Source organism: Castellaniella defragrans, from assembly GCF_014203015.1.
GTDB lineage: Bacteria > Pseudomonadota > Gammaproteobacteria > Burkholderiales > Burkholderiaceae_B > Castellaniella > Castellaniella defragrans.
This window is the reverse complement of the sequence record NZ_JACHIB010000004.1, coordinates 112,476-223,725: the sequence shown is the minus strand read 5'-3', so window position 1 is coordinate 223,725 and position 111,250 is coordinate 112,476. Positions and strand designations below refer to the sequence as shown.

Sequence of the window (111,250 nt, the reverse complement as noted above, 5' to 3'; positions counted from 1 at the left end):
ACCGTCTACCGCGTGCTGACCCAGTTCGAGCAGGCGGGCATTCTGCTGCGCAGCCAGTTCGATGGCGGCAAGGCGGTGTTCGAGCTCAACGACGGCGATCACCACGATCACCTGATCTGCACCAACTGCGGCCGGGTGGTGGAATTCTCCGACGCGGAAATCGAAAAGCGCCAGCATCGGGTGGCCAAGGAAAACGGCTTCACCCTCGAAAGCCACAACATGATGCTCTACGGCATCTGCCCGAAGTGCTCGGCCGCCAAGAAGGCCTGATCTTCCCGGTCTCCTAGCTTTTCCGGCCCTCTAGCGCGCCGCCTGCCCCGACGCCAGCATCTCGCGGGCGTGGGTGCGCGTGGCGTCCGTCATCTTCAGTCCGCCCAGCATGCGGGCGATTTCCTCCGTGCGGGATTCCGCGTCCAGCGGCCGGATGGCCGACAGCGTGCGGCCGGCGCGGGTGGCCTTGCTGACGCGGAAATGCCGCGCGGCGCAGGCCGCGACCTGGGGCAGGTGGGTGACGCACAGGACCTGATGGCGCGCGCCCAGTTCGCGCAGCAGGCGGCCGACGACCTCGGCCACCGCGCCGCCGATGCCGGCGTCCACTTCGTCGAAGATCAGGGTGGGGACCCGCGCCGCCTGGCTGGCGATCACCGACAGGGCCAGGGAAATGCGCGCCAGTTCGCCGCCGGAGGCCACGCGCGCCAGCGGCCGGGGCGGGACGCCGGCGTGGCCGGCGACGAGGAATTCGACGGTTTCCAGGCCGTGCGCGGAAGGCTTGCAGTCCGCCAGGGCGACGTCGAAGGCGCCGCCGTCCATGGACAGGGTCTGCATGGCGGCCGTGACCTGCGCGGCGAGCTGGACGGCCGTGGCGCGCCGCGCGGCGCCCAGCGCGCGGGCCAGTTCCATGTAGTGCGATTCGGCCTGGCGGCAGGCGCGTTCCAGCGCCTCCAGGTCCTGGCCGGCCTCGGCCTGGCGCAGCTGGGCGCGCAGCGTTTCATGGTGTTCGGCCAGGGCGTCGGGCTCGACGTGGAAGCGCCGGGCGGCCTCGAACATGCGGCCCATGCGGGCGTCGGCCTGCGCCAGGGCGTCGGGGTCTGGCTCCAGGCGGTCGGCGTAGGCGTTCAGGCCGGACACGGTTTCCGCGCACAGGATGCGCGCCGATTCCAGCGCCTGACAGTGTTCTTCCAGAGAGGGATCGTGGCGCACCAGGGACTGCAGCGAATGGATCGCGGCGTGCAGGGCCTGGGCCGCCGAGCCCGATTCGCCGTCCAGCGCCTCGACGGCCTGGCCGGCGCCGGCCAGCAGGGCCTGGGCGTGCGCGAGGCGGGATTGGCGGGCGCAGAGTTCCGGCCATTCGCCCGGCTCAGGCGCCAGTTCGTCCAGCCAGGCCACGTCCGCGGCCAGCCGCTCCAGCAAGGCCGCCTGGCCGGCCGCGTCGCTGCGGGCGGCGTCCAGCGCCGCCTGCGCCTGGCGCCAGTCGGTCCAGGCCTGCTGCACGGCGCGCGCCTGCTCGGCGTGCCCGCCCTGGGTGTCCAGCAGCTCGCGCTGGCTGGCGGGCTGCAGCAGGCTCTGGTGGGCGTGCTGGCCGTGGATGTCCACCAGCAGGGCGCCCAGGTCGCGCAGCTGGCCCAGGGTGGCCGGCACGCCGTTGATCCAGGCCTTGCTGCGGCCCTGGGCGTCGATGACGCGGCGCAGGATGAGTTCCGGGCCTTCCAGAGCCTGCTCGGCCAGCCAGCCGGCGGCGGCCTCGGGCGCGTCGAAGACGGCGCTGATGTCGGCGCGCGGGGCGCCTTGGCGGATCAGCGCGGCGTCGCCCCGGCCGCCCAGGGCCAGCGCCAGGGCGTCGATCAGGATCGACTTGCCGGCCCCGGTCTCGCCGGAAAACACGGTGAAGCCGGCCTCGAAGGCGATGTCGGCCTGGTCGACGATGACGAAGTCGCGGATGTGCAGCGCGCGCAGCATGGCGAGGGGTGGCTGTGGCCGTCGGGTCTATTGGTCGGGTTCGTCCCAGGGATGCAGCATGCGGTTCCAGTTCAGCTTGCTGCGCAGGGTGGAGAAATAGCTGTAACCCTGGGGGTGCAGGAAACGGACGCGGTGGGGGCTGCGGCGCACGTCGATGCGGTCGCCTTCCTGGCAGTTGGACAGGGCCTGCATGTCGAAGTGCACGCTGGCGCCGGATTCCACCCGGCCCAGGGCGCTGATGGTGATGTTCAGCACGCTGTCGTCGGGCAGGGTGATGGGCCGGTTCGACAGGGTCTGCGGGGCGACGGGCACCAGCACCAGGGCGTTGACCTGGGGGTGCAGGATCGGCCCGCCGGCCGACAGGGCGTAGGCCGTCGAGCCCGTGGGCGTGGCGATGATCAGGCCGTCGGCGCGCTGGCTGTGCATGAAGGCGCCGTTGCATTCGACGCGCAGTTCGATCATGCCGCCGCGCCCGGCGCGGTTGATGATCACGTCGTTCAGCGCCAGGCCGGAGAAGATGGTCTCGCCGCCGCGCATCACGCGGCCTTCGAGGAGGATGCGCTCGTCCTGGACGAAGGCGCCGTTCAGGACGCGGGTGATGGCTTCGTCGGCGCTGCCCAGGGGGATGTCGGTGATGAAGCCCAGGCGGCCGTGGTTGATGCCGATCATGGCCACGCCCGAGGTGGCCAGCTGGCGCGCGGCCGCCAGCATGGTGCCGTCGCCGCCCATGATGATGGCCAGGTCGGCGCGCGCGCCGATGTCTTCGTAGGATGCCAGGGGGAAATCGGCCACGCCAGTGTTGCGGCCCGTGTCGGCCTCGATCAGGACGTCGCAGCCCGCCGAGGACAGGACCCGGCCCAGCCGGCGCAGGGGCGCGTCCATGCCGCTGTCCTGGTGGCGCCCGATCAGGGCGACGGTCTTGAAGTGCATGGGCGGGGGGCCTCCCGGAATTTAATGGAATAATAGGCGTATCCGATTATAGGGGAGGAGGGCGCGGCTGCCGATGCGGGCGGGCCGTTTCCATCCCGCATGCTGGATGAAATGGACATGGATGATCGAGCCAAGACGTTGCTGAAGGCGCTGGTCGAACGCTACATCGCGGACGGCCAGCCCGTGGGGTCGCGCACGCTGTCGAAGGTCTTTGATCTCTCTCCGGCCACGATCCGCAACGTCATGGCCGATCTGGAAGACCTGGGGCTGATCCACAGCCCGCACACCTCGGCGGGGCGCGTGCCCACGCCGCGCGGCTACCGCATGTTCGTCGACAGCCTGCTGACCGCCCGGCCCTACGAGCTCAGCCCCGACCTGCGGATCGAGGACTGCCTGCTGGCGGCCGAACCCGGCCGCGCCGTGACCGCCGCCGCCACGCTGCTGTCGAACCTGTCCCAGTTCGCCGGCGTGGTGCTCACGCCCAAGCGCACCCAGGTCTTCCGCCACATCGAATTCATCCGCCTGTCGGACCGCCGCGTGCTGCTCATCATCGTCACGCCCAACGGCGACGTGCAGAACCGCATCCTGTTCGTCTCGCGCGAATACTCCGAGGCCGAACTGCTGGAAGCCTCCAATTTCTTCAACCGGCAGTTCTCCGGCAAGTCCTTCCACGCGGTCCGCCAGGCCCTGGCCGACGAGCTCGCCTCGCTGCGCACCGACATCTCCCGCCTGATGCAGCAGGCCGTGGACGCCGGCCTGGATACGCCAGACACGGACGACGAGGCCGTGGTGATCTCCGGCGAGGGCAAGTTGCTGGGTGTGTCCGAAATGACCGCCAACATGGACCGCCTGCGCCGCCTGTTCCAGCTGTTCGAGCAGAAGACCGACCTGCTGCACCTGCTGGACGTCTCCAGCCGCGCGCAGGGCGTGCAGATCTACATCGGCGGCGATTCCCGCCTGGTGCCGCTCGAGGACGTGTCGGTCATCACCGCCCCCTACGGGGTCGACGGCCAGGTGATCGGCACGCTGGGCGTCATCGGCCCCAGCCGCATGGCCTACGACCGCGTCATCCCCATCGTCGACATCACCGCCCGCATGCTGTCCAACGCCCTCGGCCAGGCGGCCTCCTGATGCCGCCTCTTCCTGTTTTCCGACCATGAGCCGTTTCCTCCCCGAAGCGCCCGATCCCCGGGCGCTCGACCCGGACGCGCCCGGCCCCGGCCGCGGGCCGCTGGGCGTGCTGCTGATCAACCTGGGCACGCCCGACGCGCCGACCCCGGCGGCGGTGCGCCGCTACCTGGGCGAGTTCCTGTCCGACCCCCGGGTGGTGGAACTGCCCGCCGCGCTGTGGCAGATCATCCTGCGCCTGTTCGTGCTGACGCGCCGGCCGGCCGCCATCGCGCCGAAATACGCCCAGATCTGGCTCGAACGGGGCTCGCCCCTGCTGGTGCACAGCCGGGACCTGGCCGACGCGGTGGCGGCGGCCCTGCGCGGCCGCGGCCTGGACGTGCGGGTCGAACTGGGCATGCGCTACGGCCGGCCGGCCCTGGCCGGCGCCCTGGACGCCCTGCGCGCGGCCGGTTGCGGCCGCATCCTGGCGGTGCCGATGTATCCGCAGTACGCCGCCAGCACCACGGCCACGGCGGTGGACGCGGTGGCCGCGCACCTGGCGCGGCTGCGCCACCAGCCCACGCTGCGCTTCCTGGACCGTTTCCACACGTCCGACGCCTATGTGGACGCGCTGCACCGCTCGGTGCGCGCGCACTGGGACCGGGCCGGCAGGCCCGACCGGCTGCTGCTCAGCTTCCACGGCCTGCCCCAGCAGTCGGTGCGCCAGGGCGACCCCTATTTCCGCGACTGCCAGGCAACCGCGCGGGCCTTGCGCGAACGCCTGGGCGCCGACGGCGCGCGCCTGCACGTGACCTTCCAGAGCCGCTTCGGGGCGGCGCCCTGGCTGCAGCCCTACACCCAGCCCACGCTGGAGGCCTGGGGCAGGGAAGGCGTCGGCACGGTGGACCTGATGTGCCCGGGGTTCCTGGCCGACTGCCTGGAGACCCTGGAAGAAATCGACATGGGCTGCCGCGAGGCCTTCCTGGCGGCGGGCGGGCGGGCCTTCCGCTACATTCCCTGCCTGAACGCCGAGCCGGACTGGGCGCGCGATTTCGCCGGGCTGATCGCCGACAACCTGGCCGGCTGGACGTGAGGCCCGCTCGCGCGCTGCCGCCCGCGCCGCCCCGGACCGCCGCGTCCGGTGCGTCCGCCGCGTCCGGTGCGCGGCGCCGCGCCGGGGGCCGGCCCGCCCATCGCCATGCCGGGGCTTGAAGAACGCGCCCGCGCCCTCATCTATCCTTTTGTTACCCCTTTCAGCATTGGAGATTTCACCATGTCGGCTCCCCAGGAAGACTTGGACCCGCAAGCCGCGCCGAGCGCCGAACCCCAGTCCACCGGCCAGCATCCGGCCGATGCCGCCGAACCCGCCCCCGCGCAGCCGGGCGAGGACCTCGCCGCGCTGCTCGACGAGGCCCAGAAGCAGGTCGCCGATTACCACGACCAGCTGCTGCGCGCGCATGCGGAGGTCGAGAACGTCCGCCGCCGCGCCCAGGACGAGGTGTCCAAGGCCCGCAAGTTCGGCACGGAATCGTTCGCCGAGAGCCTGATCCCCGTGCGCGACAGCCTGGAGGCCGCGCTGGCCCAGGAAAACCAGACCGCCGAGGACTGGCGCCAGGGCGTCGAGGCCACCCTGCGGCAGCTGAACGCCGCCTTCGAGCGCAACCAGATGCGCGAGATCGCGCCGGCGCCGGGCGACACCTTCGATCCGCACCGCCACCAGGCGATCTCCAACGTGCCCTCCGAGCACCCCCAGGGCGCCGTCGCCCAGACGCTGCAGAAGGGCTACCTGATCGCCGACCGCGTGCTGCGCCCGGCGCTGGTCATGGTGTCGGCAGGCCCCGCCTGAGCCCCGCAGCCGGCCTTGAAACGGGGATTTACAACCCCATATTCGATTCATCGGCGGGCATGAAGCCCGCCCAGCCATTCAAACATCGACAGGATCCAACATGAGCAAGATCATCGGCATCGACCTGGGCACGACCAACAGCTGCGTCGCAGTGCTGGACGGCTCCAAGGTCAAGATCATCGAGAATTCCGAGGGCGCGCGCACCACGCCGTCCATCGTCGCCTACATGCAGGACGGCGAAATCCTGGTGGGCGCCCCCGCCAAGCGCCAGGCCGTCACCAACCCCAAGAACACCATCTTCGCGGTCAAGCGCCTGATCGGCCGCAAGTTCGACGAAAAGGCCGTGCAGAAGGACATCGACCTGATGCCCTACAGGATCCTCAAGGCCGACAACGGCGACGCCTGGGTCGAGGCGCAGGACAAGAAGCTCGCCCCCCCGCAGGTGTCGGCCGACATCCTGCGCAAGATGAAGAAGACCGCCGAGGACTACCTGGGCGAGGAAGTCACCGAGGCCGTGATCACGGTGCCGGCCTACTTCAACGACAGCCAGCGCCAGGCGACCAAGGACGCGGGGCGCATCGCCGGCCTGGAAGTCAAGCGCATCATCAACGAGCCGACCGCGGCGGCCCTGGCCTTCGGCCTGGACAAGTCCGAGCGCGGCGACCGCAAGATCGCCGTCTATGACCTGGGCGGCGGGACCTTCGACGTGTCCATCATCGAGATCGCGGACGTGGACGGCGAAAAGCAGTTCGAGGTGCTGTCGACCAACGGCGACACCTTCCTGGGCGGCGAGGACTTCGACCAGCGCATCATCGAGTACATCATCGCCGAATTCAAGAAGGAATCCGGCGTCGATCTGTCCAGGGACGTGCTCGCCCTGCAGCGTCTCAAGGAAGCCGCCGAAAAGGCCAAGATCGAGCTGTCCTCCACGCAGCAGACCGAGATCAACCTGCCGTACATCACGGCCGACGCCTCCGGTCCCAAGCACCTGAACCTGAAGATCACCCGCTCCAAGCTGGAAGCGCTGGTCGAGGAACTGATCGAGCGCACGATCGAGCCCTGCCGCGTGGCGATCAAGGACGCCGGCGTCAAGGTCTCCGACATCGACGACGTGATCCTGGTCGGCGGCATGACCCGCATGCCCAAGGTGCAGGAAAAGGTCAAGGAATTCTTCGGCCGCGAGCCGCGCAAGGACGTGAACCCCGACGAGGCCGTCGCCGCCGGCGCCGCCATCCAGGGCTCCGTGCTGTCGGGCGACCGCAAGGACGTGCTGCTGCTGGACGTGACGCCGCTGTCGCTGGGGATCGAGACCCTGGGCGGCGTCATGACCAAGATGATCAAGAAGAACACCACCATCCCGACGCGCTTCTCGCAGGTGTTCTCCACGGCCGACGACAACCAGCCGGCCGTGACCATCAAGGTCTACCAGGGCGAGCGCGAAGTCGCCGCGGGCAACAAGGCCCTGGGCGAGTTCAACCTGGAAGGCATCCCGCCGGCCCCGCGCGGCCTGCCGCAGATCGAGGTCACCTTCGACATCGACGCCAACGGCATCCTGCACGTGTCGGCCAAGGACAAGGGCACCGGCAAGGAAAACAAGATCACGATCAAGGCCAGCTCCGGCCTGACCGAGGAAGAGATCGAGCGCATGGTGAAGGACGCCGAGGCCAACGCCGAGGAAGACCACCGCATCGCCGAACTGGCGCAGGCGCGCAACCAGGCCGACGGCCTGGTCCACGCCACGCGCAAGTCCCTGACGGAATACGGCGACAAGCTCGAAGCCGCCGAGAAGGAAGCCATCGAGTCGGCCATCAAGGACCTCGAAGAAGCCATCAAGGGCGACGACAAGGCCGCCATCGATGCCAAGACCGAGGCCCTGGCCACCGCTTCGCAGAAGCTCGGCGAGAAGATGTACGCCGACATGCAGGCCAAGCAGGCGGCCGAGGGCGCGGCCGCGGCCGATGGCGCCAAGCCGGCGGCGGAAGACGACGTGGTCGATGCCGACTTCAAGGAAGTGAAGCGCGACTGACCGCCGGCCATCGCGCCCTTGCGGCCCGCCCCCCGGCGGTCGCCGGAAGAACGCGGCGATCCGCCCGCACCTGCCCGGTCCCGGTTTCTGCCGGTCCGGGCAGGTGTCCTTCAAATAGCAGCGCATCAAGCAAAGTAATCGACCAATGGCAAAACGAGATTTCTACGAAGTCCTTGGGGTCGCCAAGAACGCCTCGGATGACGACATCCGCAAGGCCTACCGCAAGCTGGCCATGAAGTACCACCCGGACCGCAATCCGGACAGCAAGGAAGCCGAGGACAAGTTCAAGGAGGCCAAGGAAGCCTACGAGATGCTGTCCGACGCGGAAAAGCGCTCGGCCTACGACCGCTTCGGCCACGCCGGCGTGGACCCGAACGCGGCGGCCGGCGCGGGCATGGGCGGCGGCGCGGGCGGCTTCGCCGACGCCTTCGGCGACATCTTCGGCGAAATCTTCGGTGGCGCCGCGGGCCGCCGGGGCGGCGGCGGACCGCAGGTCTATCGCGGCGCCGACCTGAAATATTCCCTGGAAATCAGCCTGGAGCAGGCGGCCAACGGCTTCGACACCGAGATCCGCATCCCCAGCTGGGAACCCTGCGAGACCTGCCACGGCTCGGGCGCCCGGCCCGGCACCTCGCCGCGCACCTGCCACACCTGCGGCGGCAGCGGCGCCGTGCGCATGCAGCAGGGCTTCTTCAGCGTCCAGCAGACCTGCCCGACCTGCCACGGCACCGGCAAGGAAATCCCCGATCCCTGCGGCGATTGCGACGGCGTGGGCCGCATCCGCAAGAACAAGACCCTGCAGGTCAAGATCCCGGCCGGGATCGACGACGGCATGCGCATCCGCTCCACCGGCAACGGCGAGCCGGGCCTGAACGGCGGCCCCCCGGGCGACCTGTACGTGGAAATCCGCATCAAGCCGCACGGCATCTTCGAGCGCCAGGGCGAGGACCTGCACTGCGAGCTGACCATCCCCTTCACCAAGGCGGCGCTGGGCGGCGTGCAGGAAGTCCCGACGCTGTCGGGGCGGGGGGAAATCACCATTCCCGAGGGCACCCAGACCGGCAAGACCTTCCGCCTGCGCGGCAAGGGCATCAAGGGCGTGCGCTCCAGCTATCCGGGCGACCTGTACTGCCACGTCGTGGTGGAAACCCCGGTGCGCCTGAACGAAGAACAGAAGGCGCTGCTGCGCCAGTTCGAGACGTCCCTGAACAGCGGCGGCGACCGCCATTCGCCCAAGAGCGAATCCTGGACCGACAAGGTGAAGAACTTCTTCTCCTGACGCCGGCCCGGCATCCGCATGCGGCATGCCGCATGCGTAAGCACCCCGCACGCCGGCTTTCGCCGGGTGCGGGGTTTTTCTGATCCGGAACGAGGAACCCGGAGCCGGGAAACCGGCACCGGGAACCCTAAGCTCAGAACGGCAGGCCGACGTAGTTCTCGGCCAGCGAGCCCAGCGCCTTCTCGGACGAGAACAGGTAGTCCAGGTCGGTCTGCTGCAGCTTCTGGTCGTAGCCCGGGCTGTCCGGGAAGGTGTGCAGCAGCATCGTCATCCACCACGAGAAGCGCTGCGCCTTCCACACCCGCGCCAGGGCCTTGGCCGAGTAGTTGTCCAGCCCGCTGCTGTCGCCCTGCAGGTAATGGGCCGTCATGGCGTGGTAGAGGTAGTAGATGTCCGAGGCGGCGCTGTTGAGCCCGCGCGCGCCGGTGGGCGGCACGATGTGGGCGGCGTCGCCGGCCAGGAACAGGTGGCCGTAGCGCATGGGTTCGGCCACGAAGGAGCGCAGCGGCGCGATGGACTTCTCGATCGACGGGCCGGTGACCAGGCGCGTGGCCACTGCCTCGGGCAGGCGCCGCTTCAGCTCTTCCCAGAAGGCCTCGTCGGACCAGTCCTCCACCGTCTCGCTCAGCGGCACCTGGATGTAGTAGCGGCTCAGCACCTGGGAACGCAGCGAGCACAGTGCGAAGCCGCGCTCGTGCTTGGCGTAGATGAGTTCGGGCGACACCGGCGGCGTGCGCGACAGCACGCCCAGCCAGCCGAAGGGATAGACCTTCTCGTATTCCTTGAGCACGGTCTTGGGGATGGACTTGCGGCTCACGCCGTGGAAGCCGTCGGCGCCGATGATGAAGTCGCAGTCGATGCGCACGATCTCGTCGCCCTGGCGGTAGGTCACGTGGGGCTTGGCGCCGGTCAGCTCGTGCAGCTGCACGTCCTCGACGTTGTGGATGACCACGCCGTTCATGCGGTCGCGCGCCTCGTAGAGGTCGCGCGTCAGTTCGGTCTGGCCGTAGACCACCACCGAGCTGCCGCCGCTGTACTTGTGCAGGTCCACGCGGCTTTGCCGGCCGTCGTGCGCGATGATGAAGCCGTCATGGATCTCGCCTTCACGGTCCATGCGTTCGCCGCACTGGGCTTCGCGCATCAACTTGGCGAAACCATGCTCGAGCACGCCGGCCCGGATGCGGCCCAGCACGTACTCGCGGCTTTGCCGCTCCAGCACGATGGTGTCGATGCCCTTGAGGTGCAAGAGCTGGGAAAGCATGAGGCCGGACGGGCCTCCGCCGATGATGCAGACGCTGGTTTTCATGGGATGTCTCCTGTGGTTCGGAACGCCGGGGAGATTTGATAATATGTGAGCGAAGAGCGGGCATCAATGTCTCGATTTCCGAAAAACTTGCACGATTCAAACATGCCTTCCTCCCAGCCTTCCCCTCATCCTTCCTCCCAGCCTTTCGCCCGGCAGATCCTCCAGTCCCAGGGCCTGTTCGGCGAATCCCGCCAGCTGCCCGACGTGGTGCATTGCGAGACGATCGCCGCGCGTTCCGCGCTGCACGACTGGGAACTGGCGCCGCACCGCCACGGCCGCCTGCACCAGGTGCTGATGCTGCAGTCGGGCGCCGGCCAGGCGCAGATCGAGGGGCAGTCCCTGCCGCTGGGCCCCGGGTCGCTGATCAACGTGGCGCCCGGCGACGTGCATGCCTTCCGCTTCGAGCCCGACACCCAGGGCCACGTGGTGACGCTGGCCGACGAGATGATGGAGCTGCTGCTGGCCGAGGCCGGCGAAGTGCGCCTGGTGCTGGGCCGATCCTTCGTGGGCCTGGACGACGGGCCGGTGGCCGCCCTGATGCCGCAGATCTGGGCGGAGTTCAATGGCCTGCGGGCCGCGCGCGCCCTGGTGCTGCGCGGCCTGTGCGCCACCCTGCTGGGCCTGGTGGCGCGGGCGGCGGCGCGCGCGGTGCCGTCCCCCGGCGAGGCGGCCCGGCCAGTCCTGCTGACGCGCTTCGAGGCTCTGCTGGAGCGGCATTTCCGCGAGCACTGGGGCGTGGCCGACTATGCGCGGGCGCTGTCGGTGACGCCCACCCACCTCAGCCGCGTCGTGCGCGCGGCCACCGGCGAGCCCGCCTCGGCCCTGATCGAGGCCCGGCTGATGCGCGAGGCCCGGCGCAACCTCGCCTACACCCATCTGCACGTGGCCACCATCGCCTACGGCCTGGGCTTCGCCGATCCGGCGCATTTCAGCCGGGTCTTCACGCGCGCGGCCGGCGTCTCGCCGCGGGCCTTCCGCCGCGGTCTGGCCGCCCCGGCCTGAGGCGCCGTCCGCGGCGTTTGCCGACGCGCTGCCCGACGCAGGGCTCGATGCGCGGCCCGCCGCACGGCCCGCTGCGCGGCCGGCCCGGGCAGTCCGGCCTCAGGGCTTGGGATCGGGGTCCGCGGCCACGGCGATGCTGAGCGCGTCCGGCCGCAGCAGCTCGCGCATCGCGGCGTTGACCTCCGCGGCCTTCAGGCCGCGCAGCCGGTCGATGATGTGCTGCTGCCAGGCGAAGCTGCGGTCCGTCTCCAGGTAGCCGATCCAGTGGCTGACCAGATAGCCGTCGTCGGAGCGCCCCAGTTCCATGTAGTTCAGCAGGGACTGCACCCCCTGGTCCACCTCGGCCTGGGTGAAGCCGGTCTTCAGGGTCTCGTCCAGGACGGTGCGGATCGCATCCTGCAGCGCCCCGGCGTTGCGCGCCGCCGTGCTGGCGTACAGCGTCCAGGCGCCGGAGTCCTCGAAGGACGAGGCGTTCACGGCGCTGCCCACGCCGTAGGACAGGCCGCCGCGCACGCGGATGCCCTGCCACAGCCGGGAATCCTCGGAACCGCCGAGCAGATAGTTGGCCAGCATCAGCGCGGGCCAGCGCGGATCGGTGTCGCGCAGCTTGAGGGGCACGGCGGCGCGGTATTCGGCATTGGCCTTGCCCGGGGCGGGGATGCGGAAGGTCTCGGGCTTCATCGCGTACCATGGCTCCGCCAGGCGTTCGTAGGCCGGTGCCGCGCGCCAGCCGTCCAGGCCGGCGCGCAGGTGCCGCTCGACGGCTGCGGGATCGAAGTCGCCCACCACGGCCAGCGCCAGATGGCCCGCGCCGTAGAACCGCGCGTGGAACCGCTGCAGCCGTTCGCGGCCGAGTTCGCCGAGCTGGGCCAGGATCTCGCCGGTCGTGGGGGTGTAGCGGACATCCTCCGGGTCCCAGGGCTGGTCGTGGCGCTGCAGCGTGTTGCGCGCCAGGAAGGCGGGGCTGGAGGCGTCGTCCTCCACCTGCGTGCGCAGGCTGCGCTTCAGCCGCTCCAGCTCGTCCTCGGGAAACGCGGGCGCGCGCAGCAGGTGGAAGACCAGGTCCAGCACGGCGGGCAGGTGCTCGCGGGAACTGCGCATGGACACGCTCAGGACGTTGCCGTCGGTGCCGAAGGACAGGTCGGAATCCAGCTCGTTCAGGCGGTCCTCGATCTGCTGGCGGCTCATGTCGGCGGTGCCGCGCAGCAGCATCGCGCCGGTGACGAAGGGCACCAGGCCCTGGCCGCGCAAGGCGTCGGCATCGGCGAAACCCATGCGCAGCACGGCATGGACGCGTCCGCCGGCGGTTTCCTTGGGCAGCAGGGCCAGTTCGACCGGCCCGTTGGGCAGGGCCAGCACGCTGCGCCGGGTGGCGGCGTCGATGGCCGGGGGGCGGGTGTCGAAGGCGGCCACGGCGGGCCGCCCGGTGCCGGTCTCGATCTGCCGGATCCAGGGTTCGAGGTCGGCCGGGGCGGGCGCGGGCGCGTCCTTGGGCTGCGGCGTGGGCAGGTACAGCCCGCTGGTGCGGTTGCTCGGCAGCAGCCAGGCGCTCAGCTGCGCGCGGATCCCGTCCAGCGTCAGCGCGCGCACGCGCAGGCGCTCGACGAAGAACAGGCGCCAGTCTCCCCGGGCGATCGCGTCGGACAGGGCCTGGGCCAGCGCGCCGGGCTGGTCGAAGGTCTGCTTCCAGTCGTTCAGCCAGGCGGTGCGGATGCGCTCCAGGCCGGCCTGGTCCAGCTGGCCGACGCCGTCGGCTTCCAGGCCGCGTTCCAGGGCCGCCAGCGCCGCCTGCGGGTCGGCGCCGGGCTGCACCTGGGCGCCGAACACGGCGTAGCCGGGCTGCTTCATGGCGCGGGCGAAGCCGAACACGCTGCTGGCCAGGTCCTTGGCCACCAGGGCCTGGTAAAGCGGCCCGGCCGGGGTGTCGGCCAGCATGGCGGCGCCGATCGCCAGGGCCGTGTAGGCGTCGCTGGCGGCCTCGGGCAGGTGGTACTGCGCCAGGACGATGGGGCTGCCGCCGATGCGCCGCAGGGTGACGCTGCGCGCGCCCTGCTGGACGGGTTCGACCGTGTATTCGGGCGGCAGCGTGCGCGCCGGCCGGGCGACCGGGCCGAAGTCCTGCGCGATCCATTGCAGCACCTGGCCGGCGTCGAAGCGCCCGGCGACGATCAGCGTGGCGTTGTCCGGCTGGTAGTAACGGTGGTAGAACGCGCGCAGCGCCTCGATGCCGACGTGCTCCACGTCGGAGCGCGCGCCGATGACGCTGCGGCCGTAAGGGTGCCAGACGTAGGCGGCCGCGGCGACCTGCTGCATCAGCATGCTGAACGGGCTGTTCTCGCCGCGTTCCATTTCGTTGCGCACCACCGGCATTTCCGCGTCCAGGTCGGCGCGGGCGATGCGCGCGTTCAGCATCGCGTCGGCTTGCCAGGACAGGTACCAGCGCAGCGTCTCCGGGTCGCTGGCGAAGGTCGCGTAGTAGTTGGTCAGGTCGGCGGTGGTCGAGCCGTTGGCCGCCAGTCCCCGGCGCGCGAATTCCGCCAGGGCGTCCGGATGCTTCGGGCTGCCGCGAAACAGCAGGTGCTCCAGCAGGTGCGCCATGCCGGTCTCGCCCGGGCCCTCGTTGCGCGAGCCGACGCGGTAGCTCATGTTCACCGTGGTCTGGGCGCGCGAATCGTCCGGGGCCAGCAGCACCTGCAGGCCGTTGTCCAGGCGGTATTCGGTCACGCCCTCGATCATGACCACCTGGCGCACGCCCGCGGGCAGGGCGGGGGAGGGCGCGGTTGCGGGAGCGGGGGCGAGGGCGGGGCCTGAAGCGGTTGCGGCCGGGGAGGCGGCCGCCGGTTCGGCGAGGGCGGGGCGGGGCAGGCCGGCCGGAGCCAGCAGGCAGAGCGCCAGCAGCGCGGGGAGCAGGGATTTCAGCGGAAGCACCGGGGACGATCCATGGACGAGTGGGTGTGAGCCGTAACATTACCGCATGAAGGCCCGCCGATGCACGGATCCGGCCGGCGCATGCCTCCCCGGCGTCCGTTCCCCCAGGCGTGCGCCCCGCTGGCGTGCGCCGCGGGGCGGGCGCGGCGCTTTCCAGCGGGCCCGCCGCTTTCCGGCAGGCGCGAAACGGAGTATGGTCTTCCGGCATGGGCCGGCCCGGCATGGAGATCGCCGTCCGGGTCTCCGGCCCCCTGGATCGAGAGGCCGCCATGCACACCCAAGCACCCCATTCCGCCGATTTGTCCAATCTGTGGATGCCCTTCACCGCGAACCGCCGGTTCAAGGCCCATCCGCGCATGCTCGCCGCGGCCCGGGGCATGTACTACACCGCCGCGGACGGCCACCAGGTGCTGGACGGCACCTCGGGGCTGTGGTGCGTGAACGCCGGGCATGGCCGCCAGCCCATCATCGACGCGATCAGCCGGCAGGCCGCCCACCTGGACTACGCGCCCAGCTTCCAGATCGGCCACGAGGATTCCTTTCTGGCGGCTTCCGAGGTCGCGGCCCTGATGCCCGACGGCCTGGACCGGGTGTTCTTCACCAATTCGGGCTCCGAGTCGGTGGACACGGCCCTCAAGATCGCGCTGGCCTACCACCGGGCGCGCGGCGAGGGCCAGCGCACCCGCCTGATCGGGCGCGAGCGCGGCTATCACGGCGTAGGCTTCGGCGGCATCTCGGTGGGGGGCATCGCGCCCAACCGCAAGGCGTTTTCCGCAGTGCTGCTGCCCGGGGTGGACCACCTGCCGCACACCCACGACCTGGCACACAACGCCTTTTCGCGCGGCCAGCCCGCCTGGGGCGGCGAGCCTTTCGCCGATGCCCTCGAAAGCCTCGTCGCGCTGCACGACGCCTCGACCATCGCGGCCGTCATCGTCGAGCCGCTGGCCGGCTCCACCGGCGTGCTGGTGCCGCCCCGGGGCTACCTGGAGAGGCTGCGGGCCATCACGCAGAAGCACGGCATCCTGCTGATCTTCGACGAGGTCATCACCGGCTTCGGCCGCCTGGGCGCGGCCACCGGCAGCGCGTTCTTCGGCGTCACCCCCGACCTGATCACCCTGGCCAAGGGGATCAGCAACGCGGCCGTGCCGGCCGGGGCGGTCGCGGTGAGCCGCGGCGTGCACGACGCCATCCTGGATGCGGGCGCGGGCGGCATCGAGTTCTTCCACGGCTATACGTATTCCGCCCACCCGCTGGCGACCGCGGCCATCCGCGCCACCCTGGGCGTCTACCGGGACGAGGACCTGTTCGCCCGCGCCCGCGCGCTGTCGGCGCCCTTCGAGGAGGCCGCGCACGCGCTGAAGGGCCGCCGCCACGTCATCGACATCCGCAACCTGGGGCTGGTGGCCGGCATCGAGCTGGCCCCCCGCGAGGGCGCGCCCGGCGCCCGCGCCGCCGAAGCATTCGGCAAATGCTTCGACCGCGGGGTGCTGGTCCGCTATACCGGCGACACCCTCGCCATCTCGCCGCCGCTCATCATCGGCGAGGACGAGATCGGGCGGATCTTCGAGACGCTGGCCGACGTGCTGGCCACCGTGGACTGACCGTTCAGCGGCCGGCGCGGCGCCGGCGCGCGGCGGCCAGGGTGCCCAGGCTGCCGCCCTCGATCAGCGTGGCCTGCATGGGCTGCTGCGCCTCGACCGGCTTGCCCGCGATCAGATCGACGATGATCCGCGCCGCGCGCGAGCCGATGTCGCTGTCCGGGATGCGGATCGTCGTCACGGCCGGCTGCATCATGGCCGCCTCTTCGAGGCCGTCGAAGCCGACCAGGGAGATGTCGCCCGGGACCTCGATGCCCAGGCGCCGGCATTCGTGCAGCGCGCCCATGGCCTGCAGGTCCGTGCCGAACAGGATCACGGTGGGGCGGGGCGACATGCCCCAGAACTGCCGGATGGCCCGCCGGCCCCCTTCGTAGGAAAACTCGTGCTCGATGATCCATTCGTCGGGGATGGAGAGGCCGGCTTCGCTCACCGCGGCCAGGATGCCGGCGCGCCGGTAGCGCGCCCGTTCGTTGCGCGCGATCGAGCCGCCGCAGATGCCGATGCGCACGTGGCCGCGGGACAGCGCCAGCTGCGCCAGCTGGTAGGCCGCGTCGAAGTTCGAGATGCCGACGCAGTACGGATAGCTGCTGCCGTCCACCGACCAGGTGAGCACGTAGGGCAGCTTGCACTGGTGCAGCAGGCCGAAGACGCCGGCGTCGTGGTCGGTGCCGACCATGATGATGCCGTCCACGCCTTTTTCGACGATGGTGCGGATCAGGGCCACTTCGTTCTCGATGTGGTATTCGTGGCTGATGATCAGCAGCTGGTAGCCCAGCGCCCACAGGGTCTGCTGGATCGAATGGGTGGAGTGGGCGAAGATGGGGTTGTTCAGGGTGGGGTAGACGGCGGCGATGGTCTGGGTGCGCCGCGAGGCCAGCGCGCGCGCCGCGCCGTCGCGGATGTAGCCGAGCTGGGCGACGGCATGGCGCACGGCCTCCAGGGTGGCGGGCTTGACCTGATCGGGCACGGACAGGGCCCTGGATGCGCTGCCCAGGGACACGCCCGCCAGCCGGGCCACGTCCGCCAGCGTGGGCCGGCTGAAGGGCGCCGCACCCTGTGACTCGGGGTGTTTACTCATTGACAATCCTTGAGGCGGCTATGTACTCTTTCCAGGCACGAAAATGAAACGCTTCAACTGTGTCCGCTCACCAGTTTCATTCTAACTGGTGTTTTTATGTCCCTAAACTTGAAGCGCTTCAAAAAGTGTCCCTTTCCAAGGAGACTCATCCAGCATCGAGCCAGCCGTTCAACATCGTTTGATTTCCGGTATGGGACGCGTCCCGCCCGCCGGGAGATCGAGGAGCGCAGACATGAGATTCAAGCAGGCAGTGTTGTCCCTTGCCGTCAGTGCCATGGCGGTCGCCGCCTCCGGCGCCACGGCGGCCACCGTGAAGATCGGGGCCCTGTATCCATTCAGCGGCGGCCTGGCCCTGCTGGGGCAGGAAAGCTACCGCGGCCTGGAGCTGGCCGTCAACGAGCGCAACGCGGCGGGCGGCCTCAACGGCGACACGATCGAGATCGTCAAGGCCGACGCGGTCGATCCCAACCAGGCGGTTTCGGGGGCCAAGGCCCTGGTGTCCGACAAGGTGGCCGCCATCTTCGGCAGCTACGCGTCGGGCCTGTCCTATGCGGCCTCGCCGGTGGCCGAGCTGGCCGCCGTGCCGTATTTCGAGCTGGGCGCCACGGCGCACAAGATCACCACGCGGGACTACAAGTACCTGTTCCGCAGCAATCCGAACACCGCCAAGTACGGCGTGGCGGTGGTCGATGCCCTGCATCGGCTCATCGCGCCGGGCATGGGGCTGAGCGCGAAGGACATCCGCATCGGTATCATCCACGAGGACGGCCCCTATGGCACGGACGTGGCGGCCACGGAAAAGAAGCGCGCCGCCGAACTGGGCTACACGGTGGTGGAGGATCTGCCGTATTCCGCCAAGACGGTGGACCTGTCCTCCCTGATCCTGCGCCTGAAGGGCGCCAAGGCCAACGTGGTGCTGCAGACCTCGTACCAGAACGACACGATCCTGTATTTCCGCCAGGCCCGCGAAGCCAATTTCCATCCCGACGTGGTGATCGGCGCCGGGGGCGGCTATTCCCTGATGGACACGGCCAAGGCCGTGGGGGCCGACATGAACGGCGTGTTCGACCTGGATTTCCCGCAGGCGTCGATCAATCCGCAGGGCGCGCCGGGGCTGGACAAGTTCCTCGCGGCGTACAAGGCCGCGTACGGCGGCGCCCCGCAATCGGGCCACAGCCTGGCCAATTACGTCGGCGCCAAGGCTTTCCTCGACATCATGGCCGAAGCCAAGTCCTTCGACGCGGACAAGATCCGCGCGGCGGTGCTGGCCTACAAGAAGCCGGCCGGCGAGACCGCCAACGGCTGGGGCTTCGAGTTCGCCGAGGACGGGCAGAACGAGGCCTCGGACTTCTACGTGATGCAGTGGCAGAACGGCGAGCTGGTGACGATCGAGCCCGCCAACCTCGCCCAGGGCAAGCCCGTATTCAAGAAGTAGTCCGGCGCGGCCCGGGCCGCGCCGCCGCGGCGGGCGCGCCGGCCGGGGCCGCGGGTCGGGGTCCGGAGCCCCGGGGCCCGAGCCTTCCCGCCCGCCGCGGCGGCGCCACTCACGAGAGGATTGGCCATGGATATTTTTTTCCAGTTGATCATCAATGGTCTCCTCCTGGGAGGCGCCTACATGATCCTCAGCCTGGGCCTGACGCTGATCTTCGGCGTGGTCCGCGTGGTGAACTTCGCGCATGGCGAGTTCCTGATGATCGGCATGTACCTGGTGTACCTGCTGGCCGCGCAGCTGGGCATCCATCCCTACGTCGGGCTGGTGCCCGCCGCCCTCGTGCTGTTCGCCCTGGGCGCCGTCACGCAGAAGGTCGTCATCGAGCCCCTGCTGAACGCGGGCGAGGAAATCCAGATCTTCGCCACGGTCGGCGTCTCCACGATCCTGCTGAACCTGGCGCTGGTGATCTTCGGCGCCGACGTGTTCCGCGTCCATACCTCGGTGGGCACCGGCTCCGTGGCGGTGGGGCCGTTTTCGCTGGTGACCGGCCAGATCGCCACCTTCGCCGTGGCGATCGTGCTGGCGGCCGGCCTGCACCTGTTCATGCACCGGACCTACCTGGGCCGCGCCCTGCGGGCCGTCGCGCAGCAGCGCTACGCGGCCATGCTGATGGGGGTGGACGTCAAGTTCGTGTACGTCATCGCCTTCGGCCTGGGCTCGGCCTTCGTGGGCGTGGCCGCCGGCCTGCTGGCGCCGCAGTATCCGGTCTTCCCGACGGTGGGCACCTATTTCGTGCTGACCGCCTTCGTGATCGTGGTGCTGGGCGGCATGGGCAGCCTGTACGGCGCGGTCGCGGGATCCCTCATCATCGGCGTGGTCGACACCCTGGCCGGCTTCTACATCGCGCCGGACCTGAAAGAGGTCGTCTACTTCGGCATTTTCCTGCTGATCCTGATCCTGCGTCCTAGCGGGCTGTTCGGCCTGGGCACTGAATAACCCGGAGGCGCGCGTGTTTCCCGATCTCAGACATCCAAAATCGTACGTCGGCCTGGGCGTGCTGGCGCTGGCGTTCCTCGCGCCCCTGGCATTGAACACCCCCTTCTGGACCAATCTGTTCGTCCTGCTGTTCGTCTTCTCGGCCCTGTCGATCGCCTGGAACATCGTGGGCGGCTTCGCCGGCCAGCTGTCCCTGGGCCACGCGGTGTTCTACGGCATCGGCGGCTACACCTCGACCCTGCTGACGCAGAATTTCGGCATCTCCCCCTGGATCGGCCTGTTCGCCGGCGCGGCGATCTCGGGCGCCGTGGCCGTCGTCATCAGCTATCCCACCCTGCGCCTGAAAGGACCCTTCTTCGCCCTGGCGACCATCGCCATCCTGGAGGTCGTGCGCCTGCTCGTCATCCACGAGGAAAGCTGGACGGGGGGTTCCAGCGGCATCAGCCTGCCGCTGAGCATCGGCTGGAAGTGGATGATCTTCCGCGACAAGACCAACTACCTGGTGATCGCGTTCGGGCTGTTCCTGTTCGTCTTCTGGGTGTCCTGGATGATCCGGAAGTCGCGGCTGGGGCATTATCTGCTGGCCATCCGCGAGCGCGAGAGCGCGGCGCAGGCGGTGGGGGTGAACACCGCCGGCAAGAAGACCCAGGCGGCCGTGATCTCGGCCATGCTGACCAGCATCGTCGGCACCTTCCACATCACCTATCTGATGTTCGTCGATCCGGCCTCGGCCTTCTCGCTGGAGCTGTCCATCCAGATCGCCATGTTCTCCCTCATCGGCGGGATGGGGACCCTGGCCGGGCCGGTCGCCGGCACCTTCCTGGTCCTGCCGATCGCCGAGCTGGCGCGCGCCTGGCTCAGCGGCGTCGGCAACGGCGTGCACGGCCTGATCTACGGGATCATCCTGGTCATCGTCGTGCTGACCATCCCGCAGGGGCTGGTGGGCTCGCTGGGCGGCCGCGTCAACCGCCTGATGGACCGGCTGCCCTACCTGGGCCGCCGGCCCGCGGCGCGCCCCCGCGCGGCGCAAGCGAAGACGGGCCGGGTCCGGCAGGAAAATCCGGTGCTGGAGGCGCGCCACCTGTTCAAGAACTTCGGCGGGCTGCGGGCCACGCACGACGTGTCGCTGACGCTCCACGAAAACGAGATCCTCGGCATCATCGGCCCCAACGGCGCGGGCAAGACGACCGTGTTCAACCTGCTGTCGGGCTTCATCCGGCCCGACAAGGGCACGATCCGCCTGAAGTCGCGCGCCGGGCACTGGGTGAGCTGCGGCGCGCCCTACCACTACGCGCGCCAGGGCCTGAGCCGCACCTTCCAGACGGCCCTGCCGTTCACCAGCCTGACGGTGCTGGAGAACATCATGCTGGGCGCCTTCATGAACACGGCCGACCGCGCCGAGGCCGAGGCGGTGGCGCTGGAGATCGCGGAGCTGACCGACCTGCGCGAACTGCTGGACGTGGAGGCGCGCAACCTGACGGTGGGCGGCGTGAAGCGGCTGGAGGTCGCGCGCGCCCTGGCCTCCCGGCCGACGATCCTGCTGCTCGACGAGGTGATGGCGGGCCTGAACCCGACCGACATCGAACGGGCCATCGCCATGATCCGCCGGGTGCGCGAATCGGGGGTATCCGTCGTGATGATCGAGCACATGATGCAGGCGGTCATGGCCCTGTCCGACCGCATCGTCGTGATCAGCGAGGGCGCGGTCCTGACCAGCGGCTCGCCGCGCGAGGTCGTCGAAAATCCCCAGGTCATCGAAGCCTACCTGGGCCGGGAGCAACGCCATGCTTAAGGTATCCAATCTGTGCGCCGGCTACGGGAAGACGCAGGTGCTCGACCGCATCAGCTTCCACGTGGACGCGGGCGAGGTCGTCACCCTGATCGGGGCCAACGGGGCGGGCAAGACCACGACGCTGAAGGCGATCTGCGGCGTCATCCCCGTGACCGGGGGCCAGGTCGAGTTCGAGGGCGAGCAGCTGGCCAACCGGCCCGCGTCCCACATCGTCTCGGCCGGCATCACCATGATTCCCGAGGGGCGCCAGCTCTTTCCCGGCTTCACCGTGCGCGACAACCTGCTGATGGGCGCCTACAAGCCGGCGGCCCGCGCCGAGGCCGCCCGGCGCATGGACGAGGTCCTGGAGATCTTTCCCCGCGTGAAGGAGCGCCTGGCCCAGCTGGCGGGCTCGCTGTCCGGCGGGGAGCAGCAGATGGTCGCCATCGCGCGCGGCATGATGGCCGGCCCGCGCCTGCTGATCTTCGACGAGCCCTCGGTCGGCCTGTCGCCGCTGCTGGTGCAGCAGATGTTCGACATCGTCGAGCGCATCACCGCCGGCGGCATGACGGTGCTGCTGGTGGAGCAGAACGTCTTCCAGACGCTGAAGCTGGCCGACCGCGGCTACGTGCTGGAAAACGGCACCATCGTCCTGGAGGGCAGCGGCGCGGAGCTGCTGAACAATCCCCACATCAAGCGGGCCTACCTGGGCGGCTGAGGCCGGCCGCCGGTGCTCGCGGCCGTCATTCCTTCAGGTAGATGTCCAGGCGCCGGGCGGCGTTGCGCAGGTGCGTCTCGGCGGCCTGGGCGGCACCGGCGCCGTCGCGCGCCTGGATGGCCTTGAGGATGGCCTGGTGCTCGGTCTGCACGGACATCATCAGGTCCGGATGGCGGGTGACCGTGTTGGTGCGCGCCCGCCGGATCAGGCGCCTGACGTGCTGCTCCAGGTATTCGTTCAGGGCGATGAAGTGGGGGTTGTGGGTCGCGTCGCAGATCGCCTGGTGAAAGGCGTAGTCCTCGCTGTCGCCGGGCTGGTCGTTGATGATGGCGTATTCCATCCCGATCAGGGCGCGCCGGATCGATTTCAGGTCCTTGGCCGTGTGCCGCATCGCCGCATGGCGCGCGGCGGCCGACTCGAACGCCACCAGCAGCTCGATGATGTGTTCGAGGGCGTCGCGGTCGTCCAGCGCGGTGGCCGACAGGCGGAAGGACTGGCGCGCGCTGCGCGCGTTGACGAACACCCCCCGGCCCTGGTGCGAGCTGACCAGCCCTTCGGACTTGAGCTGCGAGATGGCCTCGCGCACGACGGACCGGCTGACGCCGAACTGTTCGCACAGCTGCTTTTCGCTGGGCAGCTTGCCGCCTTCGACGAGGCGGTTCTGCTCGATTTCGTCCTTCAGCCATTCGACGATGCGGGTCGTCAGCGGCGGAGTGGCGTTGTCCATGGTCCTGCGTGCCTATGCCGGGAGTGCCGTTGAGCCGCTCAGTATGACATGGGCCGCGGTCATACGATGTACAGGCCGCCGTTGACGTGCACGGTCTCGCCGGTCACGAAGGCCGCCAGGTCGGAGCACAGGAACGCGATGACGCCGGCCACCTCGGCCGCGGTCCCGAACCGCTTCATCGGCGTGGCGTCCAGCAGCGTCTGGCCCTTCTGGCGCACCAGCGGCTCGCTCATCGCCGTGGCGATGATGCCGGGCGCCACGATGTTGACCCGGGTGCGGGGCGCGAGTTCCAGCGCCAGGCTCTTGCTGAAGCTGCTGACGGCGCCCTTCGAGGCCGAGTAGTGCGCGTGGCCGAAGCTGCCGCGGTGGCCGGCCAGGGACGCCAGGGTGACGATGGCGCTGCCGTCGGCGAGGTGGGGGATGACGGCGCGGCACATGTAGAAGGTGCCGTCCAGATTGATGCTCATGAGCTTGCGCCACTGGGCGTCGCTCATGTCCTGGACGCGCTGCTCCGGGTAGATGCCGGCCGAATGCACCAGGCAGTCGATGCCGCCGTGGCGCGCGGCGACCTCCCGGGCCAGCGCCTGGCAGGCCTGCGCGTCCGACATGTCGGCGGCGTGCGTGGAGACGCCGCCGGCCACGGGCGCGAGCTCGGCGGCCAGCGCGTCGAGCGGCCCGGCGGCCAGGTCGCACAGGGCCACGCGGGCGCCGGCCCGCGCCATCAGGCGCGCCGCTTCGCGGCCGATGCCGCCGCCGGCGCCGGTGATCAGGACGGTCTTGCCAGAGAATGAAATCATCGATGTCTCCTTCTAGGGTAATCCCTAGTATCAGATAAGCTATTGATAATGAAGATGAAAAATCCGGAATCCGGAATTTTTCCGGCAACTCGCCCGCGCCGCATTGACAAGCGATTTTCCACTTGCCTAGAATTCTACAACTTGTCTGATAAGTAGATCAAATATGTCTGACAAGTTGACGGAAATCAGATCAACGAAGGCGATCCGGCCGGGCGCCGCAGAACGCCCGGCGCTTTCCGAGAGCCGGGGCCGGATGCCGATCACAGAACAGGAGTGGCTGGAGTGAAATACACGAAAATTGCGACGATGCTGTCCGTTTGCGGCCTGCTGACGATGGGGGCGGCCCAGGCCGCGCCGCTGAAGATCGCGCTGGTCGAGACCCTGTCCGGTCCGCAGGCCTCGACGGGGCTGCTGTACCGGACCGCCGTCAAGTACGGGCTGGACGGGATCAACCAGGGCGGCGGCTGGAACGGCGCGCCGGTCGAGCTGGCCGAATACGACAACCAGGGCGGTCCGGCGGGCGCCTCGGACAAGGTCAAGGCCGCCATCGCCGGCGGCGCCCGCGTCATCATCCAGGGCTCGTCCTCGGCCGTGTCCGGGCAGATCACCGAGGACGTGCGCAAATACAATCTGCGCAATCCGGGCAAGGAAGTGCTGTACCTGAACATGGGCGGCGAGGCCCTGGAACTCACCGGGGACAAGTGCCACTTCTATCACTTCCGCTTCACGACCAACGCGCCGATCCGCGTCAAGACGCTCGTGCACGCGATGAAGGAAGCCGGCGACCTGGGCACCAAGGTCTTCTCCATGAACCAGAACTATTCCTGGGGCGCGGACATGCAGAAGGCGATCCAGGATTTCGCCCAGGAAGGCGGCTACACGGTGGTGGAATCCGTGCTGCACGACGTCAACAAGATCCAGGATTTCGCCCCCTATACCGCCAAGATCCGCGCCAGCGGCGCGCAGACGGTGCTCACGGGCAACTGGTCCAACGACCTGCTCCTGCTGATGAAGAGCGCGCGCAACGCCGGCCTGAACGTGCGTTTCGGCACGGTCTTCCTGGACCAGCCGGGCAACATCGCCAACGCGGGGGACACCGCGCTGGGGCATTACATCGCCACCGCCTTCAATCTGGGGCTCAATCCGCAGACCGAACAGTTCGGCGAGGCGTACAAGGCCAAGACCGGCCACTACCCGACCTTCATCGAGCCGCAGACGGTGTTCGGCATGGAAATGCTGGGCGAAGCGCTGAAGCGGACCGCCGCCAAGGACGGCGACATGAACGTCACGGACCTGGCCCTGAACCTGGAAAAGGTGCACCTCAAGACGCCCATGGGCGAGCAGAGCATCCGCCAGGCGGACCACCAGGTCGTGCTGCCCATCGTCGTCGCCAAGGTCGGCAAGGACGCCAAGTACAAGGCGGACGGGACCGACATGGGTTTCGTGGCGGTGAAGACGTTCACGGGCGAGGAGGCCGTCAACCCCGTCGAAGCCACGTGCAAGATGAAGCGCCCGGCCTGAGCCGGCGGCCCGTCGCCGATCCGGCTCCGCGGAGCGATCCGGCTCCGGCGGGCCCGGCCCCGGCCGGCGGGGTTCCGGTCCTTCCGGTGCCGGGTGGCCCGGTCCCGGCCGGTTCGGCCCTGGTTTGAGGACGCGGGGCGCCGGCCGGCAGGCCGGGGCCCTTCACGAAGCGTTCGTCGCGCACGATCCGGCCGCCCGCGGCGGGTGCGCATTCTGGAATTGCCATGGAATTTTTCACCGTTTCCTTGCTGAACGGGGTGATCTACGGATTGCTGCTGTTCATGGTGTCGGCGGGGCTGACACTGATCTTCGGCATGATGGGCGTGCTGAACTTCGCCCATGCCGCCTTCTACATGCTGGGCGCCTACCTGGCCTACAGCCTGGAAAAGGCCGTCGGCTTCTGGCCGGCGATCGTGCTGTCCCCGATCCTCGTCGGCGTGACCGGCGGACTGGTCGAGCGCTACATGCTGCGCCGCGTCCACCGCTACGGGCACGGGCACCAGCTGCTGCTGACCTTCGGGGTGTCCTTCATCATCACCGAGCTGGTCAAGCTGTTCTACGGCAACTACCCGGTGGACTACCGGGTGCCGGCTTCCCTGGATTTCTCCGCCTTCCGGATCTTCGACGCCAGCTACCCCTTCTATCGCCTGCTGATCGGCGGCACGTCCGTGCTGATGTTCGCCCTGATCTACCTGCTGCTGACGCGCACGCGGGTCGGCATCGTGGTGCGCTCGGCCGTCTTCAAGCCGCGCATGGCCGAGGCGCTGGGCCACAACGTGCCCATGGTGTTCATGGGCGTCTTCGCCGTGGGCTCGGCGCTCGCCGGCCTGGCCGGCGCGGTGGCGGGCGCCTTCTACACGACCAATCCCAACATGGCGCTGGAGCTGGGCGTGATGGTCTTCGTGGTGGTCGTGGTGGGCGGGCTGGGCTCCCTGGAAGGGGCCATGGTGGCCTCGCTGCTGATCGGCCTGATCACCTCGTTCGCGGTGGGCGTGGACTACAGCTTGGCCGATGCGCTGGGCGTCGTGGGGCTGGGCGCCTGGGCGCACCAGGTGGGCGGGCTGCTGACGCTGAAGGTGTCCTCGCTGGCGGGCACGATTCCCTTCGCCCTGATGCTGCTGGTCCTGATGGTCCGGCCGTCCGGGCTGATGGGCAACCGGGAGTAGGACCATGAAATCGATCCACGCAACGACGCTGCTGGCGCTGCTCGCCCTGCTGCTCTTCGTGCCGCCGTACCTGCCGACGACCCTGGTGAACGCCGGCATCCAGATGCTGATCGCGGCCCTGTTCGCAACGGCGTTCAACGTGCTGGCCGGGCAGGGCGGGATGCTGTCCTTCGGCCATTCCGCCTATTTCGCCATCGGCACCTTCGCCACCATCCACGCCATGAACGCGGTCGAGGCGATCGCGGGATTTCCCACGCCGCTGCTGCCGCTGGCCGGCTTCGTGGGCGGCGGCCTGCTGGGCGTGGCGGCGGGCTGGTTCTCCACCCAGCGCAGCGGGGTGTATTTCGCCATGGTGACCCTGGCGCTGGCCGAACTGCTGCACGCCCTGGCGCCGCACCTGAGCGGGATATTCGGCGGGGAAGGCGGCGTGTCCGCCATGCGGATGCCGGCCTGGGGGCTCACCTTCGGCTCCTCGATCGAAGTCTATTACCTGACGCTGTTCTGGGCCGCGCTGGGCATCGCCCTGCTGTATTACTTCACGCGCACGCCGCTCGGGCGCCTGTGCGAGGGGCTGCGGGAAAATACGCACCGGCTGGGCTTCCTGGGCTACGACGTCCACAGGCTGCGCCTCATGGTGTTCACGATATCGGCCGCGTTCTCGGGGCTGGCGGGCGCGCTGCTGGCCATGAGCAACGAGGCGGCGAACTACGTGCTGTTCGACATGAACCTGTCGGCCCAGGTCGTGCTCAACGCCTACATCGGCGGCATCGGCGCCTTTTTCGGGCCGGCGCTGGGGGCGGCCGTCATGACCTTCTTCGGCTACGCGGTCTCGGACCTGACCCGGACCTGGCTGCTGTACCAGGGCGTGATTTTCGTGCTGGTGATGATGTTCATGCCGGCGGGCCTGTTCAGCATCGGCCGGTGGTGGCGCACGCACCGCGACCGCCATTCCCCGGGCCGCCTGGGCGCGGTGTTCGCGGGCTGGGCGTGCGGCTGCCTGCTGGCCGCGGCGGGCCTGGTGTTTCTCGTGGAAATGCTCGCCGTCGTGCTGGCGCAGGATTATCAGTCCCTGCTGGTGGCGGGCCAGCCCTGGCCGGCGGTGGCGCTGTTCGGCCTGAACCTGCGGCCCGGCCAGTTCCTGGTCTGGCTCGCGCCGCTGCTGCTGATCGCCCTGGGCGTGGTCTGGGTGCTGTGGGTCGGCCGCCGCTGGGCGGCCCTGCGCGAGGAGTACGCATCATGAATGTCCCCATCGTCGAAAACGCCGCGGAGAGCGTCGCCGGAAACGCGGCCGGGAATGCCGCCGGAAGCACGGCCGGGCACGCGGCCCGAAACGGCGCGGCGGCCCGCAACCCCGCCGCCGGGGCCCGCACGGTCCTGGAGCTGGCGGGCGTCCACAAATCGTTCGGCGAGACCGAGATCATCCGCGGGGTGGACCTGGCGCTGATCGAGGGAGAGCGGCACGCCATCATCGGCCCCAACGGCGCCGGCAAATCCACGCTGTTCCACCTGATCTCCGGGCAGCTGCAGCCCACCCGGGGCACCATCACCCTGGACGGCCGGCAGATCCAGGGGCTCGAACCGCGCGTCATCAACCGGATGGGGCTGGCGCGGTCGTTCCAGATCACCAACATCTTCCCGGGCCACAGCGTGTTCGAGAACCTGCGCTTCGGCATCCTGCGCCGCTACGGCCTGCAATACAACTTCTGGCGCCGGGTGGCCCAGGTGCGGCGGATCACCGAGGAAACCGAGCAGCTGCTGGAGGAACTGCGCCTGCTGAAGTCGCGCGACGTCCTGGCGGGCGAGCTGTCCTATTCCGAGCAGCGGTCGCTGGAGATCGGCATGGCGCTGGCGTCCGATCCGCGCGTCGTGCTGCTGGACGAACCGATGGCGGGCATGTCGCGCGAGGAAACCGACTACACCGTCGGCCTGATCCGCCAGCTGACGGCCCGGCGCACCCTGATGATCGTGGAGCATGACATGGATGTGGTGTTTTCCCTGAGCGACCGCGTCAGCGTGCTGGTCTACGGCCAGATCATCGCCACGGGCACGCCCGACGAGATCCGCGCCAACCGGCAGGTGCAGGAAGCGTATCTGGGCACGGAGGTCTCGGTATGAAGGACGAACGGGGCATGAAGGACGAGCGCCACGCCGCGCGAAGCGAAGGGCAGGCGCGGATGCAGTCGGAGGCGCGGATGCAGTCGGAGGCGCGGATGCAGTCGCAGTCGCAGGCGCAGGCGCTGCTGAGCGTGCGCGGCCTGCATGCGCACTACGGCAAGAGCCACATCCTGCGGGGCGTGGATTTCGAGGTCGGACATGGCCAGGTGCTCAGCCTGCTGGGCCGCAACGGCTCGGGGCGGTCCACCACCCTGAAGGCGCTGATGGGTCTGGTGCCGCCCAGCGCCGGCCAGGTGCTGTTCGACGGCGCGGAGCTGGCGGGCCTGCCGCCCTACGCCATCGCGCGCCGGGGCATGGCCTACGTGCCCGAGGAACGCGAGGTCTTCGCCAACCTGAGCGTCGAGGAAAACCTGATCATGGGCATGCAGGCGGCCCGCGAGGGCATCGCACGCTGGTCCGTCGAGCGCATGTTCGACTATTTCCCGCGCCTGAAGGAGCGCCGCAACACGCTCGCCGGCAACCTCTCGGGCGGCGAGCAGCAGATGCTCACGATCTGCCGGTCGCTGCTGGGCAATCCGCGGCTCATCATGATCGACGAACCCACGGAAGGCCTGGCGCCCAAGATCGTCGAGGTCGTGGGCGAGGCCATCCAGGACATCCACCGCCATGGGGTCTCGGTGATCCTGGTGGAACAGAAACTCACCATCGCCATGAGGATTTCCACCGACGTGTGCCTGCTGGGCCACGGCCACGTCGTCTTCAGCGGCACCCCGGCGGAATTGACCGAACGCCCGCAATTGCTCAAGGACTGGCTGGCCGTATGAACGCTTCCCACACGAATGCTTCCTCCCGGGATGCGTCCTTCCCCGATGCGCCCTACTCGATCGAGGCCCTGCAGGCCCTGGCCCGCGGCCAGGGCTTCGCGGGACTGCGGGACAAGGTGGTCCTGATCACGGGGGCGGCCAGCGGCATCGGCCTGGCCATGGCGCACGCGTTTTCCGCCTGCGGCGCGCGTCTGGCGCTGCTGGACGTCGACGGCGCGGCGCTGGAAGCCGCCGCCGGCCGGCTGCGGGCCGCGGCGCCGCAGGTGCCGATCCTGGCGCAGGTCGCCGCCGTCGACGAGCAGCCGGCGGTCGAGCGGGCGTTCGAGGCCGTCGAACAGGCCTGGGGGCGGGTGGACGTCCTGCTCAACAATGCCGGGATCTCGATGAACTGCCCGACGCTGGAGCTGTCGGGCGAGGCCTGGCGCAAGGCGGTGGACGTCAATCTGAACGGCGTCTTCTATTGCGCCCAGGCGGCCGCCCGGCGCATGGTCGCCCGCGGCGGGGGCGTGATCCTGAACATGGCTTCCATGTACGGCGTGGTGGCCGCCCCCGAACGCGCGGCCTATTGCGCCACCAAGGCGGCGGTCGCCATGCTGAGCAAGTCGCTGGCCATCGAATGGGGCCCCCTGGGCGTGCGGGTCAACGCCATCGCGCCCGGCTACGTCCGCACCGCCCTGGTCGACGACCTGGTGGCGCGCGGGCGCATGGACCTGGACGCGCTGGCGCGGCGCACGCCCAGCGGCCGGCTGGGCACGCCGGAGGAAATCGCCGCGCTGGGCCTGTTCCTGGCGAGCGACCACGCCGCCTTCATCAATGGCCACGTGGCGCTGGCCGATGGCGGCTGGTCCGCCTACAGCTACATCTGATCCTGTTGTGGAGAGTATTCATGCCTGAACTGATTTCACTGGCCCCGGCCTCGCCCTGGGTGGAACTGCGCGTCACGCAGGCCGACTGGAAGGCCGCCGATCCCGCCGTGCTGGGGACGCTGCTGTCGCACATGCACCTGATCCGGGCGTTCGAGGAAACCGTGGTGGGGCTGGCGCTCGACGGCCTGGTCCACGGCCCGGCGCACTCCAGCATCGGCCAGGAAGGCGGCGCGGCCGGCGCCCTGGCCCTGCTGACTTCCGCCGACCAGGTCAACGGCTCGCATCGCGGCCACCATCATTTCCTGTCCAAGGCCCTGGCGCACCTCATGCCCGCGGGCGTGGACCCGCGCGCCGAGCTGCCGCCCGCCGTGCGGGCCCTGCTGCAGCGCACGCTGGCCGAGATCCTGGGGCTGTCGCAGGGCTTCTGCCATGGGCGCGGGGGCTCGATGCACCTGCGCTGGGACGAGGCCGGCGTCACGGGCACCAATGCCATCGTCGGCGGCGGCGTGCCGCTGGCCGCGGGCTCGGCCTGGGCGCACCGGCATGCGGGCACCGATGCGGTGGCGGTCACCTTCTTCGGCGACGGCGCCGTCAACATCGGCTCGGTGCTCGAGACGATGAACCTGGCCGCCGCCTGGAAGCTGCCCCTGTGCTTCTTCATCGAGAACAACCGCTACGCGGTGTCCACCCACGTCGAGGAGGCGACCGCCGAGCCCCGCCTGTCGGCGCGCGGCGCGGCGTTCAACATCCCCAGCTGGAAGGTGGACGGGATGGACGCGTACGCCGTCCACCTGGCCATGCAGCAGGCGCTGGCGCACATGCGCGCCGGCAGGGGGCCGACCGTGATCGAGGCGGACGTCTACCGCTTCCTGCACCAGAATGGCGGCTTCCCGGGCAGCGCCTTCGGCTATCGCAGCAAGGAGGAGGAGGCGGCCTGGCGCAAGCGGGACCCGCTGGACCAGCTGGCCGCGCGCATGCAGAAGCTGCGCCTGATCGAGGCGGCGGAGGTCGACGCCCTGCGCGCGCGCATGCAGGCCGCCATGCAGGACGCGGTCGAGGCCCTGACCGAGCCCGATCCGGCCGGCAAGGCGGGCAAGAAGCGCATCCGCCCCGAACTCTGGCCCGATCCGGGCTTCCGCGACGTGGGCCTGCGCGGCGACCTGCGCGAATTGCAGGGCGCGCGCTGCGAGGAGGAATCCACCTTCCGGGGCGAGCTGCGGGAGCGCAAGTTCATCGACGTCGTGGCCGAGACGATGGACCGCCGCATGGCGGCCGACGCGCGCATCGTCGTGCTGGGCGAGGACGTGCACCGCCTGAAGGGCGGCACCAACGGCGCGACGCGGGGCCTGAAGGACAAGTACCCCAGCCGCGTGCTGGGCACGCCCATCAGCGAGAACGCCTTCGCCGGCCTGGGCGGCGGCATGGCGATGGACGGCCGCTTCCGGCCGGTGGTGGAATTCATGTATCCCGATTTCCTCTGGGTCGCGGCCGACCAGGTGTTCAACCAGATCGGCAAGGCGCGGCACATGTTCGGCGGCGACATCGACGTCCCGCTGGTGCTGCGCTCCAAGGTCGCGATGGGCACCGGCTACGGCTCGCAGCACTCGATGGATCCCGCCGGCATCTTCGTCACCAGCCCGGGCTGGCGCATCGTCGCGCCGTCCACGCCGTTCGACTACGTCGGCCTCATGAATGCCGCGCTGCAGCTGGAGGACCCGGTGCTGGTCATCGAGCACGTGGACCTCTACGCCGCCAGCGGCCCGGCGCCCGTGGACGACTTCGACTACCAGACCGCGTTCGGCAAGGCGGCCGTGCGCCGCGCGGGCGCCGAGGTCACGGTGCTCACCTACCTGTCGATGGTCTGGCACGCCCTGGAGGCGGTCGAACGCACGGGCGTCGATGCCGAGGTCGTCGATCTGCGCTGGCTGGATCGCGCCAGCCTGGATTGGGAGACGATCGGCGCCAGCATCCGCAAGACGAACAACGTGCTGATCGTCGAGCAGGGCGCGCAGGGCACGTCCTACGGCGGCTGGCTGGCCGACGAGATCCAGCGGCGCTTCTTCGACTGGCTGGACCAGCCCGTCCAGCGCGTCACCGGGGGCGAGGCCTCGCCCAGCATCTCCAAGGTGCTGGAGCGCGCCGCCTGCGCGCGCACCGAGGAAGTCGTGGAAGGCCTGGAGCGCGTCATGCGCGGCCAGGGCGCCCCCGTGCGCGGCCAGGGCTGAGGAGATGGGAATGAATCGGAAGCAGGGGAGGAATTGAGATGGCCATTCTGTTGCACATGCCGGAAGTCGCCGCCAACATGGAGTCCGCCACCATCGTGTCCTGGGCCAAGGCGGAGGGCGACCCGGTCGCCGTCGGCGACGCGCTGGCGGACATCGAGACCGACAAGGCGGTCATCGAGTTCACCGCGGAGGCCGCGGGCGTCCTGGGCCGGATCCTGGTGCCGGCCGGACAGGCGGCCGCCGTGGCCGCCCCCATCGGGGTGCTGCTGGCGCCGGGCGAGCAGGCCGCGGATATCGACGCCTTGCTGAGCCAGGCGGCCGGCGCGGGGCCCGCCGACCCGGCCACGGCCCAGGCCGCCGCTTCGGCTGCCGTACCGGCCGGGGCTCCGGCCTCCGCCGCCGTCCCGGACGAAGCATCGGCGCCCGCCGGCATCGCTTCGGCCGCCGCGGCTCCCGCGTCCGCGCCCGCCGCTTCTGCGCCCGCCGGTCCGGCCGGCGGCCGCCTCTTCGCCAGCCCGCTGGCCCGCCGGCTGGCGGCCGAAGCGGGGCTGGACCTGCGGGGACTGCCGGGCAGCGGGCCCCATGGCCGCATCGTCAAGCGCGACGTGCGGGCGGCGCTGGCGCGCCCGCCCGCCGCGGCGCCCGCGGCGGCCGCGTCCGTCCCCGCGCAGCCGGCCGCGGCGCCCGCCGTTGCGCCACAGGCCGCGGCGCCGGCGCCCGCCGTTCCCGCGGCGGAGGCCGGGGCGACCCGCATCCCGCATTCGGCGATGCGCCGCACCATCGCCCGGCGCCTGCTCGAAAGCAAGACGTCGGTGCCGCACTTCTACCTGCGCGCCGATTGCCGGATGGACGAGCTGCTGGCCTTGCGCGAGACCATCAACGCGGGCGCGCCGCGGCGCATCTCCGTGAACGACATGATCGTCAAGGCGGCCGCCGTGGCGCTGGCGGAGCTGCCCGACATGAACGTGAGCTGGACCGACGAGGCCCTGCTGCGGCATGCCGCCGTGGACATCTCGGTGGCGGTGGCCACCGAGAACGGCCTGATCACGCCCATCGTGCGGCAGGCCGAGGGCCGGTCCCTGTCGGCCATCAGCGCGGACATCGCCCGCCTGGCGCAGCGCGCCCGCGAGGGCCGCCTGCAGCCGCAGGAATACCAGGGCGGCAGCTTCACCGTCAGCAACCTGGGGATGCACGGCGTGCGGGAATTCGCCGCCATCATCAATCCGCCGCAGGCCGCCATCCTGGCGGTGGGCGCGACCGAGCGGCGGGCCGTGGTGGATGCGCAGGGCCAGCTCGCGGCGGCCTCGATGATGTCGGTGACGCTGTCCGTGGACCATCGCGCCATCGACGGCGCACTGGCCGCCCGCTGGCTGAAAATCTTCCGGCGCCTGATCGAGGCGCCCCTGGGCATCCTGATCTGAGGCCGCCATGAAACATGAACGTCACGATTACGACGTCGCCGTCGTCGGCGCGGGCCCCGGCGGCTATGTCGCCGCGATCCGCGCGGCGCAGCTCGGCCTGCGCACCGCGCTGGTCGAGAAGGCCGAGCCGGGCGGCGTCTGCCTGAACTGGGGCTGCATTCCCACCAAGGCGCTGCTGCGCTCGGCCGACGTGCTGCGCCTGACGCGCGACGCGGCGCGCTACGGCATCCGGGTCGAGGCGGCGCAGCCCGATCTCGCCGCCATGGTGGCCCGTTCGCGCCAGGTCGCCGGGCAGCTGCGGCGCGGCGTCGCCCATTTGCTGAAGAAGAACGGGGTGGCAGTCATCCCGGCCGCCGCCCGGCTGGCCGGCCGGGGCCGGGTCGAGCTGCGGCCGGTCGCGGCCGGCCAGGCGCCCGCCGCCCTGCAGGCGCGGTCCGTCATCCTGGCGACCGGCGCGCGCGCCCGCCTCCTGCCCGGGCTGGAGCCCGATCCGGCATCGGTCTGGTATTACCGGGAAGCGCTGACCCCCGCCTTCCTGCCCCGCCGCATGCTGGTGGTCGGGGCCGGGGCGATCGGCATCGAGTTCGCCAGCTTCTACCATGCGCTGGGGGTGCGGGTGCGGGTGGTGGAAATGGCCGACCGCGTGCTGCCGTCCGAGGATGCCGACATCTCCGCCCACATGGAGAAGTCCCTGTCCGGACAGGGCATCGAACTGTCCCTGGGATGCCGCATCCTGGAGGCGAAGCGGGCCGGCGGCGCCTGGCGGGTGAGCGTGCAGGGGCCGGCGCGGGCCGAGACCCACGAAGCCGACGTCATCCTGGTGGCGGCGGGCATCCAGGGCAACGTGGAGGACCTGGGCCTGGAGCGCACCGCGGTCCGGGTCGAGAAATCGCACATCGTGACCGGTCCGCACGGCGCGACCGACGAGCCCGGCGTGTACGCCATCGGCGACGTCGCCGGCGCGCCCTGGCTCGCCCACAAGGCCTCGCACGAGGCGGTCGCGTGCGTGGAGCACATCGCCGGCCTCGCGCCCCATGCCCTGGAAGCCGGCCGCATCCCCGCCTGCACCTACAGCCACCCCCAGGTGGCCCATGTGGGGATGACCGAGGCGCAGGCGCGCGCCGCCGGCCGCGAGGTCCGCGTCGGAAAATTCCCCTTCCTCGCCAACGGCAAGGCGATCGCCATGGGCGATACCGAAGGCTTCGTCAAGGTCGTCCTGTGCGCGCGCAGCGGCGAGCTGCTGGGGGCCCACATGGTGGGCGCCGAGGTCACCGAAATGATCCAGGGCTTCGGCATCGCCATGGGGCTGGAGACCACCGAAGCCGAATTGATGCAGACGGTCTTCGCCCATCCGACGCAATCCGAGGCCATGTACGAAGCGGTATTGGCGGCGTATGATAGGGCTCTGCATATTTGAAGCGCTTCATAATCGATCGTGAATTTGAAGCGCTTCAATTTCCAGGGCGGTTTTCAGGACAATGTCCAGGGCATTTTTCAGGGCGGATTTCCGGCAAGGGATGGAGGGAACGATGGCGGAAAAGAGCGTGGGGGAGAGACGATGAAACTGATCGATCATGGCAAGGGCGGCGATGCTTCCTCGCTGCGCGTGGTCGAGGCCCCGGTGCCCGAGCCGGCGCCCGGCCAGGTCTCGATCGCGGTCCAGTATGCCGGCGTCAACCGGCCCGACATCCTGCAGCGTTCGGGCTCCTATCCGCCGCCGGCCGATGCCTCGCCCTACCTGGGACTGGAAGTCTCCGGGCGCGTCGCGGCGGTGGGCGAGGGGGTGACGCGGTGGAAGGCCGGGGATCCGGTCTGCGCCCTGACGCCCGGCGGCGGCTATGCCGAATACTGCGTGGTCGACGCGGGGCACTGCCTGCCCGTGCCCCGCGGGCTGGACATGATCCAGGCGAGCGCCCTGCCGGAAAACTATTTCACGGTCTGGACCAATGTCTTCCAGCGCGGCCGGCTGCGGGACAACGAGACGATCCTGGTCCATGGCGGCTCCAGCGGCATCGGCCTGACGGCCATCCAGCTTGCCCGGGCGTTCGGCGCGCGCGTGTTCACCACCGTGGGCAACGCGGACAAGGCCGCCGCCTGCCGCCGCTTCGGCGCCGAGGCGGCCATCGACTACCGCACGCAGGACTTCGTCGCGGAAATCGAGGCGCTGACGGACGGCCGCGGCGTGGACATGATCCTGGACATGGTGGGGGGCGGCTACATCGCGCGCAACATCCGGTGCCTGGCCCTGGAAGGGCGGCTGGTGCAGATCGCCTTCCTGCAGGGCAGCAGGACGGAATTCGACTTCATGCCGGTGATGCTGCGGCGCCTGACGATCACCGGCTCCACCCTGCGGGCCCGCTCGGTGGCGCAGAAGACGGCGCTCGCCGCCGACGTCGAGGCGCACGTCTGGCCCCTGCTGGCGCAGGGCCGCTGCCTGCCCGTCATCCATCGCGTCTTTCCGCTGGACGAGGTGCAGGAAGCGCATCGCCTGATGGAAAGCAGCCGGCATATCGGCAAGATCATCCTGGAAGTCGGAGGAGACCGCCATGCGGCATGAGGGACGAGTCGTGATCGTGACGGGGGCCCTGGGTGGGATCGGCAGCGCCCTAGTCGAGCGCTATCTGCTCGAAGGGGCCCGCGTCGGCCTGATCGACCTGGACGAGGCGCGCGGCCAGGCCGCGGCGCAGGCCTGGCGCCGGCAGGGGCATGCGGTGGCCTTCGCCGCCGCCGACGTCGGCCGGTATGCCGCCTGCGCCCAGGCCGTGGACCGGATCCGCGCCGAACTGGGCGAGGTCGATACCCTGGTCAACAACGCGGGGATTTCCCCCAAGCACGACGGCGCGCCGTCGGCCGTGCAGGCGATGGACCCCGCCGAATGGGACCGGGTGGTGGGCGTCAACCTCAGCAGCGCCTTCTATCTCACGAAACTGCTGGCGCCCGGGATGATCGGGCGCGGGTTCGGCCGCATCGTGTCCATGTCCTCGGTGGCCGGCAAGGCCGCGATCAGCCGCATCGTCGGGGTGCACTACAGCGCCACCAAGGCGGCGCTCATCGGTTTCACGCGGCACGTCGCCGAGGAACTGGGGCCGCATGGCATCACCGTCAACGCGCTGGCGCCGGGGCGGATCAGCACCCCCTTGCTGGCGACCGTCGCCGATGACGCCAACCAGGCGGTCATCCGCGAGACCGCCCTGCGCCGGCTGGGCACGCCCGGCGAGGTCGCCGACGTGTGCGCCTTCCTGACCTCCCACGAGGCCGCCTTCGTGACCGGCCAGGTCGTCGACGTGGCGGGCGGCTGGCTGATGACCTGAAACCTGTCGGCGTCCCGCGGGACGCAGCGGCCGGAGCGGCCGCCCGATCAACAGGGGAGACACATGATTACCGGAAACACCAGACTGTTCGCCATCATCGCCGATCCGATCGCGCAGGTGCGCACGCCGCAGGTGCTCAACGCCTATTTCCAGAGCCAGGACCTGGACGCCGTCCTGGTGCCGGTGCACGTGCCGGCCGAAGGCCTGGCGGAGGTGATCGCCGGCTTTCGCCGCATGAAGAACCTGGGCGGCTTCATCGTGACGGTGCCGCACAAGATCCAGGTGGCGGCGCTGTGCGACGAACTGGGCCCGGCGGCGCGCGCCACGGGCTCCGTCAACACCGTGCGCCGCGAGGCCGACGGCCGCCTGGCCGGCGACATGTTCGACGGGGCCGGCTTCGTCCAGGGCCTGCGTACGCAGGGACACGATCCGGCGGGCAAGCGGCTGCTGCTGCTGGGGGCGGGCGGCGCGGCGGGCGCCATCGCCTTTTCCCTGGTCGAGGCCGGCGCCGCCCGGCTCGTCATCGCCAACCGGACGCTCGCCAAGGCGCAGGCCATCGTCCAGCGCCTGCGGCAGGCCTTTCCGCACGCCGACGTCCGGGCGGGCACGGCCGACCCCCGGGAATGCGACATGGTCGTCAATGCGACCACCCTGGGCATGCGGGCGGAAGATCCCCTGCCGCTGGATGCGGAGCTGCTGCGGCCGGAGACGGTCGTGGCCGAGATCATCATGAAGCCCGAGCTGACCCCGCTCCTGGCCGAGGCGCACAAGCAGGGCTGCCCCATCCATTACGGCCGCCACATGCTCGACGAGCAGGTGCGGCTGATGGCCCGTTTCATGCTTTGACGACCGGAGACGGGCCGCCATGCAGGAGGAGTTCGACTACGTCATCGTCGGGGCGGGTGCCGCGGGCTGCATCCTGGCCGACCGCCTGACGGCCTGCGGCCGGCACTCGGTGCTGCTGCTGGAGGCCGGCGGCGAGGGCCGCGACTTCTGGATCCCGATCCCGGCCGGCTTCAGCCGGCTGCTGGTCGATCCCCGCTTCAACTGGCGCTTCGAGACCACGCCCGAGCCCAATACGCTGGACCGGGTCATCGCCGTGCCGCGCGGCAAGGGCCTGGGCGGCTCGACGCTCATCAACGGCATGATCTACGTCCGCGGCCAGCCAGCCGACTACGACCGCTGGCAGTCGCTGGGCGCCGACGGCTGGGGCTGGCGTGACGTCGAGCCCTATTTCCGCAAGCTGGAACGGTATGCCGGCGGCGGCGAGGCGCGCGGCCACGAAGGACCGATGCACCTCACCCAGGTGGCGGAGCGGCATGCGCTCGCCGACGCGCTGCTGGCCGCGGCCGCGCAGGCCGGCCAGCCCTTCAATCCGGACTACAACGGCCCCAGCCAGGAAGGCTTCGGCTACTACCAGGTCCTGCAGCACCGCGGCCGGCGCTGGAGCGTCGTGGACGGCTACCTGAACCGGGCCCGGCGCCGCCCGAACCTGAGCGTGCGCACCGGCGCCCACGTGCTGCGCGTCGATCTCGACGAAAACGGCCGGCGCTGCGTCGGCGTGACGTACCGGCGGGGCGCCGCCGACGTGCGGGTGCGGGCCCGGGCCGAGGTCGTCCTGGCGGCCGGCGCGGTCCAGTCGCCCCAGATCCTGGAGCTGTCGGGCATCGGCGACCCGCGCGTGCTGGCATCGATCGGCGTGCCGCCGCGCCATGCGCTGCCGGCCGTGGGCGAAAACTACATCGACCATTTCTGCACGCGCATGAACTGGCGCGTGAAGGACGCGCGCACGCTCAATGAGCTGACCCGGGGATGGCGCCTCGGCCTGGCGGTGTCCGAATACTTCGCGCGCCGCACCGGGATCCTGACCCTCGGCACCGGCCTGGTGTTCGGCTTCGCCAGGAGCCGGCCCGAACTGCCCGCCCCCGACGTGCAGTACTTCTTCATGCATGCCAGCTATGCCAATGCGGCCGAGCGCAGGCTCGACCGCCTGCCGGGCATGACCCTGGGCGTGGCCCAGCTGCGGCCGCGCTCGGCCGGCAGCATCCATGCGCGCAGCGCGGACCCGTTCTCGGGCCCGGACATCCGGCCCAACTTCCTGGATGCCGAGGAAGACCAGGAAAGCCTGATCGGCGGAATGCGCCTGGCGCGCCGCATCATGGGCCAGCCGGCCATGGCGCGCTACGTGGAGCGGGAAATCAGCCCGGGCACGGCGACGCGGACGCGCGCGCAGTGGCTGCGGTTCGCCCGGGAGAACGGCCAGACGATCTATCACCCGATCGGCACCTGCCGCATGGGCGCGGACGCATCGGCGGTCGTCGATCCGCGCCTGCGCGTCCATGGGATCGCGGGCCTGCGGGTGGTGGACGCCTCCGTGATCCCGGCCATGGTGTCGGGCAACACGCAGGCCGCCGTCATGATGGTGGCCGAGAAGGGCGCCGACCTGATCCTGGCGGACGGCGCCGGGTGACGCTTCCCCGTCCGCCGGGCGCCCCAGCGGGGTTCGTCCGGCGGGCGGACATCCACTCTTTTTCAAGGAATGCCATGTTCGAGAACATCAGCATGAAGGACAAAAAGGTCCTGATCACGGCGGGCGCCAGCGGCCTGGGGCTGGAAATGGCGCGGGTCTTCGCCGCGGAGGGCGCGCGGGTCTTCCTCTGCGACGTGGACGAGGCCGCGCTGGCGGCCGTGCGCCGGGAGCTGCCGGCGGCGGGCACGGTCGTGGCCGACGTGTCCGACGAGGACAGCGTGGCCGCGCTGTTCGACGCCGGCCGGGCGTTCCTGGGCGGGCTCGACGTGCTCGTCAACAATGCCGGCATCGCCGGCCCCACCGGCGCGGTCGAGACGATCAGCCGTGCCGACTGGGACCGGACGCTCGCGGTGAACATCACCGGGCAGTTCCTGTGCGCGCGGCGGGCCATCCCCCTGCTGCGCCAGTCCCCGGCCGGCGTCATCCTCAATCTGTCGTCGGCGGCCGGCCACCTCGGCTTCGCCGGCCGGTCGGCCTACGCGGCCTCCAAATGGGCCGTGGTGGGCTTCACCAAGACGCTGGCGATCGAACTGGGCAAGGACGGCATCCGCGTCAACGCCATCCTGCCCGGGGCGGTCGAAGGCCCCCGCATCCGGGCGGTGATCGAAGCCAAGGCGAAGATCCTGGGCCGGCCGGTGGAGGAGATCGCCGCCCGGTATGAGAACCAGGCTTCCCTGGGCCGCATGGTCACGGCGCGCGACATCGCCAACATGGCGCTGTTCGCCGCCAGCGGGGCGGCGGCGGGCGTCAGCGGCCAGACGCTGGTGGTGGACGGCCATACCCAGCAGCTCGTCTGAGCCGGGACGGCCGCGCGCGCCGGGCGGGCCTTCGCGCCGCCGGCGCCCGGCCGGGCGGGCCGCCGCGGAAGCGGGGCGGCCAGATGAATCGAGGAGACAGCATGATGAAAGTGGCGGTGGTGGGCGCGGGGCTCATCGGGCAGGCCTGGGCGATCGTCTTTGCGCGGGGCGGCTGCGAGGTCGGCCTCTGGGATGGCGATCCGCAGGCCTCGGCGCGCGCCCTGCGCCTGATCGCCGAGCTGGCGGAGCTGCTGCAGGACAAGGGCCTGCTGGACGATGCCGCCGGGGCGATGGCCCGCATCCGTCGGGAAACGGCGCTGGAGCAGGCGCTGGCGGATGCGGCGTACGTGCAGGAAAACCTGCCCGAGCGCCTGGAGGTCAAGCAGGAGATCTTCGCCCGGATGGACGCGCTGGCCGCCCCCGGCACCGTGCTGGCCAGTTCCAGCTCCAGCATCGCCGCCTCGCGGTTCACCGGCGGACTGGCGGGGCGCGCCCGCTGCCTGGTGGCGCATCCGGTCAATCCTCCCTATCTGGTGCCGGTGGTGGAACTGTGCGGCGCGCCCTGGACCAGCCCGCAGGCGCTGGACGACGCGCAGCGGCTGATGGCCGGCATCGGCCAGAAGCCCGTGCGGGTGCGGCGGGAAATCGAGGGCTTCATCCTCAACCGCCTGCAGGGCGCCCTGCTGCGCGAAGCCTTCCGGCTGGTGGAGGGCGGCTACGTCGATGCCGAGGACCTGGATGCGACTGTCAAGGACGGCCTGGGCCTGCGCTGGTCCTTCATGGGGCCGTTCGAGACCATCGACCTGAACGCGCCCGCCGGCATCCGGGACTACTGCCGGCGCTACGGCGGCCTGTTCGAGTCCATCGCGCGCGAGCAGACGGACACCGGGCCGTGGTCCGAAGCCCTGATCGACACCCTGGAAGCGCAGCGCCGCCGGCTGCTGCCGGCCGATGGGCTGGAGGCGCGGCGCCTCTGGCGCGACGCGCGCCTGATGGAGCTCGCGCTGCACAAGCGGCGGACGGCGCGGGACGCCTGAACGGCTTTCCGCCGATTCCCATCGGTTTCCACCGTTTTCCACCGATTTCCACGCCGCCGCGAGACGATCCGGCGGCCCATCCCCTGGAGGCACATCACCATGGCCAGCAAGAAGAAAGTGATCATCACCTGCGCCGTCACCGGCGCCATCCATACGCCCAGCATGTCGCCGCACCTGCCGGTCACGGCCGACGAGATCGCGCAGGCGGGCATCGCCGCCGCCGAGGCGGGCGCCGCCATCCTGCACCTGCATGCGCGCGACCCGAAGGACGGCCGCCCGACCCAGGATCCGGCGTACTTCCGCCCCTTCCTGGAGCGGATCAAGGCGGCCACCGATGCCGTCATCAACATCACCACCGGCGGCAGCCCGACCATGACGGTCGAGGACCGCATGCGTCCGGCGATGGCCTTCAAGCCGGAAGTCGCGTCGCTGAACATGGGTTCGATGAACTTCGGGCTGTTTCCGATGCTGAACCGGTTCAAGGAATTCCAGCACGACTGGGAGCGCGAATACCTGGAAAACAGCCGCGACCTGATCTTCAAGAACACCTACCAGGACATCGAGACGATCCTGCGCAGGGGCGGCGAGAACGGCACGCGCTTCGAGTTCGAGTGCTACGACATCAGCCACCTGTACAACCTGGCGCACTTCATGGATCGCGGGCTGGTGCAGAGCCCCCCGTTCATCCAGTCGGTGTTCGGCATCCTGGGCGGCATCGGCCCGAACCCCGAGGACCTGATGCACATGCGCCGCACGGCCGACCGCCTGTTCGGCGAGGACTACCAGTGGTCCATCCTGGGCGCGGGGCGCAACCAGATTCCGCTCGCCACCATGGGGGCGGCGATGGGCGCGAACGTGCGCGTCGGCCTGGAGGATTCCCTGTGGATCGAGCCGGGGCGGCTGGCCTCGTCCAATGCCGAGCAGGTCCGCCGGATCCGCATCATCCTGGAGGCGCTGAACCTGGAAGTGGCCACGCCCGACGAGGCCCGCGCCATCCTGCACCTCAAGGGCGGCGACCAGGTCGGCTTCTGACCGGGGTTTTCGATCGGGGCGGGCGCGCGTCGCGGGCGGGGCTGCGCCCGCCCCGGTTCACTTCGACAGCAGCCGCATGGCCTGCTCCAGGCCGTCCATCGTCATGCCGAACATGCGCTCGTGCATCAGTTCCTTGACCAGGGCGATGGACTGGCGGTACTGCCAGGACCCGGACGGCTCCGGGTTCAGCCAGACGGCATGCGGCCAGTGCGCCAGGATGCGCTGCAGCCAGGCGGCGCCGGCCTCCTCGTTGTGGTGCTCGATCGAGCCGCCGGGGTACAGCAGCTCGTAGGGGCTCATGGACGCGTCGCCCACCAGGATCAGGCGCCAGTCCTCGCCGTAGGTGCGCAGCAGGTCCCAGGTCTCGATGCGCTCGCCGTGGCGCCGGCTGTTGTGGCGCCAGACGGATTCGTAGGGGCAGTTGTGGAAGTAATAGACTTCCAGGTGGCGGAATTCGCTGCGCGCGGCGGAGAACAGCGATTCGATGCGGGCGACGTGGTCGTCCATGCTGCCGCCCACGTCCAGCAGCATCAGGACCTTGACCGCGTTGTGGCGCTCGGGCACCCAGTGCAGGTCCAGCATCCCGGCCTGCTCGGCGGTGCCGCGGATGGTGCCGGGCATGTCCAGCTCCAGCGCCGCGCCCTGGCGGGCGAAGCGCCGCAGGCGCCGCAGCGCCATCTTGAAGTTGCGCGTGCCCAGGGTCTGCTGGTCGTCGTAGTCGCGGTAGTCGCGCCGTTCCCAGACCTTGACGGCGGTGCGGTTGCCGGCCGAGGGGCCGCCGATGCGGATGCCTTCGGGGTGATAGCCGCCGTGGCCGAAGGGCGACGAGCCCCCGGTGCCGATCCATTTGCTGCCGCCCGCGTGGCGTTCCTTCTGTTCGGCCAGGCGTTCGCGGAACATCTCCATCAGCCGGTCCCAGCCGTGCCTTTCCAGGGCCGCCTTTTCCTCGTCGCTGAGCTGCTTGCGGAAGGTCTGCACGAGCCAGTCCGGCGGCACGTCGGGGCCGCCGGCGCGCGCCTGGAGGCGGCCGATGAAGGCGGCGAAGACGCGGTCGTAGCGGTCGTAGCGGGTCTCGTCCTTGACCAGCGCCAGGCGCGCCAGGTGGTAGAACTCTTCCGTGCTGGCGGGCGCGGCGGGGCTGCACAGCAGCTCCAGCAGGCTCAGGTATTCCCGGATGGAGACCGGGATGCCGGCGGCGCGCAACTGGGTGAAGAAATCGGTCAGCATGGCCAGGAAGAGGGGAATGGACGTTCGGCGGGAAGGGGATTCAGGCGTGCGGGCGTGGGTTCAGGCGCGCGGGCGGCGCAGCTGGTAGAGCAGGTGGGCGCGGACCTCGGGCCATTCGCCCGCCAGCAGGCTGTACATGACGGTGTCGCGCACGGTGCCGTCGCGGCGCGGCGCGTGGTGGCGGATCACGCCGTCGCGGTGCGCGCCCAGGCGCTCGATGGCGCGCTGGGAGGCGTGGTTGTAGTTGTCGGTGCGCCAGCCCACCACGGCGGCACCCAGGGACTCGAAGGCGTGTTCGAGCAGCAGCAGCTTGCAGGCGGTGTTGACATGGGTGCGCTGATGCGAGCGGCCGTACCAGGTGTAGCCGATCTCCAGCCGCGCGACCGCCGGCACGATGTCGTGATAGCGCGTGGTGCCCAGCAGGGCGCCGCCGGCGGCGTCGGTGACGGCGAAGGGCAGCATGTGGCCCTCGTCCCGGCCCCGCAGGGCCTGGGCGATGTAGGCCTCGGTCTGGTCGGGCTCGGGGACCGAGGTGACGCGCAGGTTCCAGAGCGCGCCGTCGGCGGCGGCGGCGCGCAGGCCGGCGGCGTGTTCCGGGGCCAGCGGGACCAGGCGCACGCCGTGGCCTTCCAGGGTGACGGGACGGGGTGTTTGCTTGAAGCCGGAGGTGCTCATGGGTCGGTCCGGTGAAGTGGGGGTCGGGAAGGGCGCCGCGGCGTGCGGCCGGCGCGGCGGACGGGCGGCCGCGCCGGCGGCGGCCGTCAGCGGACGCCGCGCTGCGTCAGGGTGGCCAGGCGCCGCAGCAGGTTCAGGTCCTGTTCGTTTTTCAGCAGGGCGCCGGCCAGCGGCGGCACGTCGCCCCGCGCCAGGCTGTCGGGCGCCACGGATTCGGCCAGCAGCAGGTGCAGCCAGTCGAGGAATTCCGAGGTCGAGGGGCGCTTCTTCAGCCCCGGGACTTCGCGCAGGCGGAAGAACGCGTCCAGGGCCGCGCCCAGCACGTCGGCGCGCAGGTCCGGGAAATGGACGGCCACGATGTCGCTCAGGGTCTGGCGGTCGGGAAATTCGATGTAGTGGAAGAAACAGCGCCGCAGGAACGCGTCGGGCAGGTCCTTCTCGTTGTTCGAGGTGATGATGATCAGGGGCTTGTGGCGCGCGTGGACGGTCTGGCGCGTCTCGTAGACGTGGAATTCCATGCGGTCCAGCTCGCGCAGCAGGTCGTTGGGGAATTCGATGTCGGCCTTGTCGATCTCGTCGATCAGCACCACGCAGGGCTGCTCCGACTCGAAGGCCTGCCACAGCACGCCCTGCACGATGTAGTTGCGGATGTCGTGCACGGCGGCCTCGCCCAGCTGGGAATCGCGCAGGCGCGAGACCGCGTCGTATTCGTACAGGCCCTGCTGCGCCTTGGTCGTGGACTTGATGTGCCATTGCAGCAGGGGCCGGCCCAGGGCGCGGGCGACTTCTTCGGCCAGCAGGGTCTTGCCGGTGCCGGGTTCGCCCTTGACCAGCAGCGGGCGCTGCAGCGCCAGGGCGGCATTGACGGCGGTCTTCAGGGAGTCTGTGGCGACGTAGCGGTCGGTGCCGTCGAAACGGCCGTTCGGAGCGGAGGCGGGCGTGCGGTTCATGGAAGCGGAAAGGGAGGCGCGGGAAGGACGGGAGACGTGGGGGATGGCCGGGAGGACGGATTGATCGGGATGATGGGTTGAACGTGAGTTGAACGGATGGGTGGACCGACCGGGACGGCGGGCTGACCGGGATATTATGAGCTTGAAAGTTTCAAGCCTGACCGTATCGGAGCAATTATCGTACAATCGACTTGCCTCATCGGCCCGGCAGGAGGCTGGCCGATGCCGACACAATATGAATCAGAGAGACAAGAGGCCATATGAAGTCGCGAGCAATGCTTGATCGTGGGTTGGGGGCCGCCGTGGTGGCGGCGTCCTGTCTGCTGGCCGGCCCGGCCCTGGCGGCCGACCCGCCCGCCGTTCAGGGCAATGTGCAGGCTGGCGCCCAGAAGGTTTCCATGTGCATCGGCTGCCATGGAATCCCGGGCTACAAGGCGGCCTATCCGGAGTTGTACCACGTCCCCATGATCGCCGGTCAGAACGCGCCCTACATCGTGGCGGCGCTGAAGGAATACGCCAGCGGCGCGCGTTCCTTCCCGACCATGGACGCCATCGCGCGGTCCCTGTCCGAGCAGGACATGGCCGACGTCGCGGCCTACTATTCCAGTCTCAAGTGATCCGGGGGGACACCATCATGCGTACATTGTGGATTGCCCTGCTGGGTCTCGGCCTGACGGCCACCGGCGCGCGCGCGGCCGACCTGCAGGCCGGCAAGGCCGCCTTCGAGAAATACACCTGCGTCTCCTGCCACGGGGCCGACGCCAAGACCCCGCTGCAGCCCGACTATCCGATCCTGGCCGGCCAGCATCCGGACTATCTGGCCCATGCCCTGACTTCCTACCAGCGCGGCCAGGCGGGGGCGCCGGCCTCGGCCAACGTGCGCAAGAACGCCATCATGGGCGCCATGGCCACGCAACTGTCGGCCGCCGACATCGAGAACATTTCCGCCTGGCTGTCGGTCCAGCCCTCGCCGCTGGCCGTGCGCAAGTAGCGCGCGGCGTCCTTTCGCCGAACGCCCGCCCGGCCCGCGCGCCCGGCGGGCGTTTCTTTGTTGGGAGCGGCGCCTTGCCGGGACGTTTGTATCTTCGTCCCGAGCGCTTTTTCGTCCGGGTTGCGGCCGGGTTTCGTCCGGGGCAGGGCGGGCAGGGCGGGTGGCGCGCCGCCGGGGCGGATGCGGGCCGTTCTTCCTGTCAGCGGTCGTGCGTGGCGTGGCGCCGGATCAGGTCCAGGTAGCGTTCGTTGTCCAGCGGCTTGCCCAGCCGCTGGGCTTCCCAGACGACCTCGCCCAGGGCTTCCATGATGACGTGGGCCGCCTCGTGTTCGTCGTGGCTGCGCAACAGGGCATTCCAGGCGGCCCGGATGCCGGGCGGGTGGTCGATCGACAGCTGCTCCTGGATCGCCAGGTGCATCGACAGGTGCAGGAAGGGGTTGGTGCGGCCGGCCTCGACCGTATAGTCGCGTTCGGCGGCGTCGGGGTCCTGCAGGTCGGCGTGGTATTCGGGGTGGCGTTCGATCAGGTCGGCGGCCATGGTCTCCAGCGGCGTCAGCACCCCGCCTTCGCGGCGCTTGCGCCAGGCGTCGGTGAAGAACGCGCGGACCTGTTCCTTGGAGGGATTGAACATGAGGGTGTGGAAAAGACGGGCCGGATCGTCCATTTTAACCCGCCGATTCGGGTATTTCCGGGGTGCCGGCCGGTAGAATAGGAGGGAAAGGCCGCCTGCCGGCAGCCAGTTTACGCTAAACTCTTATATAAGACTGATTCCCTTTCTCTTGCACAACAAACCCAGCAACACTGGAGCACCCATGTCCTATCAGCACATCAAGGTCCCGGCCGGCGGACAGAAGATCACGGTCAACGCCGATTTCTCCCTGAACATCCCCGATGAGCCCATCGTTCCCTACATCGAGGGCGACGGCACGGGCCAGGACATCACCCCGGTGATGCTGAAGGTCGTGGACGCCGCGGTCGCCAAGGCCTACGGCGGCAAGCGCAAGATCCACTGGATGGAAGTCTACGCCGGCGAGAAATCCACCCGGATCTACGGCCCGGACGTCTGGCTGCCCGAGGAAACCCTGGAAGCCGTGCGCGAGTACGTCGTCTCCATCAAGGGCCCGCTGACCACCCCGGTGGGCGGCGGCATCCGTTCGCTGAACGTGGCCCTGCGCCAGGAACTGGACCTGTACGTCTGCCTGCGCCCGGTGCGCTACTTCAAGGGCGTGCCCTCGCCCGTGCGCGAGCCGGAAAAGACCGACATGGTCATCTTCCGCGAAAACTCCGAGGACATCTACGCCGGCATCGAATTCGAGGCCGAATCCGACAAGGCCCGCCAGCTCATCGAATTCCTGCAGGACAAGCTGGGCGTCAAGAAGATCCGTTTCCCCGGCACCTCCGGCATCGGCGTCAAGCCCGTGTCGCGCGAAGGCACGGAACGCCTGGTGCGCAAGGCCATCCAGTACGCCATCGACAACGACCGCCCGAGCGTCACCCTGGTGCACAAGGGCAACATCATGAAGTTCACCGAAGGCGGCTTCCGCGACTGGGGCTACGCCCTGGCCCAGAAGGAATTCGGCGCCCAGCTGATCGACGGCGGCCCGTGGTGCAAGTTCAAGAACCCCAAGACCGGCCGCGACATCACGGTCAAGGACGTCATCGCCGACGCCTTCCTGCAGCAGATCCTGCTGCGCCCGGCCGAATACGACGTCATCGCCACGCTGAACCTGAACGGCGACTACATCTCCGACGCCCTGGCCGCCCAGGTCGGCGGGATCGGCATCGCCCCGGGCGCCAACCTGTCGGATTCCGTGGCCATGTTTGAAGCCACCCACGGCACCGCGCCGAAATACGCCGGCAAGGACTACGTCAACCCGGGTTCGGAGATCCTGTCCGCCGAAATGATGCTGCGCCACATGGGCTGGACCGAGGCCGCCGACCTGATCATCAGCAGCATGGAAAAATCCATCCTGTCGAAGAAGGTCACCTACGACTTCGCCCGCCTGATGGAAGGCGCGACCCAGGTGTCGTGCTCCGGCTTCGGCCAGGTGATGATCGACAATATGTGATCGATTCCAGCCTTCCAGGCTGGTCGGGATCGGCCCCAGGCCGATCCCTTGAAGTCCAGGAAAGCCCGGCATTCCCTAGGGAACCGGGCTTTTTTGCGTATCCGGCCCTTCTCGGGAAGTGATTCTTTTCTTGGGATTCGTCCCGACAGCACCCGCGCGCCGGATGGCGACGTCCGGTTCGCTTCCGGGCCTGGGTCCGCCGCGCCGGCAGCGGTTGCTCGGCCCGAAGAAGCGGGATGCCGGCGCGGAGCGGGCGGCCTACCGCTCGGCCCGCACCTCGAACCACGCCTCCGTCTCTCCCAGGTTCTGGAACGCATCGCCGCGCGCCCGTCCGGCCGCGGCGATCCAGCGCTTGGCCAGTTCGATGTCCGCCGATGCCATCTCGTTTTCCGGGGTGTCCTCGGCCGTGGTCCAGGCCCGGAAGGCCGCGAGCACGTGCTCCGGCCCGCCCAGGGCGCGTTCCAGTGTCCGGCGGAAGCGCTGTTCGGCGTCCTGCCGGGCGCGTTCGGGAAGATCGGCGGGGGCGTCTTGAAGAGTGATGGTGTACATGGGGGCTCCGTGGCTGATACTGTGAATTTATACAGCCAACACGGCCGGATGAGCAAGGCGGGATGGAGGCCCGTGGACGAGGCGATGGAGCGCCTGTCCCGCCGTGCCAGGGAAGGCGCCGCACGCGGCCTGCGCCGGCAGGCGCCCACCCGCCGGCTTACCCGGCCGGCTCCGGCCCGGCGGAAGCTGGCCCGCCGGGCGGGGGCCGTCCGGGCGCCCCTCAGGGCCGGCTGATCAGCCGCTTGTAGCGCGGTCCGTACTCGTGCACGCTCTCGCGCATGTCCGCGACGGTGTCCGCATCGACGGCCGGAGCCCGGTTGCCCCAGCTGTTGCGCACGTAGGTGAGCACGTCGGCGATCTCCTGGTCGCCGAGCTTCCAGTCGAAGGCGGGCATGGCCAGGCCCGTGGGCAGGGACGGCGGGTCCGCCATGTAGTCGCCGCTCAGGACCACCTGGATCAGGGTCTGCGCATTGGGCGCCTGCACCGAGGACGCGCCGGCCAGGGGCGGGAAGGCGTGAGCCTGGCCCTTGCCGTCGGCCATGTGGCAGCCCATGCACTGGTCGGCGTACAGCGCCTTGCCGCGCTTCATGGCCTGTTCGTCGAGGGTGGCGGCGTCCTTGTCCCCGTCCCCCTTCTCCGCCCGATGGGCCGGGATGTCCTTCAGATAGGCGGCGACGGCCTGCAGGTCGGAATCGCTGAGGTGGCGCGTGGAATTCATCACCACCTCGGTCATCGGGCCGGTGCTGGCGGTGTGGGGATTGGCGCCGGTCTTCAGGTATTCGATGATGTCGCGCTCGGACCAGCCGCCCAGGCCGTCGCGGTGGTTGCCCGTCAGGCCGGGCGCGAACCACCCTTCGCCGGCGTCGCCGCCCTGCAATGCCCGGTCGGAGTCCGTCCCGCCCAGGAAATTCTTCGGCGTGTGACAGGCGGCGCAGTGGCCCGGGCCCTGCACCAGGTAGGCGCCGCGGTTCCAGAGCGTGGACTTGTCCGGATCCGCGGCGTAGGTGCCCGGCTCGAAGAACAGCAGGTTCCAGCCCGCCACCATCTCCCGCCAGCCCAGTGGCCAGATCAGGTCGTTTTCCGGCGGGATGGCGCGCACCGGCTGCAGGGTGTCCAGGTAGGACTTGAGGTCGTCGACGTCCTCCCGGGTCATCTTGGTGAACCAGGGGTAGGGACAGGCCGGATACAGGTACTGCCCGTCCTTGCGCCTGCCCTCGTGCATGGCGCGGTAGAAGTCGTCGCGGCTCCAGTTGCCGATGCCCGTCACGACGTCCGGCGTGATGTTGCTGGAGTAGAGGGTGCCGAAGGGCGTTTCCACCGGGTAGCCGCCGGCGTAGGGCTTACCGCCCTTGGCGGTGTGGCAGGAAATGCAGTCTCCGGCGTTGGCCAGGTACCGTCCGCGCTGGATGTTGGTGAAGTCCGCGCTGTGCAGGTCGGCCGCGCCGGCGGCCGGGACGGCGCAGAGCAGGGCGAGACAGCCCAGGATGGCGTGGTTCTTGCGCATGATGCCTCCCGCGTCAGGCCTGGACCAGGGGTCCGGGCCGTTTCAGGTAGCGCGTGCGTATCGCGTCCGCCGCCCAGAAGGCGAGCGCGCCGACCGTGCCGGTAGGGTTGTAGCCGGGGTTCTGCGGAAAGTTGCAGGCGCCGACGACGAAGACGTTGGGCACGTCCCAGCTCTGCAGGTAGCGGTTGACGACGCTGGTGCGCGGGTCGTCGCCCATGACGGCGCCCCCGGTGTTGTGGGTGGTCTGGTACGGGATGATGCTGTAGGGCGGCTTGCGCTTCTTGACGTTGATCGAGCGCGGCTTCATCGTCCGGGCGATGCCTTCGGCCTTGCCGGTCAGGTAGTCGGACATCCGGTAGTCGTTGGCGTGGAAATCGAAGGTCAGCCGCAGCATGGGGTTGCCGTAGAGGTCCTTGTAGGTCGGATCCAGGTCCAGGTAGGCGTTGCGGTGGCTCACGACGCTGCCGTGGGTCGAGACCGAGGTGCTGTGCAGGTAGTTCTCCGCCATCGCCTTCTTCCATCCGGCGCCCCAGGTGGGCGTGTCCTTGGGCAGGTGGTGCTGCAGGATGGGACGTCCGCCGGTGGTCCACAGCGCGATGTAGCCGCCGCCGATGAAGCCTTCCGGGCCGTGGTCGAAATTGTCGCCGTTGAAGTCGTCGATGGCCTGGCCCAGGGCGCCGGCGCCCATGTACGGGTTCATCAGCTCGTCGACGAAGACCTCCACGGCGGAGGTGATCTGGTAGGCGTAGTTGCGGCCGACCACGCCGGCGCTGCGCGCGGGATCGTAGGGCTTGCCGATGCCCGAGAGCAGCAGCAGGTGAACGTTGTGGTGCGCGAAGGCGCACAGGACGACCAGCTCCGCGGGCTGCTCGAATTCGCGGCCTTCCAGGTCGCGGTACAGTACGCCCTTGGCCTTGGTGCCCGAGCCGTCCAGCACCACGCGCGTGACGTCGCAGCCGGTGCGGTAGGAGAAATTGTCCTTTTTCAGCAGCACCGGCAGGATCGTCGATTGCGGCGAAGCCTTGGAATTGTTGCCGCAGCCGAACCATTCACAGAAGCCGCAGTACGTGCATTGGCCCATCTGCACGCCCAGCGGGTTCAGGTAGGGCCGGGAGGCGTTGGCGGCCGGCCCGGGAAAGGGGTGGTAGCCGAGTTCGCGCGCCGCCTTGTCGAACATCAGCGAGCCGGCGCTGGGCTCCAGCGGAGGCAGCGGGTAGTCGCGCGACCGGTTGCCTTCAAAGGGATTGCCTTCCGGACGGCGCTCGCCCGCCACGTTGGCCGCCTTGCCGGAGACGCCGCACAGGTATTCAAAGCGGTCGTAACAGGACTCCAGCTCGTCGTAGGTGATGCCCCAGTCCTGGATGGTGAGGTCTTCGGGGATGAAGCCGGGGCCGTAGCGCTCCTCGGTATGGGAGCGGATGACGAAATCGTCCGGCAGGAAGCGCCAGGTCTGCCCGTTCCAGTGCACGCCCGCGCCCCCCACGCCGGCGCCGGGCCGGAAGGATCCGAGCTGGCGCATGGGCAGGGCCTTCTGGTCGGGGGTGTTGCGAAAGCTCAGGGTCTCCCGGATGGGGGCCTGGAACATGTGGTTGCGGACCGCGTACTTCAGTTCGTCCTGGATGTGGGTGGTGGCGAAGTCCGGCACCGTGGCGCGGTCCTCGCCGCGCTCCAGGGCCAGCACCTGCAGGCCTTCGTCCGTCAGTTCCTGGGCGATGATGGAGGCGGTCCAGCCGAATCCCACCAGCACCACGTCCACCGGCTTCAGTCGTTTTGCCATCCTGCCTCCTTTACGCGCCGGTGCGCATGCGTGTACCGTCCCGGCCCAGGATGCCGACGGGCGGCAGCGGGTAGGGTTTGCCGTATTGGGTGATTTCCTCGACGTAGTTGTAGCGGGGGCCGGGGAATCCGATCAGCTTCCAGCCGGCGAAGCCGCGGTTGCCGCCGTACATGGGGTCGGACAGGAATCCTTCCTGCGTGTTCTGCCACAGCACGGAAAAGAAGCCCTTGCCGGGAACGCCGTCGAGCTCGATCTTGCCGGCTTCCAGATCGCGCAGCACCTCGTCCTGCTGTTCGGCGGTCAGGTCCGCGAACACGCGGCCGCCGTAGCGCCCGCGGCAGTATTCCTCGATGCCGGCGATGGCGATGCGGTACAGTTCCGCGGGCGTCTGCCTGAGCTGGTAGCCCTGCTGCTCGGTGCCCGCCGCCCAGGGGCCTTCCATGTACCAGCGGTCGGCGCGGCCGTAGGGGCCCGCCAGCTGCAGGTCGATGAACAGCGGGATGGCGGCCTCGATGGCGCCGGGATCGTTCTCGTCGCCCGGAATCAGGCGGGCGGTCGCGGCTTCGATGAAGCGGTATTCGGCGGGCGAGAAGAAGGTCCCGGCGATTCGGGCCGACCTGGTTTCTTCTCGTCCGCAGGCGGGCAGGGCCAGGACCGCGGGCAGCGCCAGCGCGGCCTGGACGAATCTGCGTTTCGTCTCGTCCATGGGTGTCTCCTGAACGTCGATGGCGCGCCGCGCCTCACTGGGCGTCCTGCTTGGCATCCAGCGCGCGGGCCATCCGCAGGTGTTCCTGCAGCTTGGGCAGCGCCTTGCGGATCATGGCCTTGATGTCGGGATCCTGGACTTCCTGGTCCGCCTGCTGGAACTGCTGGACCGTCGATTCGTGGGCCGCCACGCCGATGCGGTTGACGTAGGCGGCGTCGAAGGCGCCGCCGCTCAGGGTCTTCAGCGCCGTCGCCTCGCCCTTCTGCAGGACGGAGGGGCCGTCGGGCGGCGTGTAGCCTTTCTGCTGGGCCAGCGTCCTGGCTTCTTCCACCATTTTTCCGTGGTCGCTGATCATGGTGTTGGCGAAGGCCCTGACGTCCGGACTGCTGTCCTTCTTCAGCGCGAGCTGGCTGGCTTCGATCTCGGCGTAGCTGCCCTGGATCGCGTTTTCCATGAAGGCGCGATCCTGCTGCGCGAGCCCGCCGGGCTGCTGGCCCGCCGCCAGCATGGAGAATGCGGCGGCGGCCGCACCCAGGATGAAGGATGCCGTTCGGGTGTGGTTCATGATGACTCCTGTGATGACGAAAGGTCGTGTCCGGCGCCGCCGCAGCAAGCGGCGTGCCGCTCTTCAGGCCGATGCCTTGGCCGACATCGCCTCGCGCCTGGTGTCTTCCATGGGCTTTTCCAGCCCGCGCAGGTCGATTGCCTTGTCGATCACCTTCGGGAACAGTTCGTCCTCCTCCTCCTTGATGTGGTGGTTGGTGTATTCCCCCAGCACGGTGAAATGGGCCTCGTACAGGTCGTCGGCGGGCTTCATCGCCTCCAGCTGGGCGATCAGGTCCTTGGCGCTGGCGTGCTCGACCGTGGCCTCGTCCAGCAGGCTGCCGAACGCATCGGCGTCGGCGTCGCGCAGGAAGGGATAGAAATGCTCCTCCTCGATCTTCGTGTGGGCGGTCAGCGCGGTACAGGCGTGCCGCACGATTTCTTCCTGCCGGGCCGGATCCTTGGCGGACTTGAACTCCTTGAAAAGCCGCTGCGCCTCCCGGTGGTCGTCGATCAGCATGCCGAGCACGCCTTTCTGGGCGGCGGGCGCGTGCGATTTGTTCATGGCCATCCGTATTCTCCTGGTGTGGTGACGCCGTCAGTGGCGCCGCCACGCCGCAGCAAGCGGCGTGCCGCGATGGGGGCGCCGCGCGGCGCGCCCCGGGCCGCCGCCGGGACGGCCCGCGCCCGCGGCGCTCAGGCGGACGTGCCGGACGCCGTGGGCTGGCTCAGGGCCTGCGGCCGCGAGGAGGCGCGGGCGGTCCGCGCGGCGGCGCCCGTGTGGTTGAAGACCAGGTTCATGAGGATCGCCACGACGGCGGCGGAGCTGATGCCGGACTGGAAGATGGTCGAGAACCAGGTGGGGAAGGCGTCGTAGAAGCGGGGCGCGATGATGGGGATGATGCCCGCGCCGATCCCGGTGGCCACGATGACCAGGTTGGCGTTGCCCTCGTACTCGACCCGCGCCAGCGTGCGGATGCCGCTGGCGGCCACGGTGCCGAACAGGACGATGCCGGCGCCGCCCAGCACCGGCGGCGGGATGCAGGCGACCACGCGGCCCATGACCGGCGCCAGGCCCAGCGCGATCAGGATCAGGCCGCCGAATGCGACCACGTAGCGGCTCTTGACGCCCGTGACGGCGACCAGGCCCACGTTCTGGGCGAAGGCGCTTTGCGTGAACGAGCCGAACACCGGCGCGATCAGGCTCGAGAGCATGTCCGCCCTCAGGCCGTTGCCCAGGCGGCGGGAATCGATGCGGGTGTCGATGATGTCGCCCACGGCGAGGATGTCGGCGGAGGTCTCGACCAGGGTGACGATGATGACGATGAACATCGAGACGATGGCGGCCGCCTGGAAGGTGGGCCAGCCGAAGTGAAACAGCGAGGGCAGGCCGAAATAGCCGCCCTGGGCCACGTGGGAGAAGTCCGCCTGCCCGCTGGCCGCGGCGGCCAGGGTGCCGATCAGGATGGCGATCAGGATCGAGAGGCGCGAGACGGCCGCGTTGCCCAGCCGGGTCAGGACGAGCACGATGGCCAGCGTGCCGGCGGCCAGGCCGATGTGGCCCATGCTGCCGAAGTCCGGCGCGGCGCTGTTGCCGCCCATCGCCCACAGGGCGGCCACGGGCATGAGGGTCAGGCCGATGGTGGTGATGACGATGCCGGTGACCAGGGGCGGGAAGAAGCGGATGATGCGGGAGAACACCGGCGTGACGATCAGGCCGATGAGCGAGGCGGCCATGACGGCGCCGAAGATGGCGGGCAGCCCGCCGCCGGTGTTCAGGATGGCGATCATGGTGGCGACGCCGGAAAACGAGACGCCCTGCACCAGCGGCAGCTGGGAGCCGAACAGCGGCAGGCCCAGGGTCTGCAGCAGCGTGGCCAGGCCGCCCATGAACAGGCAGGCGGTGATGAGCAGCCCCAGTTCGTCGGGCGGCAGGCCGGCGGCCTCGCCGATGATCAGGGGCACGGCGATGATGCCGCCGTACATGGTCAGGACGTGCTGCAAGCCGTAGGCCAGGTTGGCGGCCAGCCCGGGGTTTTCATCCTCCGGCCGGGGGAGGGTGGCGGGTGCGGGGGCGTGCATCGAGGTGTCTCCTGTTGATTTTATGGGGTGACCGGCCGGCCCGGGCAAGCCGGCTGCGGAACGGCCGTCCCATCCTATCGGAGGATCCCGGCCCAGCCCATTGGGATGGACTGATATCGGCCATTCGCCGGTCATGATGACCCTGCCGCCGACCGGTATACTGCAGGCACGGGCAGACAGGGATCAACGCATCGCGCGGAGCCACTGGGGATCGTATGAGTCGACAGCGCCGGACGAGTCCGTCGGAACCGACGGAAATGATCGAGGCGGGGGCAATCGAGCGCCTGCAGGCGTCGGTGCGGCGCCTCGAACACTCCGACCGCCTGCAGCGGGCATTGTTCGCCATCGCCGACATGGCGGCGTCGGGGCTGGACATGCAAAGCCTGCTGGAAGGCCTGCACCGCATCATCTCCCGCCTGATGTACGCGGAAAACTTCTACATCGCCCTGCACGATCCGCGCCGCGAGACGGTCCGGTTCATCTATTTTTCCGACGTCATGGACGGGCAGGTCTATCGGCCCGACCAGGAATTCACCGCCGAACAGCTGCGCGACACCCTCACCCTGCGGCTGATCCGGGAGGCCCGCCCCATGCGCGGACCCTCGAACGAGATCGTCCGCGCCCTGGGGCTGCGGCAGGGGCACGGCGTGGGCACGCCCTCGGTGGATTTCATGGCGGTGCCGATGTGCCGGGACGGCCGGGTCTTCGGCATCCTGGCCGTGCAAAGCTACGAGGAAGGCCGGGGATACACGCAGTCCGACGAGCACGTGCTGGCGTTCGTGGCCGAGCACGTGCTGAACGCCGTCGAGCGCAAGCTCGGCCAGGAGGCCCTGGAGCGCCGGGTGGCCGAACGCACGCGCGAGCTGGCCCGCGCCAATGCCCGGCTGCAGGAACAGGTGCGCGAGAGCGAGCGCGCGGTCCACCTGCAGGCGACGCTGTACCGGATCGCCGCGCTCGGCCACGGGCAGGACAGCAACGAGGCTTTCTACCGCAGCATCCACCAGGCCGTGGGCGAACTGCTCGACGCCGAGAGCTTCTGCATCGCGCTGGTGTCCGAGGACGGCCAGTGGCTGGATTTTCCCTATTACGTGGACAGTTCGGGAGCGGAGCTGTTGCGCCGGCCCATGGGCCGCGGCATGAGCGAATATGCGATCCGCCATGCGCGCACCCTGCGGCTCGAAGCGGAGGCGATCAGCGCGCTGATCGCGCAGGGCGAGGTGGACGCGGCCACCTACGGGACGCCGGCCATCTCCTGGCTGGGGGCGCCGCTGATGGGCGCGCGCGGCGTGATGGGCGTGGTCGTGGTGCAAAGCTACCGGCCCGACCTGCACTACACGCAGCAGGACGCCGAACTGCTGACCTTCGTGTCCTACCAGATCGCCAACACCCTGCAGCGGCGCCAGCAGGCCGAGGCCTTGCAGACCCTGAACGCCGAACTGGAGCGGCGGGTGCAGGAGCGCACGCGGGAATTGCGCCGGCAGGTCGTGGTGCGGGAACGGGCGCAAAAGCAGCTCAAGCACCAGGTCATGCACGACTCGCTCACCGGCCTGCCCAACCGCCTGTACCTGCGCGAGCGGCTGGAGCGCGCGCTGGGCGCCCTGAAGCGCGATCCGGCGCGCAGCTTCGCCCTGCTGTACCTGGACGTGGACCGCTTCAAGCTGTTCAACGACGGCCTGGGGCACGGGGTGGGCGACGAGGTCCTGCGCATCGTCTCGGCGCGGATGGCCGAGTGCGTGCGGTCGCCCGACATCGTCGGCCGGCTCTCGGGCGACGAGTTCGCCGTCCTTCTCGAAGACTGCCCGCAGCCCTTCTCGGCCTGCCTGGTGGCCGAGCGCATCCAGGCCCGCATGACCGAAGCCATCCAGGTGGGCGGCCGCCAGCTGCACGTCTCGGTCAGCATCGGCATCGCCATGAGCCGCCGGGCCTACCGCACGGTCGATCAGCTGCTGCACGACGCCGACACCGCCCTGTACCGCGCCAAGGCGGCGGGCCGCCAGCGCTTCGTGCTGTTCGACGAAAGCCTGCACGCCTCGGCCATGAACGTGCTCGACCTGGAACAGCAGATGCGCGCCGCGCTGGAAAAAGAGCAGTTCGTGGCCTATTTCCAGCCCATCGTGCGCCTGGCCGACGGCGGCGTCACCGGCTACGAGGCCCTGATCCGCTGGCGGCATCCGGAACACGGCATGCTGGGGCCCGACCGCTTCCTGCCGGCGGCCGAGGAGACCGGCCTGATCGAGACCATCGACTGGCACATGTACGGCCTGGCCTGCCAGGCCGCGCCGGAGCTGCTGGGCCGGGACAGGATCCTCAACATCAACATCTCGCCATGCCATTTCCACAGCCGGAATTTCCCCCGGCGCCTGCTGGACCTGGCGGCCCGGTCCGGCGTGGCGGCGCATCGGCTGTGCGTCGAAGTGACCGAAAGCTCCCTGCTGTCGGACCCGGATGCCGCGGCCGAGATCCTGGGCCATCTGCACGAGGCGGGCGTGCGCATCGCGCTGGATGATTTCGGCACCGGCTATTCCTCGCTCAGCCACGTGCACCGCTTTCCGCTGCGCACGCTGAAGATCGACCGCTCCTTCATCGAGCCGCTGGGGCTGGGGCCGCAGCAGCAGCGCAGCACGGCCATCGTGTCGGCCGTGCTCAGCCTGGCCTGTTCGCTGGACCTGGACGTGGTCGCCGAGGGCGTGGAAAACACCGCCCAGCGCGACGTGCTGCTGTCCATGGGCTGCGTCCATGCGCAGGGCTTCCTGTTCGGCCGTCCGGCGCCGGCCGGCGAACTGATGGCAAGCTGATGACGGGGTGGTCACGAGGGGACCTGGGCGCCGCACGCTAGGGACTTCCCTAGGTGTTATTTATAGATACAGACGGCATAATGCTGCCCATGCAGGTGAGGAGACAGCCCTGCTGGGCACTGGCGCCACGGAGATGGCGCTTTCATTTGTGGCAGTACCCATAAAAAACAGAAATCTGGCGGGGCCGATGACACAATCGTCGGCCCCGTTCCATTTCCGGGCCCGGGAATCTTCCGGGGTCCAGGGATCTTCTCGGGGTCCGGGAATCTTCCGAGGTCCGGGAATCTTCCGGGGTCCGGGAATCTTCCGGGGTCGGGGAATCTTCCGGGGTCGGGGAATCTTCCGGGGTCCGGGTATCGGCCGCGGGGCCGGATCGGCGGACCGCCCACGGATCCGCGCACGGACCCCGCACGGGTCGCCGAAGCGCAGGGGCAACGGGCAGAGGGCAGCCGACCCCCCGGCGGTTTTTTGATGCATCTTTTTACTTCTTCTTTTTGCTACTTCTTTTTGCTTCTTTTGGCTTCTTGATTCAAAAGCTGTCTTCGTCTATCATCTTTCGATTTCCCCTTTAAAAAACGGATGAGGCGGACCCCGATTGCCGGGATGTCCGCAGGGCCGTTTCATCCGCGCACGGCGCGCGATCCCTTGATCCGGAGGATGCCATCATGCAAGGCCTGCACCTGACCGCAGATCTCTATCGCTGCCAGTCCGACGCCACCCTGCTCACCGACGAAGCGGCGCTGGCCGCCCTGTGCCGCCAGGCGACGCTCGATGCCGGCCTGACCATCGTCGGGGAAAAATGGCATCGCTTTCCCGACTACCAGGGCCAGCCCGGCGGCGTCACCGGCATGCTGCTGCTGGCCGAATCCCACCTGGCGATCCATACCTGGCCGGAACGCGGCGGGGTGACGCTGGACGTCTACGTCTGCAATTTCGAGACGGACAATTCCGCCCGCGCGGAGCACCTGATGGCCGCGCTCGAATCCGCCTTCGCGCCGGGGGACTGCCAGCGCCAGCGCCTGATGCGCGGCGAGCGCGACGGCCCGGCGCAGCCCGGCGAGCCCCTGCTGGAAGCCCTCGACGAGCACAGCGTGTACGGCTTCCGCTTCGACCGGCGGGTGCTGGCGTGCGACACCGGCCTGCAATGGCTGGAAGTGCTCGAATCGCGCGAGCTGGGCCTGACCCTGCGCCTGGACGGCCGCCTGATGACCTCGGAGGCCGACGAGGCGTTCTACCACGAGGCCCTCATCCATCCGGCGGCGCTGGCGCATCCCGCGCCGCGCCGGGCGCTCATCGTGGGCGGCGGCGACGGCGGCGCGCTGGAAGAACTGCTGAAGTACCGCAGCATCGAATCCGCGACCCTGGTGGAGCTCGACGGCGGCGTGGTGGCGGCGGCGCGGGACCACCTGGGGTCCATCCACCGGGGCAGCCTGGACGATCCCCGGGCGGACGTCCGCATCCAGGACGGCGCCGCCTACGTGCGCGAGTGCGGCCAGACCTTCGACCTGGTCTATCTGGACCTGACGGATCCCGAAACGCCGGCCGGGCCGCTGTACACGCAGGCGTTCTTCGAGGACTGCCGGGCCGTCCTGGCGCCGGGCGGCGCCCTGGTCCTGCACCTGGGGGCCCCGTTCCACGAGCCCGGGCAGGTGTCCGGCCTGGCGGCCGCGCTGGGCGAGGTCTTCCCGCAGGTGCACGCCTACGGCCTGCACATCCCCCTGTACGGCTCGTACTGGGCCCTGGCGGTGGCCTCGGATACGCTCGATCCCGCCGGCCTGTCCGCCGCGGAAATCGGGGCGCGCCTGGACGCCCGGGGGATCGGCGACCTGCAGGTCTACAGCGCCGAATTCCACGGCGCCCTGTTCGCCTTGCCGGCGCGTTACCGGCGCCTGCTGCCGCGGCCGGCCTCAGTGTCCGCCTGAGCCCGAAAACACGTTCAGCACCAGCACCCCGGCCAGGATCAGGCCGATGCCGAACAGCGCGGCGGCGTCCAGCGCCTGGCCGAAGACGAAGTAGCCGATGATGGCGATGGCCACGATGCCCGCGCCGGACCAGACGGCGTAGGCGATGCCCACGGGGATGGTCTTCAGCGCCAGGGCGAGCAGGTAGAACGCCAGCCCGTAGCCGATGGCGGTGACCGCCGCGGGCAGGGGGCGCGTGAAGCCGTCCGAGGCCTTCAGGGCGGAGGTGGCGACGACTTCGGCCAGGATGGCGATGCCGAGGTAGATCCAGCTGGGGTTCATCGGAGGCTCCTGAAGGGAAAGGGGGCGGGTGGCGTAAAGGACGGTGGATGCGGACCGGGGCCGCCCCGGCTCAGTCCCGCGGCGGGCCGGCCAGCCGCAGCAGGGCGTGCAGCGCGCCTTCGCCGCCCTCGTGCTCGCCGCACTGGACCCAGGCCTGGACGGCTTCCAGGCGGCACAGGTGCTGGCGGATCGCATCCTTCAGGACGGGTTCGCCCTGGCGCGAGCCGATGCCCTTGCCGTGGATGACGCGCACGCAGCGCACGTCGTGCTCCAGGCACGAGGCCAGGAACCGGTCCAGGCGTTCGCGGGCCTGCTCCAGGGTGCTGCCGTGCAGGTCCAGGGAGGCCTGGGGAATCCATTTGCCGCGCCGCAGGCCGCGCAGCAGGTCCGGGCCGCAGCCCGCCTGCAGGAAGGCGCCGGCTTCGGGATCGTAGGCCGGCGCCTTGCGCCGCTGCCGCTGGGCGGGCGGCGCCGCGCGCGATTCGGCGGAGGCACCCTGGGCGTGCTGGCGCCGCGCCTGCAGCAGGGATTCGGGGTCGCGCCGCGCGCCGCCCGCCCGGGCGCGGGGGCCGCGCTCCGGCAGCGGCCGCACGAAGCGCATGGCCTGGCGGAACAGGGCGCGGTCGGCGGGGTCCAGCGGCGGCGCTTCGGCCGGCGCCGGGGCGCCGGTTTCCGCTGCGTCGTCCGGGCGCGTCGCGCCGGCGCCGCCTTCGCCTCGTTCGCCGCCTCGTGGGTGCGTCGCCGCGCCCCGGCCGCCGCGCTGTGCGCCGGATTGCGCGCGGCGCGGCGCGGCGGGCGGTTCGGGCGGCGAGGCCTCGGCGCGCAGGCGGCGCAGGTCGGCCAGCGACGACGACTTGGACGCCTTCACCCGGAAGCCCTCGACCCGGAAGCCCTCATTCAGAGGCCTTCGCTCTCCAGCCAGCGCTGGGCGTCCAGGGCGGCCATGCAGCCGGTCCCGGCGCTGGTGATGGCCTGGCGGTAGACGTGGTCCTGCACGTCGCCGGCGGCGAAGACGCCGGGCACCGAGGTCATGGTGGCCAGGCCCTGCAGGCCGCTGCGAGTGACGATGTAGCCGTTTTCCATGGCGAGCTGGCCGTCGAAGATCGCCGTGTTGGGCTTGTGGCCGATGGCGATGAAGACGCCGGTGACGGCGAGGTCCTCGGTCTGGCCGCTGCGATTGTCGCGCAGGCGCGCGCCGGTGACCCCGGAATCGTCGCCCAGGACTTCGTCCAGTTCGCGGAACAGCGCCAGGCGCATGTTGCCGTGCTCGACCTTGTCCATCAGCTTGTCGACCAGGATGGGTTCGGCGCGGAACTTGTCGCGGCGGTGCACCAGGGTGACGGTGCGGCAGATGTTGGACAGGTACAGGGCTTCCTCGACGGCGGTGTTGCCGCCGCCGACCACGATCACGTCCTGGTTCTTGTAGAAGAAGCCGTCGCAGGTGGCGCAGGCCGACACGCCGCGCCCCATGAAGGACTGCTCGGACGGCAGGCCCAGGTACTGGGCCGAGGCGCCGGTGGCGATGATCAGGGCGTCGCAGGTGTAGGCCGTGCCCGTGTCGCCGGTCAGCGCGAAGGGGCGCCGGGACAGGTCCACGCCGGCGATGTGGTCGAACACCATTTCCGTGTTGAAGCGCTGGGCGTGTTCCATGAAGCGCTGCATCAGGTCGGGCCCCTGGACGCCGGCGACGTCGGCCGGCCAGTTGTCCACCTCGGTGGTGGTCATCAGCTGGCCGCCCTGCTCCAGGCCGGTGATCAGGACCGGGGCCAGGTTGGCGCGCGCGGCGTAGACGGCGGCGGTGTAGCCCGCGGGGCCGGACCCCAGAATCATGAGTTTGGCGTGTTTTGCGCTGGACATCGCTGAAAATCCGTTCGACATTGACCCCGCAATTATAATGATGCGATGGCAAGAATTCCGGCGACCCCCACACGCTCCTCCCGCAACGTGCGCAATGGCCCTTCGCCCCTGCAGACCCGCCTGACCGGCCTGTTCCGCGAGGCCCGCTGGGTGCTGCTGGCGGCGGTGGCCTGCTGGCTGGTCCTGGTGCTGGCCACCTGGGACCGCACCGATCCGGGCTGGTCGCATTCCGTCCATGGCGGCGCGATCCACAACTGGGGCGGCACCTTCGGCGCCTACGTCGCCGACCTGCTGCTGTACCTGTGCGGCGCCTCCGCCTGGCTGTGGGTGCTGCTGCTGCTGCGCCGGGTGGCGGCCGGCTTCTACCGCCTGTCGCGCGTGGTGCTGCCCAGCCGGGTCCCGGAACTGCTGCCGCGCGTGCGCTGGGAAGTCGGCATCGGCTATACCCTGCTGTTCCTGGGCTGCATGGGCGTCGAGGCCCTGCGCCTGCGCGGCTGGGGCGCCGCGCTGCCCGCCGGCGCGGGCGGCCAGCTCGGCCAGCTGCTGGCCGGCGCCCTGGCCCGGCTGATGGGGGGGGCGGGCAGCACCCTGCTGCTGCTGGCCTTCATCGTGATGGGATCCAGCCTGTTCTTCGGCTTTTCCTGGCTCAACGTCTCCGAACGCGTCGGCCACGCCATCGAACTCGGCTGGCGGCGCCTGTGGGACCTGAAAAACGCCTGGCAGGACCGCCGCGCGGGCGTCACGGCCCAGGCCGAGCGCCAGGAAATCGTCGAGACCCGCCAGACGCAGCTGGTGCACGAGCAGCCGGTGCGCATCGAGCCCACCGTCACCACCGTGCCGAAATCCCCGCGCGTCCAGCAGGAAAAGCAGCAGGCCCTGTTCACCGCGCGCGACGATCCGGCCATGGCGGGCAGCCTGCCGGCCCTGTCGCTGCTGGATCCGGTGGAGCCGTCCCAGGAAACCGTCTCGCCGGAAACCATCGAATACACCTCGCGCCTGATCGAGAAGAAGCTGTCCGATTTCGGCGTCAGCGTCACCGTCGTGGCCGCCCAGGCGGGGCCGGTCATCACGCGCTACGAGATCGAGCCGGCCACCGGCGTCAAGGGCAGCCAGATCGTCAACCTGGCCAAGGACCTCGCCCGCGCGCTCAGCCTGGTGCGCATCCGGGTGGTGGAAACCATCCCGGGCAAGAACCTGATGGGGCTGGAACTGCCCAACCCCCGGCGCCAGACGGTGCGCCTGTCGGAAATCCTGGGCTCGCAGGTCTACCACACCAGCGCTTCCATGCTGACGATGGCGCTGGGCAAGGACATCGCCGGCAACCCGGTGGTGGCCGACCTGGCGAAGATGCCGCACCTGCTGGTGGCCGGCACCACCGGCTCGGGCAAGTCGGTGGGGATCAACGCCATGATCCTGTCGCTGCTCTACAAGGCCGACGCCAGCCAGGTGCGCCTGATCCTGATCGACCCCAAAATGCTGGAAATGTCCGTCTACGAGGGCATTCCCCACCTGCTCGCGCCCGTGGTCACCGACATGCGCCACGCGGCCAACGCCCTGAACTGGTGCGTGGCCGAAATGGAAAAGCGCTACAAGCTCATGAGCAAGCTGGGGGTGCGCAACCTGGCGGGCTACAACACCAAGATCCGCGAGGCGCAGAAGCGCGAGGAACCCATCCCCAACCCCTTCTCGCTCACGCCCGACGCGCCCGAGCCGCTGGGCACGCTGCCCATGATCGTGGTGGTGATCGACGAGTTGGCCGACCTGATGATGGTGGTGGGCAAGAAGGTCGAGGAACTCATCGCCCGGCTGGCGCAGAAGGCCCGCGCCGCCGGCATCCACCTGATCCTGGCCACCCAGCGCCCCAGCGTGGACGTCATCACCGGCCTCATCAAGGCCAACATCCCCACGCGCATCGCCTTCCAGGTCTCGTCCAAGATCGATTCGCGCACCATCCTGGACCAGATGGGCGCGGAAACCCTGCTGGGGCAGGGCGACATGCTCTACCAGCCGCCGGGCACCAGCGTGCCCACGCGGGTCCACGGCGCCTTCGTGCACGACGACGAGGTCCACCGCGTGGTCGAGGCCCTCAAGGCCGAAGGCGAGCCCGACTACGTCGAGGGCCTGCTGGAAGGCACCGGCGAGGGCGAGACCGGCGACGGCGTTAGCTCCGTCACGGGCTTTGCCGATGCGGAAAGCGACCCGCTGTACGACCAGGCCGTCGAGGTCGTGATGCGCAGCCGCCGGGCCTCGATCTCCTTCGTGCAGCGCAACCTGCGGATCGGCTACAACCGCTCCGCCCGCATCCTCGAACAGATGGAGCGGGCCGGCCTGGTGTCCCCCCAGCAGCCCAACGGCAACCGCGACATCCTGGTGCCGGCCAAGTCCGGCGAGGACGAGGATTGAATGCCCGGCCGATGCGAATGCCCGGCCGATGCGGGCCGGCGGCCTGAACTCCCGAATCGGATGGAGATGAAGATGTCTGCCATGCAAAACATGTCTGCCGTGCAAAGCGATCCGGCCCGGCGCGGCCTCCGGTCCGTCCGCGGCGCGTCGCGGCCCGGCCGCCCCGCGCGGCGGGCCCGGGGCTGGCGGGCGGCCTGCGCCGCCGCGCTGCTGGCCTGCCTGCCGGGCCTGGCCCTGGCGGCGGCCGACGCGCGCGAGCAGCTGCAGTCCTTCGTGGACCGCGTGCAGTCGGCCACCGGCCAGTTCAGCCAGGAGCGCACCGACGCCAAGGGCGCCGCGCAGAAGCCGCAAAGCGGCGCCTTCGCCTTCCAGCGGCCCGGCAAGTTCCGCTGGGAAGTGCGCGCGCCCTACGAACAGCTGATCGTGTCCGACGGCCGGCACGTCTACCAGTACGACCCGGACCTGGCGCAGGTCACCGAGCGCAACGCCAGCCAGGCCGTGGGGGCCTCGCCGGCCGCGCTGCTGTTCGGCTCGGGTTCGCTGGAGGATGTCTTCGACCTCCAGACCCGGCCCGACCGCGACGGCCTGCAGTGGCTGCGCGCCGTGCCCAGGACGCCGGACGCGGGCTTCGTCCATGCCGACATCGCCTTCTCCGGCGGCCTGCCCCGGCGCCTGGAACTGCTGGACGCCTTCGGCCAGGTCTCGCGCATCGTCTTCACCGGCCTGAAGGCCAATCCCGACATCCCCGCCGGGCAGTTCCGCTTTGCGGTGCCCCAGGGCGCCGACCTGGTGAAGATGGATTAGCGTGAACAGGACCTCGTGATGGCGAACCAGGGCGATCTGCTGGGCGACGATCCCGGTTTCGGGGGCGCGGCGCCGCCCGCGAAACCCGGCGCCAAGGGCCGGCGGGGCAGTCCCGCCGAGGACCGCGCCGCCGGCGCGCCCCTGGCCGAATCCCTGCGCCCCCGCACCCTGGACGAGGTCGTCGGCCAGACCCACCTGCTGGGGCCGGGCCGCCCGCTGCGCCTGGCCTTCGAGTCCGGCACGCCGCATTCCATGATCCTGTGGGGCCCGCCCGGCGTCGGCAAGACGACCCTGGCGCGCCTGATGGCCGATGCCTTCGACTGCGAGTTCATCGCCCTGTCGGCGGTCTTCTCCGGGGTCAAGGACATCCGCGCGGCCATCGACCTCGCCCGCCAGCACCGCGCGGCGGGGCGGCGCACCATCCTGTTCGTGGACGAGATCCACCGCTTCAACAAGTCCCAGCAGGACGCCCTGCTGCCCTATGCCGAATCGGGCCTGGTGACCTTCATCGGGGCGACCACGGAAAACCCCTCCTTCGAGGTCAATTCCGCCCTGCTGTCGCGCGCCCAGGTCTACGTGCTCGAACCGCTGTCCGACGACGAGCTGCGCCAGCTGCTGGAGCGGGCCCGGAGCGCCGGGGGGCTCGCGCACCTGGAATTCGACGAGACCGCCGTCGCCACCCTGGTGGGCTACGCCGACGGCGACGCGCGCCGCTTCCTGAACCTGCTGGAGCAATGCGCCACCGCCGCGGGCGCGGCCGGCGCGACGCGCATCGACGCCGATTTCATCCGCACCGCGCTGACCCTCAACGGCCGCCGCTTCGACAAGGGCGGGGACAACTTCTACGACCAGATCTCGGCGCTGCACAAGTCGGTGCGCGGCTCGCATCCGGACGCCGCGCTGTACTGGCTGACGCGCATGCTGGACGGCGGCGCCGATCCGCGCTACCTGGCGCGGCGCATCGTACGCATGGCCTGGGAGGACATCGGCCTGGCCGACCCCAGGGCCATCCAGATCGCCAACGACGCGGCCGCCACCTACGAGCGCCTGGGCTCGCCGGAAGGCGAGCTGGCTCTGGGCCAGGCCGTGATCTACCTGGCGGTCGCCGCCAAGAGCAACGCCGGCTACATGGCCTACAACCAGGCGCGCGCCTTCGTGAAGCAGGACCGCAGCCGCGAGGTGCCGGTGCACCTGCGCAACGCCCCGACCAAGCTGATGAAGGAACTGGGCTACGGCCACGCCTACCGCTACGCCCACGACGAACCCGACGCCTACGCGGCCGGGGAGACCTACCTGCCCGAGGGCATGCCCGAACCGGGCTGGTACCGGCCGGCGCCCCGGGGGCTGGAGCTGAAGATCGGCGAGAAGCTGGCGCAGCTGCGCGCCTGGGACGAGCAGGCGCGCACAAGGACGCCCGGCGGCAAGCCCTAGATCCGATGGCTCTCCAGCGTCGCGGGGTGGAACAGTTCCTCCGCGTCCACCAGCCGGCTGGAGATGCCCTGAGCGTGGTGATGCCGCAGGAAATGGTCCAGCACGTGCCGGTTCTCGTGCGCTCCGTAGGTCCAGAAATCCGTGCCCATCTGCGACTGCGCCAGCCTGAGCTGCTCCTCGACGAAGGGCAGCGTCACCTTGGTGGCGGACGTGTCCGCCAGCGCCTCCAGGGCCAGCGCCTTGGATTCGTTGAATGCCTTTTGCAGCGCCACCGGCAGCCAGGGGTGCGCCTCGGCCAGCGTGCGGCGCACGCCCAGCAGGTGCATGATGGGGAAGATCTTCGTGCGGCGGTAGTAGTCCAGGGCCGCCTCGGTGGGGTCCTCGAACAGCCAGCGCAGGCGGGGATTGGCGGCCGTGAAGCAGCGCGGTGCCCGCGGGCCGATGTAGGCGTCGATCTCGCCGCTGTCCAGCATCCGGTCCAGGGTCCGGTCGGCGGGGATGTCTTCCATGGACACGCCGGCCGGCAGGTCCGTTTTCAGCTTTTCCACCCGCCCGGGCTCTTCCAGGCCGCCGCGCAGCCAGTGGATGTCCTGGGGCCGCACGCCGAAGTCGTCCTGCAGGAAGGCGCGGGTCCAGACGTTGGCCGTGAGCTGCCATTCCGGCGTCCCCACGCGCTTGCCGGCAAGGTCGGCCGGAACCCGGATGCCGCTGTCCTTGCGCACGATGATGGAGGCATGGCGGAAGGCGCGCGACAGGAACACGGGAACGCCCACATACGGGCTGTCGCCCCGCGCCACGCGCAACGAGAAACTGCTCAGGGACAGTTCGCAGACGTCGAAGGATTCGTGCCGCATCGCGCGGAAGAAGATTTCCTCCGGCGAGAGTTTCATGATGACGGGATCCACTCCGTCGATGGGAACGCGGCCGTCGATGATGGCGCGATTGCGGTCGTAGTCTCCGATGGCGAAGGAGAGTTTCAGCTTGGGCATGACAGGGGGCTCCTGGCGGGTTTATTGGCGGGGCGGGATCTGGATCAGGGTGTCGAACTGCTGCGGCGTGAGCGGTTCGCTGATGGTCTTGAAGGCGATGCCGTCCTTGTTCAGCAGGTCCAGGCCAGCCATCTTGTCCGGATCGATGAGGCTCTTGGGGAAGAATTCGTCGCGCACCTTGCGCGCGGTGGCGACGTCGGTCTTGTTGAACGCGGCGTAGGCCTTGAGCGCGTCGTCGCTGGCATACATCCAGTCGATGGTTTCGCGGTAGGCGGCCATGAAGCGCTTGAGCTGGTCCTGCTTGTGTTCGAGCAGGTTCACGTTGCCGATCAGGGTCCGGATGGATTCGTGCCGGATCTCGTCCAGGTCGTTGGCCTTGGCGACGATGCGGATCTTGCCCTGCGCCAGCGCGTCGAAGCCGAAGGGCGGCGAGGACCAGCCCACGTCGACCTGTTTGGTCATGACCTGGGTGAAGGTCGCCGAGGGGTTCCCGGTGGCGACGAGTTTCGATTTGAGGCCGTAGGCCTTGGCGAAGCCCAGCGCCACGCTGTTGGTCGAGGAACCGTTGGTGGAGTAGGCGATGGTGGTCTGCGGCGTCGCGTCCTTGATGCTGTGCAGCGGGGAATCGGCCCGCACGTACCAGAAGTCCGCGGCGCCCGTGGCCTGGGCGCCGATGATGCGGATCGGCGCGCCCTTCTGGAAGGCCGAGAAGACGCCGATGGTGCCGGCGGCCACGCCGATGTCCACGCTGTTGGAAATCACGGCCTGGAGGGTTTCCCCGCCGCCCTGGGTGTAGAGGATTTCCAGCTCCAGTCCGTGCTTCTTGAAGATGCCGGCATCCTGGCCGAGCTGGGACACGATGGTGTCCCAGTTGCCGCGCTGGCCGACGGCGAGTTTCAGCGTGTCGTCGGCCTGCGCGGGCGCTGCGCAGACGCAGGCCGAGGCGAGGGCGAGGATGCCCAGCAAGGTGCGCGATGTTTTCATGGTCTGTCTCCTGAGTTGTTGTCGCGGGGGTCAACGGTGGTTCGGATCCGCCCAATGGCTGAGCGCCGTGTTGGCGGCCACGGCCAGTCCGAAGATGGCGATGAGCAGGGCGTACATGGCCTGCATGTCGAAATGCTGGTAGTTCTGGATCACCAGGTAGCCCAGGCCCTGGTTGGACAATTTGGTTTCCGCGAGCAGCACGCCGATGACGGCGACGCCGAATCCCATGCGCAGACCGTTGATGACCGGGCCGCGCATGGCGGGCAGGTAGATCTTCAGGGTCTTCTGCAGCGGCGTGGCGCGCAGGCTGGTGCCGACGCACTTCAGGATGAAGGGGATCTCGCGCATGCCGGCGGCCACGGCCAGGGCGACCGGGAAGAAGCACGAGAGGGCGCCCAGCGCGACCTTCGACCCCGGTCCCACGCCGAACCACAGGATCATCAGCGGAAAGAAAATGATCTTGGGCGTGGGGCCGAGATAGTACAGATAGCGCTCGAAGGCGCGCTCCAGGATGCGGCTGCCTCCCAGCACCATGCCGCACACCAGGCCCGTGAGCGACCCGATCGCCGAAGCGGCCAGGATTTCGGCCACCGTGATCCAGAGATTCCGGTAGAAATCGGGGTCCAGCAGGAGACGCGCCATGCCGCGTGCGATGTCGGGCAGCCCCAGGACCACGTCCTGATAGAACAGCCCCGACATGGCCATGGCCTGCCAGATCAGCAGCAGAATGGCGGCGATGAGGATGCGCAGCATCAGGACGCGCCGGGGGGATGCCTGCCGATGGCTCAGCGCTTGCCGGGACGTAGCCATTTTTCCAGTGCCTCCAGAATCAGGAACACGACGATGCTGACCAGAACGACGAAGCCGATGGCCGCGTAGGTGCCGGGCAGGTCGTAGCGTTCCGCCAGTTCATTGATGAGCGGCCCGAGGCCGCCGAAGTTGATGAGGAATTCCACGCCCACCACGTTGATGAGCGCGAAGATGAAACCGATGCGCAGGCCCGAGAAGATGCCGGGCAGGGCGGCGGGGAACATGATTTTCCAGAACAGCGACCAGGCGTTCATGCGCAGGCTCTTGCCGACGTCGATGAGCGCGGGCCGCACCGACTGCAGGCTGTCGGTGGTCATGAGGATCACGGGCGGCAAGCCCGAGAGCACGCTGATCACGATGATGGTGGAGGCGCTGCGCCCGAACATCACCAGGAAGAGCGGATAGGCCAGCACGATGGGGGCGGCCGCCACGGCCGCGATCCAGGAGCCGATCGCCGCACGCAGCAGATGCGCCCGGTGCAGCAGCGCGCCCAGCGGCACGCCGATGCAGGCGACCAGGACGGCCGCCGTCCCGGCTTCGCTGCCGGTGACGAGGAACCGGTGCAGGACGTTCTCCTCGGCGACGATGCGTCCGAAGGCGAGCAGCACGGCCGAGGGCTGCGGCACTAGGAAGGGGTTGAGGAGGGCGGACCGCACGAGCAGCTCCACGATGGCCAGCAGGAGGACGAGCACGGCCAGGCCGCCCAGCTCCGGGCCGAACCGCAGCCGCGTGGCATCAGGACGAGGCATGGTCGGCTCCACGTGCGCTGACGCCTTCGGTTTCCCGCATGCCGCGCCCGGCCTCTTCGCGCAGGTCGGCCCAGATCCGGGCGACGTAGTGGCCGAAGGCGTCGCTGCTCAGCATCTCCGACGTCCTGGGGCGCGGCAGGTCGATGGGCAGGATGCGCTTGTTGCGGCCGGGGCGGTAGCTCATGATCATCACGCGGTCCGAGAGCTGGACGGCTTCGGCGATGTTGTGCGTGATGAGCAGCACGGTCTGGTCCAGCGTGGCCTGGATCTGCGAGACCTTGTCGCCCAGCAGCAGGCGGGTCTGCTCGTCCAGCGCGGCAAAGGGTTCGTCCATCAGCAGGAGCTTGGGCTCGAAGACCAGCGTGCGGGCGATGGAGACCCGCTGCCGCATGCCGCCGGAGAGCTGGGCCGGGTAGCTGCGCTCGAAGCCCGACAGGCCCACCAGATCGATGAAATGCCGCGCCTTTTCCAGGCGTTCGGACCTGGCGACGCCCTGCAGTTCCAGCGGGAAGGCCACGTTGTCGATCACGGTGCGCCACGGAAAGGTGGAGTCCTCCTGGAAGACCATGCCGATGGCGGGGTGCGGGCCGCGGATGGTCTCGTCTTCGATGCGGATGGCGCCGGCGCTTGCCGGAAGCAGGCCGCCGATCATGCTGAACAGCGTGGATTTACCGCATCCCGAGGGCCCGATGATGGAGACGAATTCCCCATGGCTCACCGACAGGGAAATGTCGCTGACCGCGTCCACCCGGCCGTCGGCGGTGTCGAAATGGCGGCTCACGCCGTCCACCGTGAGGATGGGGGGCGCCGTCCGCGCGCGCGCCGCTTCGTCCGCTTGTCTGCTGGCAGTGTTCATGGCTTCAGTCCGCCCCTTGTTCGGTCAGTGCGTTCGTCATGGCGGGCGTGTAGCCCGAGGCGATGCGGGCGTCGATGACGGCCACGCGCCCCTGGTCGAAGTCCCGCAGGGCGCCGGCGCAGGCCTGCGCGAGATCCCGCGGGGTCGCCACCGGGCCGTACGCCGCCGCCCCCTGCGCGCGGGCCAGGCCCGCGATGTCCACGTCGGGGTCGGCGATGCGCTGGCCTATCCACTTGTTGTCCACGGCGCGCCCCCGCATCCGGGCCACGCGCTCCTGGTGCACTTCGTCGTTGAAGAACGACTGGTTGTTGGCCACCACGCAGATCAGCGGGATGCGGTAGTGCACGGCCGTCCACAGCGCCGTCGCCCCCATCAGGAAATCGCCGTCCCCGCAGATCCCGAGCGGGACGCGGGACGAGCCCCGGAGGGACAGCGCCGCGCCCACGGTCAGCCCGGGGCCGGCGCCCACGCCGCCGCCGCCGTCCGAGCCCAGGAAGTCCAGGGGATGGTGGAAGGGCCACAGGGCGCCATCCCATCCCAGGGGCAGGTGGGTCAGCGAGACCTCGCGGCCGGCGAGGCACTCGCGCAGCCCGTGGGCCAGTTCCGCCATGGACAGCAGGGGGGCTTGTCCGGCGGCCGCCGGGGCCGCCGGGGCCGCCGGGGCCGAGACCGGCGCGTGCGCTTCGCCGGGCCGGGGGGCCAGGCCCAGGGCCTCGTTCAGGTCCGCCACCAGCAGCTCGGGTTCGGCGCGGATGCAGAGGTCCACCGCGGGCAGGGCCTGGTAGTCCATGCTCCAGCCGCGGTGCAGCGCGGCGTCGACGGAAACCTGGACGATGCGCGCGGCGGGCCGGCCGTCCGCGCAGGCCTCGCGCAGCAAGCCGGCCAGATCCACCCAGTCCAGGCTGATGATCAGGTCGGCCTGTTCCAGGGCGCCGAGGGCCGCCGCATCCGCATAGATGCCCGGCGCCCCCGCGTGCAGCGGGTGATCCGTCGGGAATGCGGCGCCGACCTTCAGGTCGGTGAGCACGCGGGCCCCGATGCCTTCGGCCAGGCGCAGGCGCTGCGCCCAGGCCTGCGCGCAGCGCGAGACGCGTCCCATCAGCAGCACGGGCCGCTGCGCCCGGCGGATGAGCGCCGCGAGTGCGGCAATCTGGCGGGCGCTGGCGCCGACGCGGGCTTCGGGCAGGAAATCGGCGGGATTCGCCGGCGGCAAGGGCTCCCGCAGGGCCTGCTCCTGCACGTCCACGTCCAGGTTGACGTACACGGGGGCCTGGGGCGCCGATTCGCTCAGCCATTTGGCCCGGAACAGGGACTCGCGCGCCGCGGCGGGGGAGGCCGGCTGGTCGTCCCATTTGGTGAAATTGCGCACCAGCGCGCCCTGGTCCCGCGCCGTGTGGATCCATTCGATCCAGGGCCGGCGTCGGGCGGCGTCCAGATGGCCGGTCGCGCCCAGCAGCAGCAGCGGCATGCGGTCGCACCAGGCATTGAAGACGGCCATCGTGGCATGCATCAATCCGACGTTGGCGTGCACTGCGGCCGCCATGGCCTTGCCGGTGACTTTGGCATAGCCGTGGGCCAATGCCACGGCGTGTTCTTCGTGCAGACAGAGCAGCATCTGCGGCGTGCGGTTGCCCAGGTGGTTGACCAGGCTGTCGTGCAGGCCCCGGAAGCTCGCGCCCGGATTCAGGGCGATGTAGGGGATGTCCAGGGCCGCCAGGGTTTGCGCGATGGCGTCGCTGCCGAACATGGGCGAAGCGGCGGCCGGCAGGGGCGGGCGTTCCCGGGGGTTCAGGGCTTCGGGGACGGACGGGGCGCGGGGCGTGGGATCGGCGGTCATGTATCGGCGGATGTCGTCGTGAAGGGGGAGTGGATGGGGTCCGGCGGAGCGCGTCAGTAGCGCACGTGGACGTTCTTGGTCTGCGTGAAGGCGAGCAGTTCGTCGAAGCATTCCTCGCGCCCGTTGCCGGATTGCTTGAAACCGCCATAGGGCGCTCCCAGGAAATGGCGGCCGACCTCGTTGATCCAGACGTAGCCCGCCTGCACGCGGGACGAGAATTCCAGCGCCGTCGCCAGGTCGCGGGTCCAGAGCGAGCAGGTCAGGCCGTAGTCCGGCGCGTTGACGGCCGCCAGCATCGCGCCGGCGTCCGTCCAGCGAAAGAGCGACAGCACTGGCCCGAAGATCTCCTCGCGGGCGATGCGCATGGACGGCTGGACGCCGGTGAACAGGGTCGGTTCGATGAAGAAGCCCTGGGCGAGTCCGGGGTCCGCGGGAACCGTTCCGCCGTAGCTCAGCGTGGCGCCCTCGTCCCGGCCGATCCGGATGTAATCCAGGATGCGCCGGTGCTGCTCGGCGCTGACGATGGCCCCCATCGTGGTGTCGGGGTCCTGGGGCAGCCCGGGCTGGAAGGCGGCCAGCCGCTCGCGGACCATGTCCGCGATCCGGTCGTGGATCGATTCGTGCAGGAAGACCCGGCTGGTGGAGCCGCAGGATTGCCCGCACCAGGCGAAGTTCATGCCCTGGACGATGGCATCGGCCAGCGCCGGCAGGTCCGCGTCCGCGAACCCGATCAAGGCGTTCTTGCCGCCCAGCTCCAGCAGCACCGGCTTGAGCGTGTCGGCGGCCGTCCGCATCACCGCGCGGCCGGCCTCGACGCTGCCGATGAGGCCGATCTTGGCGACGGCGGGATGCCGCACCAGCGCCTGGCCGGCCTCCTTGCCCCGGCCGGTCACCACGTTGAAGACCCCGGGGGGAAACAGATCGCCCACCAGCTCCGCCAGCCTCAGCGTGGACAGCGGCGCCTGTTCGGGCGGCTTGATGACCACGGTATTGCCGGCGGCGAGCGGGGCCGCCATCTTGGCCGCGGAGAACATGAAGGGATGGTTGAAGGCGCCGATGCGGCCGACGACGCCCAGGGGCTCGCGCAGCGTGTAGTTGAGGCGCCCGTGACCCATGGGAATGGTTTCTCCCTTGGCTTCGGTGACCAGCCCGGCGAAGAATTCGAGCTGCGTCGCGGCATTTTCCACGTCGCCCTTCATGGGCGTGATGGCATTGCCGCAATCCAGGGCGTCGATGAGCGCGAGATCGCCGCCGTGCTGCCGGATCCTGGCGGCCGCCTGGCGCAGGCGCGCGGCGCGGTCCGAGGGATGCGTGTCGCGCCAGGCCGGAAAGGCGCAGTGCGCCGCCTGGACGGCCGCATCGACGTCGGCGTCGGACGCGTCGGCGCAGATTCCCAGAGAGCTTCCGTTCGTGGGGCTGAAGCACTCCCAGTGCGCGCCGCCGTGGGCGGGATGCCACGCGCCGCCGTAGAACAGTTCGCGGTGCGCGGGCAGCGCCGGATGCGTGGGAGAGGCCGGGGCGGGCGATGTCTTCATTTCCATGGAACCGTCCTTGGGGGGCTTAAAGATTGATTTATGTTAAGAACAGGCATGGCGGGCGTCCAGAACGGCTTTTCTTGCCCTGCTCAAAGAATTTTGTATGGCTCGTGCTATAGTGGCCTCACGCCTTCCTCGGGCCGGCCGTGGCCCTGTGTCCATGTTCTGACATGCTTCGTTCAGGAGGCCGTCATCAACCTGCGCCAGCTTCGCTATTTCACCCGCATCGTGGAGGCCGGCAGCATCACGCGGGCAGCCCGCCAGCTGTACGTGGCGCAGCCGGCCGTGGGCTCGCAGATGCGCCTGCTGGAAGAGGAACTCGGCGTCACGCTGCTGGAACGCCATTCCCGGGGCGTCCGCACCACCCCGGCAGGGGATCTCCTGTACCGGAAGGCGCTGTCCATCCTGCAGGATCTCGAATCCGCCCGCCGGGACGTGATGGCGCTGGCGGACGTGAAGCCCGAAAGCCTGGTGTTCGGCGTCACGCCCAGCATTGCGAACGTGCTCGGCAGCAGCCTGCTGGTGCATGCCCGGGAAACGCTGCCCTCGGTGCACCTGAGCCTGGTGGAGCAGATGAGCTATGCCCTGGCCGGCGCCGTGGAGCGGGGGGACGTCGATCTGGCGCTGGCCTACGACGTCAGCGATTTTCCCGAACTGCGCAGCATCGAGCTGCTTCAGGAGGAACTGGTGTTCGTTGCCTCCCCGCGGACGTCCTCCTGGATGTTCGGCGCCGGCGCGGTATCGATCACCCTGAAGGAAGCCGTCTCCCATCCGCTGGTCCTGGCGGAGGGCCGCGATCCCTTGCGCAAATTGATCGAGGCCCAGGCGCGCCGCCTCGGCTATCCCTTCAACGTGGCCTTCGAGGCCTCGTCCAATTCCATGATGAAGGGCATCATCGCGCACGGCGGGGCGGCGGGCATCCTGCCCCGCGGCTCGGTCATGGCCGAATTGCAGTCGGGGGAATTCGAGATGCGGCGGATCGTCAGCCCCGTGATGTGCCGCGTCATGTACCTGATCGAGCGGGTGGGGCGCCAGCCCTTGCGCACGGAATTCGACATCCGGCAGTTCATCGCCGCCATGGTGGACCGGTTCGTGCTGGAACAGGGCGATCTGATCCACTCCCGGCAGGCGGGAGCGCTCGCCTGAGCCCGAGGCTCGCCCCTTCCGCCGCATGCCGGGCCCGGAAGCGCGCGGCGTGTAGCCCATGCTACTGATTTGAAGGGTTGCAGATGCTAATCTTCATCCAATGACGGAAACATAATTCGTCAATCGTTGGGTGGAGAGAGATGTGGTTTCAAAAATAAAGGATCCTGGGGCATCCATCGATACGCCTTGGCTGGTGTTCGACAACCTGCCCATCTGGGACGAGGTCCTGTACCTGGGGCGCCGCGTCGTGTGGCCGCGCGGGGCGCGCATCCGCGGGCCGGGGGATCCGGCGCACGGCATTTTCCTGATTCGTTCCGGGCTGATCAAGGTCTCCGCGGTCAGCCGCGAGGGCATGCTGCGCACCCTGTGGCTGATGGGAGCCGGCAGCGTGCTGGGCGAGGCCGCCCTGCTGAGCGGCAAGCCTTACCGGCACGAGATCAGCGTCATGGAGCCGGCCGAGGCCCATGAATTCCCCGAGCCGGTGGTCATGCGCGAGCTGCTCGAAAAATACCCGGCCCTGAGCCGGCAGCTGCTGGTCAATATCGCGGCCAAATCCTATATCGGTTCGTCCCAGCTGGAGGACGCCGTATTCCTGAACGGCCCCCAGCGGGTGGCCCGGCTGCTCTACGGCCTGGACCAGGTGCATCGGTCTTCCAGCCTGCCCGTGTCCCACCTGGCGATCGCGGAGATGCTGGGACTGCACCGGGTCACCGTCAGCAATGCCATCGGCCTGCTGCGGCGGGCGGGCTTCCTGGACGAAACGACGCACGGAATCCGGGTCGCCGACCCCGACGGACTGGCGGCCTATGCGCAGGATCCGTCCGGCGGCCATTGAATTTTTTACCGATACCCGACCCTTCAAAGGAGGAAATACCGATGGATACGATTTACGCGGCCGAACCCTACAAGATCAAGGTGGTGGAGCCGATCGCCGTCACGACCCGCGAGCAGCGGGCGCAGTTCATCGCCGAAGCGGGCTACAACACCTTCCTGCTGCGCTCGGACCAGTGCTACATCGATTTGCTGACCGATAGCGGCACGACCGCCATGAGCGACAACCAGTGGGCGGGCATGATGCTGGGGGACGAGGCCTACGCCGGCAGCCGGAACTTCATCCACCTGCAGGAGGTGGTCCGCCGCTACTACGGCTTCAAGCATATCGTGCCGACCCACCAGGGGCGGGGCGCCGAGAACCTGCTGTCCCGCCTGTGCATCAAGCCGGGAGAGTACGTGCCGGGCAATATGTACTTCACCACCACGCGCGCGCACCAGGAACTGAACGGCGCGAAATTCGTCGACATCATCGTCGACGAGGCTCACGATTCGCAGATCGATGTGCCGTTCAAGGGCAATGTCGATCTGGCGAAGCTGCAGCGCCTGATCGACGAGGTCGGCGCCGACCGCATCCCCTACGTCTGCGTGGCGGTGACGGTGAATCTGGCGGGCGGGCAGCCGGTCAGCATGGACAATCTGCGCGCCGTCAAGCGCCTGTGCGAGGCCCATGGCATCCAGGTGATGTTCGACGCCACCCGCTGCGTGGAAAATGCCTATTTCATCAAGGAGCGCGAGCCGGAATACGCCGGGCGCACGATCGCGGAAATCCTCAAGGAAATGATGAGCTACGCCGACGGCTGCACCATGAGCGGCAAGAAGGACTGCCTCGTCAACATCGGCGGCTTCCTGTGCATGAACGACGATCACCTGTATCAGCGGGCGAGCGAACTCGTCGTGCTGTTCGAGGGCATGCCCAGCTACGGCGGCCTGGCCGGGCGCGACATGGAAGCGATGGCCCGGGGCATCGAGGAATCGGTGGACTATCACTACATCCATCACCGGATCGGCCAGTGCCGCTATCTCGCCGACCAGCTGGTCGCGGCCGGCATTCCCATCGTCAGGCCCGTGGGGGGGCATGCCGTGTTCCTGGACGCCCGGGCATTCCTCGACCACCTGCCCCAGGACGAATTCCCGGCGCAGACGCTGGCGGCCCAGCTCTACCTGGAAAGCGGCGTGCGCAGCATGGAGCGGGGCATCGTGTCCGCCGGCCGCAACCAGGAAACGGGCGACCATCACCGGCCCAAGCTGGAACTGGTGCGGCTGACGATCCCCCGCCGCGTGTACACCTATGCGCACCTGGACATCGTGGCCCGGGCCTGCGAAGCGCTCTATCGCCGCCGGCGCGACATCAAGGGCATGAGGATGGTCTACGAGCCCAAGCTGCTGCGCTTCTTCACCAGCCGCTTCGAGCCGCTGGGCTGAGCGCGTCCGCCGCCGCGCCGGAGGGGCGGCGGCGCATCATGCACGATCAATAATCAATGGAGACTCATGGTGGAGAAGAAGAATGCTAGCCCCGCATCGGGCGGGGCGGCGCCGTCGGTGGTCGGCGGCGTGATGATCGTGGCCGGCACCGTGATCGGCGCCGGCATGCTGGCCCTGCCCATCATTTCGGCGGGCATGTGGACCGGCTGGGCCTTGCTGGTCCTGGCCGCGTCCTTCTTCCTGATGCTGTCCAGCGCCCACATGATCCTGCGGGCCAATGTGCGGTTCGGCCCGGGGGCCAGTTTCGACACCCTGGTGCGGGGGACGCTGGGGCCGGTGTGGAACGTCGTCAACGGCGTGTCCGTCGGATTCGTGCTGTACATGCTGATGTACGCCTATACCAGCGGCGGCGGCGCCACCTTGAAGCACAGCCTGGGTTTGTCCCTGCCGCAGGGCATCGTCAGCCTGTGCTTCGCCCTGGCGCTGGCGTTCTGCATCTTCTGGAGCACGCGGGTGGTGGACCGCTTGTCGGTGGTCCTGGTCGTGGGGATGGTCGTGACCTTCGCCGTGGCGGTCTCGGGCATGCTGCCGGCGTTCCGGTTCGAGAACCTGTGGCTATCGGCCCCGGCATCGCCCGCCGCGCCGGGCGGGCCGGGCGCGTCGGCAAGCGCCTGGTTCGTCCTGGCCGCGCTGCCGTATTTCCTGACCTCGTTCTGCTTCCACGCCAGCGTGCCGAGCCTGGTCAAATACTATGGCACGGACGTGCGGCGCATCAAGGCCTGCATCCTCTACGGGCTGCTGATCGCGGCGGCGTTTTACGCCCTCTGGATCCTGGTGGGCTTCGGCGTGCTGGGCCGGGAGCCGCTGCGCGAGGTGTACGCCCAGGGAGGGAACATCAGCCACTTCCTGGCGGCCGTGGACACGATCATTCCGGGCGCCTGGGTCGGGCATTTCGTGTCGGTCTTCGCTTTCCTCGCCGTGGTGACGTCGTTCCTGGGCGCGGGCCTGGGGCTGTTCGACTACATTGCCGACGCATGCGGGTTCGACGATACGCAGCAGGGCCGGCTCAAGACCTCGATCGTCACCTTCGCGCCGCCGGTGCTGGCGGGCGTGATGTTCCCGGATGGGTTCATCATCGCCATCGGCTTCGCCGGCTTTGCCGCCGCCATCTGGTCGGTGATCATCCCCGCCGCCATGGAATGGAAGTTCCTGCGCGGCGGTGCCGGCCGGCCGGTCCCACCCCGCGGGGAGCGGGCCGGCCCGGGATTGAGGCTGGTCCGGGTCGTCTGGCTCTATGGCGTGGTGACGGCGGCCTTCCACCTGCTGTCGCCCGACGTGCTGGACGTCCTGCCCGTCTACCGCTGAGGGCCAAGGGCCAAGGGCTCAGCCGAACAGCTTGTTGGCGATCTCCGCCGCGTGCCGGCCCTGGAAGCGCGCGCCGTCCAGTTCGTTGGCGGAGGGCTTGCGCGAGCCGTCGCCGCCGGCGATGGTGGAGGCGCCGTAGGGCGCCCCGCCGGTGACTTCGTCCAGGCGCATCTGGCCCTGGAAGCTGTAAGGCAGGCCCACCACCACGAAGCCGAAATGCAGCATGTTGGCGATGATGGAGAACAGTGTCATTTCCTGGCCGCCGTGCTGCGTGGCGGTGCTGGTGAAGGCAGCGCCCACCTTGCCGTTCAGCTGGCCGCTGGCCCACAGGCCGCCCGCCTGGTCGAGGAAGTTCGCCATCTGCGAGCACATGCGCCCGAAGCGGGTGCCGCAGCCGATCAGGATGGCGTCGTAGTCGGCCAGGTCCTGGACCTGGGCCACGGGCGCGGCCTGGTCGAGCTTGTAGCCGGACTTGCGCGCCACGTCCTCGGGGACCAGCTCGGGCACGCGCTTGATGTCGACGGTGGCGCCCGTCGAGCGGGCGCCTTCGGCGACGGCCTGGGCCATGGTTTCGATGTGACCGTAGGTCGAGTGGTAGAGCACCAGCACTTTGGACATGGGGAAGACTCCTTTCCTGATGAGGCGATGCCCGCCGCCCCGGACGCCGCGCGGCGCGGCCCCGCCGGGACGGAGGCGGGATTGAATACAATACCCCCTTTCACGAATCTCCGTCACCTCTCGCCATGCTCGACACCAATCTGCTGCGCAAGGACCTGGATCGCGTCGTACGGGCTCTCGCCCGGCGCGGCCTGGCCTTCGATACCGACCGCTACCATGCCCTGGAGGCCCGCCGCAAGGCCGTGCAGGTCCAGACCGAGGAATTGCAGGCGCGGCGCAACGCGCTCGCCAAGCAGATCGGCCAGCTGAAGTCGCGCGGCGAGGACGCCTCGGCCGCGCTGGCCGAATCCCAGGCCATCCCCGACCAGCTCAAGGCTCTGGAGCAGGACCTGGGCGCGGTGCAGCAGGAACTGTCCGCCTGGCTGATGACTCTTCCCAACCTGCCCGACGACAGCGTGCCGGACGGCGCCTCCGAGGCCGACAACGTCGAGGTGCGCCGCTGGCTGCCGGGCGCCGCCGGCGCCGACGGCAATCCCGCCGGCCTGGGCTTCGAGCCGCGCGACCACGTCGCCCTGGCCGAGCCCTTCGGCCTGGATTTCGAGGCGGCCCGGTCGCTGGTGGGCGCGCGCTTCATGATGCTGCGCGGCCCCATCGCCCGCCTGCACCGCGCGCTGGCGCAGTTCATGCTGGACCTGCAGACTGGCGAGCACGGCTACCAGGAATGCTATACGCCCTACATCGTCAACGGCTCCACCCTGTACGGCACCGGCCAGCTGCCCAAGTTCAAGGACGACATGTTCTGGGTGACCAAGGGCGGCCAGGGCAGCACGCCGGACGACGACGGCCCGGCCGAGGACCTGTACCTGATCTCCACCGCCGAGATCCCGCTGACCGGCACGGTGCGCGACCGCATCGTCGAGGCGCGCGACCTGCCGATCCGTCTCACGGCGCACACGCCGTGCTTCCGTTCCGAGGCCGGCAGCGGCGGGCGCGACCTGCGCGGCCTGATCCGCCAGCACCAGTTCGACAAGGTCGAGATGGTGCAGATCGTGCATCCGGACCAGTCCTGGCAGGCCCTGGACGAGATGGTCGGCCACGCCGAGCACGTGCTGCAGGCCCTGGGGCTGCCGTATCGCGTGGTGCTGCTGTGCGCGGGCGACATGGGCTTCGGCTCGGCCAAGACCTACGACCTGGAGGTCTGGCTGCCGGCGCAGAACACCTGGCGGGAAATCTCGTCGGTGTCGAACTGCCTGGACTTCCAGGCGCGGCGCCTGCAGGGGCGTTTCCGCCCCGAAGGCCCCAAGGCCAAACCGGAATACCTGCACACGCTGAACGGATCCGGGCTGGCCGTGGGCCGCGCCCTGGTGGCCGTGCTGGAAAACTACCAGCAGGCCGACGGCAGCATCGTGATCCCGCCCGTGCTGCGACCCTACATGGGCGGGCTGGAAGCCATCCGGGCCTGAGCGGCCGGGCGGGGCGCCCGTTCGGCGGATGGGTTCCGGCGCATGGTTGAGGACCGGCCTGCGCGGCCGGTGCGCCGGAAGCCTTCCGTCGAGCCTAGGTCTTGCGGGCCTTCGGGCCGCGGTAGCGCGGCATGCCGGGCGTGCCCGGGGCCGCCGCCGTGTCGGAGGCGGCCGCATCGGGCGCTTTCCGGTCGGCGCCGATGCGCGTGACCAGGACCAGGCAGCCCACCCAGAACAGCAGGGTCAGGACCGTGGCCAGCAGGCTGTGGAAACTGGCATAGCCAGTCGCGGCCGAGGCCCGGATGCCGAAGGTGTCGGCGATGAAGGGGATGTTTCCCAGGCCTTCGACCATCAGGCGGCCGGGCAGGGAGAAGGCCCATTTCAGGGCATCGATGACCTCCCAGCCGGCGACCGAACCGTTGCCGTCGACGTCGAGCACGAAATGCAGGGCTTGGATGTTCATGGCGGACCCCCGGCTGCGTTGATGCCTGAATCCACTATAGGCCAGAAGGCGGGGGCGGGCAACGGGGCGCGACACGGGGCGCGACGTGCCCGCCGGCATGCGTTGACCCGGCTCAAAGCCCGTGGGCGTGGCGGGCCGGCCCGGAACGATGCGTCTGGATTCATGCTATGATGCGCGACTCGACTCGCAATGCGTCGTACCCGGAGAGGTGGCAGAGTGGTCGAATGTACCTGACTCGAAATCAGGCGTACGGTTTCCCCGTACCGTGGGTTCGAATCCCACCCTCTCCGCCAGTTTCAAAACGACAGGCCCTTGGATTCCCAGGGCCTGTTCGTTTTTTGGGGTTCGCGCAGGGCGCGATGTTGTCGTGGTCGCTTTTGGCGAATCCGTACACGAAAAAGCCGCGCTCCGCTCTGCGATACAGGATGATGGTATCGGAATCATAAGCGCTGGGGCGGCGCCATGTCCGATGCGCTATGGCCTGAACGACACGCCCTCAAGCCGCCGCCAGCCCTATCGCCACGCGCTGGCGCTTGATCAGCAGCGCGATCACGGCGGCGACGAGGCCGGTGGCGCCCGAAAGCACGAAGGCCAGCAGGTAGCTGCCGGACGCCTCGCGGATGAAGCCGCCCATCCAGGCCGCCGTGGCGGCGCCGATCTGGTGGCCGGCGACGATCCAGCCGAAGACCACCGGGGCGTCGCGCTCGCCGAAGACGTCGGTGGCCAGGCGCAGGGTGGGCGGCACGGTGGCGATCCAGTCCAGGCCGTAGAAGATGGCGAAGATGGACAGGCTGTAGAGCGAGAAATCGGTGTAGGGCAGCACCATCAGCGAGACGCCGCGCAGGCCGTAGTAGACGAAGAGCAGCTTGCGCGGATCGTAGCGGTCGGTGAGCCAGCCGGAAGCCGTGGTGCCGACCAGGTCGAACACACCCATCAGCGCGAGCAGGCCCGCGGCCTGGACCGGGAGGATGCCGTGGTCGCCGCACATTGCGATCAGGTGCGTGCCCACCAGGCCGTTGGTGGTGAAGCCGCAGACCCAGAAGGTGGCGAACAGGAACCAGAAGGCGCGGGTGCGGCTGGCGCGCCCGAGCGCGCCGAAGGCGGCGGCGATCAGGCCGGTGCGCGGCGCGGGAGGCGCGGGCGGATCGGCGGGGTCGCTGCCGTAGGGCAGCAGGCCCACGCTGGCGGGACTGTCGGGCACCAGCCGCCAGACCAGCGGCACCATGGCCACCATGGCGATGGCCACGGCCCAGACCGCGCGCGTCCAGTCGCCCGAGGAGGCGAGCGCCGCGAGCAGGGGCAGGAAGACGAGGTTGCCGGTGGCGGTGCTGGCGGTGAGGATGCCCATGGCCAGGCCGCGATGGCGGAGAAACCAGCGGCTGGCGATGGTGGCGCCCAGCACCGTGGCGACGGCGCCCGAGCCGATCCCCGAGAAAACGCCCCACAGGGCGACGAGGTGCCAGGACTGGGTCATGTAGGCGCTGGCGGCCGAGGAGGCCGCCATGACGGCCAGGGCCGCCAGCAGCACGCGGCGCAGGCCGAAACGGTCCATGGCGGCGGCGGCGAAAGGCCCCGCCATGCCGTAGAAGAAGATGCCGAGGGCGGCCGCCAGCGAGATGGTCGCCCGGCTCCAGCCGAAGGCCTGGTGCAGCGGATCCAGCAGCACGCCGGGCGTGGCGCGCAGCCCGGCGGAGAACAGCAGGCAGAAGAAGATGACGCCCACCACCACGAAGGCGTAGCGCTGGCCTAGGCGGGACACGAGGGTGGAGTTCGCGGGACGCGCGGGAGAGGGCATGGTATGTTACTGACCGGTACGTTCTGGACGGGATATAATACGTACCGGTCAGTAACATCGTCAAGCGGAATCAGGCATCAGGAATCAATCGGGCGGAATCGAGCGGAATCATGAAAAAGACAGTGCAGGCCGGACCGCGTCCGGAGGGCCGGGCGTCCGCCGCTCCCAAGGCGGGGTCGCCGCGCGCGGCCGACCGCATCCGCAGCAGCGCGCGCGACCTGTTCTACCATCAGGGGATCCGGGCGGTGGGCGTGGATGCCATCGTGGCCGAGGCGGGCGTGACCAAGCCCAGCCTTTATCGCAGCTTCGCCTCGAAGGACGATCTGGCCGCGGCCTATCTGCGGGATTACGAGCTGGAATTCTGGCGCCGCTTCGATGCGGCGGCCGAGGCCCATCCGGGCGACCCGCGCGCGCAGGTCCTGGCCTATTTCGCCGGGCTGGCCGAACGGACCGGCCTGCCGGGATACCGGGGCTGCGGCCTGACCAACGCCTGCGTCGAATACCCCGAGCCCGATCACCCCGCCCGGCTGGTATCGGTGGCGCACAAGCGGAAGGTGCGCGCGCGCCTGGCCGAGCTGGCGCGGCAGATGGGCGCGCGCGATCCCGGGGCGCTGGGCGACGGCCTGCAGCTCCTGCTGGAAGGCGCCTACGTGTCCAGCCAGATGTTCGGCGCGGACGGTCCGGCGCGGCACCTGGCGGATGCGGCGGCGCGCCTGATCGACGCCAGCCTGGCATAGGATCGCGCGGCGGCGCGCCGCCGGGGCTGCCTCATGGCCGCCTCAGGCGGCGGTCCCGCAGCCTTCCAGCGCCGGATAGTCGGTGTAGCCCTCGGCGCCCGAGGCGTAGAACAGTTCCGGCCGGGGGTCGTTCAGCGGCGCTCCCTGGGCGAAACGGACGGGCAGGTCGGGGTTGGCGATGAACAGCCGGCCGAAGGCGACCGCGTCGGCGCGGCCCCGCGCCAGCCAATCGGCCGCCTTGTCCTGGTCGAAGGCCTCGTTGGCGATGAATCGGCCCGGGAATTTCCCGCGCATCATCGGCGCCAGGCTGTCCGGGCCCTCGTGTTCGCGCAGGCACAGGAAGGCGATGCCGCGCCGGCCCAGCGCCTCGGCCACATAGCCGAAGGTTTCTTCGGGGCGGTCGTCGCCCATGTCGTGGCTGTCGCCCCGGGGCGCGAGGTGGACACCGACCCGGCCGGGCGACCAGACCTCCAGGATCGCGTCCGTGATCTCCAGCAGCAGGCGGGCGCGGTTCTCGACCGGGCCGCCGTAGGCGTCGGTGCGCCGGTTGCTGCGGCTCTGCAGGAACTGGTCGATCAGGTAGCCGTTGGCGGCATGGATCTCCACGCCGTCGAAGCCCGCCGCGCGCGCGTTTTCCGCGCCTTTCCGGTAGGCCTCGACGATGCCGGGGATTTCGCCGGCGTCCAGGGCGCGGGGCGTGACGTAGGCCTTCTTCGGACGCACCAGGCTGACGGTGCCGGCGGGCTGGAGGGCGCTGGGCGCGACCGGCAGGGCGCCGTCGAGATACAGCGGGTCGGAGATGCGGCCCACGTGCCAGAGCTGCAGGAAGATGCGCCCGCCGGCGGCGTGCACGGCGGCGGTGACTTTCTTCCAGCCTTCGACCTGGGCGTCCGACCAGATGCCCGGCGTGTCCGGATAGCCCACGCCCATCGGCGTGACGGCGGTGGCTTCGCTGATGATCAGGCCGGCGCCGGCGCGCTGGCGATAGTATTCGACCATCAGTTCGCCGGGCACGCGCCCGGGCTCGGCCCGGCAGCGGGTCAGGGGCGCCATGATGATGCGGTTGGGCAGCGACAGGTCGCCGAGCTGGAGCGGATCGAACAGAGTGGGCATGAGGGGCTTCCGGGAGTTGAACGAGGGATACATGGGGCCGGAACGGGGTTTTCCAAGGTCCGCGCGGCCGGCGCGCGGCGGTATGGGGTGCGGCGGTATGGGAATACCACCCGGGCGCCGGCCCGGGGCGCCACAATGGGCGGAGGCGGCGTCCGAATGCGCAGACTGCATGCGGCGACATCCGCATGCGAAGCCCGCATGCGGGAGCACGCGGAATTCGGCGGCCGGCATCCATGCGCCGGGCATCGGCCCGGGACTACTTTACAGGAGACGAACGATGGCGAAGAAATTGCTGATGCTGGTGGGCGACTATGTCGAGGACTACGAGGTCATGGTGCCGTTCCAGGCGCTGAAGGCCGTGGGCCACGAGGTCGATGCGGCGTGCCCGGGGAAGAAGGCCGGCGAGTGGGTGGCCACCGCCGTCCACGACTTCGACGGCGCCCAGACCTACAGCGAAAAGCCCGGGCATCGCTTCACCGTCAACCGCGATTTCGACGCGGTGGACGCGGCGGCCTACGACGCGCTGGTGATCCCCGGCGGGCGCGCGCCCGAGTACCTGCGCATGGACGAGCGCGTGCTGGCCATCGTGCGGCACTTCGACGCCGCCGCCAAGCCCATCGCGGCGATCTGCCATGGCGCGCAGCTGCTGGCGGCGGCCGGCGTGCTGCAGGGCCGCACCTGCTCCGCCTATCCGGCCTGCGCGGCCGAGGTCCGCCTCGCGGGCGGCCGCTATGCCGACATCGCGGTGGACCAGGCCCACACGGACGGCAACCTGGTGACCGCGCCGGCCTGGCCCGCGCATCCGGCCTGGATCGCCCAGTTCCTGGCGGTGCTGGGCACGCGCATCCAGCATTGACGCACCCGGGCGCACGCCTCGTCCGGCGCACGCCTCGCCTTTCGAGGCGAGGCCGGGAGGCCGCCTCCCGGGATTTCCCCCCGGGATTTCCCTCTTGCGCGGTCCGGGCGGCCGTCTCTACAGTCACAAGATTCAGTGCCCGTTCCGGAGCCCGCGTCATGTGCGAAATCTTCATCAGGGCCAATCCCCGGTCCTACGACAGCGAATCCCGCTCCCTGCGCCTGCATGGCGTGGCGACCAGCGTGCGCCTGGAGCACCTGTTCTGGCAGGTGCTGGAGGACATCGCGCGGCGCGACGGCATGCGGGTGACCCAGCTGATCGAGCGCCTGTACGACGAACTGCTGGAACACCGCGGCGAGACCGGCAATTTTTCCTCCTTCCTGCGCGTCTGCTGCCTGCGCTACCAGATGCTGCAGGTCGACGGCCGCATTCCGGCGGATGCGGGCGTGCCGCTGCGCTCGCTGGACGCGCGCGCCGTGCTGCGGGGCCTGCCCGAGCTGATGTGCGAGGACGAGGCCGCCTGAGCCGCCGCCCCGGCGGCAGCCGCTGCCGCCGCCGCAATTGCCGCCGCTCCCGACCCAGTCCCTGCAGCCGCCGAAACGGATCTTCCGGACCGCGCATCCAATGGCGCGAAACACGGCGATTCCCGCCGCGCATACCGGGAGATTCTCATGTCCTCACGTTCCTTCCTGACGGCGGCCGCGGCCGCCCTGGCGCTCGGCCTGGGCGCGCCCGCGGCCCAGGCGGCCGGCGCATCGGCGCTCAAGGCGCCGCCGGCCGCCCCCTACAAGGCGGTCAGTTCGCTGGTGAAGCTGCCCGACTTCATTCCCGGACTGGGGCAGCTGTTCGTCGATCCCGCCACGCTGCCGGCCGGGCCCTTCCTGGGCTACGACCATGACGGCCGCCTGGTGAACACCACCTACATGATCCCGCTGGCGCTGATGAAGCCCGACATGCACCTGAACGACCTGAAGGTGCCGGCCGGCGCGAAGGTGGATCACGTGGACATCATGTACAACGCGGGGCATCCCGGCGTGGAAGAGCCGCACATCCACATCGTGCTGTGGAACGTGCCGGCGGCGCAGGAAAGCCGCGTGGCGAAATGAACGCGCCCCTGCACGGCCACGCGCTCCCGCACGACCCGCGCCGGCGGCTGCTGCTCGCGGCCGGTGGCGGCCTGCTGCTGGCGGCGGTCCTGCCGCGGCCGGCGGGAGCCGACGAGGCGGTCGAGATCGGCATGTCGGGCACGCCGAGCGGCTCGCAGGTCTGGTTCCGTCCCCGGGGGCTGCTGATCCGGCCGGGCCAGGCCGTCCGCTGGGTCAACCGCGACGCCGGCAACGTCCATACCTCGACGGCCTATCATCCCGCCAACGGCAGGCCGCTGCGCATGCCGGCGGGCGCGAAGCCGTGGAATTCGGACTATCTGCTGCCGGGGCAGTCCTACACCGTGGTGTTCGAGGCGCCCGGCGTCTACGACTATTTCTGCCTGCCGCACGAGCATGCGGGGATGGTCGGCCGGATCGTGGTGGGGGACGCGGATGCCGCGCCGCCCTATGCCGATACGGACGCGCGGCTGCCCCCGGCCGCCGCGGCGGGCTTTCCCGCCGTGGCGGCCATCCTGAAGCAGGGCCGGATCGATTGACCGCGGGGTGCGGGGACGTCGTTGGCGAAGTCCCGATCGTGCCCGCCACCTGATTGGCCGTGCCCCGGCGGCCGTGCCCGGAGGGCGATGCTTCCTTCAGCCGCCCGCGGCCCGCACCCGCGCGAGGACGCCGGCCACGATGCGGTCGCAGCGCTGGCCCGCGAACGAGAAGGCGCCCGCCGCGCGCGGGTCGAAGTCCGGCTGCAGGGCCGCCTGCAGCAGGCGGCGGGCGCGCATGAAGCGCACGCGCACGGTGGCTTCGGGCAGCCCCAGGACGAGCGCGACCTCGGCGGCCGGCATGTCGTCCACGGCGCGCAGCACGAAGACGGTGCGGTAGAGGTCGGGCAGCTCGTCGATGCGCCGCTCCAGGCGGCGCCGCAGTTCGGCGCGCCAGGCCATCTGGTCGGGGCCGGCGGAGGCGGGGGCCTCGGTGTCGGGAGCGTACGTCGGCATGGGGTCGTGTTCGTGCGGAGACTGGTATGCGGATTGGATGAGCGCCTCGCGCGTTTTGTTTCGCCGCCGCCGCATCAGGGCCTCGTTGATGGCGATGCGCGTCAGCCAGGTGGCGGGCCGGGCTTCCGAACGGAAGTCCCGCAGGTGGCCGTAGGCCTTCCACCAGGCCTCCTGGACGGCGTCCTCGGCCTCGGATTCATCGCGCAGGATGCTGCGCGCCGCCCGGTAGAGCTGCTGGTTGTGGCGGCGCATCAAGGCCTCGAAGGCCGCCAGGTCGCCGTCCGCCGCGCGCCCGATCAGCGCGAGGTCGTCCGTGGCCGCAGGATCGTGCTGGAGCTGGATGTCCACGTGAACTCCTGAAAGAATACCGTGGCGATTGGATGAGGCCAGGCCGGGAAACGTTTCACGCCGCGCATCAGGCCTTCTTGCGTTCGGCCAGTTCGTCCAGGGTCTGCAGGGCCAGGGCGGAATGGGCGTAGGCGCCGCCCGCCCGCATCTCGGCCGCCACCCAGATGGCTTCCATGATTTCCGCGCCGGACGCGCCCGCGCGGGACGCGCCTTCGGTGTGGCCCTTGATGCAATAGGGGCACTGGGTGACGTGCGCCACGGCCACGGCGATCAGCTGCTTGGTCTTCGCGTCCAGCGCGCCGGGGGCGAACACGGCCTTGCTGAAGGCCTTGAACGCGGACAGGGCCTCGGGCGCGAGTTCGGCGCGCCGCCGGGCCAGTTCGGGAGTGGGGTGGGGATACATCGGAGAATCCATGATGCGGGCTCCTGGAGGGTGATGAAGAGAGGCTGTGGTGAAGGGGGCTGCGATGAAGACCATCATAGACCCGTACCCCCCGCGCGGCCAGGAAAGCCCCGGCCGGGGCAGGGGATCGGTCCCCGCGCCCGCGGCGGCGCGTGGGGGCGCGGGCCCCGCGCTCTCGCGCTGTGGACTGGGCGGCTGGCGTGCGTTCCATCCGGTTCCGGCGGGCGGGAGACCTACAATGGCGGTTTTCCATTACCGGATGACCCCTATGGAATCCCGCCGGCCCATGGATGGCCTGGCCTCCGGCCTGATGCTGGTGCTGTGCCTGGTCTGGGCGCTGCAGCAGATCGTGCTCAAGGCCACCGCCCCCGACTTCTCCCCGGTGTTCCAGATCGCCGTGCGCAGCGCCGTGGGCGGGATGCTGGTGGGCCTGTTCATGGCCTGGCGCGGCGAGCGCCTGGACGGCGCCCTGGCCTTGTGGCGCCCGGGGCTGTTCGCCGGGATCCTGTATGCCGTGGAGTTCCTGCTGGTGGGCGAAAGCCTGCGTCACACCTCGGCCAGCCACGTCGTGGTGCTGCTGTACACGGCGCCGATCTTCGCGGCGCTGGGGCTGCACTGGAAGCTGCCCGACGAGCGCCTGGCCGCCGCGCAGTGGCTGGGCGTGGCGCTCGCCTTCGGCGGGGTGGCGCTGGCGTTCCTGTGGCGCGACGAGGGCGTGCGGGCGGCGGGCGCCGCCATGCTGTGGGGCGATCTGCTGGCCCTGCTGGGCGGAGCCGCCTGGGGCGCGACCACCGTGGTGGTGCGGGTGACGCGGCTGGCCGCGCTGCCCGCCAGCCAGACCCTGATGTACCAGCTGGCGGCGGGCGCCGTGTGCCTGCTGGCGGCCGCGTTCCTGATGGGGCAGACGGAATTCCGCATGACGCCGATGGTCTGGGCCAGCCTGGCCTTCCAGGCGGTGTTCGTCGCATTCCTCAGCTATCTGGCCTGGTTCTGGCTGCTGCGCAAGTACCTGGCGTCCCGCCTGGGCGTGTTTTCCTTCCTCACGCCGCTGTTCGGCGTGGCCCTGGGCGCCTGGCTGCTGGACGAGCCGGTGGGGGCGGGCTTCCTGGGAGGAACGCTGCTGGTGGTGTCCGGGGTCGTGCTGCTGAGCGGCTACGGCTGGTACCGCCACTGGCGGGGGCGGCGGGGTGCGTCCGGACACTGATCAGTCCCTGCGGGCTGATCGGTGCCTGGCGGGACATTACGGCGCGACCGAGGCGCCCCGGATGCCGTGGCGCGCCAGCGCCCGGGCCACGAAGCCGGACGCCTTGCAGCGTTCGACGAAGTCGGCCAGCGCGGCGGCGGCCTGCGCCGGGCGCGATTTCGGCAGACCCATGGCCTGCTCGATCACCATGAACCGGCCGGGCAGCAGGCGCACGCCGCCCACCCGGTCGGCGTCGGCCTGGAGCTGCTGGCGCACGCCCGCGGCGACTTCCTGGCCGCCGGCCAGGAAGTCGTCCACCACGCGCTGGGAATTTTCCGCGCGCACGATTTCCGCCTGCTGCAGGTGGCGGCTGAGGAACAGGTCGTAGGCGCTGCCCTGGCCCACCACGACGCGGTGGCCGGGCCGGTCGACCTCGGCGTTGTCGCGCAGCGGGGAATCCTGGCGCACCAGGTAGGCGCCCTCGATAAGGACGTAGGGCGCGGTGAAGGCGATGCCTTCGCCGCGCTTGGGATCGATGGCGAAGAAGCCGATGTCCGCGGCCTGGCCGGTGACGGCCTCCACCGACTGGGCGGCCTTGTCGAACACCGCCAGCTCCAGGGGCACGCCGAGTTCGCGCGCCAGTTCCCCGGCCAGGTCCACGGACACCCCGGAGACTTCGCCGGTGCCGGCGTCGCGCCGGGCCAGCAGGGGATTGCCCAGATTGATGGAGGCGCGCAGGGCGCCGGTGGGAGCGAGGGCGGCGGACAGGGACATGGCGGGCTCGGCGAGGTGATCGATGGTGCGATTGTATAAGGGAGAAGGATCGGTGTACCGTAGACCGTTTCTCGTATCCCGGAGCCTTTCATGCCGCATGCCCCCGCCTCGATCTCCGTCGCTTCGCCGGAGACGGCGCGCGCCGTCGTTTCCTTCTGGCGCGAGGCAGGCCCCGCCCGGTGGTTCGCCAAGGACGCCGCCTTCGACGTCGAGTTCCGCGAGCGGTTCCGCGCCGCCCACTTCGCCGCCGCCCGGCGGGAACTGGAAGACTGGCTGGAGCATGCCGAGCCGGCCCTGGCGCTGATCCTGCTGCTGGACCAGTATCCCCGCAACGCCTTCCGCGGCACGGGCCACATGTACGCCACGGACGGCCTGGCGCTGGCCTATGCGCGCCGTTCGCTCTGCTTCCTGGAGCGGATCGAGCCCGCCTTGCGCGGCTTCGTCTGCCTGCCCTTCATGCATGCCGAGGACCTCGCCGTCCAGGAGGAATCCGTAGCCCTGTACGCGCGCGAGGTGCCCGCTTCGCTGCACTGGGCGGTGGAACACCGCGACATCATCCGGCGGTTCGGCCGGTTCCCGCACCGCAACGGCGCGCTCGGGCGCACCAGCACCTCGGAGGAGGAGCGGTTCCTGGACGAAGGAGGATTCGGGGGATGAGGCAGGACACAGAGCAGTCCCTGCGGACTGCTCTGTGCCTGACGAATCCGACCGGCCTGCAGGCCGGGAGGTGGAGGGATGCGACAGCTGTAAAAGAGCAGTCCCTGCGGACTGCTCTGTGCCTGACGAATCCGACCGGCCTGCAGGCCGGGAGGTGGAGGGATGCGACAGCTGTAAAAGGGCAGTCCCTGCGGACTGCTCTGTGCCTGACGAATCCGACCGGCCTGCAGGCCGGGAGGTGGGGGGGATGCGGCAGCTGTAAAAGAGCAGTCCCTGCGGACTGCTCTGTGCCTGACGAATCCGACCGGCCTGCAGGCCGGGAGGCGGGGGGATGCGGCAACGGTAAAATGGTCCCAGCCTGACGAATCCGAACCGATTACTCCGCGCCCCATGTCCGAATCCCGTCCCGACCCCCTGATCATCGAACCGTCCGCGGGCGCGCCCGCGCAGCTCTTCGTCGTGCTGCACGGCGAATCGGCCGCGCCGGAGCAGGTGCTGGAGCTGGTGGCGGCGATCCGGCAGGCCTTTCCCCAGGCGCTGATCGTCCAGCCGCACGGGCCCTTCGGCGCGGGCGCGGCGCGCCGCTGGATCGCCCGGGCGCACCCGGATGCCGAGGCCTATGTCGGCCTGGTGGCCGAGGCCGGGGCCGCGCTGGCGGACGAGGTCCGGGCCTGGCAGCGCAGCCGCGGCCTGAGCGGGGAGCAGACGGCCCTGGCGGGATTTTCCGAAGGCGCCGCCGTGGCGCTGGAGGCCGCCTGCGCCGACGCCGGGCTGGCCGGCCGGGCGCTGCTGTTTTCCACGCGCTTCGCCACGCTGCCGCAGGCAGCGCCCATGCTGACCACCCTGCACCTGCTGCATGGCGCGGCGGATCGCGTCGCGCCCGTGGACCAGGCGCGCCGGGTCCACGGCCATCTGGCCGAGCTGGGCGGCGACGCGACCCTGGACATGGCTTCGGGCGTCGGGCACGAACTGCATCATGCCCTGATCCGCCAGGCCATTGCGCGCCTGCAGGGCTACCTGCCGCAGCGCACCTGGGAGGCGGTGATGGGCGCGCCGGACCTCCGGGTCGACGAGTACGACGCCGACGATGGCGCGTCCGACGGGCCGGCCGGAGATGGCGAGACCCGGCACTAGAACCCGGCACCGGAACCCGTCCCTGGGACCGGCAGCGGGACTCCGCCAGCGGAGGCTTCGGATGCGCGGGCGCGCCCGCCTCGCGTCCTACAGCCCCTGGCGCCGCCGGAAGGCGCGGCCCGCGGCCTGGGCGCACAGCACCAGCACCGTGGACAGCACGATCATGAACAGGCCCAGGGCCGACAGCTTGCCCCAGAGGCCGTCGTCGGCGTAGCTCAGGATCTGGATGGCCAGGACCTCCGTGCCGGGGCGCGACAGCACCACGGACACCGTCAGCTCGCGCAGGAACATGGTCGCCATGAGGATCCAGGCGGACACGATCCCGGGGACCAGCAGCGGGATCACGATGCGCCGCAGGGTGGTCAGGCGCCCGGCCCCGCAGACCAGCGAGGATTCCTCCAGGTGGCCGTGGATCTGCACGAAGGCGCTCGCCAGTGGCCGCACCCCGTAGGGCAGGTAGGCCGCCACGTAGGCCAGCAGCAGCGCCGCCAGGGTGGAATACAGCGGCGTCTGCACGAAGAACCACATGAAGCCGATGCCGATGACGATGCCGGGAAAGGAGAACGACAGGAAGCTGAGCGTCTCCAGCAGCGTCGCCAGCGGGCCGCGCGTCTTGACGACGACGTAGGCCACGCCCAGGGACAGCGCCACCCCCACGGTGGCGCCCACGACCGCCAGGAACAGGCTGTTGCGCAGCGCCAGCAGGGCGCCGGGCTCGTGGAAGACGGCGCTCCAGTGGCGCAGGTCCATGGCGGCGAAGGCCTGCGGGCCGGGCGGCATGACGTAGGGCACCAGCGACGTGTACAGCAGCACCAGCACCGGCAGCACGATCATCAGCAGGCACAGCAGCCCGACGGCCAGACCCAGCGGGCCTCGCAGGGGGCCGAGCTCGACCACGCCGGGACGGAAGCCGCGCGCCGAGACCGTGACGTACTTTTCGCCCTCGGCCGTCAGGGCGCGGTAGAGCACGATCAGGGCGATGGAGGCCGACAGCACGCTCATGCCGACGGCGGCCGCCTGGCCGTAGTCCGGCGCGAAGCCGGTGGAGATCATGTCGTACAGGTAGGTGGCCAGCACGTCCACGCGGCCGGGCGTGCCCAGGACGCGGGGCACGGCGTAGGACGCCAGGCTGCGCACGATGCCCAGGACGACGGCCGCCAGGATGGCGGGCCGCAGCACCGGCAGGGTGACCCGCAGCAGGGTGCGCGTCCAGCCCGACCCCGACACGCGCGCGGCCTCCTCCAGCGAGGGATCGAAGGCGGCCATGGCCGGGGCGATGATGAGGTAGGCGACGGGCATGTTCAGCAGCCCCTCGACCAGGGTCATGCCCCACAGCGAATAGACGTCGAAGGGCGCCGATTCCAGGCCGAACAGCCCCTGCAGCGCCTGGTTCAGCAGGCCGTTGCTGGGGTTCAGCAGCAGCGCCCAGCTGGCCGAGAACAGCAGGTGCGGGATCATCATCGGGACGATGGACAGCACCGTGAAGAGCGGCTTGGCGGGGATGTCGGTGCGGGTGTTCAGGTAGGCCAGGAACAGCGCCAGCAGCGTGGCCAGCAGCGACGAGCCGAGCACGAACACCGCCGTGTTCAGGGTCACGTCCCACAGGTACGGATCGGTGTAGGCGCGGACGTATTTCGACAGGGTGAACTGGCCGAAGGCGGTCAGCCCCTGGGACAGGCTGCCCAGCAGCAGCATCAGCACCGGGCACAGGGTCAGGAAGCCGACCAGGATGATCAGGGTCCAGCTCAGGGGGCGCGACTGGGAACGGGACGCGAAGCGGGCCATGGCGGCTTCAGGCGCTCAGCAGGAGGCAGTGGGCCGGGTCCAGGCGGAGCTCGACGCGCTCGCCCGGCACGGCCTGCACGTCCGGGTCGATGCGCGCCAGCAGCCGCTCGTCGTTGACGCGGATCTCGGCCTCGTAGACCTCGCCGACGAATTCCATGGATTCGATCGTGCCCTCGATCACGTTGAAGCCCGGGCCGACCTCGTTGCGCGTGACGCGGATGAATTCCGGGCGGATGCACAGCGTGGCCTCGGCACCCTCGGGCAGGTCGCGGGCCTGGCAGTGGATCGTGCCCAGGCCGCAGCGCGCCAGGGTGTAGTCGTTTTCCCGGTTGCGGACGATGGCGGGGAACTGGTTGGCCCGGCCGATGAAATCCGCCACGTAGCGGTGGCGCGCGTCGAAGTACATGTGCTGCGGGGTGCCGGTTTCGATCACGCGCCCGGCCTGCATCACGGCGATGGTGTGCGACAGGGCCAGGGCCTCGACCCGGTCGTGGGTGACGTACAGCGCGGTGATGCCGAGTTCGCCGAGGAAGCGGCGCAGCAGCTTGCGGGTTTCCTCGCGCAGCTTGGCGTCCAGGTTGGACAGCGGCTCGTCGAACAGGATCACGCGCGGTTCGGCCACCAGGGCGCGGGCCAGGGCCACGCGCTGCTGCTGGCCGCCGGACAGGCGCGTGGCGGGCTGCCGCTCGACGCCGCGCAGCTGGACGAATTCCAGCGCCCGCGCGACTTTCTCGCGGATCCGCGCCCGGGGCGCGCCGCGCACCTGCAGGGGATAGGCGATGTTGTCGAAGACCGACATGTGCGGCCAGATGGCGTAGGTCTGGAACACCATGCCCAGGCCGCGCTTTTCGGTGGGCACGGCGATGCGGCGCTCGGACGACCAGACGACGTCGTCGCCGATGCGGATCTCGCCGGCGTCCGGGGTCTCCAGGCCGACGATGCAGCGCAGCAGCGTCGTCTTGCCGCAGCCGCTGGGCCCCAGCAGGGTGAAGATCTCGTTGGCCGGGATGGTGAGGTCCACGTGGTCCAGGGCGGCGACGGTGCGGCCTTCGGACCGGTAGGTCTTGCACAGGCCTTCGATGCGGATTTCCATGGCGGGCGGAATTCAGCGGGCGCCGAAGATCTTGCCGAACTCGCGTCCCCAGCGCTGCAGTTCCTGGTCGGACAGGTCGCGCACGGCCTTGACCTGGACCTGGTCGATGCCCGGGATCGGCGGATGCACGCCCGGGGCCAGCACGTATTCGCCCACGTCCCTGGCCAGCAGCGACATGGCTTCGCGGCCCAGCCAGTAGTCCACGAAGGCGCGCGCGGCGGCCGGGTGCGGCGCCTTGGCCGTGACGGCGATGGCGCGGGCCGAGCCCAGCAGCGGGCCGGACGGCGGCCCCCAGGCCAGCGGCGCGGGCGCCTTGGTGACGATGTACTTGGGCATGGAAATGGCGATGCGCTTCTCGCCGCTTTCGATGGGCGCTGGCGTCGGGCCGAACGAGGCCACGAACATGGGCTGGTTGGCCGCCAGCGCCTTGACGAACTGCATCCATTCGTCTTCCGAGGCGAAGACCTGTTCCTTGAGCCCGACCAGCCAGGAGATCGTCGAGGCGTGGTTGGACGGGTTGGCCATCACGATCTGGCCGCGCCATTTCGGGTCGCCCAGGTCCTGGTAGCGCCGGGGCGCGTCGGCGGCCCGCACGTGCTGGGTGTTGTACAGGTAGGAGACGTATTCCACCCCGAACAGGGTGATGTGCTCGTCCTTGGTGGCCCAGTCGGGATAGCCCTGGGCGGCCGGCGACCGGTAGGGCGCCAGGATGCCCTGTTCCTTCAGGAGTTCCAGCATCGGCAGGGGAGCCTGCACCACGTCGGCCGTGAGCTTGCCGGCGGCGGCCTCGGTCAGCAGGGTGGGGATGAACTTGGAACTGGAGATCCGCGAGTATTCGCCCTGGATGCCGGTCGCCTCGTGGAAGGCGTCCATGATGGGCTGCACGGCGGTGATGTTGGCGAAGAACGTGGCCTTGCCTTCGGCGACGGCGGCGGCGTCGACGGCGTCGGCGGCCCGCGCCCAGGCCGGCAGGCCGGGCAGCGCGGCGGCGCCGGCCAGTTTCAGGAAATCCCTGCGGTCGAAGGAAGGCTGCGTCATTGTTGACTCCTGAACAGTGTTTTTGGCATGGTAGTGTGCGGGGCGGCCGCAGGCAAGCACGCGGGAAGCGCGCAGCCGGGCGCCTCGGGGCGCCGGCCTTCCCGCCGGCGGAGGCGCCTGCCGGCCGGGCGGCCGCCGCCTACAGCAGCGCCTTGCGCAGGGCCTCGGGCGACTGGGGCGAGAGCAGGCCGGGGGCCACGTCGAACACGGTGCGCGCGCCGGTTTCCCCCGCGGACCTCATCCGCCAGGCGGCGCGCGCGTAGGCCACCAGCACGCTGGACGTGAAGGCCGGGTTGCTGTCGAGTTTCAGCGAAAATTCCATCACCTGGTTCTCGGCGACGCCCGTCCGGCCGCTGCGGATCACGAAGCCGCCGTGGGGCATGCCGGCGTGCTCGCGGGCCAGCGTCGCCGCGTCGATGAAGTGCACCGTGGTGTCGTAGTCGGCGAAGTAGTCGGGCATGGCGACGATGGCCTGCTCGACCTGGCGGGGATCGGCGCCCGGCTCCAGCACCACGTGGCATTCGCGCCGGTGCTTTTCGCGGGTCGAGAGCGCCGGCTGCTCGCCCGCGCGCACGCGCGCCACCGCCTCGGGGACCGGGATCGTGTACTGCACGCCGGCGCGCACGCCCGGCACGCGCCGGATGGCGTCCGAATGCCCCTGGCTCAGGCCCTTGCCCCAGAACGTGTAGGTGGCGCCGTCCGGCAGGATGGCCTCGCCCACCAGGCGGTTGATCGAGAACAGGCCCGGATCCCAGCCCACCGCGATGATGGAGAGGGTGCCGTGCGCGCGGGCGGCGGCGTCCACCGCCTCGAAGTACTGGGGAATCCGCGCGTGGGTGTCGTAGCTGTCCACCGTGGTGAACCATTCGGCCAGCGCGGGGCCCTGGACGGGCAGGTCGTCCTTGGAGCCGCCGCACAGGATCATGACGTCGATCTCGCCGCGATGCGCGGCGGCGTCGTCCAGGGAGTACACCGGCGTCGAGGGGTCGGGCAGGCGCAACGAGGCCGGATCGCGGCGCGTGAACACGCCGGCCAGGCGCATGTCGGGACAGCGGGCCAGGGCCGCCAGGGCGCCGCGCCCCAGGTTGCCGTAGCCTGCGACGCCGACGCGGATCGTGTGTGATGCCATGGAATTCCTTCGGAGAACGTGAGGTGGGCATGCCGTGTGCCCGCCGTCCCGCGCGGGCGCGGCGCGTGCGGCGCGGCAAGTCTCGATTGTATCGGCTCGCCGGGGCGGCGCAGCCGCGACCACGGTGCAGGGCCGCCGTGCCGGGCCGCCGTGCCGGGCCGCGGCGCAGGATCGCGGTGCAGGGCCGCGGCGCAGGATCGCGGCGCAGGGCCGCCGTGCCGGGCCGCGGTGCCGTGCCGCCATGCCGGGCCGCGATGCTAGAATGGCGCCCGTTCGCGGGTTCCGGAGGTCCGCCGCGCGCGCCGGCCCGACCGGGGCCGTGCGCGCAGGCCCGCCTCCGCGCGCCGGAAAATCCCTTCCCGGAGTCCATCATCCCCATGACGTCCCACGTCCTGAAATCCTTTCCCCTGTTCCAGTTCGTGCGCAACGGCAGCCTCGTGAGGCAGATCATGATCGGCCTGGCCGCCGGCGCGATCCTGGCGCTCCTTTCGCCCGAAGCCGCCCGGGCCGCCGGCCTGCTGGGCGGCCTGTTCGTCACGGCGCTGAAATCCATCGCCCCGGTCCTCGTCTTCGTGCTGGTGGCCGCCTCCATCGCCAACCACCAGCAGGGCGCCCAGGCGCGGCTGGGGCCGATCCTGGCCCTGTACCTGATCGGCACCTTCGCGGCGGCGGTGGTCGCCGTGGCGGCCAGCTTCATGTTCCCCCTGACCCTCCGCCTGCAGCTGGGCGAGGCCGCGCTCAGCCCGCCCGGCGGCGTGGTCGAGGTGCTGCGCAACCTGCTCCTGAGCGTGGTGGACAATCCCGTGCGCGCCCTGGCCGAGGCCAACTACATCGGCATCCTGGCCTGGGCCATCGGCCTGGGCATCGCGCTGCGCCATGCCAACGCCTCCACCAAGGCCGTCATGGCGGACCTGTCGGCGGGCGTGTCGTACATCGTCAAGGTGGTCATCCGCACCGCGCCGGTCGGGATCTTCGGCCTGGTCGCCTCGACCATGGCCGAGACCGGCTTCGGCGCGCTGCTGGACTACGCCCGCCTGCTGGCGGTGCTGCTGGGCTGCATGCTGTTCGTGGCGCTGGTGGTCAACCCGCTCATCGTGTTCCTGCGGCTGCGGACCAATCCCTATCCGCTGGTGTTCACCTGCCTGCGCGAATCGGGCGTCACGGCTTTCTTCACGCGCAGTTCGGCGGCGAACATCCCGGTCAACATGGCCCTGTGCCGCAAGCTGGGCCTGGAGGAGGACACCTATTCCGTGTCCATCCCCCTGGGGGCCACCATCAACATGGCGGGGGCCGCCGTCACCATCACGGTGCTCACGCTGGCGGCGGTCCATACCCTGGGGATGGCGGTGGACCTGCCCACGGCGCTGCTGCTCAGCGTCGTGGCCGCGATCTGCGCCTGCGGGGCGTCCGGCGTGGCCGGAGGATCGCTGCTGCTGATTCCGGTGGCCTGCAGCCTGTTCGGCATTTCCAACGACCTGGCGATGCAGGTCGTCGGGGTGGGCTTCATCATCGGCGTGCTGCAGGATTCCGCCGAGACGGCGCTGAATTCCTCGACCGACGTGCTGTTCACGGCCGCCGGTTCAGGCCTCCCCCGGCCCAGCGCTCGATGAGGGGCCAGAGCGCGTCGGGGGCGTCGGCGATGGCGTCGGCACCCCAGCGGGCCGGGTCGTCCGCGCAATAGCCGTAGGCCGCGGCCACGGTGACCATGCCGGCCGCCTGGCCGGCCACGATGTCGCGCTCGTCGTCGCCGATGTAGATGCAGTGCTCGGGCGCGATGCCGGCCTGGCGGGCGGCGTGCAGCAAGGGCTCGGGGTGCGGCTTGGTGTGGGGGGTGGTGTCGCCGCCCACCGTCACCAGGCAGCGGTCCTGCAGGCCCAGATGGCGCACGATGGGCAGGGCGAGCGATTCGACCTTGTTGGTCACGATGCCCCAGCCGTAGGGCGGGCCGCCCAGCAGGTCCAGTAGCTCCGCGATGCCGGGAAACAGCCGGGTGCGCACCACCATGGCATCGGCGTAGTCGCGCAGGAAGCGCTGCCGGGCGGCTTCGTATTCGCCCGATCCGGCGTCCAGGCCCAGCGCGGCCTTCAGCAGGCCGCGCGCCCCGTGCGAGGCATACGGCCGCAGGGCCTCGTAGGGCAGGGGAGGCAGGCCCCGGTAGTGGCGCTGGAGGTTGGCCGCGGCGGCCAGGTCCGGCGCCGTGTCGGCCAGGGTGCCGTCGAAATCGAACAGGACGAGGCGGCGCATCGCGTTCATTCCGGGCGCCGCGCGGCCATCAGGTAGTTGACGCCGGTGTCCGGCGTCAGGCTGTAGCGCCGGGTGAGGGGCTGGTAGCCCATGCCCGACAGCGCCACGACCTCCAGCCCGGCCGCGCGCGCGGCGGCGGCCAGTTCGCTGGGGGTGATGAAGTGCTCGTAGCTGTGCGTGCCCCGGGGCAGCATGCGCATCACGTATTCCGCCGCCACGATGGCCAGCAGGAAGGATTTCGGGTTGCGGTTCAGGGTGGAGAAGCACACCAGCCCGCCCGGACGGACCAGCCGGGCGCAGGCGCCGACGACCGAGGCCGGATCGGGCACGTGTTCCAGCAGTTCCATGCAGGTGACGAGGTCGAACTGGCCGGCCTGCCGCTGCGCGTAGTCTTCCGCGCTGGCGCATTCGTACTGCACCTGGATGCCCGATTCGTGGCCGTGCAGCCGCGCGATCTGCAGCGACTGCTTGGCCAGGTCGATGCCCGTGACCCGGGCGCCCTCGGCCGCCAGGGCCTCGGCCAGCAGGCCGCCGCCGCAGCCGACGTCCAGCACCCGCTGGCCCTCCAGCGCGCCGGCCTGGGCGCGGATCCAGTCCAGCCGCAGGGGATTGATGTCGTGCAGGGTCTTCAGCTCGCCCTGGGGGTCCCACCAGCTGGAGGCGAGGGCGCTGAATTTGTCGAGTTCCGCCGGATCGGCGTTGGCTGCGTGCATGGGCAGGCTCCAGAAGGCTCCAGAAATGAATAGGGCTCCGTCGAACGGAGCCCTATTGTAGCCGCCGCGCGCGGGGCGCGGCGGCTTCGTGCGGCCAGCGGAATTACTTGCGGGTACCGACGATTTCGATTTCCACGCGGCGGTTCTGCGCGCGGCCTTCGCGGGTCTTGTTGGACGCGACGGGTTGCAGTTCGCCCTTGCCTTCGGCGTAGATGCGGTCGGCCGGCACGCCCTTGCTGATCAGGTATTGCTTGACCGAGTTGGCGCGGCGTTCGGACAGCTTCTGGTTGTAGGCTTCGGTGCCGATGGAGTCGGTGTGGCCGGTGGCGATGACCGTTTCCAGGTTGATCGAGCCGGCTTGCTGGGCGACCTGATCCAGGACCTGCTTGCCTTCGGGCTTCAGGGTGGACTTGTCGAAGTCGAAGAAGGTGTCGGCGTTCAGGACGACCTTGCTGGCCGTCGGGGCGACGACGGGCGCTTCGGCGACGGGCTTGCCGCAGCCTTCGGCGGCGGTGGCCGGCGTCCAGAAAGCATCACGCCAGCAGTTCTGGCCGCTCGCGTCCTTCCAGACATGGCCGTCCACGTTCGTCCAGTTGTCGGAGGCCGAGGCGGTGCCGACGGCAGACATGGCAGCAATGGCGAGTCCAATAGCGATTTTGGAGGGTTTGTTCATGTTTCTCCTCGTTTGAGCATGATGCTTGAAAGTGACCGCAGCGAACCCCCGCCGCATATCGAAGAACGCTTCCAGTATAGCAATGTCGAGTTGGAGTGCTCAGAAGTTGCGCTGGGTTTCATGCGTGTTAGGCGAAATCTTAAGGCATTTTCCCCCGCCGGGTTAAGTACAAATCCCTTCCCGCGCCCTCTTGGAGTGTTTTACGCGGATGGACGCGGCCGGGTGTCGGCTTTTAGCAACACCCGGACCGGCGGACCGGCCCGGATGCCGGCCGCGGGGGCCGGCGCGGTCCGCCGGGACCGGCCCGCCTGGAGCAGGGAGGCTGAATGATAGAATCATCGATTGGCCCGGGCTCCGTTCGGTCCAGTCATTCAAGCCTGAAGGTTTTTCGGATACGCCATGGATTCTTTCGCCAAAGAGACGCTGCCCATTTCGCTCGAAGACGAAATGCGGCGCAGCTACCTGGATTACGCGATGAGCGTGATCGTGGGGCGCGCCCTGCCGGACGTGCGCGACGGGCTCAAGCCCGTGCACCGGCGGGTACTGTTCGCCATGCACGAACTGAACAACGACTGGAACCGGGCCTACAAGAAATCCGCGCGCATCGTCGGGGACGTGATCGGTAAATATCACCCCCATGGCGATTCCGCGGTCTACGACACCATCGTGCGCATGGCTCAGGATTTCTCGCTGCGCTACATGCTGGTCGACGGCCAGGGCAACTTCGGCTCGATCGACGGCGACAACGCGGCGGCCATGCGCTACACCGAAGTCCGCCTGTCGAAGATCGCCCACGAGCTGCTGGCCGACATCGACCAGGAAACCGTGGACTTCGGCCCCAACTACGACGGCAGCGAACAGGAACCCCTGCTGCTGCCCTCGCGCCTGCCCAACCTGCTGGTCAACGGCAGCGCCGGGATCGCGGTGGGCATGGCGACCAACATCCCGCCGCACAACCTGTCCGAGGTCGTCGAGGGCTGCCTGTACTGCCTGCGCAACCCCGACTGCAGCATCGACGAGCTGATCGAACGCATCCCCGCGCCGGATTTCCCCACCGGCGGCATCATCTACGGCATGGCCGGCGTGCGCGAGGGCTACCGCACCGGGCGCGGGCGGGTGATCATGCGCGCCAAGGTCCACTTCGAGGACATGGAGCGCGGCAACCGCCAGGCCATCGTGGTCGACGCCATTCCCTATCAGGTGAACAAGAAGTCCCTGCAGGAGCGCATCGCCGAGCTGGTCAACGAAAAGAAGATCGACGGCATCTCCGACATCCGCGACGAATCGGACAAGGACGGCATGCGCCTGGTCATCGAGCTCAAGCGCGGCGAGGTCCCCGAGGTCGTCCTGAACAACCTCTACAAGAACACCCAGCTGCAGGAAACCTTCGGCATGAACATGGTGGCGCTGGTCGACGGCCAGCCGCGCCTGCTGAACCTGAAGCAGATGGTGCAGTACTTCCTTCAGCACCGCAGGGAAGTCGTCACCCGCCGCACCATCTTCCAGCTGCGCAAGGCGCGCGAGCGCGGCCACGTGCTGGAAGGCCTGGCGGTGGCCCTGGCCAACATCGACGACTTCATCGCCATCATCAAGGCGGCGCCCACGCCGCCGGTGGCGCGCCAGGCCCTGATGGACCGCAGCTGGGATTCGTCGCTGGTGCGCGAGATGCTCGAACGCGCCGACGCCAACGCCGCCTCGGGCGGGCGCGCGGCCTACCGCCCGGAAGGCCTGGACGCGCAATACGGTCTGCAGGCCGACGGCCAGTACCGCCTGTCCGAAGTCCAGGCCCAGGAAATCCTGAACATGCGGCTGCAGCGCCTGACCGGCCTGGAGCAGGACAAGATCGTCGGCGAATACCGCGAGATCATGGACACCATCGCCGACCTGCTGGACATCCTGGCCCGTCCGGAACGGGTCACCGCCATCATCGGCGACGAACTGCAGGCGATCCGCGCCGAATTCTCCAACGCCGGCAACGACCGGCGCCGCTCGGAAATCGAATACAACGCCACGGAGCTCGAAACCGAGGACCTCATCACCCCCATGGACATGGTGGTGACGCTGTCGCGCAGCGGCTACATCAAGAGCCAGCCGCTGTCCGAATACCGGGCGCAGAAGCGCGGCGGCCGCGGCAAGCAGGCCACCGCCACCAAGGAAGACGACTGGATCGACCAGCTCTTCATCGCCAACACGCACGACTACCTGCTGTGCTTCTCCGACCGGGGCCGCGTCTACTGGCTCAAGGTCTGGGAAGTGCCGCAGGGCTCGCGCAACTCGCGCGGCCGGCCCATCGTCAACATGTTCCCGCTGGTCGATGGCGAGACCATCACGGTGGTGCTGTCGGTCAAGGCCTTCAGCGACGACCATTACGTCTTCATGGCCACCTCGCGCGGGACGGTCAAGAAGACCCCGCTGTCGGATTTCTCCAACCCGCGCAAGGCCGGCATCATCGCCGTCGGCCTGGACGAGGGCGACTTCCTGATCGGCGCCGAGCTGACCGACGGCCAGCACGACGTGATGCTGTTCTCCGACGCCGGCAAGGCCGTGCGCTTCGACGAGAACGACGTGCGCCCGATGGGCCGCACGGCGCGCGGCGTGCGCGGCATGTCGCTGGAGGACGGCCAGTCCGTGATCGCCCTGCTGGTGGCGGAAGACGAAACCCAGAGCGTGCTGACGGCCACCGAGAACGGCTACGGCAAGCGCACGCCCATCGTCGAATACACGCGCCATGGGCGCGGCACCAAGGGCATGATCGCCATCCAGACCTCGGCGCGCAACGGCAAGGTCGTCGGCGCCGTGCTGGTGCAGCCCGAGGACGAGATCATGCTGATCACCACCGGCGGCGTGCTGGTGCGCACGCGGGTTTCCGAGATCCGCGAGATGGGCCGCGCCACCCAGGGGGTCACGCTGATCAACGTGGACGAGAACAGCCTGCTGTCGGGCGTGCGCCGCGTGGTCGAGAGCGACGCCGACGAGGACGAGGACACCGAGACCGCCGGCGCGGGCCCGGAATCGCCGGGCGGCGGCGCCCCGGCGGCCGAAGGCCCGGCCGAACCCCAACCCGACGAGGATCAGGAATCATGAACCGCCCCTGGAATTTTGCCGCAGGCCCTTCCACCCTGCCGCTCGAAGTCCTGCAGCAGGCCGCCGCCGAAATGTGCGACTGGCACGGCAGCGGCACCTCGGTCATGGAAATGAGCCACCGCGGCAAGCACTACAGCCGCATCCGCGACGAGGCCGAGGCCGACCTGCGCGCCCTGCTGGCGGTGCCGGACGACTTCGAGGTGCTGTTCATGCAGGGCGGCGCCTCGGCGCAGAACGCCATCGTGCCCCTGAACCTGATCGGCCGCGCCGGCCTGGGCCGGGCGGACTACGTGCTGAGCGGCCACTGGGCGCGCAAGTCCTTCAACGAGGCCGCGCGCTACGGCGACATCGCGGTGGCCGCCACGGCCGAATCCGAGACCGTCGTGGACGGCCGGCGCTACGGCCCCTGGTGCTGGCTGCCCGATCACGCCCAGTGGCGGGTCCGCCCCGACGCGGCCTATCTGCACCTGTGCGCCAACGAGACCATCGGCGGGATCGAACAGCCCGTCATGCCCGACATGGCCGCCCTGGGCGCGCCCGACGTGCCGCTGGTGGCCGACATGTCGTCCAACATCCTGTCGCGGCCCATCGACTTCTCGCGGCTGGGCATGGTCTACGCCGGGGCGCAGAAGAACGCCGGCCCGGCCGGGGTCACACTGACTTTCGTGCGCAAGGACCTGATCGGCCATGCGCTGCCGCAGTGCCCCTCGGTGTTCGACTACGCCAACGTGGCCGGCGCCCAGTCCATGTTCAACACGCCGCCCACCTACGCCATCTACGTGGCGGGCCTGGTCTTCAAGTGGCTGCTGCGCCAGGGCGGGGTGGCGGCGATGGATGCCGCCAGCGAAGCCAAGGCGCGCGCCCTGTACGACTACCTGGACGGCTCGGACCTGTACGAGAACCGCATCGCGCCGGCCTGGCGTTCGCGCATGAACGTGCCGTTCTTCCTGCGCGACGAGTCGCTGAACGCCGCCTTCCTGGCCGAGGCCGAGGCCGCGGGGCTGCTGGCCCTGAAGGGCCACAAGGCCGTGGGCGGCATGCGCGCCTCGCTGTACAACGCCATGCCCATGGAAGGCGTGCGGGCCCTGATCGATTTTCTCAAGGACTTCGAGGCCCGCCATGGCGGATGAACATACGCTCCAGTCCCGGCTGGAACCCCTGCGCCAGCGCATCGACGCGCTGGACACGCAGATCCTCGACCTGCTCAACCAGCGCGCGCGCGCGGCCCTGGAGGTCGGCGAGGTCAAGAAGGCGTTCGACGCCGCCGGACCGATCCTCAAGCCCGAGCGCGAGGCGCTCATCATCCGGCGGCTGCAGTCCGACAACCCCGGGCCGGTCCCGGATGAGGCCGTCGCCGCCATCTGGCGCCAGATCATCTCCACCTGTCGCGGCCTGGAAAGCGTGCTGACCGCCGCCTTCCTGGGGCCGCAGGGCTCGTTTTCCGAACAGGCGGCCTACGAGCATTTCGGCCATGCCATCACCGGCCTGCGCTGCGAGTCCTTCGACGAGGTCTTCCGCGCCGTCGAGGCCGGGCAGGCGGACGTCGGCATCGTGCCGGTGGAAAACTCCTCGGAAGGCGCGGTCAACCGCAGCCTGGACCTGCTGCTGAATTCCTCGCTGAAGGTCCTGGGCGAGCGCACCATCCGCATCCACCACAACCTGCTCACCCGCACCGGCGGGCTGGAAGGCGTCACCCGGGTGCTGGGGCATCCCCAGGCCCTGGCCCAGTGCCAGGCCTGGCTCAGCCGCAACCATCCCGAACTGGAGCGCCTGCCCGTGGCGAGCAATGCCCAGGCGGCGCGCATGGCTTCGGAAGACCCCACCTGTGCGGCGATCGCCGGCGACGCGGCCGCCGCCGCCTGGGGACTGAGCGCCGTGGTCAGCGGCATCCAGGACGATCCCCAGAACCAGACCCGCTTCGTGGCCGTCGGGCCGCGCGACGCCGGGCCCACCGGCCGCGACAAGACCAGCCTGGTCCTGGCCGTGCCCAACCGCGCCGGCGCGGTCTACGACATGCTGGCGCCGCTGTCCCGGCACGGCGTGTCCATGACGCGCTTCGAGTCGCGCCCCGCCCGCACGGGGCAGTGGGAATATTATTTCTACGTCGATCTGCTGGGCCACCGGGAGGACGAGCCCGTCGCCCAGGCCCTGGCCGAACTGCGCCAGCAGGTCGCCTTCTTCAAGGTGCTGGGATCCTACCCCCGGCAATGAGGTCGCATCCATGACAGACATCCCGGCGCCCGCCCACGTCCGCGCCATCGCTCCCTACCAGGCCGGCAAGCCGATCGAGGAACTCGCCCGCGAATACGGGCTGGACCCGGCCGGCATCATCAAGCTCGCCTCCAACGAAAACCCGCTGGGCTGCTCGGACCGCGTGCGCGCGGCGCTCGCCGAGGCCGCCGGCGCCCTGCACGGCCGCTATCCGGACCCCAACGGCTTCGAGCTGAAGGCCGCGCTCGCGGCGCGCCACCAGGTGCCGGCGAACTGGCTCACGCTGGGCAACGGCTCCAACGACCTGCTGGAGCTCGCCTCCCTGGCGCTGCTGGACGAGGGCACGTCGGCCGTCTACGCGCAGCACGCGTTCGTGGTCTACCGCCTCGCCACCCAGGCCCGCGGCGCGCGCCACCTCATGGTGCCGGCGCGCGACTACGGCCACGACCTGGACGCCATGCTGGCGGCGGTCGCCGGGGACACGCGGCTGGTGTTCATCGCCAATCCGAACAACCCCACCGGCACCCATCTGTCCGGCCCGCGCGTGCGCGCCTTCCTGGAATCCGTCCGCGAACGGCACGGCGAGCGCGTCGTCGTGCTGCTGGACGAAGCCTACGACGAATATCTCGATCCCGACGAGCGCGCGGACAGCACGCAGTGGGTGCGCGAATTCCCCAACCTCATCGTCACCCGCACCTTCTCCAAGGCCTACGGCCTGGCGGGGCTGCGCGTGGGCTACGCCCTGGCGCAGCCGGCGCTCACCGACCTGCTCAACCGCGTGCGCCAGCCCTTCAACGTCGGCGTCCTCGCCCAGCTCGCCGCGCGCGTCGCCCTGGACGACGCCGATTTCCTGGCGCGCACCTATGCGCTGAACCGCGCGGGCCGCACGCAGCTCCAGGAAGGCTTCGCCGCACTGGGACTGGATTTCGTGCCCAGCTCCGCGAATTTCGTGCTGGTGCGCGTGGGCGAGGCCGCCCGCATCAACGGCGAGCTCCTGCGCCGGGGCGTCATCGTGCGCCCCGTGGCCGGCGACGGCCTGCCCGAGCATCTGCGGGTCAGCATCGGCCTGCCCGAGGAAAACGCCCGCCTCCTCGATGCCCTGAAGGCCGTGCTGCAGGCATGAACGACGACCCCGGTTCCGTTCCACTCGTTCCGGTGCTGGCCGTCGTCGGCACGGGGCTGATCGGCGGCTCGTTCGCGGCGGCCCTGCGCCGGGTGGGGCAGGCGGGCCGGGTGCTGGGCGTCGGCCGCAATCCCGCCTCGCTCCAGCGTGCGCGCGACCTCGGCCTGATCGACGAGATCGCCGACCTGCCCCGGGCGGCGGCCGAGGCCGACCTGATCTTCCTCGCCACCCCGGTGGGCGCCATGGCGCCGGTCCTGCGGGACCTCGCGCCCGTGCTGCGGCCCGGCACCCTGATCACCGACGCCGGCAGCACCAAGGCCGACGTGGCGCGCCTGGCCCTGGACATCCTGGGCGAGCGCCACGCGCAGTTCATCCCCGGCCACCCCATCGCGGGCTCGGAAATGACCGGCCCCGAGGCGGCCGATCCCATGCTGTACCACGGCCGCAAGGTCGTGCTGACCCCGTTCGAGGACACGCCCGGCCTGCTGCAGCATCGCCTGATCCGGGTCTGGGAAGCCTGCGGCGCGCGCATCGCGCTGATGACGCCCGAGGCTCACGACCGGGCGCTGGCGGCCGTCAGCCACGTGCCGCATTTCCTGGCGGCCGCCTACATGGCCCAGATCGTCCGGGCCGACGACGCCGATACGCGCCTGAGCCTGGCCGGCACGGGGTTCCGGGACTTCACCCGGATCGCGGCGGGCTCCGCCGAGGTCTGGCGCGACATCTTTCTTTCCAACCGGGCGGCGGTGCTGCGCGAACTGGACGGCTTCGACCAGGCGCTGCGGCTGCTGCGGGCGACCCTCGAAGGCGAGCCCGACCCCGCCGCGCTCGAAGCCCTGCTCGAACAGGCGGCGCTCGCCCGCCGGTTCTGGGGCGGCAGGAGCCAGATGCAATGAACACGACCGGCGCCGCGGGGCGCGAACCTTCCCTGTGCCTGGCGCCGGCCGCGCGGGCGCGCGGCACGGTGACGCTGCCGGGATCCAAGAGCATTTCCAACCGGGCGCTGCTGCTGGCGGCGCTGGCCGAAGGCACGACCGGGCTGGAAGGCCTGCTCGATTCCGACGACACGCGGGTCATGCGCGCGGCCCTGCAGGGCCTGGGCCTGGAATTGCGCCCGGACGGCCCGGAGCGGCTGAGCCTGGACGGCGCCGCCGACTGGCCGCAGAAACAGGCCGACCTGTTCCTCGGCAACGCGGGCACGGCCTTCCGGCCGCTCACCGCCGCCCTGGCGATGATGGGCGGGGACTACCGCCTCTCGGGCGTGCCGCGCATGCACGAACGGCCCATCGGCGACCTGGTCGAGGCGCTGCGCGGCCTGGGCTGCGAGATCGAATACGAGGGCCAGGACGGCTATCCGCCGCTGCGCATCGGCCGCGGGCGCCTGGACGTGCGCCGGCCGGTGCGGGTGCGCGGCTCCGTGTCCAGCCAGTTCCTCACGGCGCTGCTGATGGCCGCGCCGATCGCGGCCCGCCGCGCCGGCCATGACGTGGTCGTCGAGCTGGACGGCCCGCTGATCTCCAAGCCGTACATCCTCATCACCCTGAACCTGATGGAACGCTTCGGCGTGCGCGTGCGGCGCGAGGGCTGGGAACGCTTCACCATCCCGGCCGACGCGCGCTATCGCAGCCCGGGCCGCTACCGCATCGAGGGCGACGCCTCGTCCGCCTCGTACTTCCTCGGGCTGGGCGCCATCGCGGGCGGTCCGATCCGCATCGAAGGCGTGGGCGGCGACAGCATCCAGGGCGACGTGGCCTTCGCCGAGGTGGTCGAGGCCATGGGCGCGCGGGTCGAACGCGAGGCCGGCGCCCTGACGGTGCGGGGCCGCGTGGTGGCCGCCGGCGGGCGGCTCAAGGCCTTCGACCGGGACTTCAACCTGATTCCCGACGCCGCCATGACCGCCGCCGTGCTGGCGCTGTACGCCGACGGCCCCTGCCGGCTGCGCAACATCGCCAGCTGGCGCGTCAAGGAAACCGACCGCATCGCCGCCATGCACGCCGAACTCGTCCGCCTGGGCGCGCGCGTGGAATCCGACGCCGACAGCCTCACCGTGCATCCCCTGCCGCCGGACGGCTGGCGCGCCGCCGAGATCCGCACCTACGACGATCACCGCATGGCGATGTGCTTCTCGCTGGCGGCCTTCGGCCCGGTGCCGGTGACCATCCTGGACCCAGGCTGTGTCAGCAAGACCTATCCGGACTATTTCACCGACTTCCGCCGCCTGCTGGAGGCCGCGGATCCCGCCGGCGGCGCCCCGGCGCGGAGCGCGCCGGTCATCACCATCGACGGCCCCACGGCCTCGGGCAAGGGCACGATCGCCCAGCGGGTGGCCCGGGCCCTGGGCTGGCACGTGCTCGACAGCGGCGCGCTCTACCGCCTGACCGCCCTGGCGGTGCTGCGCGAGGGCGGCGACGGCAGCGACGAGGCCCAGGCGGCCCGGCTGGCGCGGCACCTGGACGCGCGCTTCGAGTCCGATACCGTCTTCCTGGGCGGCGAGGACGTCGGCCGCCTGATCCGCCAGGAAGCGGTCGGCAACCTGGCCTCGCGCGTGGCCGCCTGGCCGGCGGTGCGCGAGGCGCTGCTGGCGCGCCAGCAGGACTTTCGCCGGGCGCCGGGCCTGGTGGCGGACGGGCGCGACATGGGCACCGTGGTCTTCCCCGACGCCCCCCTGAAAATCTTTCTCGACGCGGGCGTCGAGGTGCGGGCGCAACGGCGCCATAAGCAGTTGAAGGACAAGGGTTTTTCTGCTAATCTAGACGACCTTTTGCAAGACCTGCGGTCTCGTGATGCACGAGACCGGGGTCGGGCGCATGCGCCGCTTGTTGCCGCGGCGGATGCGGTCACCGTGGATTCGTCCCATCAGGGGATCGATGACGTGGTGCGTCAAGTGCTGGATCTCTGGTCTGCACGCGGGCCCGCCTGAGGAAGGCGCCTTTTTCCGGCGTCTTCCCCGCGGCGGGATGTTGTTCACTCCGCCGGGCGTTTTGTCCGGCGTGTCATGATTGCCCCTCGGGGCGTATGGATCTATCGTTCATGTCCACCC

General features: G+C 69.8%; 99 protein-coding genes, 1 tRNA gene and 1 pseudogene (2 of these 101 only partly in view). 58 read left to right on the top strand and 43 right to left on the bottom strand.

Annotated elements, in window-relative coordinates; genetic code table 11:
• Nucleotides 1-270, top strand: partial view of a ferric iron uptake transcriptional regulator gene (fur, locus tag HNR28_RS04835; RefSeq protein ID WP_043681227.1) — the 3' portion only. It extends 156 nt beyond the left edge of the window; only the last 270 of its 426 coding nucleotides appear in the window; its start codon lies off the left edge, out of view; its stop codon occupies nt 268-270.
• 30 nt (nt 271-300) lie between these two features.
• On the opposite strand, the gene recN is transcribed toward fur, so the two are convergent.
• Together recN and HNR28_RS04825 are read right to left on the bottom strand one after the other, a co-directional pair.
• Nucleotides 301-1,956 (bottom strand): DNA repair protein RecN, encoded by a 1,656-nt coding sequence (gene recN / locus HNR28_RS04830; RefSeq protein ID WP_151024627.1) that lies wholly within the window; start codon nt 1,954-1,956, stop codon nt 301-303.
• 27 nt (nt 1,957-1,983) lie between these two features.
• Nucleotides 1,984-2,886, bottom strand: coding sequence for an NAD kinase (locus tag HNR28_RS04825; protein ID WP_043681233.1), 903 nt, complete (start codon nt 2,884-2,886; stop codon nt 1,984-1,986).
• 117 nt (nt 2,887-3,003) lie between these two features.
• Here HNR28_RS04825 and hrcA point away from each other — a divergent pair, with 117 nt between their 5' ends.
• From hrcA to dnaJ, 5 genes are all read left to right on the top strand, one after another.
• A complete protein-coding gene (gene hrcA, locus HNR28_RS04820) occupies nt 3,004-4,017 on the top strand; it encodes a heat-inducible transcriptional repressor HrcA (RefSeq protein ID WP_151024626.1) in 1,014 nt (337 codons plus the stop codon).
• Between the two features lie 25 nt (nt 4,018-4,042).
• Nucleotides 4,043-5,089, top strand: coding sequence for a ferrochelatase (hemH, locus tag HNR28_RS04815; protein ID WP_151024625.1), 1,047 nt, complete (start codon nt 4,043-4,045; stop codon nt 5,087-5,089).
• A 180-nt stretch (nt 5,090-5,269) separates the two neighbouring features.
• Entirely contained in the window at nt 5,270-5,842 is a 573-nt protein-coding gene (gene grpE, locus HNR28_RS04810; protein WP_043681241.1) for a nucleotide exchange factor GrpE, read from the top strand.
• A 100-nt stretch (nt 5,843-5,942) separates the two neighbouring features.
• On the top strand, nt 5,943-7,868 hold the full coding sequence (dnaK, locus tag HNR28_RS04805; RefSeq protein ID WP_043681245.1) for a molecular chaperone DnaK: 1,926 nt from the start codon (nt 5,943-5,945) through the stop codon (nt 7,866-7,868).
• A 145-nt stretch (nt 7,869-8,013) separates the two neighbouring features.
• On the top strand, nt 8,014-9,147 hold the full coding sequence (dnaJ, locus tag HNR28_RS04800) for a molecular chaperone DnaJ (RefSeq protein WP_151025457.1): 1,134 nt from the start codon (nt 8,014-8,016) through the stop codon (nt 9,145-9,147).
• Between the two features lie 133 nt (nt 9,148-9,280).
• Here the strand turns inward: dnaJ and pobA are convergent, their stop codons facing one another.
• Nucleotides 9,281-10,453 (bottom strand): 4-hydroxybenzoate 3-monooxygenase, encoded by a 1,173-nt coding sequence (pobA, locus tag HNR28_RS04795; protein ID WP_043681248.1) that lies wholly within the window; start codon nt 10,451-10,453, stop codon nt 9,281-9,283.
• A 102-nt stretch (nt 10,454-10,555) separates the two neighbouring features.
• On the opposite strand from pobA, the gene HNR28_RS04790 reads away from it, so the two are divergent.
• Nucleotides 10,556-11,455 carry a helix-turn-helix domain-containing protein gene (locus HNR28_RS04790; protein ID WP_151025456.1) on the top strand — a complete coding sequence of 300 codons (900 nt, stop codon included), beginning with the start codon at nt 10,556-10,558 and terminating at the stop codon, nt 11,453-11,455.
• Nucleotides 11,456-11,554: 99 nt separating this feature from the next.
• On the opposite strand, the gene HNR28_RS04785 is transcribed toward HNR28_RS04790, so the two are convergent.
• Nucleotides 11,555-14,383, bottom strand: coding sequence for a M16 family metallopeptidase (locus tag HNR28_RS04785; protein WP_151025436.1), 2,829 nt, complete (start codon nt 14,381-14,383; stop codon nt 11,555-11,557).
• Between the two features lie 314 nt (nt 14,384-14,697).
• Here HNR28_RS04785 and HNR28_RS04780 point away from each other — a divergent pair, with 314 nt between their 5' ends.
• A complete protein-coding gene (locus HNR28_RS04780; protein WP_151025438.1) occupies nt 14,698-15,984 on the top strand; it encodes an omega-aminotransferase AptA in 1,287 nt (428 codons plus the stop codon).
• Nucleotides 15,985-15,988: 4 nt separating this feature from the next.
• Here HNR28_RS04780 and HNR28_RS04775 read toward each other — a convergent pair whose 3' ends face one another.
• Nucleotides 15,989-17,059, bottom strand: a complete 1,071-nt coding sequence (locus HNR28_RS04775) for a LacI family DNA-binding transcriptional regulator (protein WP_052355648.1) — start codon at nt 17,057-17,059, stop codon at nt 15,989-15,991.
• A gap of 232 nt (nt 17,060-17,291) precedes the next feature.
• Here HNR28_RS04775 and HNR28_RS04770 point away from each other — a divergent pair, with 232 nt between their 5' ends.
• The 4 genes from HNR28_RS04770 to HNR28_RS04755 all read left to right on the top strand — a co-directional run bounded on the left by HNR28_RS04770 (nt 17,292) and on the right by HNR28_RS04755 (nt 21,976).
• The gene (locus HNR28_RS04770; RefSeq protein ID WP_184142533.1) at nt 17,292-18,494 is read left to right on the top strand and encodes an ABC transporter substrate-binding protein; all 1,203 of its coding nucleotides are present in this window, start codon (nt 17,292-17,294) and stop codon (nt 18,492-18,494) included.
• A 126-nt stretch (nt 18,495-18,620) separates the two neighbouring features.
• Nucleotides 18,621-19,487 (top strand): branched-chain amino acid ABC transporter permease, encoded by an 867-nt coding sequence (locus HNR28_RS04765; RefSeq protein WP_043681254.1) that lies wholly within the window; start codon nt 18,621-18,623, stop codon nt 19,485-19,487.
• A gap of 13 nt (nt 19,488-19,500) precedes the next feature.
• Nucleotides 19,501-21,279 (top strand): branched-chain amino acid ABC transporter ATP-binding protein/permease, encoded by a 1,779-nt coding sequence (locus HNR28_RS04760; RefSeq protein WP_151025533.1) that lies wholly within the window; start codon nt 19,501-19,503, stop codon nt 21,277-21,279.
• The gene (locus HNR28_RS04755) at nt 21,272-21,976 is read left to right on the top strand and encodes an ABC transporter ATP-binding protein (RefSeq protein ID WP_043681258.1); all 705 of its coding nucleotides are present in this window, start codon (nt 21,272-21,274) and stop codon (nt 21,974-21,976) included. The genes HNR28_RS04760 and HNR28_RS04755 overlap by 8 nt, the downstream gene beginning before the upstream one ends.
• Before the next feature lie 25 nt (nt 21,977-22,001).
• Here HNR28_RS04755 and HNR28_RS04750 read toward each other — a convergent pair whose 3' ends face one another.
• The gene (locus tag HNR28_RS04750) at nt 22,002-22,703 is read right to left on the bottom strand and encodes a FadR/GntR family transcriptional regulator (protein ID WP_043681260.1); all 702 of its coding nucleotides are present in this window, start codon (nt 22,701-22,703) and stop codon (nt 22,002-22,004) included.
• A 59-nt stretch (nt 22,704-22,762) separates the two neighbouring features.
• Complete coding sequence (locus HNR28_RS04745) at nt 22,763-23,500, bottom strand: SDR family NAD(P)-dependent oxidoreductase (RefSeq protein ID WP_184142530.1); 738 nt, start codon at nt 23,498-23,500, stop codon at nt 22,763-22,765.
• A 282-nt stretch (nt 23,501-23,782) separates the two neighbouring features.
• Between HNR28_RS04745 and HNR28_RS04740 the strand changes: the two genes are divergently transcribed.
• The 16 genes from HNR28_RS04740 to HNR28_RS04665 all read left to right on the top strand — a co-directional run bounded on the left by HNR28_RS04740 (nt 23,783) and on the right by HNR28_RS04665 (nt 42,345).
• On the top strand, nt 23,783-25,021 hold the full coding sequence (locus HNR28_RS04740; RefSeq protein ID WP_409360364.1) for a branched-chain amino acid ABC transporter substrate-binding protein: 1,239 nt from the start codon (nt 23,783-23,785) through the stop codon (nt 25,019-25,021).
• A gap of 224 nt (nt 25,022-25,245) precedes the next feature.
• Nucleotides 25,246-26,187, top strand: a complete 942-nt coding sequence (locus HNR28_RS04735; RefSeq protein WP_043681275.1) for a branched-chain amino acid ABC transporter permease — start codon at nt 25,246-25,248, stop codon at nt 26,185-26,187.
• A gap of 4 nt (nt 26,188-26,191) precedes the next feature.
• Complete coding sequence (locus tag HNR28_RS04730; protein WP_043681278.1) at nt 26,192-27,427, top strand: branched-chain amino acid ABC transporter permease; 1,236 nt, start codon at nt 26,192-26,194, stop codon at nt 27,425-27,427.
• Entirely contained in the window at nt 27,424-28,302 is an 879-nt protein-coding gene (locus HNR28_RS04725) for an ABC transporter ATP-binding protein (RefSeq protein ID WP_084330543.1), read from the top strand. Before HNR28_RS04730 ends, HNR28_RS04725 begins: the two co-directional genes overlap by 4 nt.
• A 95-nt stretch (nt 28,303-28,397) precedes the next feature.
• Nucleotides 28,398-29,126, top strand: a complete 729-nt coding sequence (locus HNR28_RS04720) for an ABC transporter ATP-binding protein (protein ID WP_043686099.1) — start codon at nt 28,398-28,400, stop codon at nt 29,124-29,126.
• Nucleotides 29,123-29,992: an SDR family NAD(P)-dependent oxidoreductase gene (locus HNR28_RS04715; protein ID WP_084330544.1), complete on the top strand. Its 870-nt coding sequence runs from the start codon at nt 29,123-29,125 to the stop codon at nt 29,990-29,992. The genes HNR28_RS04720 and HNR28_RS04715 overlap by 4 nt, the downstream gene beginning before the upstream one ends.
• 20 nt (nt 29,993-30,012) lie before the next feature.
• Nucleotides 30,013-32,217, top strand: a complete 2,205-nt coding sequence (locus HNR28_RS04710) for an alpha-ketoacid dehydrogenase subunit alpha/beta (protein WP_043681281.1) — start codon at nt 30,013-30,015, stop codon at nt 32,215-32,217.
• 38 nt (nt 32,218-32,255) lie between these two features.
• Nucleotides 32,256-33,638: a pyruvate dehydrogenase complex dihydrolipoamide acetyltransferase gene (locus tag HNR28_RS04705; protein ID WP_043681285.1), complete on the top strand. Its 1,383-nt coding sequence runs from the start codon at nt 32,256-32,258 to the stop codon at nt 33,636-33,638.
• Nucleotides 33,639-33,645: 7 nt separating this feature from the next.
• On the top strand, nt 33,646-35,055 hold the full coding sequence (lpdA, locus tag HNR28_RS04700) for a dihydrolipoyl dehydrogenase (protein WP_043681288.1): 1,410 nt from the start codon (nt 33,646-33,648) through the stop codon (nt 35,053-35,055).
• A 141-nt stretch (nt 35,056-35,196) separates the two neighbouring features.
• Nucleotides 35,197-36,195, top strand: a complete 999-nt coding sequence (locus tag HNR28_RS04695; protein ID WP_043681290.1) for an NAD(P)H-quinone oxidoreductase — start codon at nt 35,197-35,199, stop codon at nt 36,193-36,195.
• Nucleotides 36,185-36,949: an SDR family oxidoreductase gene (locus HNR28_RS04690; protein ID WP_043681293.1), complete on the top strand. Its 765-nt coding sequence runs from the start codon at nt 36,185-36,187 to the stop codon at nt 36,947-36,949. Before HNR28_RS04695 ends, HNR28_RS04690 begins: the two co-directional genes overlap by 11 nt.
• 63 nt (nt 36,950-37,012) lie before the next feature.
• Nucleotides 37,013-37,795, top strand: coding sequence for a shikimate dehydrogenase family protein (locus tag HNR28_RS04685; protein ID WP_151025260.1), 783 nt, complete (start codon nt 37,013-37,015; stop codon nt 37,793-37,795).
• Nucleotides 37,796-37,814: 19 nt separating this feature from the next.
• Nucleotides 37,815-39,419, top strand: coding sequence for a GMC family oxidoreductase (locus HNR28_RS04680; RefSeq protein ID WP_151025261.1), 1,605 nt, complete (start codon nt 37,815-37,817; stop codon nt 39,417-39,419).
• A gap of 74 nt (nt 39,420-39,493) precedes the next feature.
• The gene (locus HNR28_RS04675; protein ID WP_151025262.1) at nt 39,494-40,276 is read left to right on the top strand and encodes an SDR family oxidoreductase; all 783 of its coding nucleotides are present in this window, start codon (nt 39,494-39,496) and stop codon (nt 40,274-40,276) included.
• 104 nt (nt 40,277-40,380) lie between these two features.
• A complete protein-coding gene (locus tag HNR28_RS04670) occupies nt 40,381-41,313 on the top strand; it encodes a 3-hydroxyacyl-CoA dehydrogenase (protein ID WP_151025265.1) in 933 nt (310 codons plus the stop codon).
• A gap of 99 nt (nt 41,314-41,412) precedes the next feature.
• Nucleotides 41,413-42,345, top strand: a complete 933-nt coding sequence (locus HNR28_RS04665; protein WP_043681307.1) for a beta-keto acid cleavage family enzyme — start codon at nt 41,413-41,415, stop codon at nt 42,343-42,345.
• 57 nt (nt 42,346-42,402) lie between these two features.
• Here the strand turns inward: HNR28_RS04665 and HNR28_RS04660 are convergent, their stop codons facing one another.
• The 3 genes from HNR28_RS04660 to HNR28_RS04650 all read right to left on the bottom strand — a co-directional run bounded on the left by HNR28_RS04660 (nt 42,403) and on the right by HNR28_RS04650 (nt 45,197).
• Nucleotides 42,403-43,572, bottom strand: coding sequence for a vWA domain-containing protein (locus HNR28_RS04660; RefSeq protein ID WP_151025263.1), 1,170 nt, complete (start codon nt 43,570-43,572; stop codon nt 42,403-42,405).
• 60 nt (nt 43,573-43,632) lie between these two features.
• Nucleotides 43,633-44,247: a GNAT family N-acetyltransferase gene (locus tag HNR28_RS04655; RefSeq protein WP_151025264.1), complete on the bottom strand. Its 615-nt coding sequence runs from the start codon at nt 44,245-44,247 to the stop codon at nt 43,633-43,635.
• A gap of 86 nt (nt 44,248-44,333) precedes the next feature.
• The gene (locus HNR28_RS04650; protein WP_043681318.1) at nt 44,334-45,197 is read right to left on the bottom strand and encodes an AAA family ATPase; all 864 of its coding nucleotides are present in this window, start codon (nt 45,195-45,197) and stop codon (nt 44,334-44,336) included.
• A gap of 260 nt (nt 45,198-45,457) precedes the next feature.
• On the opposite strand from HNR28_RS04650, the gene HNR28_RS04645 reads away from it, so the two are divergent.
• Entirely contained in the window at nt 45,458-45,814 is a 357-nt protein-coding gene (locus HNR28_RS04645; protein ID WP_052355651.1) for a c-type cytochrome, read from the top strand.
• A gap of 17 nt (nt 45,815-45,831) precedes the next feature.
• On the top strand, nt 45,832-46,188 hold the full coding sequence (locus HNR28_RS04640) for a c-type cytochrome (protein WP_151025347.1): 357 nt from the start codon (nt 45,832-45,834) through the stop codon (nt 46,186-46,188).
• 199 nt (nt 46,189-46,387) lie between these two features.
• On the opposite strand, the gene HNR28_RS04635 is transcribed toward HNR28_RS04640, so the two are convergent.
• Complete coding sequence (locus HNR28_RS04635; protein ID WP_043686103.1) at nt 46,388-46,819, bottom strand: DUF1841 family protein; 432 nt, start codon at nt 46,817-46,819, stop codon at nt 46,388-46,390.
• Nucleotides 46,820-47,000: 181 nt separating this feature from the next.
• On the opposite strand from HNR28_RS04635, the gene icd reads away from it, so the two are divergent.
• A complete protein-coding gene (gene icd / locus HNR28_RS04630) occupies nt 47,001-48,257 on the top strand; it encodes an NADP-dependent isocitrate dehydrogenase (RefSeq protein ID WP_043681324.1) in 1,257 nt (418 codons plus the stop codon).
• A gap of 258 nt (nt 48,258-48,515) precedes the next feature.
• On the opposite strand, the gene HNR28_RS04625 is transcribed toward icd, so the two are convergent.
• The 7 genes from HNR28_RS04625 to HNR28_RS04595 all read right to left on the bottom strand — a co-directional run bounded on the left by HNR28_RS04625 (nt 48,516) and on the right by HNR28_RS04595 (nt 55,418).
• Complete coding sequence (locus HNR28_RS04625) at nt 48,516-48,806, bottom strand: hypothetical protein (RefSeq protein WP_043681327.1); 291 nt, start codon at nt 48,804-48,806, stop codon at nt 48,516-48,518.
• A gap of 220 nt (nt 48,807-49,026) precedes the next feature.
• Nucleotides 49,027-50,310 (bottom strand): cytochrome c, encoded by a 1,284-nt coding sequence (locus HNR28_RS04620; protein ID WP_043681333.1) that lies wholly within the window; start codon nt 50,308-50,310, stop codon nt 49,027-49,029.
• Nucleotides 50,311-50,323: 13 nt separating this feature from the next.
• Nucleotides 50,324-52,087: a GMC family oxidoreductase gene (locus HNR28_RS04615; protein WP_043681336.1), complete on the bottom strand. Its 1,764-nt coding sequence runs from the start codon at nt 52,085-52,087 to the stop codon at nt 50,324-50,326.
• A 10-nt stretch (nt 52,088-52,097) separates the two neighbouring features.
• Nucleotides 52,098-52,793: a gluconate 2-dehydrogenase subunit 3 family protein gene (locus HNR28_RS04610; RefSeq protein ID WP_151025346.1), complete on the bottom strand. Its 696-nt coding sequence runs from the start codon at nt 52,791-52,793 to the stop codon at nt 52,098-52,100.
• Nucleotides 52,794-52,827: 34 nt separating this feature from the next.
• Complete coding sequence (locus HNR28_RS04605; protein ID WP_052355652.1) at nt 52,828-53,358, bottom strand: DUF4142 domain-containing protein; 531 nt, start codon at nt 53,356-53,358, stop codon at nt 52,828-52,830.
• A gap of 63 nt (nt 53,359-53,421) precedes the next feature.
• Nucleotides 53,422-53,901, bottom strand: a complete 480-nt coding sequence (locus HNR28_RS04600; RefSeq protein ID WP_043686108.1) for a hemerythrin domain-containing protein — start codon at nt 53,899-53,901, stop codon at nt 53,422-53,424.
• Nucleotides 53,902-54,032: 131 nt separating this feature from the next.
• On the bottom strand, nt 54,033-55,418 hold the full coding sequence (locus HNR28_RS04595) for a nucleobase:cation symporter-2 family protein (RefSeq protein ID WP_151025446.1): 1,386 nt from the start codon (nt 55,416-55,418) through the stop codon (nt 54,033-54,035).
• A 257-nt stretch (nt 55,419-55,675) separates the two neighbouring features.
• On the opposite strand from HNR28_RS04595, the gene HNR28_RS04590 reads away from it, so the two are divergent.
• Both HNR28_RS04590 and speE read left to right on the top strand, forming a co-directional pair.
• A complete protein-coding gene (locus HNR28_RS04590) occupies nt 55,676-58,213 on the top strand; it encodes a bifunctional diguanylate cyclase/phosphodiesterase (RefSeq protein ID WP_170288530.1) in 2,538 nt (845 codons plus the stop codon).
• A gap of 665 nt (nt 58,214-58,878) precedes the next feature.
• A complete protein-coding gene (gene speE / locus HNR28_RS04585) occupies nt 58,879-60,135 on the top strand; it encodes a polyamine aminopropyltransferase (RefSeq protein ID WP_043681340.1) in 1,257 nt (418 codons plus the stop codon).
• Here speE and HNR28_RS04580 read toward each other — a convergent pair.
• From HNR28_RS04580 to trxB, 3 genes are all read right to left on the bottom strand, one after another.
• Nucleotides 60,121-60,456 carry a DMT family transporter gene (locus HNR28_RS04580; RefSeq protein WP_043681341.1) on the bottom strand — a complete coding sequence of 112 codons (336 nt, stop codon included), beginning with the start codon at nt 60,454-60,456 and terminating at the stop codon, nt 60,121-60,123. The two genes, speE and HNR28_RS04580, sit on opposite strands and share 15 nt — an antisense overlap.
• A gap of 70 nt (nt 60,457-60,526) precedes the next feature.
• Nucleotides 60,527-61,324 (bottom strand): Smr/MutS family protein, encoded by a 798-nt coding sequence (locus HNR28_RS04575; RefSeq protein ID WP_184142527.1) that lies wholly within the window; start codon nt 61,322-61,324, stop codon nt 60,527-60,529.
• Between the two features lie 29 nt (nt 61,325-61,353).
• Nucleotides 61,354-62,313 (bottom strand): thioredoxin-disulfide reductase, encoded by a 960-nt coding sequence (trxB, locus tag HNR28_RS04570; protein ID WP_043681343.1) that lies wholly within the window; start codon nt 62,311-62,313, stop codon nt 61,354-61,356.
• A gap of 45 nt (nt 62,314-62,358) precedes the next feature.
• On the opposite strand from trxB, the gene HNR28_RS04565 reads away from it, so the two are divergent.
• The 3 genes from HNR28_RS04565 to HNR28_RS04555 all read left to right on the top strand — a co-directional run bounded on the left by HNR28_RS04565 (nt 62,359) and on the right by HNR28_RS04555 (nt 66,951).
• Nucleotides 62,359-64,716, top strand: a complete 2,358-nt coding sequence (locus HNR28_RS04565) for a DNA translocase FtsK (protein ID WP_043681346.1) — start codon at nt 62,359-62,361, stop codon at nt 64,714-64,716.
• 81 nt (nt 64,717-64,797) lie between these two features.
• Nucleotides 64,798-65,520, top strand: a complete 723-nt coding sequence (gene lolA / locus HNR28_RS04560; RefSeq protein WP_242404279.1) for an outer membrane lipoprotein chaperone LolA — start codon at nt 64,798-64,800, stop codon at nt 65,518-65,520.
• A gap of 18 nt (nt 65,521-65,538) precedes the next feature.
• Nucleotides 65,539-66,951 (top strand): replication-associated recombination protein A, encoded by a 1,413-nt coding sequence (locus tag HNR28_RS04555; protein WP_151024372.1) that lies wholly within the window; start codon nt 65,539-65,541, stop codon nt 66,949-66,951.
• On the opposite strand, the gene HNR28_RS04550 is transcribed toward HNR28_RS04555, so the two are convergent.
• From HNR28_RS04550 to HNR28_RS04520, 7 genes are read right to left on the bottom strand one after another with little or no spacing between them, the layout of a single operon-like run.
• Nucleotides 66,948-67,940 (bottom strand): 4,5-dihydroxyphthalate decarboxylase, encoded by a 993-nt coding sequence (locus HNR28_RS04550; RefSeq protein WP_043681349.1) that lies wholly within the window; start codon nt 67,938-67,940, stop codon nt 66,948-66,950. The two genes, HNR28_RS04555 and HNR28_RS04550, sit on opposite strands and share 4 nt — an antisense overlap.
• 21 nt (nt 67,941-67,961) lie before the next feature.
• A complete protein-coding gene (locus HNR28_RS04545; RefSeq protein ID WP_043681352.1) occupies nt 67,962-68,924 on the bottom strand; it encodes an ABC transporter substrate-binding protein in 963 nt (320 codons plus the stop codon).
• 30 nt (nt 68,925-68,954) lie between these two features.
• Nucleotides 68,955-69,734 (bottom strand): ABC transporter permease, encoded by a 780-nt coding sequence (locus HNR28_RS04540; RefSeq protein WP_043681355.1) that lies wholly within the window; start codon nt 69,732-69,734, stop codon nt 68,955-68,957.
• Nucleotides 69,710-70,483, bottom strand: a complete 774-nt coding sequence (locus HNR28_RS04535) for an ABC transporter permease (protein WP_043681358.1) — start codon at nt 70,481-70,483, stop codon at nt 69,710-69,712. The genes HNR28_RS04540 and HNR28_RS04535 overlap by 25 nt, the downstream gene beginning before the upstream one ends.
• Entirely contained in the window at nt 70,470-71,339 is an 870-nt protein-coding gene (locus HNR28_RS04530) for an ABC transporter ATP-binding protein (protein WP_043681363.1), read from the bottom strand. Before HNR28_RS04530 ends, HNR28_RS04535 begins: the two co-directional genes overlap by 14 nt.
• 4 nt (nt 71,340-71,343) lie before the next feature.
• Nucleotides 71,344-73,176: a thiamine pyrophosphate-binding protein gene (locus tag HNR28_RS04525; protein WP_211369291.1), complete on the bottom strand. Its 1,833-nt coding sequence runs from the start codon at nt 73,174-73,176 to the stop codon at nt 71,344-71,346.
• Nucleotides 73,177-73,229: 53 nt separating this feature from the next.
• The gene (locus HNR28_RS04520) at nt 73,230-74,717 is read right to left on the bottom strand and encodes an aldehyde dehydrogenase family protein (protein WP_242404280.1); all 1,488 of its coding nucleotides are present in this window, start codon (nt 74,715-74,717) and stop codon (nt 73,230-73,232) included.
• A 33-nt stretch (nt 74,718-74,750) separates the two neighbouring features.
• Here HNR28_RS04520 and HNR28_RS04515 point away from each other — a divergent pair, with 33 nt between their 5' ends.
• The 4 genes from HNR28_RS04515 to HNR28_RS04500 all read left to right on the top strand — a co-directional run bounded on the left by HNR28_RS04515 (nt 74,751) and on the right by HNR28_RS04500 (nt 79,478).
• Nucleotides 74,751-75,857, top strand: coding sequence for a LysR family transcriptional regulator (locus HNR28_RS04515; RefSeq protein WP_084330549.1), 1,107 nt, complete (start codon nt 74,751-74,753; stop codon nt 75,855-75,857).
• A 142-nt stretch (nt 75,858-75,999) separates the two neighbouring features.
• Nucleotides 76,000-76,692, top strand: coding sequence for a Crp/Fnr family transcriptional regulator (locus HNR28_RS04510; RefSeq protein ID WP_158386245.1), 693 nt, complete (start codon nt 76,000-76,002; stop codon nt 76,690-76,692).
• 41 nt (nt 76,693-76,733) lie between these two features.
• Nucleotides 76,734-78,113, top strand: a complete 1,380-nt coding sequence (locus tag HNR28_RS04505; RefSeq protein WP_043681369.1) for a tyrosine phenol-lyase — start codon at nt 76,734-76,736, stop codon at nt 78,111-78,113.
• Between the two features lie 66 nt (nt 78,114-78,179).
• Entirely contained in the window at nt 78,180-79,478 is a 1,299-nt protein-coding gene (locus HNR28_RS04500) for an aromatic amino acid transporter (protein ID WP_151024371.1), read from the top strand.
• A gap of 18 nt (nt 79,479-79,496) precedes the next feature.
• Here the strand turns inward: HNR28_RS04500 and wrbA are convergent, their stop codons facing one another.
• Nucleotides 79,497-80,096 carry an NAD(P)H:quinone oxidoreductase gene (gene wrbA / locus HNR28_RS04495; RefSeq protein WP_043681372.1) on the bottom strand — a complete coding sequence of 200 codons (600 nt, stop codon included), beginning with the start codon at nt 80,094-80,096 and terminating at the stop codon, nt 79,497-79,499.
• A 125-nt stretch (nt 80,097-80,221) separates the two neighbouring features.
• Between wrbA and serS the strand changes: the two genes are divergently transcribed.
• A complete protein-coding gene (gene serS, locus HNR28_RS04490; protein WP_151024370.1) occupies nt 80,222-81,559 on the top strand; it encodes a serine--tRNA ligase in 1,338 nt (445 codons plus the stop codon).
• A 94-nt stretch (nt 81,560-81,653) separates the two neighbouring features.
• On the opposite strand, the gene HNR28_RS04485 is transcribed toward serS, so the two are convergent.
• Entirely contained in the window at nt 81,654-82,022 is a 369-nt protein-coding gene (locus HNR28_RS04485; protein ID WP_151024369.1) for a hypothetical protein, read from the bottom strand.
• 202 nt (nt 82,023-82,224) lie between these two features.
• Between HNR28_RS04485 and HNR28_RS04480 the strand changes: the two genes are divergently transcribed.
• A tRNA-Ser gene (locus HNR28_RS04480) sits at nt 82,225-82,315 on the top strand.
• A gap of 71 nt (nt 82,316-82,386) precedes the next feature.
• Here the strand turns inward: HNR28_RS04480 and HNR28_RS18660 are convergent.
• Nucleotides 82,387-82,446 (bottom strand): annotated as a pseudogene (locus HNR28_RS18660) (type II toxin-antitoxin system RelE/ParE family toxin); the annotation flags it as partial.
• A gap of 72 nt (nt 82,447-82,518) precedes the next feature.
• The gene (locus HNR28_RS04475; protein WP_084330553.1) at nt 82,519-83,817 is read right to left on the bottom strand and encodes an MFS transporter; all 1,299 of its coding nucleotides are present in this window, start codon (nt 83,815-83,817) and stop codon (nt 82,519-82,521) included.
• A gap of 110 nt (nt 83,818-83,927) precedes the next feature.
• Here HNR28_RS04475 and HNR28_RS04470 point away from each other — a divergent pair, with 110 nt between their 5' ends.
• A complete protein-coding gene (locus HNR28_RS04470) occupies nt 83,928-84,554 on the top strand; it encodes a TetR/AcrR family transcriptional regulator (protein ID WP_151024368.1) in 627 nt (208 codons plus the stop codon).
• A 42-nt stretch (nt 84,555-84,596) separates the two neighbouring features.
• Here HNR28_RS04470 and HNR28_RS04465 read toward each other — a convergent pair whose 3' ends face one another.
• Entirely contained in the window at nt 84,597-85,667 is a 1,071-nt protein-coding gene (locus tag HNR28_RS04465) for an alkene reductase (protein WP_151024367.1), read from the bottom strand.
• A 277-nt stretch (nt 85,668-85,944) separates the two neighbouring features.
• Between HNR28_RS04465 and HNR28_RS04460 the strand changes: the two genes are divergently transcribed.
• The 4 genes from HNR28_RS04460 to HNR28_RS04445 all read left to right on the top strand — a co-directional run bounded on the left by HNR28_RS04460 (nt 85,945) and on the right by HNR28_RS04445 (nt 88,165).
• Nucleotides 85,945-86,523, top strand: a complete 579-nt coding sequence (locus HNR28_RS04460; protein ID WP_043681406.1) for a DJ-1/PfpI family protein — start codon at nt 85,945-85,947, stop codon at nt 86,521-86,523.
• A 158-nt stretch (nt 86,524-86,681) separates the two neighbouring features.
• Nucleotides 86,682-87,047, top strand: coding sequence for a ribbon-helix-helix domain-containing protein (locus HNR28_RS04455; protein WP_043681408.1), 366 nt, complete (start codon nt 86,682-86,684; stop codon nt 87,045-87,047).
• Between the two features lie 147 nt (nt 87,048-87,194).
• Nucleotides 87,195-87,629: a DUF5602 domain-containing protein gene (locus tag HNR28_RS04450; protein ID WP_052355661.1), complete on the top strand. Its 435-nt coding sequence runs from the start codon at nt 87,195-87,197 to the stop codon at nt 87,627-87,629.
• Nucleotides 87,626-88,165 (top strand): plastocyanin/azurin family copper-binding protein, encoded by a 540-nt coding sequence (locus HNR28_RS04445; RefSeq protein ID WP_151024366.1) that lies wholly within the window; start codon nt 87,626-87,628, stop codon nt 88,163-88,165. The genes HNR28_RS04450 and HNR28_RS04445 overlap by 4 nt, the downstream gene beginning before the upstream one ends.
• Nucleotides 88,166-88,261: 96 nt before the next feature.
• Here the strand turns inward: HNR28_RS04445 and HNR28_RS04440 are convergent, their stop codons facing one another.
• Together HNR28_RS04440 and HNR28_RS04435 are read right to left on the bottom strand one after the other, a co-directional pair.
• Nucleotides 88,262-88,966, bottom strand: a complete 705-nt coding sequence (locus HNR28_RS04440; protein ID WP_249043886.1) for an RNA polymerase sigma factor — start codon at nt 88,964-88,966, stop codon at nt 88,262-88,264.
• Between the two features lie 67 nt (nt 88,967-89,033).
• Nucleotides 89,034-89,381 carry a carboxymuconolactone decarboxylase family protein gene (locus tag HNR28_RS04435; protein WP_043681413.1) on the bottom strand — a complete coding sequence of 116 codons (348 nt, stop codon included), beginning with the start codon at nt 89,379-89,381 and terminating at the stop codon, nt 89,034-89,036.
• A 256-nt stretch (nt 89,382-89,637) separates the two neighbouring features.
• Here HNR28_RS04435 and HNR28_RS04430 point away from each other — a divergent pair, with 256 nt between their 5' ends.
• Nucleotides 89,638-90,573: a DMT family transporter gene (locus HNR28_RS04430; RefSeq protein ID WP_151024365.1), complete on the top strand. Its 936-nt coding sequence runs from the start codon at nt 89,638-89,640 to the stop codon at nt 90,571-90,573.
• A 36-nt stretch (nt 90,574-90,609) separates the two neighbouring features.
• On the opposite strand, the gene HNR28_RS04425 is transcribed toward HNR28_RS04430, so the two are convergent.
• Entirely contained in the window at nt 90,610-91,326 is a 717-nt protein-coding gene (locus tag HNR28_RS04425) for an ABC transporter substrate-binding protein (protein WP_151024364.1), read from the bottom strand.
• A 90-nt stretch (nt 91,327-91,416) separates the two neighbouring features.
• Between HNR28_RS04425 and HNR28_RS04420 the strand changes: the two genes are divergently transcribed.
• Together HNR28_RS04420 and ypfH are read left to right on the top strand one after the other, a co-directional pair.
• Nucleotides 91,417-91,983, top strand: coding sequence for a DUF924 family protein (locus tag HNR28_RS04420; RefSeq protein WP_052355663.1), 567 nt, complete (start codon nt 91,417-91,419; stop codon nt 91,981-91,983).
• A 390-nt stretch (nt 91,984-92,373) separates the two neighbouring features.
• Nucleotides 92,374-93,117, top strand: coding sequence for an esterase (gene ypfH / locus HNR28_RS04415; RefSeq protein WP_151024363.1), 744 nt, complete (start codon nt 92,374-92,376; stop codon nt 93,115-93,117).
• Between the two features lie 87 nt (nt 93,118-93,204).
• On the opposite strand, the gene HNR28_RS04410 is transcribed toward ypfH, so the two are convergent.
• The 4 genes from HNR28_RS04410 to HNR28_RS04395 form a co-directional block, all read right to left on the bottom strand.
• Nucleotides 93,205-94,902, bottom strand: a complete 1,698-nt coding sequence (locus tag HNR28_RS04410) for an ABC transporter permease (protein WP_151024362.1) — start codon at nt 94,900-94,902, stop codon at nt 93,205-93,207.
• A gap of 7 nt (nt 94,903-94,909) precedes the next feature.
• Entirely contained in the window at nt 94,910-95,995 is a 1,086-nt protein-coding gene (locus tag HNR28_RS04405) for an ABC transporter ATP-binding protein (protein ID WP_043681422.1), read from the bottom strand.
• Between the two features lie 12 nt (nt 95,996-96,007).
• Nucleotides 96,008-97,033, bottom strand: coding sequence for an ABC transporter substrate-binding protein (locus HNR28_RS04400; RefSeq protein WP_151024361.1), 1,026 nt, complete (start codon nt 97,031-97,033; stop codon nt 96,008-96,010).
• Between the two features lie 139 nt (nt 97,034-97,172).
• Nucleotides 97,173-98,162, bottom strand: a complete 990-nt coding sequence (locus HNR28_RS04395) for a diaminopimelate dehydrogenase (RefSeq protein ID WP_151024360.1) — start codon at nt 98,160-98,162, stop codon at nt 97,173-97,175.
• A gap of 377 nt (nt 98,163-98,539) precedes the next feature.
• Between HNR28_RS04395 and sstT the strand changes: the two genes are divergently transcribed.
• Nucleotides 98,540-99,772 carry a serine/threonine transporter SstT gene (gene sstT / locus HNR28_RS04390; RefSeq protein WP_151024927.1) on the top strand — a complete coding sequence of 411 codons (1,233 nt, stop codon included), beginning with the start codon at nt 98,540-98,542 and terminating at the stop codon, nt 99,770-99,772.
• Here the strand turns inward: sstT and HNR28_RS04385 are convergent.
• The 3 genes from HNR28_RS04385 to ompA all read right to left on the bottom strand — a co-directional run bounded on the left by HNR28_RS04385 (nt 99,729) and on the right by ompA (nt 101,792).
• A complete protein-coding gene (locus HNR28_RS04385) occupies nt 99,729-100,406 on the bottom strand; it encodes an HAD-IA family hydrolase (RefSeq protein ID WP_151024928.1) in 678 nt (225 codons plus the stop codon). The two genes, sstT and HNR28_RS04385, sit on opposite strands and share 44 nt — an antisense overlap.
• A gap of 5 nt (nt 100,407-100,411) precedes the next feature.
• The gene (gene ubiG, locus HNR28_RS04380) at nt 100,412-101,119 is read right to left on the bottom strand and encodes a bifunctional 2-polyprenyl-6-hydroxyphenol methylase/3-demethylubiquinol 3-O-methyltransferase UbiG (protein WP_151024929.1); all 708 of its coding nucleotides are present in this window, start codon (nt 101,117-101,119) and stop codon (nt 100,412-100,414) included.
• Nucleotides 101,120-101,222: 103 nt separating this feature from the next.
• Nucleotides 101,223-101,792 carry an outer membrane protein OmpA gene (gene ompA, locus HNR28_RS04375; protein ID WP_043681441.1) on the bottom strand — a complete coding sequence of 190 codons (570 nt, stop codon included), beginning with the start codon at nt 101,790-101,792 and terminating at the stop codon, nt 101,223-101,225.
• 399 nt (nt 101,793-102,191) lie between these two features.
• On the opposite strand from ompA, the gene gyrA reads away from it, so the two are divergent.
• The 7 genes from gyrA to rpsA form a co-directional block, all read left to right on the top strand.
• Nucleotides 102,192-104,876: a DNA gyrase subunit A gene (gene gyrA, locus HNR28_RS04370; protein ID WP_151024930.1), complete on the top strand. Its 2,685-nt coding sequence runs from the start codon at nt 102,192-102,194 to the stop codon at nt 104,874-104,876.
• Nucleotides 104,873-106,006: a 3-phosphoserine/phosphohydroxythreonine transaminase gene (serC, locus tag HNR28_RS04365; RefSeq protein ID WP_151024931.1), complete on the top strand. Its 1,134-nt coding sequence runs from the start codon at nt 104,873-104,875 to the stop codon at nt 106,004-106,006. The genes gyrA and serC overlap by 4 nt, the downstream gene beginning before the upstream one ends.
• Nucleotides 105,996-107,087, top strand: coding sequence for a prephenate dehydratase (gene pheA, locus HNR28_RS04360; RefSeq protein WP_043681450.1), 1,092 nt, complete (start codon nt 105,996-105,998; stop codon nt 107,085-107,087). Before serC ends, pheA begins: the two co-directional genes overlap by 11 nt.
• Before the next feature lie 10 nt (nt 107,088-107,097).
• Nucleotides 107,098-108,210 carry a histidinol-phosphate transaminase gene (hisC, locus tag HNR28_RS04355; protein ID WP_151024932.1) on the top strand — a complete coding sequence of 371 codons (1,113 nt, stop codon included), beginning with the start codon at nt 107,098-107,100 and terminating at the stop codon, nt 108,208-108,210.
• Entirely contained in the window at nt 108,207-109,106 is a 900-nt protein-coding gene (locus tag HNR28_RS04350; protein ID WP_151024933.1) for a prephenate dehydrogenase, read from the top strand. Before hisC ends, HNR28_RS04350 begins: the two co-directional genes overlap by 4 nt.
• Nucleotides 109,103-111,130 carry a bifunctional 3-phosphoshikimate 1-carboxyvinyltransferase/cytidylate kinase gene (locus HNR28_RS04345; RefSeq protein WP_151024934.1) on the top strand — a complete coding sequence of 676 codons (2,028 nt, stop codon included), beginning with the start codon at nt 109,103-109,105 and terminating at the stop codon, nt 111,128-111,130. The genes HNR28_RS04350 and HNR28_RS04345 overlap by 4 nt, the downstream gene beginning before the upstream one ends.
• Nucleotides 111,131-111,240: 110 nt before the next feature.
• Nucleotides 111,241-111,250, top strand: the 5' portion of a protein-coding gene (gene rpsA / locus HNR28_RS04340; protein ID WP_043686168.1) for a 30S ribosomal protein S1. 1,703 nt of this gene lie beyond the right edge of the window; the window shows 10 of its 1,713 coding nt (coding positions 1-10); it begins with the start codon at nt 111,241-111,243; its stop codon lies off the right edge, out of view.

Excerpts from the sequence above, each read along its gene's own strand:
- recN (WP_151024627.1), bottom strand. The coding sequence starts at position 1,956 with ATGCTGCGCGCGCTGCACATCCGCGACTTCGTCATCGTCGACCAGGCC.
- HNR28_RS04825 (WP_043681233.1), bottom strand. The coding sequence starts at position 2,886 with ATGCACTTCAAGACCGTCGCCCTGATCGGGCGCCACCAGGACAGCGGC.
- hrcA (WP_151024626.1), top strand. The coding sequence starts at position 3,004 with ATGGATGATCGAGCCAAGACGTTGCTGAAGGCGCTGGTCGAACGCTAC.
- hemH (WP_151024625.1), top strand. The coding sequence starts at position 4,043 with ATGAGCCGTTTCCTCCCCGAAGCGCCCGATCCCCGGGCGCTCGACCCG.
- grpE (WP_043681241.1), top strand. The coding sequence starts at position 5,270 with ATGTCGGCTCCCCAGGAAGACTTGGACCCGCAAGCCGCGCCGAGCGCC.
- dnaK (WP_043681245.1), top strand. The coding sequence starts at position 5,943 with ATGAGCAAGATCATCGGCATCGACCTGGGCACGACCAACAGCTGCGTC.
- dnaJ (WP_151025457.1), top strand. The coding sequence starts at position 8,014 with ATGGCAAAACGAGATTTCTACGAAGTCCTTGGGGTCGCCAAGAACGCC.
- pobA (WP_043681248.1), bottom strand. The coding sequence starts at position 10,453 with ATGAAAACCAGCGTCTGCATCATCGGCGGAGGCCCGTCCGGCCTCATG.
- HNR28_RS04790 (WP_151025456.1), top strand. The coding sequence starts at position 10,556 with ATGCCTTCCTCCCAGCCTTCCCCTCATCCTTCCTCCCAGCCTTTCGCC.
- HNR28_RS04780 (WP_151025438.1), top strand. The coding sequence starts at position 14,698 with ATGCCCTTCACCGCGAACCGCCGGTTCAAGGCCCATCCGCGCATGCTC.
- HNR28_RS04775 (WP_052355648.1), bottom strand. The coding sequence starts at position 17,059 with ATGAGTAAACACCCCGAGTCACAGGGTGCGGCGCCCTTCAGCCGGCCC.
- HNR28_RS04770 (WP_184142533.1), top strand. The coding sequence starts at position 17,292 with ATGAGATTCAAGCAGGCAGTGTTGTCCCTTGCCGTCAGTGCCATGGCG.
- HNR28_RS04765 (WP_043681254.1), top strand. The coding sequence starts at position 18,621 with ATGGATATTTTTTTCCAGTTGATCATCAATGGTCTCCTCCTGGGAGGC.
- HNR28_RS04755 (WP_043681258.1), top strand. The coding sequence starts at position 21,272 with ATGCTTAAGGTATCCAATCTGTGCGCCGGCTACGGGAAGACGCAGGTG.
- HNR28_RS04750 (WP_043681260.1), bottom strand. The coding sequence starts at position 22,703 with ATGGACAACGCCACTCCGCCGCTGACGACCCGCATCGTCGAATGGCTG.
- HNR28_RS04745 (WP_184142530.1), bottom strand. The coding sequence starts at position 23,500 with ATGATTTCATTCTCTGGCAAGACCGTCCTGATCACCGGCGCCGGCGGC.
- HNR28_RS04735 (WP_043681275.1), top strand. The coding sequence starts at position 25,246 with ATGGAATTTTTCACCGTTTCCTTGCTGAACGGGGTGATCTACGGATTG.
- HNR28_RS04730 (WP_043681278.1), top strand. The coding sequence starts at position 26,192 with ATGAAATCGATCCACGCAACGACGCTGCTGGCGCTGCTCGCCCTGCTG.
- HNR28_RS04725 (WP_084330543.1), top strand. The coding sequence starts at position 27,424 with ATGAATGTCCCCATCGTCGAAAACGCCGCGGAGAGCGTCGCCGGAAAC.
- HNR28_RS04720 (WP_043686099.1), top strand. The coding sequence starts at position 28,398 with ATGCAGTCGCAGTCGCAGGCGCAGGCGCTGCTGAGCGTGCGCGGCCTG.
- HNR28_RS04715 (WP_084330544.1), top strand. The coding sequence starts at position 29,123 with ATGAACGCTTCCCACACGAATGCTTCCTCCCGGGATGCGTCCTTCCCC.
- HNR28_RS04710 (WP_043681281.1), top strand. The coding sequence starts at position 30,013 with ATGCCTGAACTGATTTCACTGGCCCCGGCCTCGCCCTGGGTGGAACTG.
- HNR28_RS04705 (WP_043681285.1), top strand. The coding sequence starts at position 32,256 with ATGGCCATTCTGTTGCACATGCCGGAAGTCGCCGCCAACATGGAGTCC.
- lpdA (WP_043681288.1), top strand. The coding sequence starts at position 33,646 with ATGAAACATGAACGTCACGATTACGACGTCGCCGTCGTCGGCGCGGGC.
- HNR28_RS04695 (WP_043681290.1), top strand. The coding sequence starts at position 35,197 with ATGAAACTGATCGATCATGGCAAGGGCGGCGATGCTTCCTCGCTGCGC.
- HNR28_RS04690 (WP_043681293.1), top strand. The coding sequence starts at position 36,185 with ATGCGGCATGAGGGACGAGTCGTGATCGTGACGGGGGCCCTGGGTGGG.
- HNR28_RS04685 (WP_151025260.1), top strand. The coding sequence starts at position 37,013 with ATGATTACCGGAAACACCAGACTGTTCGCCATCATCGCCGATCCGATC.
- HNR28_RS04680 (WP_151025261.1), top strand. The coding sequence starts at position 37,815 with ATGCAGGAGGAGTTCGACTACGTCATCGTCGGGGCGGGTGCCGCGGGC.
- HNR28_RS04675 (WP_151025262.1), top strand. The coding sequence starts at position 39,494 with ATGTTCGAGAACATCAGCATGAAGGACAAAAAGGTCCTGATCACGGCG.
- HNR28_RS04670 (WP_151025265.1), top strand. The coding sequence starts at position 40,381 with ATGAAAGTGGCGGTGGTGGGCGCGGGGCTCATCGGGCAGGCCTGGGCG.
- HNR28_RS04665 (WP_043681307.1), top strand. The coding sequence starts at position 41,413 with ATGGCCAGCAAGAAGAAAGTGATCATCACCTGCGCCGTCACCGGCGCC.
- HNR28_RS04660 (WP_151025263.1), bottom strand. The coding sequence starts at position 43,572 with ATGCTGACCGATTTCTTCACCCAGTTGCGCGCCGCCGGCATCCCGGTC.
- HNR28_RS04655 (WP_151025264.1), bottom strand. The coding sequence starts at position 44,247 with ATGAGCACCTCCGGCTTCAAGCAAACACCCCGTCCCGTCACCCTGGAA.
- HNR28_RS04650 (WP_043681318.1), bottom strand. The coding sequence starts at position 45,197 with ATGAACCGCACGCCCGCCTCCGCTCCGAACGGCCGTTTCGACGGCACC.
- HNR28_RS04645 (WP_052355651.1), top strand. The coding sequence starts at position 45,458 with ATGAAGTCGCGAGCAATGCTTGATCGTGGGTTGGGGGCCGCCGTGGTG.
- HNR28_RS04640 (WP_151025347.1), top strand. The coding sequence starts at position 45,832 with ATGCGTACATTGTGGATTGCCCTGCTGGGTCTCGGCCTGACGGCCACC.
- HNR28_RS04635 (WP_043686103.1), bottom strand. The coding sequence starts at position 46,819 with ATGTTCAATCCCTCCAAGGAACAGGTCCGCGCGTTCTTCACCGACGCC.
- icd (WP_043681324.1), top strand. The coding sequence starts at position 47,001 with ATGTCCTATCAGCACATCAAGGTCCCGGCCGGCGGACAGAAGATCACG.
- HNR28_RS04625 (WP_043681327.1), bottom strand. The coding sequence starts at position 48,806 with ATGTACACCATCACTCTTCAAGACGCCCCCGCCGATCTTCCCGAACGC.
- HNR28_RS04620 (WP_043681333.1), bottom strand. The coding sequence starts at position 50,310 with ATGCGCAAGAACCACGCCATCCTGGGCTGTCTCGCCCTGCTCTGCGCC.
- HNR28_RS04615 (WP_043681336.1), bottom strand. The coding sequence starts at position 52,087 with ATGGCAAAACGACTGAAGCCGGTGGACGTGGTGCTGGTGGGATTCGGC.
- HNR28_RS04610 (WP_151025346.1), bottom strand. The coding sequence starts at position 52,793 with ATGGACGAGACGAAACGCAGATTCGTCCAGGCCGCGCTGGCGCTGCCC.
- HNR28_RS04605 (WP_052355652.1), bottom strand. The coding sequence starts at position 53,358 with ATGAACCACACCCGAACGGCATCCTTCATCCTGGGTGCGGCCGCCGCC.
- HNR28_RS04600 (WP_043686108.1), bottom strand. The coding sequence starts at position 53,901 with ATGAACAAATCGCACGCGCCCGCCGCCCAGAAAGGCGTGCTCGGCATG.
- HNR28_RS04595 (WP_151025446.1), bottom strand. The coding sequence starts at position 55,418 with ATGCACGCCCCCGCACCCGCCACCCTCCCCCGGCCGGAGGATGAAAAC.
- HNR28_RS04590 (WP_170288530.1), top strand. The coding sequence starts at position 55,676 with ATGATCGAGGCGGGGGCAATCGAGCGCCTGCAGGCGTCGGTGCGGCGC.
- speE (WP_043681340.1), top strand. The coding sequence starts at position 58,879 with ATGCAAGGCCTGCACCTGACCGCAGATCTCTATCGCTGCCAGTCCGAC.
- HNR28_RS04580 (WP_043681341.1), bottom strand. The coding sequence starts at position 60,456 with ATGAACCCCAGCTGGATCTACCTCGGCATCGCCATCCTGGCCGAAGTC.
- trxB (WP_043681343.1), bottom strand. The coding sequence starts at position 62,313 with ATGTCCAGCGCAAAACACGCCAAACTCATGATTCTGGGGTCCGGCCCC.
- HNR28_RS04565 (WP_043681346.1), top strand. The coding sequence starts at position 62,359 with ATGGCAAGAATTCCGGCGACCCCCACACGCTCCTCCCGCAACGTGCGC.
- lolA (WP_242404279.1), top strand. The coding sequence starts at position 64,798 with ATGCAAAACATGTCTGCCGTGCAAAGCGATCCGGCCCGGCGCGGCCTC.
- HNR28_RS04555 (WP_151024372.1), top strand. The coding sequence starts at position 65,539 with ATGGCGAACCAGGGCGATCTGCTGGGCGACGATCCCGGTTTCGGGGGC.
- HNR28_RS04550 (WP_043681349.1), bottom strand. The coding sequence starts at position 67,940 with ATGCCCAAGCTGAAACTCTCCTTCGCCATCGGAGACTACGACCGCAAT.
- HNR28_RS04545 (WP_043681352.1), bottom strand. The coding sequence starts at position 68,924 with ATGAAAACATCGCGCACCTTGCTGGGCATCCTCGCCCTCGCCTCGGCC.
- HNR28_RS04540 (WP_043681355.1), bottom strand. The coding sequence starts at position 69,734 with ATGGCTACGTCCCGGCAAGCGCTGAGCCATCGGCAGGCATCCCCCCGG.
- HNR28_RS04535 (WP_043681358.1), bottom strand. The coding sequence starts at position 70,483 with ATGCCTCGTCCTGATGCCACGCGGCTGCGGTTCGGCCCGGAGCTGGGC.
- HNR28_RS04530 (WP_043681363.1), bottom strand. The coding sequence starts at position 71,339 with ATGAACACTGCCAGCAGACAAGCGGACGAAGCGGCGCGCGCGCGGACG.
- HNR28_RS04525 (WP_211369291.1), bottom strand. The coding sequence starts at position 73,176 with ATGACCGCCGATCCCACGCCCCGCGCCCCGTCCGTCCCCGAAGCCCTG.
- HNR28_RS04520 (WP_242404280.1), bottom strand. The coding sequence starts at position 74,717 with ATGGAAATGAAGACATCGCCCGCCCCGGCCTCTCCCACGCATCCGGCG.
- HNR28_RS04515 (WP_084330549.1), top strand. The coding sequence starts at position 74,751 with ATGTTAAGAACAGGCATGGCGGGCGTCCAGAACGGCTTTTCTTGCCCT.
- HNR28_RS04505 (WP_043681369.1), top strand. The coding sequence starts at position 76,734 with ATGGATACGATTTACGCGGCCGAACCCTACAAGATCAAGGTGGTGGAG.
- HNR28_RS04500 (WP_151024371.1), top strand. The coding sequence starts at position 78,180 with ATGGTGGAGAAGAAGAATGCTAGCCCCGCATCGGGCGGGGCGGCGCCG.
- wrbA (WP_043681372.1), bottom strand. The coding sequence starts at position 80,096 with ATGTCCAAAGTGCTGGTGCTCTACCACTCGACCTACGGTCACATCGAA.
- serS (WP_151024370.1), top strand. The coding sequence starts at position 80,222 with ATGCTCGACACCAATCTGCTGCGCAAGGACCTGGATCGCGTCGTACGG.
- HNR28_RS04485 (WP_151024369.1), bottom strand. The coding sequence starts at position 82,022 with ATGAACATCCAAGCCCTGCATTTCGTGCTCGACGTCGACGGCAACGGT.
- HNR28_RS04475 (WP_084330553.1), bottom strand. The coding sequence starts at position 83,817 with ATGCCCTCTCCCGCGCGTCCCGCGAACTCCACCCTCGTGTCCCGCCTA.
- HNR28_RS04470 (WP_151024368.1), top strand. The coding sequence starts at position 83,928 with ATGAAAAAGACAGTGCAGGCCGGACCGCGTCCGGAGGGCCGGGCGTCC.
- HNR28_RS04465 (WP_151024367.1), bottom strand. The coding sequence starts at position 85,667 with ATGCCCACTCTGTTCGATCCGCTCCAGCTCGGCGACCTGTCGCTGCCC.
- HNR28_RS04460 (WP_043681406.1), top strand. The coding sequence starts at position 85,945 with ATGGCGAAGAAATTGCTGATGCTGGTGGGCGACTATGTCGAGGACTAC.
- HNR28_RS04455 (WP_043681408.1), top strand. The coding sequence starts at position 86,682 with ATGTGCGAAATCTTCATCAGGGCCAATCCCCGGTCCTACGACAGCGAA.
- HNR28_RS04450 (WP_052355661.1), top strand. The coding sequence starts at position 87,195 with ATGTCCTCACGTTCCTTCCTGACGGCGGCCGCGGCCGCCCTGGCGCTC.
- HNR28_RS04445 (WP_151024366.1), top strand. The coding sequence starts at position 87,626 with ATGAACGCGCCCCTGCACGGCCACGCGCTCCCGCACGACCCGCGCCGG.
- HNR28_RS04435 (WP_043681413.1), bottom strand. The coding sequence starts at position 89,381 with ATGGATTCTCCGATGTATCCCCACCCCACTCCCGAACTGGCCCGGCGG.
- HNR28_RS04430 (WP_151024365.1), top strand. The coding sequence starts at position 89,638 with ATGGAATCCCGCCGGCCCATGGATGGCCTGGCCTCCGGCCTGATGCTG.
- HNR28_RS04425 (WP_151024364.1), bottom strand. The coding sequence starts at position 91,326 with ATGTCCCTGTCCGCCGCCCTCGCTCCCACCGGCGCCCTGCGCGCCTCC.
- HNR28_RS04420 (WP_052355663.1), top strand. The coding sequence starts at position 91,417 with ATGCCGCATGCCCCCGCCTCGATCTCCGTCGCTTCGCCGGAGACGGCG.
- ypfH (WP_151024363.1), top strand. The coding sequence starts at position 92,374 with ATGTCCGAATCCCGTCCCGACCCCCTGATCATCGAACCGTCCGCGGGC.
- HNR28_RS04410 (WP_151024362.1), bottom strand. The coding sequence starts at position 94,902 with ATGGCCCGCTTCGCGTCCCGTTCCCAGTCGCGCCCCCTGAGCTGGACC.
- HNR28_RS04405 (WP_043681422.1), bottom strand. The coding sequence starts at position 95,995 with ATGGAAATCCGCATCGAAGGCCTGTGCAAGACCTACCGGTCCGAAGGC.
- HNR28_RS04400 (WP_151024361.1), bottom strand. The coding sequence starts at position 97,033 with ATGACGCAGCCTTCCTTCGACCGCAGGGATTTCCTGAAACTGGCCGGC.
- HNR28_RS04395 (WP_151024360.1), bottom strand. The coding sequence starts at position 98,162 with ATGGCATCACACACGATCCGCGTCGGCGTCGCAGGCTACGGCAACCTG.
- sstT (WP_151024927.1), top strand. The coding sequence starts at position 98,540 with ATGACGTCCCACGTCCTGAAATCCTTTCCCCTGTTCCAGTTCGTGCGC.
- HNR28_RS04385 (WP_151024928.1), bottom strand. The coding sequence starts at position 100,406 with ATGCGCCGCCTCGTCCTGTTCGATTTCGACGGCACCCTGGCCGACACG.
- ubiG (WP_151024929.1), bottom strand. The coding sequence starts at position 101,119 with ATGCACGCAGCCAACGCCGATCCGGCGGAACTCGACAAATTCAGCGCC.
- ompA (WP_043681441.1), bottom strand. The coding sequence starts at position 101,792 with ATGAACAAACCCTCCAAAATCGCTATTGGACTCGCCATTGCTGCCATG.
- gyrA (WP_151024930.1), top strand. The coding sequence starts at position 102,192 with ATGGATTCTTTCGCCAAAGAGACGCTGCCCATTTCGCTCGAAGACGAA.
- serC (WP_151024931.1), top strand. The coding sequence starts at position 104,873 with ATGAACCGCCCCTGGAATTTTGCCGCAGGCCCTTCCACCCTGCCGCTC.
- pheA (WP_043681450.1), top strand. The coding sequence starts at position 105,996 with ATGGCGGATGAACATACGCTCCAGTCCCGGCTGGAACCCCTGCGCCAG.
- hisC (WP_151024932.1), top strand. The coding sequence starts at position 107,098 with ATGACAGACATCCCGGCGCCCGCCCACGTCCGCGCCATCGCTCCCTAC.
- HNR28_RS04350 (WP_151024933.1), top strand. The coding sequence starts at position 108,207 with ATGAACGACGACCCCGGTTCCGTTCCACTCGTTCCGGTGCTGGCCGTC.
- HNR28_RS04345 (WP_151024934.1), top strand. The coding sequence starts at position 109,103 with ATGAACACGACCGGCGCCGCGGGGCGCGAACCTTCCCTGTGCCTGGCG.